The sequence below is a fragment of the Bdellovibrio sp. 22V genome, assembly GCF_030169785.1.
In the GTDB taxonomy this organism is placed as follows: domain Bacteria; phylum Bdellovibrionota; class Bdellovibrionia; order Bdellovibrionales; family Bdellovibrionaceae; genus Bdellovibrio.
Genome location: NZ_CP125854.1, coordinates 3,441,635 through 3,556,977, shown reverse-complemented (window position 1 = coordinate 3,556,977; position 115,343 = coordinate 3,441,635). Strand labels below are relative to the sequence as shown.

Sequence of the window (115,343 nt, the reverse complement as noted above, 5' to 3'; positions counted from 1 at the left end):
AATCTTTTAGGGCCAAGCAAGAAACTATATAACCACTTTGTGAATCTAAACCACAAAGAGATGAGGGCCAAAAGAGATGTCTAATTGGAGTCCTGAAAAAAGCGCGGAGCTTTATGGGATTAACAACTGGGGCAACGGTTATTTCAGAATCAACGGAGCCGGCAACGTTGCTGTGACTCCTATGGGCGCAAACGGTCCCACAGTGGATTTGTTTGAATTGACCCAAGATCTTTTGGACCGTGGTATTCGCGTTCCTATCATGATTCGCTTTCCTGAAATTATTAAATCTCGTGTAGAGCTTTTGAACGGTTGTTTCCAAAAAGCTTTCGCGGATCATGGCTACAAAGGTTCTTACCGTGGCGTTTACCCTATTAAGGTGAATCAACAACGTCATCTCGTTCAAGAGTTGGTGAAATACGGTCGTGGTTACTCCATGGGTCTTGAGGCGGGTTCTAAACCTGAGCTTCTTGTTGTTCTTGCTTTGATGAACACGGAAAATGCGCTCATCATTTGCAACGGCTTCAAAGACTCCGAATACATCGAGACGGCGATTCTTTCTCAAAAATTGGGAAGAAACACGATCATCGTTGTCGATCGTAAAGAAGAATTAAAAATGATCGTGGACTGCGCAAAAAAATTCAACGCGCGTCCTAAGATCGGTTTCCGGGCAAAATTAAACACTCAAGGTGCCGGCAAGTGGGTGGACTCTTCAGGAGCTCGCTCTAAATTCGGTCTAACTTCGACGGAAATCGTTGAGGGCGTTGAGTACTTGAAAAAAGAAGGCATGCTTGAATGCCTTGAGCTTCTTCACTACCACATTGGCTCGCAAGTTCCACAAATTCAGTCCATCAAGTCTTCTTTGAAAGAAGGCGCACGCTTCTATACAGAGCTTGTGAAAATGGGCGCGGGCTTGAAGTACATCGACGTCGGCGGTGGTCTTGGCGTTGACTACGATGGTTCTGGCCACTCTGACAGTTCCGTAAACTATTCTGAACAAGAGTACGCGAACGACATCGTGTCTGTTTTGCAAACTCTTTGCGACGAAAAAGGCGTTCCTCATCCAGACATCGTGACAGAGTCAGGCCGCTTCTTGGTGGCGCATCACTCTGTTCTTGTCTTCAACGTGATGGGTATTAACGACCTTCATCGTCACGAACCTCCTCGTCCTGCTTTAAAGACTGATCACTCGATCATGCAAGACATGCAGTACATTTACGAGAAGGTGAACAAAGACAATATCAACGAGTGCTTCAATGACCTCGAGCAAGCGAAACAAGAGACTCTTCAGCTTTTCACTTACGGCGTTTTGAGTCTTGAACAACGCGCTTGGTGTGAAAGCATGTACTTCGCCATCGCTACGAAGATGGTGAAATTGGCTCGGGCCACTCCGGACTGCGAAGACATCGTGACAGCCCTTTCTAAAGAGCTTTGCGACACTTATTTCTCGAACTTCTCTGTATTCCAATCCGTACCGGATTCATGGGCAGTGGGACAATTGTTCCCAGTGATCCCAATTCACCGCTTGGGTGAAGAGCCCGTACGTGAAGCCACATTGGCGGATTTGACTTGTGATTCTGACGGCGTGATCGAAAAGTTCATCGACACGGCATCAGGAGAGCCTAAAGAAACGGTCCGCTTGCATCAATTCACAGACGGTCAACAGTACTACCTTGGCGTATTCTTGACGGGTGCCTACCAAGAGATCCTTGGCGACCTGCACAATCTTTTCGGAGATACAGATGCAGTTCACATCTCTTTGAACGGCGTCGGTTACACCATCGACCATTACGTTCCAGGCGATACAGTGACGGAAGTTCTTTCTTACGTTCAGTACGGCCGCTCGGAAATGGTAGACAATGTTCGTCAGGCAACAGAAGAAAGCATCCAAAAAGGCTCGATCACAAAACAAGAAGCAAAACTTCTGATCAAGCACTACGAGGAAGGCCTCTCAGGCTACACCTACCTCGAAGAAGCCGAATAGGTACCTGCTTCCGATCAGTCACGGAAGGTACAGTGTCAAATCGGATACCATATACTTATAAAAAGGCTCCCATTGAGGGAGCCTTTTTGCTTTGTCCGTATCCAATATGCCAAGACAAAAACAAATCTACACAGCCGAATTTCCGTATCACCTTTCAGCACGCTCACACAATAAAGAATGGTTCCATCTTCCCATCCATGAAGTCTGGGAGATTATGTCGAACTATCTCTACTTCATTCATCAAGCCTATAAAGTGGAAATCCATGCGTTCGTTCTGATGAGTAACCACTTCCACTTGATTGCGCGGTTTCCCGAAAACAATATGCAAGAAGCGATGAACTATTTCATGCGGGAAACTTCTCGAGTCATATCCAGAAGCTCCGGAAGAATAAATCAAACCTACGGATCTCGTTACTTTAGATCTGTTATTACCAAAGACCTTCACTTGGAACACGTCTATAAATATGTATATCGAAATCCTGTGGAAGCAAAAATTTGCGCCCAGGTTGAAGATTATCCGTTCAGCACTCTGCAGATAAGACTCGGATTGCGAAATGGCGTCATTCCGCTTGCGCCAGATCTTTTATTAGAAGAAAAGCCACACTCGACATTAACTTGGCTCAACACGAAGCCTTTAGAAAATGACAAAGAAACGATTCGGAAAAGTTTAAAACGACCAAGCTTCGGATTTTCTAACCGAAGCTCGGGAACTTTTATTCATCATTTAGAAGTGGATCGATATTAGAGCGGAGGTACCGTGCACCTTTCGTTACGAAAGGGAAGCAGGTACCTTACATTTTTGCGTCGAAGGCGTCGCGGACTGCTAGGCCGATGTTGATTAAGACGGTCAATGTTACGACGATGGCTACCATTGGGCCCCATACGAGCCATTCAGCGATCGTGAACCACTTTTGAGCTTGGGCCATCAATTCACCCCAGCTTGGTGTTGGCGGAACAAGACCTAGTCCCAAGTAATCCAAGAACGACAATGTATTTACACCACCTGCGATAAAGAACGGCGCAAATGTCACGATCGGCGTCAAACCATTCGGCAGAATGTGTTTACCGATAATACGCTTGTGATCTGCACCAATCGCTTTCGCCGCTTCAACATACTCGCGCTTTCTCAATGAAAGGAACTGCGCACGCATGTAGGCAGAAATACCCGTCCAGCTAAAGAACGCGAAGAAGATAATCAAAAGAGGCAAACTTGGCGTAAAGATCGAAATGATCGTGATCAATACGAACAAGATCGGCGTACTTTCCACGATCTCAACAACACGTTGACCGATAAGATCCGTTTTGCCACCCAAGTAACCCATCAAAGAACCGAACGTGATGCCGAGGACGTAAGTCGCGATCCAACTGCCCAAAGCAAAGATCATCGTATAGCGGAAACCATAAAGAAGACGAGTCATAACGTCACGACCACTCTCATCCGTTCCGATCCAGTTTTCTTTGGTTGGAGGAGATGGATAAGTGTCGACGTTTTTATTGCTCTCGTAAGGGTCCCACTGAATAAGAGGCCATATAGACCAGTCGCCCTCTTTCATTTCAAGCTGGCGATAGTCCATGACATAGATATCGTCACGACCGAAATCAGTTGGATGGTAATCCACGAAAAGAGGGAAATAAAGTTTACCCTGGTAGCTCACAACGTGAGGATGGTTGTTCGCCCAAAGCTCCGCAGTGAAGCTGAAGAAGAACATCGTAAGAAGGACCCAAACAGAGATCACAGCTACGCGGTCGCGCTTAAAGCGCTTATAGCGTTTAAGCGTAAGCTCATTCTTAATAAGATATTTTTGAATTGGATCCATCATTTGAAGTCAATCCTTGGGTCAATAAGCACGTAGATGATGTCACTGAATACGCGACCGAACATCAACAGCAATGAAGAAATGAAGGTCAATCCCATGATGACGTTATAGTCACGAGAAAGAACGGATTGATATCCCAACAAACCGATACCATCGAGATTGAACATCTGTTCGATAATCAAGGAACCCGCAAGGAAGGCTCCGAAGAACCCACCCAAGCCTGTCGCGATAGGAATCAAAGCATTACGAAGAGCATGCTTAAAGATCACAACATTTTCAGAAAGACCTTTAGCGCGCGCTGTACGAACGAAGTCAGACTTTACAACGTCCAACATCGAGTTACGCATAAGAACTGAAAGCTCTGTGAAACCACCGATCATGTAACAGATCAAAGGAAGAACGAAATGGTGAATGCGGTCCCAGAGTTTACCCATCGAAGTCAAAGACTCATAGTCATCTGACTGAATTCCGCCGATTGGGAACATATTCAATTTACCCGCAAACACAACGATCAAGAAGATACCCAAAACGAGCGGCGGGATAGAATAAGTTAAATTGAGAAGAATGGTCGTAAAGCGGTCAAAAGAGGCCCCCGCTTTAATGGCCTTACGCACCCCGAGCGGGATACAAACAATATAAGTCAGGATCAAAGATGCGATACCGAACTGCAAAGAAACAGGGAACTTACTTTTAATAACGTCAATCACTGGCTCTTGATAAGTAAAGCTCTCACCAAAATCCAAGCGGGCCAAGTTCTTAACCCAAATGATGTAACGCTCATGAAGAGGCTTATCGAAACCATATTGTTTCTTCAAAGCCTCGATAACTTCTTCGTTTACGGAAGTGTCGCCGCGGGTGTTAACGCCGCCACCGCCGCCTCCGCCACCTGCAGATCCGAAACGGATTGCTTGCAGCTTCTGCTCGATAGGGCTTCCCGGAGCTAAGTTAATCAACACAAAGGTGACAACTGTGATCCCGAAAAATGTCGGGATCATCAATAACAATCGGCGAATCAGGTAAACGATCAAAGCCTTACTCTCCCAATACTAAACGATATAAATCACGAAACGCAGTCGAAGGCTATTCAGCCTTCAACCACCAGTAGTCTCTACCAATTTCGTATTTAAATGTCTCGGCTGGCATTCCCATACGAGATGAGTTTGCATAAAATGCATACTTGTCGTTGAAAAGGAACGCATAAGGAGCGTCTTCAGCGATTTTTGCGTAAACTTTCTTAAGAGCTGCAACACGTTTAGCTTTGTTTGGCTCAACGCGAGCTTCGTCAATCAATTTGTCTACTTCAGGGTTTTTGTAAGCGATGAAGTTAGATCCACCAGGAACTGCGCCAGCAGAGTGCCAGATTTGTTTTGGATCTGGATCTACGGAACCGCCACCCCACGCCATTGTCACGGCGTCGAAGTTACCTTCGTCAACAAGCTTCAAGAATGAGTTCCACTCAAGATACTTCAATTCCATATCGATGCCGGCCTTTTTAAGGTCTTCACGATACATAGTGTAGTATTTCTCAGTGTCTTTAGATGGGTAGATCAAAGTGAATTTGAACTCAGTTTTTTTACCGCCCACTTCTTTTTCAAGAACACCGTTTTTATCTTTATCTGTCCAACCCGCTTTAGCCAAAAGCTCTTGAGCTTTTTTCGGACTGAATTCTAGGGCTTTGTTGCCTGGGTTGTATTCAGAACGCAAATAGATCGCACCGTTTGCAAGATCAGACATTCCGTAACGGAATTTCTTATTCATCTCTTCACGGTTAAGAAGATGAGCCAAAGCTACGCGCACGTTTCTGTCTTGGAACAATTCTTTGCGGAAGTTCCAGCCGATGAAACCGTAAGATTTCGGAGCGCTGTTTTGCACTTTGTGCTTGATGATGGTTTTGCCCCAAGGAGCGCCTTCAGTTTTCTTCATGAATGCTTCAACACGAAGATCAAGGTAATCCAACTCACCTTTTTTCGCGCGCTCAAGTTCTACGTTTTCATCTTTGTAGAAGCGCATAGTGATTGTGTCGAAGTTGTACATACCAGCGAAAGCGGCGTCTTTAAGACCGTACCACTTGTCGAACTTTTTCAAAGTGATCACTTGGCCGCGATCAAATTTAGAAAGAACGTAAGGACCCGCGCACATAAGTTGGCGGTTCATTTTTTTAGATTTTTCTACGTCGCTGTAGATCTTCTTTGGAATAACAGTCAATGTCGCTGCAGATTCAAAGTTGTTGAAGTAAAGATCACGAGCTGTGAAACGCACAGTGTGAGGATCCAAAACTTCGACTTTCGTCAAACCTTCGTAGTAAGGGCGCAAATGAGCCGCTTCGTATTTCGGTTCAAAGATCGCGTCGAAAGAAAATTTAACGTCATCCGCAGTCACTGGAGTGCCGTCATGGAAAACAGCGTCTTTGCGAAGGTGGAATGTGAATACTTTATTATCTTTGGAGATGTCCCATTTTTCAGCCAAACGAGGTTTCCACTCGTAAGTTTCTGAATCACGTGTTGCCAAACCATCACACACGTAGTTTTGCACTGCACGTGAGTATGTGTCTGTCGACGTAATTGGATGAACCGTTGGAGGCTCGCCACCAAGGTTGAAAACGAAATTGCCGCCCTTAGGAGCATTCGGATTTGGTTTTGCTGCTAAAGCGGGAGCTGTCAAAGCTGAGCTCAAAACAAGAGCTAGGAGACCCTTCATATTCATTGTGTTTCCTCCAAAGAATTTCGCTGGGAATTTACATGGTTCCCAAAGTGGGCTTAAAATGGGATATGCAGGAAAAATAATCAAGTTATTGCTCGATTGACGCAACGGATAAATGCTATAACACGTAGAATTTTCAAGGAGAAATGAGATGTCAGAGACGACACCAAAATTCGATCCAACTACTACTATTTCCGCCGAATTCGGTATCTTCGGCATCCCTATGACAGAAGAGGAATCCAAGGTCGTTTTGGTCCCAGTTCCTTGGGAAGTCACGACGTCCTACGGCGAAGGAGCTTCACGCGGCCCGCAAATCATTCGTCAAGCCAGTGAACAAATTGATCTTTTCGACATCGAAGTGGGTAAAGCCTACGAGGTCGGCTATCACATGCGTGATTTCCCAGAGGATCTTTGCGCGATGAACGATAAATTCAAAGCCGTGGCACAAGAATTGATCGAAATGCGAACAAACCTCAGCGAAGATGAAAAGAAAATGAACTCGTTAGCGAGTCAGGTCAATGAAGCTTGCGAAGAGATGACTCAGTGGGTTTACGATCAATGCTCCGACGTTTTGAAAAAAGGCAAACTTCTGGGTCTGGTCGGCGGTGACCACTCCACTCCTCTTGGAGCTATTCGCGCAGTGAGCGATAAGTTTAAAGGAGACTTCGGTGTTTTGCACATCGATGCACACGCGGATCTGCGCAAAGCTTATCAAGGCTTCAAACAATCTCACGCTTCGATCATGTACAACGTCATGACAGATGCGAAAAAACCAAAAAAACTTGTGCAAATCGGCATTCGCGATTTCTGTGAAGAAGAGTACGACTTCAGCAATTCTCGCGAAGATATCAAAACATTCTATGATTTGGATTTGAAGCGCCGTTTGCTCAAAGGCGAAACCTGGGAAAAAGTTTGCCAAGACGTGATCAAGGAACTTCCGCAAAACGTTTATATCTCTTTTGATATTGATGGGCTTGATCCTGCGTTCTGCCCGCACACGGGAACTCCGGTGCCTGGCGGCTTGAGTGTCGATCAAGTGTTTTTCCTTTTCCGCGAGCTGCACAACTCGGGAAGAAAAATCATCGCTTTTGATTTGAACGAAGTCTCCACGGGTGGTTTGGCAGAGCATGAAGTCGAGTGGGACGGCAACGTCGGCGCTCGTATTCTTTATAAAATGTGCGGTTGGTTGGTGAAGAGCAATGCTTAAGGTTTACGAATACGCAAAGTGCTCCACATGCGTGAAGGCTTTAAAGTTTTTAGACGCGAAGAAAGTGAAATACGACAAACTTCCGATCGTAGATAAAGCGCCTTCACAAAAGGAACTTAAAGAAATGCTGGCGGCCCTTAAAGAACGTGGCGGCAGTATCAGAAATTTATTTAATACATCCGGTCTTGTATATAAGGAAATGAAGTTAAGCGAAAAACTTCCGACTATGACGGAAGCTGAAGCCCTTAAACTTCTTTCCGAAAATGGCAAGTTGGTGAAACGTCCGTTTGTAATCGGCGATGACACTCACCTGGTTAGCTTCAAAGAAGACGAATGGAAAAAGGCGTTCTAACGAAACGCCTTTTTCCTGTAACAGAGAAAAATTAAATCCTTAGGCTTTCGGAGGCGAATGGTGGTGACGGCGTTCGCTATGACTTTGTTTGAGAGGGCTTTTTTTAAGGACCCCATTTCTGTTCATCCTATAAACAAAATAAACCCCCGCGAACACCAGAACCAAATAAAGAATAACAACTGATAAGCTGATCATACGAAGCCTCCTTCGTAGCACGTCTTATTGTACCGCACTTTTGGTCTCGACAGGGAAGCGCTCCCTCATCCCTGTCATAAATCAGTATGACTCCAGTGAATTCTCTATACGAAAATGAAATTCTTCATATTCAGGAGATGGAATGTTGGAGGATATCAAATACTCAGACTTTGGTGAGACCGTCGAACGACTTATGGATGGTCCCTGGAAGTGGCTCATCGTTCTGGCTTTTGCGATCGTTTTATCTCTCGCTGTAAAAACAGTATTGAAATTTATAGAAAAGAAACTGCTGCGACTGGCAAAAAGAACAAGAAGTCAGTTTGACGACATGCTTGTCAGCGCTTTAGGGCACACTCGCCGCTGGGTGATTTTCGTTTGGCTTTTTGTGCCGATGACCCATTCCTTTAAGGCGGAGCCTCAAGTTCTTAAAGTGCTCAACGCCGTATTTTTAATCACGACGCTTATTCAAGTGGGCATCTGGGGCATGCACGCAATCACACGCTGGAAGGACAATTACTTACAAAAGAAAATGGGCAACGACCCCAGCGCGGTTTCGGCTCTTGGACTTGTCTCGACAATGTTACGCGGAGTTTTGATTCTTGCGTTGACACTTGTTTGCTTAAGCAATCTCGGAGTTGATATTGGAGCTTTGATTGCTGGTTTAGGAATCGGCGGTATCGCTGTCGCCTTGGCTGCGCAAAATATTCTAGGTGATATGTTTGCCTCGCTTTCCATCGTGTTAGATAAGCCTTTCGTCGTTGGAGATTTCATCACCGTAGGCCAACAAATGGGAACTGTTGAAACCATCGGAATTAAAACGACACACGTGCGTGCCTTATCCGGAGAAGAATTGATTTTCTCGAATAAAGATTTGTTAGAAAGTCGCATTCAAAATTTCAAACGTATGTGGAGACGCCGGGTCGTTCTCAGTTTCGGGGTACCCTACGACCTAGATGCAGCGAAACTCGAAGCTCTTCCTTTATGGATGAAAGAGGCCGTTGGCAAGCACAGCGACATCGAATTTGAGCGCTGTCATCTTGCCAGTTACGGAAGCTATTCTTTGAATTACGAAACTGTGTACTGGGTCAAAAATCCCGATTTCAATTTACACATGGATATTCAACAAAGAGTGCTTTTAGATTTGCTTAAGAAAATGCGTGAAGAAAAAGTGTCGATTGCAATTCCAAGACAAAGTTTGGATTTAGAACATTGGCCGAAGGAACTTGCCGCCAAAGACGCGAATGGCGGGGTTCGCGAACTAGAGCATTAGAGAAGGCCCAACACCTTCTCTAATCTGGGGAAATTTAAATACAACGTGTCGCGCCTGTTTCCGGAGAACAGCCAGGCCAGAAAGTTTTTTTGCAGTATCTGTTAGATGGAGTTTTCCATTTTCCTTTCGCCATACACGCTTTCCAGTAAGGGCTCTGCACATCGGAAGCTTGCACATCGAAGTCTGCGATAATTTCTTTCAACAGATCACGAGCTTGCGCTTGAGACATATCCAACTTCGTTGCTACTTTCGCAATACTTGCTGGCTCTGGAAGACTTCTTTTGCTGATGTCTTTGAGGTCTCTTTCAGAGAGTCCCACTTGTGCAAAAGCTTTCAATCCTTCGTTGGGAACGGCTGCAAAAGCGGCGTCGATTTGTTCAGCGGCTGCCAGACTTATTTGATGTCGTTGTGCGAACTCCACAACTTGCGGGCTTGTTCCCACATCGATTTGAGTGTTGGCTTCGTAACAGCGATGTCTTCCGCATTGACGATAACGTGGAGGACGACGATCATGCCCGTGATGATGGCCATGGTCGCTGGAACCAATGCCAATGCCGATGGCAATCCCGATAGCTCCTGCTGCAATATCCGAAGAGTCACAGCCTGTATTACAAAACAAGGTGGTGATAAGAAGCCCTGATAAAATAATCTTCTTCATAAGTGGTCCTTTCTTTTTTCTGATGTCTGATTGACACCAAGTTTGAGCAAGCCGTACTTAAGCAACGGCAGTGCCAGAAAAAAGTGCACCACTCGATATTTTAGATTGCGAACTTTAGCTGCGATGAATCATCGCGACGAGAAGGCTTTTTATTCGATCCGAGGCGAACTCCAAGACCCACGAGACGCACGGGCACGTTACGACGATTCCATGCTTTTTCCAACAAACGCTCAAAGTCCTTGATGGTAGGAACATCTTGGCAAACTTCTTCATGCGTCGTTTGTTTAAAATCAAAAAACTTCAACTTCACGACCAGGCCGCGAATGCGATCCTGATACTCACCTCTCTCAAGGCGACGAATAAAATCTTTGTACAAATCAGGAATGGCTTTTCGGCAATCTTCAAGCGATTGCAAATCGCGATTGAAAGTTTCTTCGACCGTTAAAGATTTTCTCTCCCACTCTGTTACGACTTCACGCTGATCAATACCTCGAGCAAAATCATAAAGTTCATGCGCACGGGAGCCGAACCAATGTTGCAATTCCAGCACGGTGTACTTTTGAATGTCTCCGCAAGTGCGCAGGCCGAGCTCGTGCATCTTTTGCGCTGTTACTTTGCCGACTCCAAAAATCTTTTCCACCGGAAGATCTTGGACGAAACCCGCAACGTCTTGCGGGCGCACTACGAATTGTCCGTTAGGTTTGTTCCAGTCACTCGCGATCTTAGCGAGAAACTTATTCGGCGCAATTCCAGCAGAAGCCGTCAACTTCAGCTCTGTAAAAATCAATCGGCGAATTTCCTGCGCAATCAAAGTCGCACTGCCGCCAAATTGCTCGCACTCTGTCACGTCTAAGTAAGCTTCATCTAGGGAAAGCGGCTCGATTTTGTTTGTGAATCTTTCAAGTATTTCGCGCACTTTTCTGCTTTCGGCTTTATATAAGTCAAAGTGCGGAGGAATAAGAATCAACTGCGGGCACAGGCGCACCGCTTGCGAAGAAGGCATAGCCGAGCGAACACCAAACTTACGTGCTTCATAACTAGCCGTCGTCAGTACACTGCGAGTGTTAGGCGGCCCACCCACACCTAAAGGTTTCCCTTTAAGTGAAGGATTGTATTTAACCTCAACGGCCGCGTAAAAGCAGTCCATGTCAATGTGGATGATCTTCCTCATTTACACATTATTTACATATCAAATACAGGAAATCAAGTAGGATCTGTTTCCATTTCAACAGGAGGTTGCGCCTCGACAGGAAGGCCTTTCACCGGTCTAAATTTAGCAGCGATTAAAGAATGAGCCTTGTCAGCGATCACTCCGCGATCGTCCTCAACCGTGGGATGAATTTGCTCTAAGAATTCGATTTCCGCTTTCACTGATTTTAAAGAAAGGGAACGCCACATGGAAGTGACAAACGGAATGTCGCCGTACCAACAAACGTGATCTCGCCATTTTAAAGAAAAATCTTCGTCGTTAATACTTTTAAAATTCACTACGACGGGCTGAATAGGAACGCCCGCGTGCGCTGCCGCCATCATCAGAGTTTTCTTAAAAGGCAGAACGCGCTCGCCATTTGTGGAGGTGGCCTCTGGATACAAAACGATGCGAAAACCATTTCGCAAAGCCGCCACAATCGTTTTCATCTCATCAAGAATGCGGGTGCGGCTGCGGCGTTCAACGTAAATACAGCCGCCCATTTCCGTAAGCAAACCCAAGAATGGCGTTTCACGCATTTCATTCGAAGTAACAAACAACATCGGTGAGGCGGATGCCAGCATCAGAATGTCGACGAAACCCATGTGATTGCTGACAAGAAGAAATTTCTCATCCGGAGCGGGTTTATTAATAACTTTCAAATCACAGTTAAAAACTTTCAGCATCAAACCTGAAAAAAACTGCGAATTGCGCGAAAAACGTTTCAATCTTTTTTGTGTGTCGCGAAGAGCGAAGTGACACAGAAAGGACCAAAGCAAAAAGGTCGAGATAATAAGAACAAAAAGAATCAGTCTAAACGTTCCGCGAACGACGGTTTGTATTTCTTCCACTTCTTTACTTTAAGGCGTCGCTCGCGAAAATTGCAAGGTCAGATTCATCGCTTCCTTGGACCTATTGGCAGTCCACCTCAGTAATTCCTATATGAAGATTCTTAGTGAAAACGCGCCCTTTTCCGCTGCCAATAAGGGTCGCCGCCAGATTTCCTCGCAATAGAGCTGCACCACCGCAAGCTGTTTCAACAAGAACACCTTGTTGACCCAAAGACTTACTCAGCTTTGCAGATTGATCCACGGCCTCGACTTCAAGGACTTGTTTATCGCCTTGATCACCTGCCGCGAAAATTTCAAGCTCCGCGCGAGCTTTCGTTTGCGTCGGATAAGCGCGCAAACTTGCCGTTTGATAAGAATCTGTCACCAAAATCTTTTTTCCCGAGGAAGCCTGCAGATTGAGCGCGAACGTACAGACGCCACGCGCGACTTTTTTATCTTCGTCTTTCTTTACGTAAAGTCCCGTCGGAATTTCAAAACGTCCTGTGGTGCCTTTTTCAACCAGTTCATGGGTGCCAACGGGAGCCTCGCAAGCATTCCCGGCGATCTCAACAGAACCTATTTCGAGGGCTTGAGCTTGAAACGCGATAAGAAGGCTAGTGGTCATAACAAGAAAGCTTTTTTGCATAAATCCTCCGGTGGTTGAAGTGGAGCCTTTTGCTACCACAAGACTTCCTATTCAAAGAAAATGCCAGAGTCAAATTAGCCTGTTGTTAGCATGCCGCTGGCCACACCTGTCACCGTTTCCCGCAAAAGTGGAATGTCCCTATTCTTGAGTGCAATGAGTTGCAACACATTCAAAGGATGAATAAGAGGCGAACGAAGATGAATACTCTCCTCCAGCCATTCGCGATACCAAAGAAGCTTTTTCTGTCCCGTGATTTCCACGAAAGCTTTGTGACAAAGTCGAAGCTCTGAATGAAAAGACGTCAGAAATGATTCAACAACCTCCCGATCTAGCGGAGAAGAATACAGATACATTTCAAAAACAGGCAATTCGATTTTTGCCAACGTGAAACCCAAGGCCTTGATGTAAGAGCGAAACACCGGCGCCTCACGGAAAGCTTTCTTATAGGCGCTCTTCTGAGCTGGTGTTAGCGATTGCCAAAACGATCCCACACCCCACCAGGTAGGAAACAAAATCCGCGTTTGCGTCCAACATAGCACCCAGGGAATTGCGCGGAGACTTCGCAAATTCACCGTTCCCTGGCGTTTCGCAGGCCGCGAGCCCATTTTTAAATCTTTTAAGAACACGTAAGGTGTTGCGTGCTCTATCAAATCTAAAAAATCAGGATTCTGCACCAAGCCCTGATAAGAAGCGCGGACTTCGGAAGCCATATGATGAAGAAGCTTTTTGGTTTTTGCATCGGTCTTTGTTCTTCTGGGGGACAAATCCCTTCGCGACTCGCAGAATCTTTGCAACTGTCTTTGGAGAATTTCGGAAGAGGAATAATTTCGGTAAATCATTTCCCCTTGCACAGTAACCTTCACGACATTCAGAGCGGATGCCGGCCACCACGCCGTTTGTTCTTGAACCGATCCTCCGCCCCTCTCGATACTTCCACCCGAGCCATGAAAAAAGATAGGTTCAAGATCGTAGGACTGAATCGTTTTCTCGAGGTCATTAACGGCGGTTTCAATAAGCACGCGTGACGGAAGCGAACCGTTTTCTTTTGCAGAATCCGAATAACCGACCATCACCTCCAGACGGCGCGACCAAAACTTTTTTATAACCTGCAACTGTCGAGGCAGAGCTAAAAAGGTATTAATGATCGCCACACTGTTTTCCAGACCAGCGGCACTTTCAAAAAGCGGGACCACAGGTATGCGGCACTCTTTCAAATATTTTTTTGTTAGCAAAACTCCTGCCGCAATATCTTCGGCTGACTCCGTATTACTCAGCACAAAACCCCGCACATAAAACCGCGGATCATGATGAGGCGAGATTTTATCAAGAGACTTCAGCATTCGAACGATATTGGACGACTTATGTCCTTTCAGAGCTTCGTGAACTAACGAACTGTCTTCGCGAAATTCCAAAGGCACGACAAGACCCGGAAAAACTCTTATGAGTGAACGAATCTCGTGTAAAGCAGGCGCATCAACTCCGAAACAAGACCTGTACTCTTTGGAAATATGATCAAAACTTTCACGAAGCTTATGTACGCGAGGTGCATCTCCGTGGGAAATTTTACGGATGCTTTTAATGATAGTAAGCAAGCTTTTCGATTTTCCCAAGAGCCGGCGAATATCCTTTTTGTCATAAGAGGAATGGGCCAAGGGCACTAAATCCGTCAGATACTGCTTGTACTTAGTTTGGACCCACTCATAAAGAAAACCTCGCGACAATTGCAAGCTGCCGAGCATGGTTTTTTCGTCGACGCCGGGATGCCCGTCTTTATCTCCCCCGACCCAGGTGCGAATATAAAAAGGCTGTTTGAGTTCCCTTTGTTGAATAAAAACTTTTAAAGTCTCGTTCTTAAGCGCTAAAGAGTAAATGTATTCGGCTTCATCCATCACGGAAGGCTTGCGCTGCTTTGACATCGGCAGATGCCAAACCCAGTTTAAATAAATATGCAGTAAGTCAGTGTCACCATCTTCCGGCCTTTTAAGACGGTTTGTTAAAAGTTTCTGAATCTTCGCAAAATAGTAAATAATGTCTGAGCTGCGTGATTCTGTAGGATGCGCCGTCAGTACATGGATGATCATTCCATAAGGCGCTTCTTGAGCCGCCGTTTCCTCTTGTTGTAGCCGATATGTTCGATAGGCCGACTCGCAAGAATTAATCAGTTCTAACATCAAAGAAAATGCGTGTGCGATAGCGTACTGATCGACGGCCGATAATTTTTCAAGATCCTTTTTCAGCTTTAAAAGGCCTTCCTTCTTTTGCCCTTCGGGTGATTTAACAAAGCGGCGAATACGCTCGATGCGTGTGTAGCCTTTCTGGCCTAATTTTTCTGCAATGACTTTTCCAAGTTCGGTCACAGACCAGTTTACAAGACTTGTGAGTTCTTTTGGTAAAACTTGTTTCATTGTTATGCGACTGAACTTTCTTCAAACAATGTGGGTTTAAGAATCGATATCTTTTGTTTCGCTTTAAAATAGTCTTTCCAAGGATCGGTTTTTCTTTTTCGCAAGTACTGCAATGCCTTTGGCAAAGTGAACTGACTGGGACTTTCTAGTTTCGTCAGGTCTTCCCAGTGGACCGGCATAGCAACGGCACTGATTTTTCTGGCGCGCAAAGAATAAGGAACAACCGCTGTAGAGCCACGGCCATTGCGAAGATAATCTATAAAGATCCTTTTGTCCCTGACCTTCTTCGACATATTCACAGTGTAGCGATCCGGATTGCGGGACGCCATCTCTCTGGCCAAAGTTTGCGAGAATGATTTTATTTGCTCCCAGCTATAAATGGGTTCGACGGGAATATGAACGTGCAGTCCTTTTCCTCCGGAAACACAAACAAAACTTTTCAAACGCAGATCCTTCAAGAGGTCCCGCAGCTCGACCGCCGCGGCGATCACATCTTTAAAACCCAGGCCTGGCCCCGGGTCAAAATCCATTACAATCAAATCCGGATTTTCAATACGGTCGCTGCGACAACCCCAGGCATGCAATTCAAAGGCACTCATTTGGGAAAGCGACAGCAGTCCCTCTTTGGAATCAATTGTCAGATAGTTTTCTAATTTTTCTTTTTCCTTAATAGAAATGGGTGTCACATCCGGAGGAATTTTTCCCGCGATGTGTTTTTGAAAAAAACAATCCTTGCTGGTGCCTTCGGGGCAACGTAATAAAGCCAGAGGTCGATCCGCAATATGCGGAAGAATCCATTTAGAGATTTCCTGATAATATTCCGCGACTTGTTTTTTTGTGATCTTTTCCTTTTCGTAAAGAAGACGATCGGGATTCGTCAGAGCCAAAGGCTCTTGAATCTCCGGCTCCTCCTGTTTTTGACTTTTTGTTTTTTTCAAAACCGTTTTTAGCGGTTTTTTTTCTTCTAATTGAATGTCTTTAACGGGTTTGTCTTCGCGCAGGCCATGAAAAACCGGCGTGCGCAGAATGCCTTCATCCGTCCAATTGCCGAAACTGACTTCAGCGGCCAAAACCGGTTTTAACCAGTGCGAGCCTTTTTCTTTCGGGGATTTTAAATCAAACGGGGATTTTTTGACTTCGAGCTTTTTGAATTTCTGATAGAGCTCTTTTAAAGTTTTCTCGGTAAAACCTGTGCCAACTTTGCCTGCGTAACGAAGTTTATCACCTTCATAAACACCCAAAAGCAAAGCACCGAATCCACCAGCGCGACTGCCACTTCCTTCCGAGAATCCGCCGATGACAAACTCTTGATGCATCTTGCATTTGGTTTTAAGCCAATCGCCTCCGCGGCCGGAACGATAGGCGCTCTCTTGATTTTTAGAAATCAAACCTTCGAGTTTATAGTCGCAGACTGCTTTGAACATCGCCTGAGCATGTCCTTCGATATGATCGCTATAGCGGATTAAAGGACTTTTCAGTGATTTAATCAGTTTTTCCAGCCGGTGTTTGCGTTCCTTCAAAGGCAAAGGTCGAAGATCTTCGCCATCGAGAAATAAAAGATCGAAAGCGTAGTAGATGATTCGATGAGGATCGTGCGCTTTCATGGCATTTTGCAATTTCTGAAAATTACTTCGGCCTTCGTCGTCGAGCCAAACCGCCTCTCCGTCAATAATCGCATTCACGGCGTTTAGATTTTCCAGAGCTTTTTGAATCGAAGGAAAATATTTCGACCAATCAAGCCCGGTCCTTGTATGAAACGAGACCTTGCCTCTTTCTACATGAGCTTGCATGCGATAGCCGTCAAACTTGGTTTCATGCACCCACTTGGCGCCTTCAGGAGGTTCCTTCACCAACTGCGCAAGTTCAGGAGGGATAAAGTCAGGCTTGCGTTCCGCGCCTTTTATCGCGCGGAGGGCTTTTTTTTTAGGCGCAGCTTTCGCCTTCACCAGGGCTTCGCTTTGTTTCTTGGCGTGCGATCTTCGCGGCTTGACATCTTCACCAATGACTTCCGCTTCGTTTCCCGTGATCGCGAATTGATCGGTTCTTTTGAACAAAAGCCATTGTGACTTAGAGCCACTGGCAGGTCTTCCAGTTCTGATAAGAGACCATTGACCGTGCAATCTTTTCCCCTTGAGCTTGAACTCAAGGTGTCCTTTTTTCAGTCCAGCATGGGGCTCGCCGACCGGTTCCCAGGTTCCTGTATCCCAAAGATAAACTTCGCCGGCGCCATATTGATCTTCGGGAATTGTTCCTTCAAAAGAACCATAAGAATAAGGATGATCTTCTGTCTCGACGGCAAGGCGTTTTACTTTAGGATCCAGTGAAGGACCTTTAGGGACGGCCCAGCTTTTCAAAACGCCATCTAATTCCAAACGAAAATCCCAGTGCAGGCGCGAAGCATGATGCTCCTGAACAACGAACATCAGCGCCGCGTTTTTACTTTTTTTAGTCGCCTTTTTTACTTTCGGTCCCGGCTCTGGAGTGATTTTAAAATTCCGCTTCTTTGTATATTCCCGCAAAGTGGCCATCTTTTATCTCCTTGCTGAGTTTGCGACTTTCTTCGCAGGAGCTTTGGTTTTCTTACCGCCGCGCGCCTCAATACTTTTACGCAATAAGGGCAGCAAATCGACAACGTTGGAGGCTTCTTCAATACGCGGTTCTTTGACGGGCTCTTCCACGTATTTTCCTTTACCTTGTTTAACTTTCGCCTGAATTCGTTTCATCAAGTCATCGTAATAAGTGTCCTTGTATTTTTCCGGCTTCCACTTCGAAGTCATACCTTTGATAAGATCTTCCGCCATTTGCAGTTCTCGCGTGGAAAACTTAACGCTTTTGTTAACTTCACGAAGGTAATCGACCTCGTCGACAGCCCGCACTTCATGAGCAAAACGCAAAAGTTCCAAAATCAGGTAATCCCCTTTGGGCATAATCATGCACAGATGCTGCTTGGTACGAATGACGATTTTTCCGATAGCGACTTTTTTAGTTTTCTCCAACGCTTCCCGCAACAGGAAGTAACCTTTTTCTGCGCCCTTTTGCGGAGCCAAATAATAAGGTTTTTCAAACATCATTGTGTCGAGTTCGTCTAGCAAAACGAAATCTTCGATGTCGATCGTCTTGCTGGCCACAGGATTGGCTTTTTTAAAGTCATCGTCACTCATCACAACATATTGGCCAGAGGCATACTGATAGCCCTTCACGATGCGATCATAAGGAACTTGCCTGCCGGTTTTGGCGTTGATGCGCTGGAATTTAATATGCGCGAGGTCTTTACTATCCAGCATCGAAAAATGCAGATCTTTGTCTTCCTGTGCAGTTTGCAGGGACACGGGAATATTCAAAAGTCCGAAGCTAATGCTCCCTTTCCAAATATTTGAGCGCATATCTTCCTCCCCTTTACTTCAAAGTAAACGGGAAAGAAGAGAGACACAAAATTTAGAGGGGACCCGTGATAAATCTCACGGGCCCCGATGCAACTTAACAATGGACCTAAGCTTGGGTTTCTTCTAATTTAAACTTTTTCCACAAAGTGCGATTTAAATCTTCGCGCTGAAGGATTGTCAGAAAATCAATGCACTGGAATTCTTTATCCCACGCAGGTTCGCCTCCAATAGAAGCGCCGATTTTCAAATAGGATCTTACAAGAGGAGGAAGAAGTTCCTCAGCTTCAGCTCTCTGAGTCTCCGTGAGAGGGCCTCGGACTTCATCCATAAAATAACTAAGCATCGGCATCGTATAACTGAGCGTCGGGCGTGTTCTGTATCCGCTCAAGATACGGCCTTGTTCTTCAAAATAACGTGTCAGAAGAGCCGCATCTCGCGGATCGTCTGTTTTTACAGTCGCACAACCAAATAATAACTTTGCTTCGGAAGCCGCCATGTATTCCGCGATTCCACGCCACAAAAGGGAAATCAAAACACCGCGACGGAAATCTTTGTGAATGCATGCGCGTCCCAGTTCAAGTTTAACGCCGGGCTGATTCAGGAGGGACGACATCATAAATTCTTGGGACGAATAGAAATTGTCCGTGAAGAGTGAGCAATTCAAACGATATGTTCCAACAATTCTGTCGGATCTTTTGTCTTTGATAATCAAATGATCGCAGTCAAAGTCGAATTGATCGACGTCGACACCGCGAGAGGCTTTTTTGCCGAGCATCTCTTTATGAAAGACCTCGTAGCGCAAAGCCAAAGCCTCTTTGAGTTCTTCCGCGTCGGTCACGGTTTTCATGATAAAGGGACCGACTTCGCTATGAAGTTCGATCTTAGCTCGAAACTTATGAATGCGATTAAGTCGCAACTGATAGAAGGATTGAAGATTTAAAGAAACTCTTTCTAAGCTGGCGTATGCAAGTGAGTTGATCATCAGGCCCCTCCCCTTTCGATCAACTTCAGTGTAACCACCTTTAAAAAGAAAAATTGTCAGAAGTCTCTTAAGATTGTGTCGGAAATAAGTTTAGAGAATCAAAGAAGCTGCTTTATTTAAACGATCAAAGAGAGATTCCCAGCGTTCCCCCGCCTGATGCGCTTCCTTATAAAAGAGAATGCAATCGGCACCTTCGGCGGCTACATCGCGCAACTTTCCGTAAAACTCGCGTGTCGCCAGCAGCGGATCGTCTGAAAGTTTAAGAATCGATACGGAGTGAATCCCGCCTTTAGGCTTGATGATTTTGATACTTTCGATTTCATCCGGAAGCTGCGTGATCTTTTCGTTCACTTCCTGCAGCACGCTTTCCTGAGAACGCCCACTGTCCTGACAAACGATCAATGGCACCGGAGGCATATAATGGTGCTTCATATGTCCTGGAGATTCGCGTTTATCGACTTGTTCAATAAACTCAAACTCAAATCCTTTTTCCGTCAGAACACGAGCGATGTCGGATTTTAAAATATGCCCACGTCGTAGAATAGAAAGGCGGACTTTATCATCTGGCAATTGACGAACCAATAAAACAGTCGACTCGATGCCAATTTGGCAGTCACCCCCATCGACGACAAAAACATTCTCGTTTTTAAACTCAACGCGCACATGTGTCGCTGAAGTTGGCGAAGTTCTGCCAAATTTATTCGCGCTTGGCGCCGCCAAAGGCACGCCGACCTGCTGTAAAAGCTCCAATGCCAACGGGTGATTAGGCATACGAATACCCACCGATTCCAAACCTGACGTGATCATCGTGTTTACGGAAGGATCTCGGGGAAGAACCATTGTGAGAGGACCGGGCCAAAACACTTCAGCCAATGCTTGTGAAGCAGGAGCCCAATAAGCCGTTACTTTCTTCGCTTGTTCAATCGACGCGACATGCACGATGAGAGGATCAAAAAACGGGCGCTCTTTGGTCAGAAAGATTTTTTCGATAGCAGAAGGGATATCAATTCGTGCCGCCAAACCATACACGGTTTCGGTGGGAAAGCCGATAACTCCCCCTTCTTCCAAAATTTTCTTCGCTTTTGTCAAAGCCTCGTCAGGCGACATCATGAACTATTTTTCCTCGCGCAAGATACTCAAAGCACTCTCTTTTACAATATCCAGGCTCGCAAGGAAAGAAATCAATAAGCTTAATCCTGTTATGACCAAAACTGAGACCAAAGGTTGAGCCCAAGTCAGTTTAAAGTCTCCGTCGAAAATAAATGCATTTAGCGAGAAACTCACCACGATACTAAGCAATGCGCCCACGAAAGCCGCTATAAATGATAAGAAGGCAAATTCTGTAAGGATAAAGCTCGCCACTTCCCCGCCGGAAGCCCCCAGGATTTTAAGCATGTTCAATTCCCAGCGGCGCAGTTTTATCTGGCTGCGCACGATTGAAAACAAAACAATATATCCCGTGAGCAAAGCCAAACCCGCCATGAGTTCCAGCGACCAGCTCATTTTTTCCGCCGTTTTTAAAACCTCATCCACCGTACGCACAACATCAATAACAGAAACATTTGAGAACTCTTGTGCGATCTCGTTCTGGATACGGGCCCGCTTTTCTTCATGCAAAAACGGAATTGCCGCGATGAAAGTTTTAGGCGCATCGTTAAGAACACCGTTTTGTACAAGAATAAAGAAATTAGGCTGAAAGCTGGTCCACTTTACTTTGCGAAGGTTGATAATCTCGCCTTCGACCTCCACACCCTGCACGTCAAAAACAAGGACGTCACCGATGTGAAAGCCCATGCGCTCGGCAAAGCGCACTTCGACAGAAAGCTCTGCGCGAGTCTGCTTATCAGGATCAAAGTTCCCGGAAAAAGGGCGGCCATCAAGAAGAGTTTCTGAACCGGATAAGTCGTGACGATAAGAGAGATTCACACCACGGTTGCGAAAACGGGCTTCTCTTTCTTCTTCGCGGGTTTTAAAACCTTGTGACTCGATCTTGCGCTCATAGTCTTGGCCATTAACCTTGAGAATACGAGCGCGAACCAACGGAGAAAGTCCCAAAGCTTGAACCTGATTTTTTTCAAGAACCTTTTCCACACCTGGGAGCTGTTCGTCCTGAATATCAAACATAAAGAGCGACGGAATTTTCGAGCGTCCTTCAATTTGAAATTCCGCCTGCAATGAATTTTTAAGCTGCGGCAAAATATTAATAAGCAAAGCGCCAAGGCCCAAGGCGACAAAGATCGCAAGACTTGCCCCCGCTCGTCGCGACAGACTTAAAAAGCTGAACTTCAAAAACCAGCGCTGAAAACCTTTAAGCCATCCCGCCGCTTTCACCGTCAGGAACCCCACAAGGATCAATGCCAGAATCACCGCGACCATGGAGCCTGTGAACAAGCTTCCGATTCTCCACGAGTGCGACTGATAGACCGCCAGGAAGTAAAATAAAATCACGCTAGGAAGAAAAGGCCAAAATCGTCGCGGGCCTTCGCCGACAGAAAATTTTTCTTCGCTAAAAAGTTTCGCGGCTTTCAGGTCGAAAATCTTTACGAGAAACGGAAGACTGACTACGAAACTGCCAAAGACCGCCATAAACAACGCGACCAAAAAAGCTTCCAGATTTACATGCGGTTCTAAGTCGAACGGCGTAAAGTTCGAAAGAATTTTACTTAGTAGCGGCAACACCATGTGGCTGAAAAAGAGTGTTGGTATTGTTGCAAGCAATCCTAACAAAGACGCCTGAATGATGTACACGCTCACAGCTTCGCCACTTTGCAAACCTAGGCTGCGCAAGATGGCGATTTCTTTCATTCTGGTGGAAAGGAAAAGACGATAAATATAAGCCGCACCCAATGCCGACATAAAAAGCGCCACAATCGCGACCAAACCCAAATAGTCGGAAAGATAACGAAGCTGACGGCCCGAATCCTCGCCGGCCGAGGACGGAGTTTCAATATTGATTTGCGGGTCCGGCAGCGCCTGATAAAGTTTTTCACGCAGAACATCTTCCTGAATTCCTGCAGGGAACTTCAGAAGATACGCCATTGAAAAAGTACTTCCGTACTGAATAAGTCCTGATTCTCCAAGAAGCTCGCGATTTATAAATACCCGCGGAGCTAACGTCGCCGCTCTAAAGGTTTGTGTCGCATCTTTTTTAACGAGATCCGCGACTTTTAACTGCAGCTTGCCTAATTTAATTTCGTCTCCGGGCCCAAGACCCAGTTGCGAATTCAGCTCCGGATATATCCACGCCGTGCGGGAGGAAAGAATTTCTTTTTCACTATCATTGTGAATAACGGTGCCGGAGTTTAACTCCAGCTCTCCATAAAAGGGATAAGATCCGTCGACAGCTTTAACAAGAACCAGCCGCGATCCTTTTTCCGAGGACAACATCGCAAAGAATTCATACATTTTGGATTCTTGCGTTCCGGAAGGCAAAGACGCCTTGAGATTTTGAACCTCTTCTTCGGTCAGCTCTCGACGGGCAGCCACAGCCATGTCGGCGGAAAGAATGTTCTTTGCGTTCGCCTCGATCTGCGTTTCTAAAGCCGTATTAAAAGCTTCAAGAGAAACAAATCCCGTTAAACCTAAACTCAAATTGAAAATAAAGAACAGACCAAAGCGCCAGCTGCGCCACAACTCTCGAATCGCCAGACGCCAAAGCATTTTAGACTTCCCTCAATTGACCTTCTTGAAGGCGCAAAGTTCGTTCGCATCTTTTCGCCAAGGCTTCACTGTGCGTGACAAGAATCGTCGTGATTTTATGTTTACGAACAATATCGAAGAAAACGTCCATCACTTTGTCGCCCGTATGCGTGTCCAAATTTCCACTGGGTTCATCTGCTAAAAGTATTTTGGGTTTCACCACCAAAGCCCGCGCAATAGCCACGCGCTGACATTCACCACCGCTTAACTGGCTGGGAAAGTGATGCAGGCGATGCGAAAGCCCTAGCTCCGTTAAAGCTTGTTCCGCACGTTCTTTCGCGTTTTCCATTTTTAAAATTTCAAGAGCAAGCATCACGTTTTCTAAAGCCGTAAGATGCGCAATAAGATGGTACTGCTGAAAAACAACCGCGATGTTCTGCGCACGAAACAATGTCATTTGTTGTTCAGTAAGGGGAACTAAATCCACTTTATCCACCAAGATTTCCCCACCGTCGGCCTTCTCTAAGCCAGCCAACAAAGACAGCAATGTGGATTTCCCGCTTCCGGATTGCCCAACGACAGATACGACCTGTCCTGGTTCAATTGTTACATCCAAGCCTTTCAAAACTTGAATTTCTGTTTCACCCTGGCGAAAACCCTTTCGCACATCTTTAAGAACCAAACTCACAGCTCCCCCTTGAGCGCCTGAAAAACATTGTCGGCGATGATCTTATGACCTTCCTCGTTGGGATGTATACCATCGGCCAAATTGTATTTGGGATTGCCGGCCACTTTATCAAGGATGAACGGAATGAAGGTCACTTTGTATTTTTTCGCAAGCGACTCGTACATTTTTTTAAACTTATCGGTATAGGCGGCACCATAGTTGGGCGGCATATAGAGACCACCGAGAATCACTCGCACGTTTTCTTTCTGTGCATAAGCGATCGCATCGGAAAGATTTTTTTCGCTATCTTCGATTTTCAATCCGCGCAAACCATCGTTGGCTCCTAACGCCAAGATCACGGCATCAGGTTTTGATTTAAAAATCCATTTCATACGACTGATTGCTGAAGCTGTCGTGGAACCGCTAACGCCTGCGTTGATCACGCTCCACTCTTTCTTTCCTGCCGCCTGCAGTTTTTTTTCCAGGACTGCGGGGAAGGCAGCCTCTTTAGCGACGCCGTATCCTTCCGTAAGAGAATCCCCAAGAACGACTAATTTTTTTTGCGCAAATGAGTGAGAAGAAAATCCAAGAACGAGAGAGAGAATAAAGGAAATAAAAAAAGGTCTCATAGGGTTTCTATGAGACCTTATAGTTGAAGACAAAGAAAGTCTTACGTCGTCAAACTTTGAAATGCTTAGTTGCGTGGACCGCGAGGACCGCTGCCGAAGCCACCGCTACGACGAGGACCGTCGCCACGACCGCCACCGAAACCACCACGACGAGGACCACCCTCGCGAGGAGCTTGAGGACGTGCTTCAGAAACATTCAAAGCGCGACCGTTAAGATCCGCACCGTTTGCTTTTTCGATAGCAGCATCAGCAGCAGAGTCATCAGCCATTTCTACGAAACCGAAACCTTTAGAACGGCCCGTTTCTCTGTCCATGATAACTTTTGCTGAATCAACAGCACCGAATTGAGCGAAGTGTTGGTGTAGAGCTTCATCGTCTACAGAATATGGCAAATTGCCTACGTATAATTTCTTGGCCACAAAGACCTCCTTATTGGTTTTTAAACCCGAGGAAGCCTTCGAACCATATAAAATCGAGAACACTCACACGGGGACCTAAAACTAGATTTAGGCTAGCACAGCCTAAAAACTGCGCAAGCCCAATTTTAAGAGCGCATATTATTATATTGTAAGGGAACCGGGAAGTTTCCTCCGCGTACAAGTTTGATGCACTCTTGCAATTCGTCGATACTTTTCGAAGTCACCTTCAACTTATCGTCCGCAATTTGTGGTTGCACCTTCAACTTAGAATCCTTAATCAATTTAATAATATCCTTAGCCACTTCGCGGTCAATTCCCTGCACCAAAGTGACCTTTTGGCGAAGCATGCGTCCGCCAGCCTCTTCTACTTTTTCAAACTTAATGGCCTTGATATCAATGCCGCGGCGATGAAGTTTCGTTTGTAAAATTCCACCCATCGCTTCGATCTTGTAATCATCTTCCGCCATCAAAGTGATTTCTTTTTTGTCCCATTGAATTTCTGCCTTACTGCCTTTGAAGTCATAGCGCCCTTCAATTTCTTTGCGCGCTTGATTGATGGCGTTGTCAGCTTCTTGAAGATCAATCTCTGAAACAATATCAAATGAAGGCATGTGCGAATTCCTTAGTGGTGACCTGCATCCCCGTGCAAACCGTGCGGGTGGCCGTGCAAAATTTCTTCTGTCGTTGCTTCACGCACAAGAGCCATCTCGATGCTGAATTCAAGATCTTGTCCCGCAAGAGGATGATTGCCATCAAGAGTGACATGCGTGTCTGTGATTTTTGAAACGCGAACGATATGTGCACCGCTGCCCAATTCCAAACGAAGGTGCGCGCCCACTTCCAATTGTGGAAGGTGTGCCAATTCTTCTTTAGGAACATCCATGAACATGTTGTCTTTCACTTCGCCGTAAGCATCCTTAGCAGCAAGCTTTACTGTTTTTTTATCGCCCTCTTTAAGGTCTTTGATTTCTTCTTCAAGTTTCGGAATGATTTGTCCCGCACCTTCCAAGAATGGAAGTGGTTGTCCGCGCTCAGAAGCATCCAATACGTTGCCGTCCGGTCCTTTTAATACATAGTTAAATGCCAATACTCTTCTCATAATGATGCTCCTTTTCAATATAGAGGCGGTTTTCCCACTATTAACAGGCTTTAGCAATCGAAAACGCCCAGTTCTTTTGAATATTTAACGAGGGGCTTGAAATGAAACGATATTCTTAGATACAATTAGTTTAGTACCTGAGGGGGGAAGCATGATGCACATGTCCTCGCTGAGGTCTTTATTGCTCAACTCTAGTTACGAACCCATGCGGGTTGTAAGTTGGCAAAAGGCCTTGGTTTTGTGGTTTCAGGGCAAAGTAGAGGTTTTGGAATATCACTCTGCGTTTGCTAGGTCCGTTCATCGAAGGTTCCAACTGCCGAGCGTTTTACGACTCAAAACGTATGTTCGACCCCGGAGTTCTCATGCTGTCCGGTTCTGTCGGGAAAACGTTTACATCCGAGATAATTACACCTGCCAGTACTGCAATACGAAACTTCCCGCGAAACAATTAACTCTCGATCACGTTATTCCCGCTTCTCAAAATGGTCCTAAGAACTGGACCAATGTCGTCTCTGCCTGCAGAGACTGCAATCAGAGAAAAGCAAATCGCACTCCGCGAACAGCAAATATGCCTTTACTCACGGAGCCTCGCGCTCCAAACTGGTTACCGACTCTTGAATTAGAAATTAGTGAAGACCACGTTCCGCCTGATTGGGCGCCCTACTTAAGGCTTAACACAGGATGAGTTTGCAGTACGATGTTCAGTTAATAACCACCCAACAAACTTTGCCTTTACGAAAAAAAGTTTTGAAACCCTTCTTGTCTGAAGAAGAGTGCGTAAATCCCGGAGATGATCTGGTGACGACTTATCACTTTGGTCTTTTGCATGCGGGAAAAATTGTTTCCGTCGGAACATTCATTCAAGAATCCCATCCCGTTTTCTCTTCGGGATACCCTTATCGCCTGCGCGGCATGGCCACAGACAGCAAATATCAGGGCCAAGGTTTTGGCCAAAAAGTTTTACGTCATGGTGTCGAACACCTTCGCCAAAAACGTTGCGATCTTTTGTGGTTCAATGCTCGCATTAAAGCGTTTCCCTTCTATGAAAAACTCGGCTTTCTTTATCACGGACCTCTCTTCGATATCAAAGATATCGGTCCCCATAAAGTCATGTACAAACCACTGATCCCCAGATAACCTCCTTAGAGGAGGATCGCATCGTGAATAAGGATGTTCACAGTCAATTAACTTCAGCGCTCACGACTATTATCAGTGAGACAAACGGAATTTCCCTTTCCGACACGGTCGATCTTTTGTTGTCTTCTGATTTGCAGCAACGACATCCCGAAGCTTACGCGCTGGCTGTCGAGTTTCGTGAATTGCTCAACCGTTTTCAGATCAATCAAGTCACTATCAATGCCTTGCTGAAACATCCGATGTCAGCGGCGTTGTTTGAGTTCTTTAAAAACTTTCCACTGAAATACAATGAAGAGCATATTCATCTGACCGGAGCCATCACCGCGGATTTTATTTATCCGCGTTTGAAAAAACTTTTGGAAGGCCCGCATAAAGACGTTTACGAAGAGAAAATCAAAGAAGTTTACGGCGACAAAGCGCTGCCCATTCGTTCCGTGGAAGACGTCGATAGATTGATTCGCTTGCAAGAGAATGAAGGTTTCTCTCGCTATCTTAAGATCCTCTATCTTCCGAAATTGATTTTTATTTCTCGCGAAGCCCATGAGGAAGCGGCTTACCACATGGCCAGCGAACTTTTCCACAAGTACAACGTGGGTAGCATTCGTCTGAAATTTTCGCTGTCGCGTTCAACGTCAAGTTCTTCAGAGCAAATTCCGGGCATTGATGACGTGACGTCGGAAGATGTCGTTCTGGGTTTGTACGACGGCTTTAGAAAGTTCCAGGAAAAAAATCCGCACTTTCATTTTATTCTCTCCCCTTCGTTCAGGAAAGAAGCCAACCACTTCGATGCAGAAAAGTATCCCAATCGCCAAGAACATTTCATGGAGCAGATCAACGAGATCGTGCGCATGCTCGACAAGTATCCATTCTTGATTGAGCACATGACCGATGTCGATACTGTGGGCGATGAAAGAGACCTTTATCGCAAAGAGCATTTCAACGAAATGCAAGCTGGCTTCCGTAAGCTGCAATACCGCGGTTTCAAAATCCGATCGCATCATGGGGAGACTTGGCACACACTGAAAAAAGGCATCCAAGCTGTCGACAATGCCATGAATATTTGGCACATCGACACCTTGGAGCATGGAATCAGTTTGGGAATTAATCCCAATAAGTACTTCCATCAGATCTACCAGGAGATTCACAGAAAAAATCAGCAAAACATGCCGATCACGGACAGAGATCCTTTGTATCGGGAGTTGAATGAACTGGATTGGGGATTCAACCGTTCGGTTCTAGAGAAAATTCTTAAAGGTGTCGCTTTAACCCCGGATGAAGACATTCTTTTCGTAAAGGCGAAGTTCCACACCGCGCGCGAAGTTGAACACTATCAACATGACGTGCTTAATCGCATGATTCAAAAAGGCGTGACACTTGTTTCTCTTCCTTCCTCGAATAATAAACTTACGGGGAAATTTGAAGATTACAAAGACCATCCATTTTCGTGGTGGGAGAAAAAAGGCGTTCAACTGGGAGTCGGCACGGATAACTATGTTACTCTGAACACCAACTTTATTTACGAAATGCTTATTTTGCTTTATACCGACGCTGTGAACTTAAAAATCACAAAACTTCTTATGGTAACAACCGGAGAAACGCGTCGACCGTACATCAGTCACCTTCTTTGGAAGATGAGAAAAAAAATTAGAAAGAACAACTAGTGACCGCAACGACAAAAAAATCTTCGAAGCCTTCTTGGATGCAAACTCTTCGCGCCGTGACTCGTCCTAAGGTCGCCATCATGCTGGCCTTAGGCTTTTCTTCCGGCCTTCCCTTCATGCTTGTTGGAAACACTTTGGGGTTTTGGCTGCGTGAAAGTGGAATCACCCTTGCGACGATTGGATTTCTGTCTTGGGTGGGCCTTGCCTACTCTTTAAAATTTTTGTGGGCACCGTTGATTGATAAAGCCAACGCGCCACTGATTGGAAAATGGCTCGGCCGTCGTCGCGGTTGGATGATTGTCTCGCAAATTTTAATTGCTGTGGGTCTTTTCGGAATGGCGGCCATCAAACCAGAAGGTGGTTTGATGATCTTTACAGGACTCGCCGCGCTGGCTGCTTTTGCTTCGGCAACTCAGGATATTGTTGTCGATGCCTGGAGGATTGAGGTTTCCGATGCCAGCGAAGACATGGCTTTGCTTTCCTCCGCCTATCAACTGGGGTATCGCGCGTCCCTTCTTGTCACCGATGCTTTGATTTTAATTGTTGCCGCTTCCGTCGGTTGGGCCGTTTCATACACTGTCATGGGCGCTTTGATGGCCGTCGGTCTTGTCGCGACTTTGCTTGCAGTTGAACCCGGCAGAAATATCACAAGTCAGCAAATGGGAACGATGTGGAACTTGCGCGGATTGTTTGATGCGGTCGTCGGGCCTTTCATCGCATTCTTTAAACAGCACGGCAACAAAGCTCTTCTTATTCTTGCTGCGGTCAGCCTGTATCGTCTTTCAGATTTCATGATGGGGCCGATGGCAAATCCATTTTACGCCGACATTGGTATCACCAAAGAAACTGTCGGCGCTGTGCGCGGATCCATTGGTCTTATTGCTTCCGTCGTCGGTGTTGCCGCCGGAGGACTTGCAGCCGTGCGTTTTGGATTTATCACAACGTTGATGGTGGGCGCGATCATCGGTCCCGCTTCCAATCTTGGTTTTTCTTTCCTTGCGATGGTGGGGCCAAGCAATGAAGTGTTCACGATGGCGATGATTATCGATAACTTTGCTTCGGGCTTTGCGGGAACAGCGCTTGTTGGTTACATGTCGAGCTTAACAACATTTGGCTACACGGCGACACAATATGCGCTCCTAAGTTCATTCTATGCTTTGTTAGGGAAAGTTTTAAAAGGCTTCTCGGGTGTCATGGTGCAGAGTTTTTCTGAGGGCCGCTCCCTTATGGAAGGGTACGCTTTATTCTTCCTAAGCACCGCTCTTGTGGGAATACCCGCGCTTCTATTGTGTATCTTGCTTGTGCGAAGCAATCGCCCTGTCGTTAAATAACAACAATCAGCTTCAGGAAGATTGTTTTTCCTTCCTGAAGCGTCGGTGTTAGTATCAGCCTCGAAACGCAATCGAGGTTTTTTATGTCAGCAAAAAAAGTCGTCATTGTCGGTGGTGGTTTCGCAGGCCTGAAGGCGGCTCGTGCCCTCGGCAATAAAGAAAATATTTCTGTGACTGTCGTTGATCGCAGAAATTACCACCTGTTTCAACCTCTTCTCTATCAAGTCGCTACGGCGGGACTTTCACCTGCTGAAATTTCCGGTCCTATTCGCGGGATTCTCTCCAAGTATCAAAATATCTCCGTGCTGCTCGACAACGTCAGCGGCGTGAAATTAGACGAACGCAAAATTAAACTCTCGGACCGCGAGCTGGAATACGATTATTTGATTCTTGCCTGCGGAGCCAAGCACAGTTATTTCGCGCATCCCGAGTGGGAAGAAAATGCTCCCGGATTGAAAACTTTAGAACAAGCGACAGAAATTCGCCGCCGTCTTTTGATTGCTTTTGAATTAGCGGAAAAAGAAACCGACGTGCAAAAACAAAAACAACATCTTACATTCGTGATTGTCGGCGCAGGCCCTACGGGTGTGGAACTCGCCGGCGCGATTGCAGAAATCAGCCGTCACACGTTGATGCGTGACTTCCGCCACATCGATCCTTCGCAGACACGCGTGCTCTTGATTGAAGCCGGACCGCGTATTCTGGCGTCATTTGCTCCCGATCTTTCGCGAAGTGCCGCAAGAAGTTTGGAAGATCTTGGCGTGCAGATCTGGACAAACACTCGTGTCACTGATGTGCAATCCGACTCCGTCATTCTTGGTCACGAAGTTATCAAAGCTTCGACGATTCTTTGGGCCGCAGGCGTACAGCCTTCGAGCTTGAACAAAACTTTAGGTGTTCCTTTGGATCGCGCAGGCCGTGTGCTTATCGAAAAAGATCTGAGCATCGCAGGTCATCCCGAAGTTTTTGTGCTCGGCGATCAAGCTTGTTATTTAACCGAACAGGGAACGCCCTTGCCGGGTCTTGCTTCGGTAGCTATGCAACAAGGGGAACATGCCGCTCGTGAAATTTTACAAGACATGAATGCGAAACCGCGCACGAGTTTCCGTTATCTCGATAAAGGCCAAATGGCGACAATCGGCCGACGAAAAGCAATCGCACAAATTCGCAATCTTAAATTCAGCGGATTTTTTGCCTGGTTATTATGGTTATTTATTCACGTCTATTATTTGATTGGTTTTAAAAATAAAGTCTTCGTGATTTGGCAATGGGCCTACGCTTACTTTACATTTAAAAGAGGTGCGCGTTTGATCGTCGATAAAGAATGGCGGTCACAGGTGAAACAGTCGCCTCCTGTTTCGTAACACTGGATCTTTTCAAGCACTAGGGCCGTCTCTAGCCTTAGTGCATGTACTTACAAAACTTTTTATCAATCAATCCGCCGTATACCAAAAATCAAACCGAAGGAATGAAGTGGCTTGCCGCTGCCTATAAGCTCGCTCAGCGAGAGCAAACCTACTCGGAAGAAGAATATTCAAAACTTCTTAACCGCGTCGGTTGCCCTGAAACGCAGATCCAAACGCGGGGCTTTTTCCTTCCTGATTCACAGTCGATGGAGTGGGATAAACAAATTATTTATCCCGTGAAAGAAAGCCCTCGCGGTGTCAGCATGCACAGGCGCCATGAGTACTTTCACAAAATCGTCCGTGACGTTTTCAATGACATTTACAAGTCCCGGCCTTACCCCGACGACATCATTCATGTCAGTTGTACTGGATATATTTCTCCCAGCGCCGCCCAAATGGTCGCTGTCAATGCACCCAAACCGGTCACGGTGACTCACTCGTACCACATGGGATGTTATGGAGCATTTCCCGCTCTTCGCATGGCTTCAGGTTTTTTGGCGAATGAAGGCATTCTGGGAAAAAAGAAAAACGTCGATCTTGTGCACACGGAACTTTGCAGTCTGCATCTGAATCCTCAAGATCCGTCGCTAGAACAAATGGTGATCCAAAGTCTTTTTGCCGACGGATGTATTGCGTATTCGATGGCAACGGAAAAACCCCAAAAAGGATTTAAGGTTTTGTCTCTTTATGAAGAACTCATTCCTGATACTACATCGGCGATGGAGTGGATGGTTTCTGATTGGGGCATGAAAATGACTCTTTCCAAGGACGTTCCGACGATGGTGGGAGCAAAAATTCGCGACTTCACGCACAGATGGCTGAATGCTCGCGGCTTTGATGCTTCTCATATTATCGCCAACGGTGTCTTTGCCGTTCACCCCGGTGGTCCCAAAATCATTGATCGTGTTGCTGAACATTTGAAATTGCAGGACTCGCAAGTCCAAGGCAGCCGTAACATTCTGAAAAAAAGAGGCAACATGTCTTCGGCGACTCTGCCGCATTTGTGGGAGCAAATCCTAAATGACGACAGTGTTCTTCCTGGAACTCCGATTGTCAGTTATGCCTTCGGACCAGGCCTTACAGTGTGTGGAAGTTTGATGGAGAAAATTTAGATGACGGCGTTTATTATCGTTTCAGCAATTCAAGGAGCCGCAATTTTATTCGATGAGTTTTTCTTTCACAGAAAAAGAGGACTGCCCAAGTGGGAAAGAATCAGCCATCCGATTGACACCCTTTCAATGATTGGCTGTCTTTTGTTTTTAGCTTTCGTCGAACGCACACCAACGACCGAGAAGATTTATTACGTCATTGCCGCCCTGTCGTGCATCCTCGTCACCAAAGACGAATGGGTTCACCGAAAATACTGCAAAGCCGAAGAGATGTGGCTGCACGCGGTTCTGTTTATGATGCATCCCTTGATCCTTTTTTTCGCGATGGGTGTCTGGGAAGACGGTCGCGCCCTTTTCTTGGGTCTCTCCGGCGGCATCTTTATCTTTCTAATTTATCAGCTGATCTATTGGGGCCTTCTTGATAACCGCCTCAAAAAGGCCCAGTTGCCAGCGCAAACTGCAAAGGCCCAACAGAGCGACTTGTATGAGTACTTTGGGGAATAACCCTTCTCAAGGCCGGGAAAATATCCCGCGCCCCTTGCATTGTTGCGATGCGCTATGCTATCTTGGCTTCTCTTTACGACCTGTACCGAAGGGTTCAGCCACTTAAATTCAACCATTGAAGTGGGTAAAGATCGATCTTCCAAAACGGACAGATGGCCGAGTGGTTGAAGGCGCTCGCCTGGAACGCGAGTATACGTCAAAAGCGTATCAAGAGTTCGAATCTCTTTCTGTCCGCCATTTGTCATCAGAGGCCATTTCACCAAGTATTTTGAATGGCTTTTTTAAATCAAAACATAAGGTTACGCCATCCAACCAGTAGTTCGATAGTATTAACTCTAAGAACTCTTTCTTCTCGGAAGGTGACCTCAATTTCCACAAGGATTCTGCATTGTTGGCAAGTTCGATAATCTTTTTAGCAGTAATACTAGTTGTCTCCTGCTCGCCACTGACGTTTTCTGTAGCGCTGATTTCTCTACGCTGATCTTTGAGCCGTTCAAGTTTTCTTTTAAAAAGATTTTCTGAAATTAATCCCTGCGTAAAGTGTTCGTAAGCGACATCCTCCTGCCGTTCAATCGCATCGAGTATGAGTTGCTGGTCTCTGATTTTTTTCTTTTGCTGTAATCGTAGCTTTGAAGTAGAGGCATTCAACTCATTAGCTATCTCAGTTGCTAAGCCATCAGATATACTTATTGACCTGACTATCTTCGCAAATTCTTCCAGGAGTCGAGCTTCGGAAATGTACCGTCCTTTAAGGCTTTTGTGCACTCCCTTTCCATTGCTGCATCTATAGAGGTTGTGGAATACAGTTTTTGGGGGATTTCTGTAATTTTTCTTCTTCCGTTCAAAAGTGATAGAACTTCCACATGTACACTTTAGCCACCCTCCGCCAAACAAACTCTGAGTCTTCAAGGCCCGGTTAGATGTGTGGCCACATGATATAGCTTTAGCATAAACTTCTGGATCAATTATGAGTTTATGTTTGCCTTTAAATAACTTTCCATTCCAAGAGAAGTATCCACCATAAAAAGGATTAGATATTCTTCTAGCTATCGTAGCTGCGCGATATTCTTTTATTTTTTTTGGCTCGATGAGGCCAAGAGAAATTACACGATCACGAATTTCTTCAAAGGAATATCCTTGAGATCGGAGTTCAAATTCAGTTTGAACGATTTTTAATCTTTGCGTATTTGTGTCTGGCACAATTATTGAGCCTCTACGTTTTTCATATCCTTCTGAACTAACCGCCCTCTGATTTCTATATCCTAAAGGAGGGCGGCTCCCAGGGAACCAACCGGTCTTTGCTTTCGACATACACGCAGTTGATACTTTGTGTGAAAGCTCAACTGAATAATGAGAATCAACTGTTCCCATGATCTTACGCATAAAGAGTTCATTGGGTGAAATGTCAGGCGTCAGCACTTTACCATCTAGGGAGTAGTGGACTTCATATTTACCGCTTTTCACGTCTCGAAGCATTGCCTCTATGTCTGTTAAGTTTCTTGATTCACGATCGGGTTTGTAAAAAATTCGTCGAGTGAGCTTATTTCTCTCACACCAAGAACCGATTTTAGCAAAGATCTTTCTCTCTTCTGATGACTTAGCTGACTCAACAATACAAAATATCGCGACAAGCTTAAGCCTTTGGGACCTGCAATAACTTTGGATGGATTCAATTTGTACGAGCTCAGAGTTGTTATCCTTTTGACCAGAACTGCTCACCCTGACAAAGCCCACAGCCTCTGCCCCATCGCGGTATTCCATTAAAGTGAAGGGGACAGTTGTATCAAAGTCACCAAGTCTTTTAATTTTATAAACTTTCGATTTTGTCATTTCTTCAGACTCTTATCTTTACATTCAATACAATTATCTGAATACAAGTATGACTCTTTACTCCATTTTATCAGGAGTGAAACCACCCTTATCAAAAAATCCTTATCTGAATCGAAACATGTTACTTCAGTTTGATTCTTGTCTTCTTCGGCCACGTTGCGTTCTTCGTTATACATTCAATTTTTATAGATTCAAAAATTTACGAAGGCCGGAAGTCTTTAAGAATCAAATATTTTTCCAGAATATCTTGGACCGCAAGTACAAGCTAAGAGGCATGCCTTGTTTCTTTAGGAGGTATTCGCGGAAGGACCTTAATTCAATGAGATGAAAAAAAAGAATGGAGTCACGATGTGCTTTCCAATATGAAAAGTACTGTGGCGCACCCCCAAAATTTTGCATAGCAATGTTAAGGTATGTGACACAAGCTTCCTTCCAAACATACTCGCAGCAGTTTTCTTCTCTTCTTCCAGATCGAAGGAACTTTCTTCTCAGAGTACTGAATTCTTCCTCCAGTTTCGTTGAATTTTTTTTTGCTGAGCTAAGACGTACCGCTTCGAGTTGTATGAGTGGTCCCGGGGGCGCATCCCCATGCAGCCAGTCATGGCGAAGACGATACGCCTCTAGCGGAATAACGTTTGTGGCATCATTAATCTGCAAATCCTTAATAAAATCTAAAGCTGTGTCATCAACAAGAAGTGTAGCGGAAATATTCTTGCGGATGCGGTCGGAGGTGGATCCTCGATTGCCATACTCCTCGGAAGAGCTATTAAAGAATTTAGACATTCTTAGGTTACTGAATTCCAACATCTCAATAAATCTTGCAAGTACAACTGTTATTTCTGATCGTGAAAGTAGTCGAGTGCCGCTACTAGTAACAACGCAGAAGTTTCCTCCTATATGAAGAAATGAACTTAGGAGTCTGCTAGCACGGGGAGCCTGATCACCAAAGGAATTGCCGCAAGCAATTAGTTTAGCCAAACTCTCAAATGAGTTTATATCTTCAGAGTTGATAAAGTCCCAGTGGACTTTCGCTGATCTCTTGATTCGCTGGGTTTTTGCTTGAATAAAGGCTCCCAACATTTTCCGAAAAGTTAGCTCACCTTTTGTTACTAGCTTTCCAATCTTCCGAACATACTCTTTTTCAACCAAATCATCTCTTTCGGAAAACACAATGCTGTCCAATGCACAACGAAGATGGCTTCCATAAGTAAGCGGTGAAGACCGAAAGACTTCAAATTTCTTTAAATTTTTATTCAAACTTCCCTCCTTCGTATTTTTTAAAGGTTACTTATAAGCCAATTGAAAAGGAGACACTATGGTTATGATAAAAATTTCAAACTTGAATACAGAGAATGTTAAACTGAATCCTGGATTCATTATCAGAGATGTGAACCAGAAGCATAAAGAGTACTTAAAGGAACTCTTAATTGAAGGAGTAGACTTAGGCCCAATCCTTCTAAATGATAAGAATGAATTATTAGATGGACGTCACAGACTTGAGGCTTACAAAGAACTGGGGCGCAACTCTATTCCATATACGGTTTCTTCCGCGAAGACTTCTGCAGAATGTTTTGAAACAGCAATTAACATGAATCTGAGGCTCGGTCTTCCACTAAGCACCTCAGAGAAAGTTCAAGCCCTTCTTTTATACAAAAAGGAGTTCCTTAACGGCGACCACTCTGCTCGTGAATTAGCCAGAAAATTTGGTTTAAGTCCTAGCACTGTACTAAAGTATTTGGGAGATCGTAAACAAAACGAATTTGAGCCAGAATCTCAAAGTATCAAAGTTCTGCCCGTCCAAAATGGACAACCTCAGTTGCACACCGAAGAGAATACCTTTCGACAAGAGACATTGTTTTGTCTTCATCAGAAAGAGGCTCAACCGGAGGCGCAGGAAAACGAAATGAAGAGATACTTTTTCAAAAATGGCGATGATGTTCAAGCGTTATCACAAAGTGAAGCTATTGAGTTACTCAAATACGACCAAGTGAATGATTTCATTTTCTTTATTTTGGGATCGCATCTGGCACACGAGGTAAAGCTGTGCTCAACCATTTCTACAGAAACGGAGGATCAGTAATTATGAAAAACACCATTTCTTCCAACTTTTGGAATAACTCAACAACAGTTATTGATGCTTATAAGATTTGGATAGGCACTAGCCCAAAGATTCCAAAGTTCCGTTATGTGGAAGTTAAAGATTTCCTATGGAATCAATACGGGATTGCCTTGAAGTGGAGAAAACCGTCAGTACCTAAGAGAGACTCAACTAATGGACGAGTCTATGCGTTTTGTGAAAACTTCGGCAGTGTTTTCAGAATCTCTTTTATTATCGAAAAAAATGCAATCATCGATTCTAGGGCCCATTTTGAACCGGATTTTATGGAGATGCCTCCACACACTTTAGATCAAAAATACAATTCATACTTTGACTTTAATCTGTATTCACCTGCAACTCTTAATTATCAAATTAGCCAGATTGCTCTTCTGGTGGACCGATATAACAACATTCTAGAAGATCTTTTGGCGAAACTTGGGCTTCGCACTTCTATTGCCTTAAAGTTCACTCACCTTGAGTTTGCAAGCCATCACCAAGTATTTAGAAACGCAGAAGGTGCATTAAAGGTTCTAGTGGATAAAATCAAAAATGAAAATCCAACTGTGACTTATGGTGATGTTACGAAGCAAATGCGCGGAGCATATACTCCTGCGGCAGGGGTGTCCCGCTTGAGTATCTACAGAAAACAAACTGACGCAATCAGAGTTGAAATTAGATTTGATTCAGAATCCGCAAATTATTGGGATTTGAAGAATCAACCTGGTTCCGCCACTGAGCTGCTTTTGAAGTATAATGAAATTGCCAATAAGATTGGAAATTCTTACGGCGCTACAGATACCAGAGAGAACCGACTGACTTATGTAAACGTGTTCGATGCCATTGCTAAAGTGATCCCCAGACAGGCGAAAAAAATCGTAGAAATGCTTATCGCGGCTGGCGGCAAGACTAGGTTTGACTCCCAAAAGGATAAGGGCGCTTACATTGCCGCGAACAAACTTGTTAAGGCTGGAATCCTAATCAAAGGAAGAATTAAAAAATTCCAATATGAACTTGCTCCAGCATATCGAGCAATTTTAAAGAACAATCCAACAAACTATGGAGAAGATGAATAGAAAGGTTATAAGCATGGCTAAAAAAACCTAAAATGATTTTAAAGCCATCGACATGTTCAATTGGGCTATAGCGCTTAACGTGAAGTTACGACAGCGCTATAGTCCCAACTAATAAACCAACAAATTTTTTCACTCACGGTAAAAGACAAGCCTTGAGTTGTATCACGAATTCCCAAAAGATCTCTGAAATATCATAATTACCTTTTACTGCAACGGAAGGTGATTTTTTTCTAGCTCCCTGATTTCATGCGCAGCTACCAATTCGAGCGCTCTGGGTCTCAGTAAGGTGTAAGTTTTAAGATCGCCACTTTCCAAGGCGTGAAACATACAAATCAAAATCTGCTCCAGCGTCATTGTTCCTCCAAGCCATTGGATCTAGCAAGAAACATCACTCGTTACCCGCGAATACAAACTTAACGGTGGACGATATTCGGATTAGATTAACTGACCATTCAAAAAGTATTGTAGATCCCGCTTTAGGTTTTTGTCGTTTTGATATTTTTGCAAAAGGCCGTGCCGCTTTAGCACTGGGTAAATGGTTCTGTAGGCCCTTTCACAACGAGGTCGATTTCTAAAAGATGCAGCTTTAGTCGCCTCGCTCTCAAGAAGCCAGAGCGCGAACATCAGAACAAGCTTGGTGGTTGAATGATCCATGGTAGAAACGTCTTTGCTTATATCGCGAAAAAAGTCTTCAACTTTAATTCTCCGTATAGATGCTGGTGTAGCCATAGGGTTGGGTCGTTTAACCCCAATTGAAGATTCTACTCTTGCCCAAAAATGTACGTCATTACGAAATGACGCTAACGCTTTCGCACCTTTGGTAGTGCGCTCAAATTCTAACCATGCTTCAAGAATTTTCTCTTTAGAATCTTTTCGGTCTGCATCGCAAAGACACTGATTTCGAAAGTAAGTCAAAGCACGTTCCAGATAAACCTTGGTATGCACTTCAAGGTTCTCGTTACGAGTCACACTTTCGATAATCGTTTCAAATAAAGTACTATTATGCATGGTGATTCATCCGTCATTTCATATGCACTAGATTGGGATGAATTTACATAAAATTTACCCTGCGCAACGCAGAATGTGAGCCGTGCAGGGTATAGCACGATCATTAACCTTTAGTCTTACGAGGATCATGCCCGTAGCTGTTCTTTTCTCGGATCTTTCCATCTCGTCCGTGAATTACGACCTCGCTACGATCACATCTCGCCATATTCGTGGCCGTAGTGATTGCTGCCTTCTGCGTTCGTTGAATTGTTACAGTATAGCCCGCGGTTTTCACGGCCCAGCCATTTCCCGACTTTACTACGTGTTTGTTGTTGTTTGCCATTTTAGTTAACCTTTCTGATCTATAAATGTGTTTTAACTTTGTATGTTTCAGGCGGTGTTCGTGCTCCGCCTGAAGCAATTAAGCTTTGTGGTGTGGTACACAGAACACAAAGCAACTTTTATTCGCTGGGTAAATCGTCTTGCCGTTCTTGGTAATACTTGGCGCAAAAATGCGTTTCATACCCAACGGACAGTCACGATCAACCGATTGGTTACACTTTGGACATGTCTTCATGAAAAATACCTCCTTCCCTGACGGGAGAGGGGCTCGACCAGAAAAGAACTTCTTGCTTTGCCTTACACGAACTGGCAGAACAAAAAGAGGTAACTCTAGTCTGGGTCGATCCCTGATCCCGACAAAAAATCGGCAGCTCTCGCAAAGCTGCCTTTTTTATTTTCTAAAATCTTCAGTTAACTTCTTCACGCGGATTTCCGCCGCGGTTTTTGAAACTTTGAATGCTTCAATTACTGTTTGAACATCCATCTTTCCTGTTTTAAAGAGCTGTTTCATCATTGGATACGGCATTAGCACAGCCGCCGCAAATGTGTTTGCCTGCCACTCGGGATCCTCAAAAGCCCGTAACTGTGAACGCCTCGCAAACGTCACGTTTTCGCGGGAAGGATACTTACCCCCAACCGCATTGCTTTGTCCATGCAGGATCATGTGACCAAACTCATGAGCTGCCGTAAAGCGCCCCTGCGGATCACCTTTCTCAAGGCGGTTATAAGAAGCTAACGGGAGCTCGATTTCTCTGTTGGTCACATCTGTTACGCCACCTAAACCTTTAACATTTTTGCCGATGGCAGGTGTGTAGCCAAATCGGTCCAGCATGTTCTCGAAGATCTCAAGAACAGGTACTGGCATCGGAGTGTCTAGACACTCCGGTGCTGTAAGCATTAAGAACTCCAGTGCGTGTTGCTCAATCTCCTTCGTTGAAAGCCCGCGAACTACTGGCACTGAAATTTCTGAATAGTCCATGTTACCCCTCATTCAAAATGTCGCGAATCTTTCGCATTTGCTGTTCGTTAAGTTGTTTGTTTGAAAGTCTTCGTCCAAATGCGACCGCCACATCAATGTATTGAGGTTCACAGTCGAACATCTTTGCAAAATTTCTTTTCTCTCGGTCAGCATCGGCGGTTACTCTGAGTAGTTCTTCCTCTACACCAAGTGTTTCAGCAAGTTTTGCTAAACTAACTTTGCCGACTGGAAACGGTGGTTTCTTCCCGGACTCAACCTCACTGTAGTAAACGACCGTGATGCCCAGTTCACGTGCTACTTGTCCCATTGTTTTCTTTGCTCCAATCCTCAAGTTCTTTATGCAGTTTGCAAAAGTCTCTAGCGGTAAAACGTTGTCCATTGTTGCATCCTTTTTTTCGTCTTAGTCTGTCCTTTAGCTTGTGTTAGCTATCGTTAGCTAAGTCCTGCTTACATGAAACGAAATTGCGTTTCTGAGTGCAACTAAAAAGACGGATTATGGCGCATCGCGTTTTGTTTATTTAATGCTCTTCTTCGTTTGATGGAAAAAACTTAGTCTTGTTTGCTGGGGGAGATCATGAGGAATTTAGATTTGAGTACGGCGTACTACGAAAAGGGAATCAGTTCAGCAAAGCTCGCTTTCGAAATTCTTACTTCGCCGCATCTCGAACCTTTTAGAGATGCGGCGATAGCTCAGTTTTTCAATTGCTTCGAACTTCTTTTAAAGTCTCAGATAGCAAGGCACAGTAACCTTCTTTTGCTTAAGGATACAAAAAAGATTACTGAGAGCTGGGGGGAAAAAAATAGTTTCGATGCGCTCCCAACAAAATCAGCTGGTGAATTACCTGAATTGTTATACGTGCTTGAAAAAGGAAATCCGAACTTTGAGTTTCTTAAAAATAATCGGGGAATCATCGATAAAATGCGAGAAGAGCGTAACAAGTACGAACACGGCGCTGGTCCAATTACCAAAGGTTACGTTTCTCTTATTCTTGCTCCTTTCTTCCACAAGGTAATCATCAAATTAGCGAAGGCTATCGATCCTGAACGTTACAGTACAAATTTTAGTATCGAACTTCGTCAAAAAATTTTCGATGCATCAACAGAACCATCAAGAATGCTTCAGGATCCAGATAAATTCTATAGCGAACCGAAAACATGCCCTACATGTTTTAACAACTTTGCGTTCTTAAGCAGGAGGTCTGACCTGCTTCATTGTCTGGTTTGCGACAAAGATACGGTTCAAGGTTCGATAATTTACCGCGAGTGCCTTCTGTGCGAAACTCCAAACGTTATCTCGCATCAAGGTTTTGCAACATGCATAGATTGCAGAATCAATTTCGTTGCCGTATCACTTGGGCAAGATAATGTTTGTCGACACGTGAGTAACGACGGGTCTTGTAATTCATCTGAAATTGCCGACTTGAGCGCGGAAGTAGGTGATGAGCTGGGACTCTGTTTGAAGTGTTTCACTGTTCAAAATTTATGGCGCTGCTGTCTTTGTGATACCTATTATACAAGCAATGAAAAACATTATGGACCGCCTGGTTATGACGAAAATGTTTGTGCAGAGTGTGTAATAAATTTTTAGTCAAATTTACGAGACAACTACTCTTTCTCTAAGTTTTTTGAGTTAGTTGTAAACGTTTACTTAGATATGAGAGACTGTATGAGTCGAACGATTGAACATATGATATCTACTGGTGAGTTGGAACCTACTGGTGGCTACATAAGCTGTCCTGGATGTGACTTTGAAGTAGAATTACATGCTCACAAATATGATCCAGAGTTGACTGCAACATCATGCGGAAACTGCACTTATGTAGATTGGGCCAACGACGTACCTTCAAAAAAAAATCCACGGCGATGTCCCGTTTGTAGCGACTTTGTCACTGATGAGGAGATTGAAGAAGAAGTATTCATTAAATGTAGTGGTACAAACGCACGAGGTGACTCGTGTGATCAATTGGCTCATCAAGAATGCCTGGAACACTGCCAAGAATGCGGTTGGGGTTGCGAAGAAGAGACTAGTGATTTTCATACTTGTGATGGCTGCGGTCTCAAACACAAAATGAGTCATTTCGTGAATGGCGGTCGCGAGTTCGTAGAAATTTTTGGAGATATCTGTTGGTCATGTTTTAATGGTCAGGAAGAAAGATTCGTTGAACCAGAAGATTACGATTCTATGGTGGCGCAGGACACCGTCCTGAGTGCGGAAGAGGCTCAGCCTGCTGCTTGGTTTTATCAAGTGTCAGTGCTAACTCCTCTCGAGGGCCGTCGTAGACAAGACAGTTCATTCTATTTAAGTCACTTCGTTCGTAAACGAGAAACGATGTCTGATCGCGATTGTTGCAACCAACTAATAAAAATTCTAACGGATCGAAAGTTAGTCGCGGCTCCAACCGGTTACTTTAGCTCCTATACAGCAGACAGAGAAAGAACAGCCGCTTCGAAAGCGGTTTGTTTTACGGAGGGTAGACTTACAGCTCTTCGTGAACATTCCAAAGAATATTCTGAATTTGGAATAGCTTTCTCGAAATTTAACCTTATTAAGTACGCTAACGCATCACCCGTTATTCATATTCACGAAGCTTTTATTCAACAAGTACGAAACTCGTTGCCAGTTCAAATCATTCCTTATGTAAATTTGATCGCGCCACCACGTTACGATTATCAACACGAGCGGGAGTGGCGAGTGCCTGAAGATCTTCATTTTAAGTTGGAAGAAATCTCCTTTGTATTTGCACCTCAGTCCTTTCATCCGATTTTAGAATCTGTTACCAACAGAAAGGTCAAAATTTATTGTATCGACACAATTAACGAAATTTAGAAACTTCTGGCACGTTGCTTTCAGCATCTTGCGCCCAAATTTCTTAAAAGGTACTCCACCATGTTGGGGACCTCCTGAGTAGCTGGTCCGACGTAACGTTTGTCAAAGGACTTTGATACATTCGTCTTCTGGGTGTTAACTTCAATCTTGAAGGCATCGTGTGCCAATTTCACCAATCCCGCTGCTGGGTATACAATTCCACTCGTGCCAACTGAGACAAAGGCATCTGCATCTCTCACGAGCTGTTGAATCAATTCGAGAAAGTACGGAGTTTCACCAAACCAAATTACATCTGGTCTCAGAAATCCACAACGTCCACAAAATTTACACGCGTCCTTTGAGCTAAGATCGTTTATCCAGTACATTCTTTCATTGCAGGATTTGCAAATAACGCGATCAAGCTGACCATGCATGTGAAGGACTTTTTTTGACCCCGCACGCTCGTGTAAATCATCTACGTTCTGTGTGATAATCTGAAATGGTCCTGGCCATTCTCTTTCTAACCTTGCCAAAGCAATGTGGGCAGCGTTGGGTTGCACGCTTGGATCTTTAAGCTGCCGTCTGCGTAAGTTATAAAATCTATGAACAAGCTCTGGATCTTTCGCGAAACCTTTAGGAGACGCCACGTCTTCAATTTTGTAGTCTTCCCAAAGTCCGTTTTGATCCCTAAAAGTCCGTATCCCGGACTCTGCCGAAACTCCTGAGCCAGTAAGTATTACGATGTTCTTGGACACAAATGCCTCTAATGAATTTTTAAGTGAACTTGATCATCCTCGACGCCGTTGGGGCACAGAAGATTTGCAAGATAATCAACAGGAACAAACTTAACGAAAATCTTTTTCCGATTCCTTCTAATTTTTTTCTTGATTAAGGACCTCTTGTTTAATCTCACAACAAACTCCCATCTTAGTAGTCACGCACGTAAGCATGAAGCTCCTCCGCGCATTAATCCGATTAAAACTTTTGAAAATCTATGATTTTCTCTTTTCATAAGATTATGCCTTCAATCATATCCTCAAATGAAAACAAGAAGCGGGTTACAAAGTGGAACTTTCATTAACGAACTACAAGGTTGACCAGTTGAAGATCAAACAAGGAGACTTAATGATTTGCCCTCTACTGCAACCTCCGGCCACCAGAGACGGGTGCAATCCAAGCCGAACGTGGCATCGGTTCTGAAACTGTTATGGAGATTATTTGGATCAAAACTCACTATATTTAGTTGCGAAAATCCAGTGGAATTGTACATTTCCGCATGATCGTGTGACAAAGCTTGATCAAGTATAAAAAAAATCCTACCTTGATCCTCGTCGTACCAGCTCTTTACCAGGCCTTTAAATTTTTGGTCTTGAAGATCATTACTGTTTTCGGATAGCAAACTCTGCTCGAAAAGATCAATCAGTTGAGTTTTGAGTACAGTGTTCTTCTCTCGAGAATACTGAAGTTGCAAAATCAAGAGTTTACTATCCCTACAAAGAAGTGATTGGCAAACATTAGAAGAAGAATCTTTTTCAACTCGATAGCGATAAAGAGATTTCTTTAAATTCCAATCATAAACTTCGCGATCCAAATGGCTTACTGACGATACAATTAGTGACCGACCTCCCTCCACAAAACGGGAAAAATGACGAGTGTGGTCGATTACACTTATCACATCACTTTTGATTTTTACCAAGAACGACAAGGCAGCTTTGTTCGCACTTGAGAAATTGACGAACAAACTGTCCTTTTTAAAGGAAAATGATATCGGAAACACAAAGCGTGGCAAATTGATAGAAATTTCACCGAAGTGACGATGTCTGCTATGGTAAGTAGTTACCAGCCAACCGTCTTCATTACTCTTGAATATGAAGATATAATCATCAGCAGCATACAAGAAAATTGTACCTCTTTGAGTTTCATAGAATGTCTTCCAGCTAGCACCTTGATCACTACTTAAAATAAATAAATTCTTTCCACTATGCTGATCAACTAAGTTCGCAGCAATGAGGTCATGTCTACTCAAAGTCATCTTTGCAATCACATAATCACTAAAATCGGAAGCAATGGCTTTCCCCAAATCTCTTTCTAATTGAACTGTGTAGCCATCGAGTACGATTAGTCGTGGATTAGTATTAAATTTCACAAAAACCTTTCTATCCTTTGGCTAGCGTCTTCTGTGGCGCCACTCATTAAAGTTACGTATTAGATTAAGGTCTTCAGCCGAAGTCGTATAAAGGACCCGAAAAACACATTTCTAGAAAAGCAGGTATTGGCACCAAGTAGTCTTTTGGGAAATTACCTATGGTTTCATAGGTACCGTAGGTCTTACATTTAAGGACTAAGTCTTCGGAATCTTCCTTATCTTCAAAATAAAGACCAAAATTCCTGCCTTGATCTAAAGCGTGTCCTGATTCCAACAAATTTAAAAGGTGAAGAAAGAACTGCCGTTTACCCCAATCCGTTGGAATAATAAGTTTTCCGTCTATGCAAAACGATCTTTTCCCATCAATATCCACAACCTCCGCAAAAACAAATCCTCGGTCCCCGATCTCTAAGATAGCCGGTACAGCAAAAGGGATTGGCTCTTTAAAAAAATCAAGTATTTTCCCGTTCAGAACTCTGGGGAGAAAGGGTGGCGAGGGCTCCATCGCTATTGGATTAATACGACCCTGAGGAAGCCAGAAGTGAGCTTGGCACACAACGTGGTCCTCGTAAATATAATCATCGTCATCTGAAACTTTAAAACCATAAGTGCAACCGTGTTGATCTTTCCGAATTATGGTTTTCATCATTAAATCCTTCTTTAAAAAGATGATCAGTTGAAACAAATTCAAAAAAATAAATCCATCGATTTTTTAGATACTATTCATGACGTTGAAACATCACGCACTTGAAGTGCTCAAAAATTGTTTGAAGATAAATACTACTTTTGGGATTGTTGCAAAGCCCCCAGTTTGTGTTGAATGGAAGAAAGTATTTGCAGCTTACGCAGTCTCTGTCTGCATATTTCTCCCTTTCTTCTTTAGACCAATCAGAAAAACCTTTTGCGTATTGCTCCTTACTCGCTTGGCAAGACCATTCTGTTGTCAGAACTTGATTTCTGTTTTCAAAACGTTTTTTAGAAGACATTTTCATCACCAGTTTCCTTGATCTGTGTTATGGGTCTTATGCACAGGAGTCTCAGTTAGCCTACCTTACGCTTAGAGGTTCTTCGTATTAACCCATGGTCTAACATGACATTCTCCCAAGATTTTAAAGCGTCACCTCGAGAACCAGAAACTTTTTGTCTATCTAGTGCGACATCAATCTGATTCGGTTCAGGAAGCAACATCCAGACTCTTTGAAAGAGAGCAAATTCAACTTCATCATCTCGGTTTAAGTTTGCTAAAAAAAGGGAAATCACGTTAAAGGGACTTTTGCCTACTACTAGTTTTAAATCTTCATCAGACAGAAGAAGTGTTCGACCTACCAGCGTTTTTGCGCTAAGTGATTCCCTGATTCCATCTTGTGTTCGTGCGATAAAGTTTTTGTCTGGTTCAACCTTCTCTATGTCAGGACAGTTGTTATACCAGAGTTGCTTAAGACCAAGAGTAACCTTATCAATCTCTGCAAGAGTCGGACGCTCAGGGTAGGGAATGGCCCAAGCTGCTGCGTGTGCACAACCCTGCACACCTAAACCACTAACCTGCCCAAGATAGTACTTCTCTATAATTCTTGGGAAAATATTATCATCAGTCTGCTTTTCCGTGATAAAAAGGTCCTTGAAAATCTGTGGAGAACTAACGAAGGATTGTACAATTGTTGCAAGGTGCACCACCACCGAAATAACTGAAGAGTCTTCTAGTCTTTGCAAGATCCAAGATTCTTTTGGGTTTTCGCAATGGATCTCTATCGCAATAGGTCCAGACCTAAGATACTCCATGTGTAGAAGACACAATACTTCAATCGTATTTAGGTAGTTACGAACAATTGTTTGCATCGCGTACTCCTTCGCTCTTCTCTTTAAGATTATTTCGACAAACTAGCTCTCAAACAGTCTATTAATTTCAAGTGTGATAACATCTTTCAGTTCCAATGGTCCTAGCCAGCGGTAAGGTATTGACCGAAGACCATAGCGTGCTCCAAATACGGCGCCAACTACTGCACCATTGCTATCCGCATCTCCACCCAGATTTACTGCTTTTATTAATGCTTCCTCAAAGGTTTTACAGTTTACGATACACCAAGCGAGCACAGTAATTGTGTGAATTACCCAACCAGTATTAGGCAGATCCTTCCAGCTCCCTATTGCATCTTCGTAAATTTTCTTGGTGTTTATTCCGCCACGATGGAGTGAAATCATGAGTGTTCGTAGGAGTTCTTGATGTGAACAGTCTTTGGACATCGCGAGGTTCAGGGTTTCTACAAGTGCGACATCAACCTGTTTAGTAATCTCATCTCCGTGAGTTAGAAGATTTTGTTTAAAACAAGTTTCAATAAGTTCCTTATGCGTAGTTCTCATCAATGCAAGGGGTGCTACTCTAATAAGTGATCCATTTCCTTGAGAATCCGAGGAACTTAAACCACCAAACTCATCCCCATCTAACATTCGCTTAATCGCAGCGCGAACAGTGTCTCCAATATCAAATGGATCACTAAGATACCAATCAATCATTAAACCTCGGGCTGTTGCTAGGTCTAGGAAGGTTGGACTTTGGAGGCTTTTTAAAATGATAAGTGCTAGTTCGGTATCATCGGTAGGCTGACCTATTCTCCATGGAATGGAGCTTCCGCCACCAATGATTTCTTTGTGGGCAAAATTACAATCTCGCTCCTGATGTTCCTTTGTTGAACCAAGACTATCACCGCAATGGAGACCTAGGAGCATTCCTAAAGCTCTTTCCTTACTTACTTCGTTAGCGCCGGACATCAAACCTCCTTTGGCTTGAAAACGGACGTTTGTTAGCCCTGGGAGAACTGTGTTGCGGTACTGTGGTGAAGCCTAGGCTAGAAATTAATTCAGTATTTAAAAACCATGACTTTTACTTTTGAGGTTTTTCTTCCATGTCCTTAGTGTAAGTATGGTGTCCATAGATCCAAAAGAGTTCATCCGCCAAAACAACTGAATATTCTTCTGTAACTTGGTCATAGATCTCTTTTAACCGATAAAACACATCATCCTCTTCATCAGCATCCTCGGGACTACCGAAAACCTCTGTAATACGGGGGTGATCCCTTTTTAGAAGATGTAAAAATCCTGCTTCTATCCCAAACTCTTGCGCACAAGTTAGAGATGCATGCGGGCCATTACTCATACTCAGTAAGTACAAAGCACGTTCTTTAGAAAAGAGATGCGCGTTATTAATTATTACATGATGTGGGGACTTTTCATCGTAAGGAGACTGGGGAAGAAGATATTTAATTGCAAAAACAAATCCGCTGTCAGTAGCTGACCGTAGCGCCGTCAACATTTTTTTTAGATCACTATCGTAAGCTTCGGTACTGGAGTAATACCCAGCAGGGGCAATCATCTTTAAATCTTTTGCTCCCCAGTGTGGTTCATTAAGATTCTTAAAAATTAACTTACTGTTTACATCTTTAAACCAAGCCTTTTCATAAAAGTAACCTGCCACTAATTTACTTTTAATAAGTAGGCTATACCAAAACCAAACTGACAGTGCGGCACATACAAGACCATAAACTATCGCAGCCTTCCACCCCTCGTTTAAAAATAGAAAACCAACCGAAAGCAGAGGAACTAGAAAAGCAGCCATTAGGATGTTATCGGACCTCTTTAAAAGACTACTTTCTCGGTTCTTGATGAAGTTTGATAGATCCGATTCTATTTTTTGAAAGTGCTGAAGTTTCTCATCAATATCATTTAGAACCTTTGGAAAAAGCTGAGCACGTTCTGCAATCATATTCTCATCAAGCTCCATTCGTTCTTGCAGGACCTTTTGTCGCTGGAGCTCAGCGTGTTTCTTACTGGTATATTCACTATAGGATTCGGAAATAGAAAGTCCTCTGATGAAACACTCTTCAAAATATTCCAAGAGAAAATCTTTATCGTCAGGGAACTCTGGATACCGTTCACAAATGCGTTCAAACGTTTGTTCAGCTGGGCAAAAATCCTCTGGCAGCAGCAGCCCGTACCCAAGTTGAATCACATTCTCGCGGAAAGCTTTAGCGGCAAGCTGCCTAGAAATGTTTTCTCGTATTGTGATATCTTTCACTTCATCATAGTGATGATGTCGAATTCCAAGCCCAAGACTCTGGATTTCTTCAATCTCTATTACCGCTCTTTCTTTTTGGTTTTTTTGCCTTTCCTTCTGTTCATATCGGGCTCGTCGCTCCATCTCTTCTTTAACCATTTGCTGGTGCTGATGTTGTGCTTCCTGCATTTTTTCGCGATGTCTCCGAGCTTCACGTCTTTCTCTATCTTCAGCCCAAGAGCGTTCTTGCTCAATTTTTTTTAATTCTGACATCTCTGACTTAATATCGTTAACATCTAGGGCAGCCTTCACAGTTGCCCCAGCTGTAATAATGTCTAAAAGATTTGTTTCCTTTTTCTCAACGGTCTTAGATTTGAAGTTACTCATTATACACCTCTTATAGACCATTAGCATTCTGTTGTTGAACTGCTTCGTTCATGAACATTAGATCGCGCTGCTGTGATTCTTGAAGATTATTTGCCGGAGTTCGGTTTTGATTTTTCTGTAGCAAAAATTCCTTTTGCTTAAGGGCCTCTTGCTCAGCCTGATCTCGATATTTCATCATGCTTTCGGAATAATATGCGGGCTTGTAGTTTTCAGGGTAAGAATTAACAAACTTGTCTACAATATTTGCCCAATTCTGTGGTGGTGTGAAACTTTCTGAACCCCAATTGTTTCCCGGTGCAGGCTGCTCATCTTTCCCGTCCACGGAAAGGATCACCTCACCGGTGTTAGAGTCGATAAGGCTCAAGTATTGACTGCAACTATTCAGATAGGGTGCAGAAGAAAAACTGATCCAAGGTTTTCTCCGATAGCACTGACTATGGCCCACGACGATAGCACCAACCCCAAACATTTTTCCCCATATTGCGTATTTTTCTTTGTTTTCAAATCTATCAGCTTGAACACGATGAAGACGCTCTTGTTCACGTTGAACGGCGCGGAAGCCTTGTGCTCGATCAATCACCATGAATCTTCCGGATTTAACTAATTCATTTGAGATTTCAACGTAATCCTGCGAACTGACTGAGTCCGGGTCTATAAAAACACGCATGTTTTTATCACTCCAAACACTTCTCTTTGGTGGAGAAGAACAACCACTGATTAAGACCACTGAAAGAACAAAAGATGCCATGCCGACGTTAGTAACGGACCTCATTGGAACCTCCATTTTTAAGAGAAAGAAAGGGGAGAAGTCTAAAGCAATTCCCCAGGGGCTTCGCCCTTCGCGACTAAAGAACCATGAATATTGTAGGTGTTTCCACCTTTAATATATCCAACAATGATTCCCAGCTTGTTTAATACGTTTACGCGGTCAGATTTTTCATCCAAAAAGTAGAGAACACGGCCAAGACTATCTTTAATTTCTTTCTTACCCATAAATCCTCCTGAACAAATTACTTTTTTGCTTTCGGTTTTAACCTCTTCGCTTCGATCAGAAAAATTCCCGAAAGATCCGGTTCTGCACTTACATCGTACAAGTCAGTAATGCTAATCGTGGGTGGGGGCTCTTCCTTTCCTATTAACAACCACTGAAAGCTTACACCTACACCCTTGGCAAAACGGTAAACAGCTTCGTGATTTTCAGGAACACTCCCGGAAGTCCACATGTTGAACGTGCTACTCGGAACCCCTGCTATCTCAGCTCCAGCACGGGCAGATAATCCACGTTCTTTCAGAACCTTCTTTAGGTTTGCGGCAAAGATATTTCCTGTGCTGATTCTCTTTCTTTTCATACATAGATTAATCGGTATGATGTCCGCGAAGGTCCAAACAATTCTCTAATTACGGACATGATTCTCGTTAATGTCCATAGTTACGTTTCTCTTATCTTGCAGGATCGCTTATTTCGCTTAATGATGGCTTGTACAGTAGACCTGCTGACCGTAGTTACGCGTCTTGAAATTTCACGAATTGGTGTGCCTTTGCTAAATAGCTCCAGGACTTGTTTCTCAATTTCAGGATTTACTTTTGACGGTCTTCCCAACGTCTTGCCTTGCAACTTTGCGACGGCAAGAGCGACCTTGGTCCTCTCTGAAATTAGTGATGCCTCAAACTCCGCCAAAGCGCTAAAGATATGCAAAAGAAGTTCACTCTGGGGATTCTTTCCAGATAAATCCAAATTTTCGCGAACGATGAAAATGCCTTTGCCGTCCTTGCGCAAATTGTCTACCAACTTAATGATGTGACTTAAAGATCTACCTAAGCGATCCAGCGCTGCGACCATTAACACGTCGGCATTCAGAGATTTCATGGCAGCTAAGGCTTTTCTCAGCTGTGGTCTATCCGCGATCTTTCCGGAACCATGATCCGCAAACTCTCCCACAATCTGATAGTCCCGAAGTTCACACTGTCTACGCAAAGGAAGCAGTTGATTTTGAAGATTAAGATCTATTAAGGATACTCTTGCGTATAGAATTACCTTTTTCTTTTCCATTACTTAGTTATACCACGGCGCACAATGACATTGTATTACAATATAATACATGCTCAAATTGAGTCATTGGAGAAGCGATGAAAGTAAAATATAAACCACCCCGTAAGAGATTTTTTACGAAAACAAAGAAGAACTGTTCGTTCAGACTTCCTGAGGATTTGCTGTCTTACTACGATAAGCTAGCAAAAGAATCCGGAATGACCTTGACGGATCTCGTGGCTGATGTGTTGGATTCTGCTGCGGAGCAATTGGAAAAGGGTCGCCAAAGAAAGTAATTTTTGCGTTGATGATGTGGCTAGGTCAGCACGAAATTTTTTTGTAAAATTCGGTGGTAGTTTCGTAGTGCCTAGAAAAAATGTTCTCGGGAGAAGGCGCGATGGGTAGTGAAAGCTCTATAGGAAGTGTATCAATTGGTTGGGTTCTTGGAATAATTAGTGGTATTGCAATTGAATATTTCAAAAGAAGCGGTGAAGAGGATCGCTATAGGGAAGCCACTCAGGTTGAACTCAATGAAAGTTGCATTACTTTTGCTGCAACGTTTATTCAAATCCAAATGGGAAGCTATAAGATTAGCCGTGAAGACTTAGTTTTTTGTCGTGAACTGTTGTCGGAATTTGAAATTCCCGTCAACAGAGAGAAGTACATCAAAAATTTAGATGAAATACTTTGTTTTAATGCAGATCAGTTTGCGGCACATCGCAAAATGTTGAAGATTAAAAATAAGGGCAATGTGCATAACTTACAGACACTGAAGCTTCCGTATTTATCGGCAACGCCATCACTTATTAGCTTACTCGGTGGCGAAGAACAAAAATCACTGGTGAAAATTCTCAATTACTTGGAACGCGCGAACTCCCAGATAAATGAAATCAAGCTTTGGGCTCGTGAACTCATATCGGGAAAACATTCCACATCGATTGAGTCAGCTTATGAGAACGGTCTAGAGGCTTTTGTCATCACGCTTAAGTTGATTTTAAATGAATCCAAAGCACTGCGACAGTACTGGAAGAACCTAGAATAGAAACCCAATTCAAAAGCGCGAATCGTGGCGATGCTCAGAGTGGCGAGAGCCTCAGTTCATCTGATACGCAGCACAACTGGTTCGATAATCCTCTATTTGTGTCCGCCATTTCCAAAAAAAACTAAGGATGATACCCCCGCCCATCACTGAGCGCTTTGCTACCAAACAAGTTCAACTGATTGCCCGTAATAAAATCCGCAATGGAAGTTAGAACATTGGATTTCGAAGCGACCGCCCAATACATCACACAATCTGAATCCGTCGTGTGATGCACGTGACTCTGGTCCTCATGATCTGTCGCCATAGGCAAGCCGAGGTTCACCAAACCAATCGCATGTCCCACTTCATGAACGACAGTGCCTTGCTCAACATAGCGCTGACTCACGGGATCTCCACCCACCGAAGTCACAACATCCTTGAAGACAAAGACAAAAGGATACCCGGTGAAATGCACGCCAAGAATATTGGCGTTGCCATCATAAAGACCCTTAACAAAAATCACAGCAACTTTGCTTTGTGTCGCGCTCGATGATGGCGCGTAAGTAGACCCAAGACTAATAAGCTGACTTGAACTCCAAGAACTTTGGTTCTGCGTTCCTATCGATGTCATTTGCGCTAACGTTGTCGGTACAGTGATCGTACGTCCCGTATGTGTACTGAACAGTGCCGAGTAACTCGACTTGGTGATGTCCCAGGTTTGATTCGCGGTCAGTCCAATATTGCCGACATAGGGCTCGGCTCCGGTTTCATAAAAAACCTGGATCGAAAAATCTGTAACCGCATCAGAAAAGACAGAGCGGACGAAAGAGATCTGCGCCGCCTCACCGCCACTTGATGACGAACTCCCGCCACCACAACCATGGCCAAAGATGAGAGTCCCCGTAATGAGAAGGTATAAATGCCATTTCATTGCAATATTATCGGCGTTTCTCAAGTTCTCTGCATCCGCCTGTCGCAAAGTGAATCAACCCAATTTAAGAATTTAGCGAAAAATCCGAGAAGTAGTTCATGAATTTCGGAGCGTTTCTTGTATTCATAGCTCTGTCTTATTTTGGGACAGAGGCGAACGGAGCGCCAACGACACTCACCTACCAAGGGCGTATCCTTCGATCTGATGGAACTCCTCTAGAGCATTCCAACGTCAGCTTCATTTTTCAAGTTACGGATCCCTCAGGCCAATGCGTGATTTATCAAGAACAAGTCACCGGCATTAATATGACAAACTCAAATGGTGTCTTTGATGTTCCGATCGGATTGGGTCTTGTCAATTTTCCCTTGAGTGGAAGTTTCACTGTCCTTGATGCCTTCAACAACTCAACGAATTACACTTGCGGCGCCTGTCTTGGTTACAACTGCGCCAACGGCACCAGCACATTTACTCCGCTTAACACGGACAATCGTGTTTTGCGTGTGCAATTCCATGATGGCAGTGGCTGGCGAACTATCTCTCCAGATAATCTTATCCGCTCGGTGCCGTTCTCTGGTTACGCACTTTCCGCGCAGAAACTGGGAACCAATGTCGCTTCTGATTTTTTACTGAAAGCCGGCTTGCCTACTTGTGCAAGCAATCAGTACCTTTCTTGGAATGGCGTCGCTCTGATTTGTGCGACGTCGTCTGCCGCGAGCAGCTCGTCAACGGGTTTACTTACTTCATCGGACTGGACCGTTTTTAACAACAAGCTCGACAGTTCCTCTTCTATCTCTACATCACAACTCCCAACGGTGCCTGTTACCAAAGGAGGTACCGGCGTCACTTCTCTGACTCCAAATCGTCTGCTGGCGAGTGATGCGAGCGGCTCGGCGGTAACAACTTTTAATTGTGGAGTCGGCCAGCTTATCAGCTTTGATCCATTAGGTGTCATGGGTTGTACGAATGTTTCGTCTTTAGGGATGTTCGCCAACGGAGGAAATAGTTTTTCTGCCAATGCCGTTTTTGGAACCACCGACAATTTCTCAGTGAATTTCGTCACGAACGGCAATCCTCGAATGACGGTAACCGCGGATGGTAAAGTAGGAATTCTGACTCTCGCACCAAGTTCTGCTTTGACCGTGGCTGGACAAGTTGAATCAACGACAGGCGGTTTCAAATTTCCTGATGGCTCTGTGCAAACGACAGCAGCGACGGCAAGCGCACTTCCTAAGGTCATTAACTTTGATGATGTTACGACGATTACGACATCGTCGGCTCCGAGCTATGTAACAATGTCGACCCGCACTTGGACAGCTCCGACGACAGGATTGGTTTTAATGACATATTATAAAATAGCCCCTTATATTTTCTCTTGCGCGGCCGGCAACCTCGGCTTTCGCTTCACAGTCAATGGAGTCACAGGCAACCAAGGCAATCACGCCTTTATTACAGGGGTGCATCGTTATCAAAATGGAGAAGCCGTTTACCCTCCTATGGTTGATACGTTCTATGTCACTGCGGGCGTTACTTACACCGTTGCCACCCAGTATTTCTCGCAAAGTTTTAGCTCCTGCACCTTCCATAGCAGAGGCAACTCAGCAGGTCGTGATACGATCGTTATTCAATACGCCCAATAAACAACTCCACAGGTACAGTTATTGCTCCCCTTCAATAAGAATAAAAAGGCTGGCGTGATTTCTGTATGTCGAACTTTTTTACGAAATCATAAAAGGTGTCAAAAAGGGCACCCCTTGAAATTCGGAGAACTTCATGTGAAAGCTTCGTTGATTTTGCAAAAATGGGTTCATCAAACAAGGAGATTTTTTATGAAAACTATTTTAGCTTCTGTACTACTTGTACTTGCTGGCCCCGCTTTGGCAAAAGCTGATTGCCTTATGAATGACTATAACGAAAAAGTTTGTGTCGGCGATATCGCATATCCTTGGAAGCAAAAAGTTGTAAAGGTTGATCGCAACAGAGATATGGTCCTTTTACGAGAAACCAACGGCACAATGACCGCGACGAGCGTTGGTCCCATTAGAGTTCAGCCGAGAGAAAAATACGGCTATCATGTAGGACAAATCATTTTCAATCCCAACGTCGTTTTGCAAGTAACGGATATTAATTACGAAGCCACACTCAACTCAGAGCTTTATAAAGATGCCTCTGTGGAACAACAACAGGCTCTTTCTAAAAGCTTCAGACAACAACAAATGATCTGGAGAGCTTTGCCACAAGCAACGAACGCTGTCGAAGCAGCCATTCGCCAGAAAGCGGCCAAAGCTGAAGCTTACCGATTTCTTCTTGGATCTAAATTTGGTGACGGAGCTCTCAGTCTGTCGGAGGCGGATTTAGTGGAGGGTTTGTTAGCTGATACAAACACACAAGTCCAGACTTCGGTGATCCCTTTCAGAGTAAAAATTCTTGAAATCAATCCGACTCAAGAAACATTAGTTGTCGCTTTCGAACTCAATGGCAAGACACGCAAAATGAACATCTTAAAGTCGGAGATAGACCTTTATGGGTCTGCGCAAACAAGTGAAGAGTTCCTCAACGGTTGCGATGGAATCCGTCAATGTGAACAGTCTCTTCGCTGGGGAAAATAGTATTATCCCGCCGATCAATGTATAGGCGACTGTAAACAAATTTTTGCTCTCGCCCATATGCCCTTATTAAAGCCCTCTATAAAACTTTAGGGAGTCTCAAAGTAAGACTCCCTTCCTCGGTTTCAGGTATGTGAGTTGCTTAGATAACATACGAGGTGTCAGTGCGTATTTTAATGCTTACTATTTTATTTCTTTCGGCATTGTCTTCGGTCGAAGCCCGTGCAAATCCGTATGCTATCCCACGAAGAGATATGCCAGATTTAGAATATGCCGCCGACCCGCAGCTCTATCAGGTGCTTGAAAGGGCCTATCTTCAAATTTTCCAATCGGAAGCCGGTCAGAGCATTCTGGCGTCATTCGAAGATTGCAGAGAAAGCTACTTTCATAAACATTTTGAACTCAAAGGATTAACTGCACAAAAAGCCCGTCAGCTTTGCGAAAATGCGAAAAGAATAGTGCCACAGAAACAGGATGAGTCCTTATCGCTTGAGGAAAAGCAGTACCGCGAACATCATCGCAGAATGATGTCTCAAAGAGTCCACGCTCAACCACGCCAACATTTTCTTAAAATCGTTTCTTATAACGAAGACATATCAAGCTATACCTATTTGGGAAATCAAACTATTGTTCGCCTGCCAGTAAAGCTCGTCTATTCGGAAGATTTGCTAGCGGCTCTTCTTCTGCATGAAATGACGATATACTTTGACCGCAAGAATCCCACGAACGTCATTGGCATTTTAAAAGACCATAGAATAGCCGTGGATCAACTCAATGTCGACTTGCTCACGTTATGGCCAGCCTGGAACAATCCTTTTCTCAGTGAGGCGCTTAGTGTTCTGCGAAGCTATCGCCAAGAAATGCTTTTTTTCTCTGAGCTCTCTCAAGAATCGCGAATACTCTTGGAGCACAATTGGTTTGCTCGGCTTGAACAAGTACGAGACCAGAAAAGTTGCGGCGTTCTGGTCGTAGACTATATCTCCGAAATCTTAATGAAAGACGATGCTTACTTGAACTACAGATGGACGGCCTCGAGGGACTTCAGCACGAAAGACAAAGGTCCCCGTCCTCTTACGTCCCGTGAAAAAATCATTGAAAGAACACAAAAGGATCTAGAGCTTTTCTTAAAGACAAGAATTCAATCGGAGCAAATAAATACTTCACTTTGTGAGTTTTCGCTGATTCCAGAATATGGCTCTGACGGCATCACTTTAAATCATGGCCCTCGCCCGCCGATTAAACCCGGAAGCAAAGCTTCCATGGAAAAGTGGGAGCCAAAAACTCAGCTGGATCTTCAGAAAGACTTAAGAACAAAGTGGGATTTTTATCGTGAGCTGAAGGGATCAAAAAATATCAAGCTTGAGAGTGTTGAAGAAATTCAGAATAAGCTTAAGGGAGTCCAAAATGGAAAATGATTGGGCTCTGAAATTCAAATCTCTTACAGAGAACGGGCATTACTCTGACGCCAAGGAGCTGCTTTCCTCTGTTGCGCCTCAAACAATCGCAGAGAAAAGAACTTTAGGACACTTTCAATCTCAGATTTATTTTTACGAAGGAGATTACAAAAAGGCTTTAGAATGTGCGCGTAAAACGAAAACCGATTTTGGGCCTAATATTCGTTTAACAGGAGACATCACCGTCTACCTTTATTACTTGGATTCAGGGCCTCAGTATCTAAAAGCCTTAGAACACTTTAAGAACGAGTATTTTGCCGTACTACCAAAACTCTCTGATGAATCTCGCTTTTGGGCGACCAGCAATCTTGCTAAGCTACTTGAAGAACAAGGTGACCTTGCGCTTTCCATTCAGTTGTATTCGGATCTTTTAAAAACGGATTGGAGTTCCGAAAGAGAACTCAGCACGAAAGCCCACCTTTTGCGGTGCTACGCCACACTGGGTGGCCATGAAAAAGTGGCCAGTCTTTATAGCGAAATTTTTTATTCCAAGGCGGAAAAGACATCGCGATTTTCCAAGTTTGAGCAAGAGCATGCACTTCTTCTTGCAGATCTATATCTTCTTGGTCACAAAGGCGCAGAAATCCGCTTAAAGCAGATCTTATTGAACCCAGACTTTGACCAGCAGGAAAAGAGTCTTTCTTACTATGATTTCCTTGATGTTCTTTTGATGATCAATTCCTCTGCAAGCAAAGAGATTCATATCCCTTCTGAGCTCGTGCCACCGCCTCAATTCTTTTTTGAAAAAGAGATCTCTATTATTTACGAAAATACGCTTCAAGACAAACCTTTGCCCTTGCCGGACCTTTACCATCTCAAAGCTTCCCGCTCACCACTGGATGTTTTGCGCATTCTCAGTCATGGCTCTCGGTCTTCTGACAAGGACGTAGCTGCTTTTTGCAGAATGCAATTCACTCTGCTTCTCGAAAGTATTCCTTCGGCATCACAAAAGTTTTGGCAACGTCGCTTGCCTCGAGCCCAAGAAGGACATCTGTTCCTCAATATTTTGGAAAAGACTCTTCACTTCAAATCACGAAGCTTGGATCTGAAGCGCAGTCCGAAACAAGTTCACATGCTCGAGATCTTTTGCTCACGTTCTTCATGGACCTCGGAAGAGTTATGCAACAAGCTTTACGGCTTTTCAGACGGATCGAGCACCTTTGACCGGCTCCGAATGTTAGTCCGAAGTCTCAATGAGAATGTGCGCTCTTTAACTGGGGATTCATTGCTAAACCTTGACGAAAAGGGAGTCCACCTTCGCTCTGAGTTCATCTTAAAGAATACTCCTGCTTAATTGTTCTTCGACATTTCTTGCCGGTCGGAATCAAAAGCTCCTCTAAAAGCTATATAATAGGAGACGATAAACGCATCCGTTTAATCTTGAGCCGGAGGCAGAAATGTCTAAATTCAAAGTGGGTGACCATGTCACATGGAATTCCGAAGCGGGCCGTGTCAGCGGTAAAATCATTGACGTCCATTCAAAAGATTTTAAATACAAAGGTTATAAACACCACGCCACCAAAGAAGACCCGCAATACGAAATCAAAAGCGACAAGACAGATCACATTGCCGCTCACAAAGGCCGCGCTTTACGAAAGGCCCGTGACAAGCGAAAGCACTGAGCCTGCCGTTTTTTACGGTGGGCCACTCGACTCGGACTATTGAGGAATTTGTGGAGCTTCTCAAAGCGGGAGGCGTAGAAATCGTCGTCGATGTTCGTAGAGTTCCAAGATCGCGCACAAATCCTCAATACAACAAAGACGTTCTTCCCAAGAACTTGGCACCTTATAAAATCGACTACCATCAAATTGCGGAATTAGGTGGTCTGCGCAGCAAACCTAAAAGCGTCCCTACCGATCTAAACGGTTTTTGGGAAAACCGAAGCTTTCACAACTATGCGGACTATGCTCTTTCAAAGGAATTTCTTCTTGGAATGGAAACCCTGATTAAATTGGGCCGAAAAAAACGTTGTGCTATTATGTGCTCCGAGGCCGTATGGTGGCGATGTCACCGCCGAATTATAGCCGACTATCTTTTAGCACACGGGGAAAACGTATTTCATCTCATGGGGCCGAACCGTGTAGAGGTTGCGCGACTGACAGAGGGAGCTTACATCCAATCGCCTCAAGAGGTGATTTATCCAGCGGTTACCTCACATTACATCTCTACTTCAACTCCTAAAGCCTGAATCAAGACGAGCGCTTCTGGGAAGGAAAATTTGGCTTCTTTTAGCTTCACGAACTTGGGATCTATAAAATAACTCTTAGCACCTCTGAAGTCCGCCTTTTCCAGGTTTGCGTTGGCAAATGAAGTTCCAGAAAGGAGACTTCCACCAAAGTTCGCTTTAGAAAGATTAGCTCCGGAAAAGTCTGCTTCTCTGACAGAGCAGTTTTCAAATTTCATTCCGCGCAAGTCCATCGACTGAAAACAGCCATAGTCCAGTTTACATCCTGAAAAATGATAGTCCCCATTTTTTCGCACGTCGGCCCAATTAACACCCATCAAGTTGCTGTTTTCGAAAAGAACTCCACGAAGGACTACATTTAAAAGAGAGACATTCGCAAGATTGCATTTCGTGAATTTACAATCCACAAAAACTGCAGATTTCAGATTGGCTTCCGTTAAGTTAATTTCTTGGAAGTCAAAGCCGGAAAGTTCCGTTCTTTGCTCTTCGAGGAGCGCCGGCAAATTGTCCTCCGATACTACGACGTATTCCACTCTTCCTCCTTTTTGACTCGGGTTCTGATTGCACTATAAGCGAAATCGTTCATAAAAAAAGGCAATAAAGTCGCTTTAAGATCCGTGGATTTCGTCTGCACAAAAAGTCGTCGTGTTGCTCCAGATATCCTTAAATTATATTCTTAAAAAATCGCCAACGTCCTTCTGTAGGCGCCGAAGCCCCCCTCCTCTTTTGCGCGTATCACTTGAACCAATTTAAATCGTCAGATAGAGGCATTAGAGTGTTTAAACCACCATTAAAAAATGACCGAAACACCGGATTTTTTGAAAATTTTAACGCTAGGACTCAATTTACAGGGCAGTACCAAAAGAAAGTGCGCCATGTTCCTAGCGTTAAAAACAAAAAAGCCCGGTGGTAATACCGAGCTTTAAGAGAGAAGAGAGAGAAATAATTTAGAAACTATTTAAACTTTACAGTCACGATTTCGCAAAGCTGACCTTGCAACAAAGAGGCACCTGTATAGATTGTTGCATCAAGAACGTCGCTGCTGCGTAACGCTTCATCGCGTGCTGCTTCACACTCGTTAAAGTAATGAGCACAGATGCCAGCGCTGTCTTTGTTTTCACATACCCAGAAGAATTTTTTTACGATTTTCGAGTCAAACTTTACAGTTGGAATCTCGGAGTGAAGCTCGACACGGCAAATAATTTTTGCTTGTCCATTCGCTTCGATCTCGCTGGACCAGCTATAAGTGAAGTTTTTGTATTTCAAATCTACTTTCTGGCTTTTTGCAATTTCATTTTTACGGCTTTCGATATTGTTGATGAACTTTTCACAGCGCTCACCCAACTCTTGAACCGTGCCTTTTTTACTCCAGTTCAAAACACGTCCCGATGGCTTACCGAAAGTACATCGAGTTCCGTCTTCGTTACACCCCACACCCGTATAATAAGGAGCTGCTTGCGCAATATTACCGAGCATCATCAAAGAAAAAAGAGCCGCTAACGTCTTCTTCATAAAAAACCTTTCAATAGAGTTGGCAAATCACTCGCCTACTTAGCGAAAAACGAGCCACCCTCAAAGGCCTTTCAAAGCGGCTTGACGAATGACAACTGGCTAAACTTTAAACACTGAAACCAAAAATGCGCCGGTAAGCAGCTCAATTACCTGTTCGAAATAATGGAAGAATCGTTTATAATCACGCCGGTGAAGCAAGATAAAAGAGGTGTTATGTCTGCTTGGACGTTTTATCACAACCCGAATTGCAGTAAGAGTCGTGAAGCCTTCGCTCTTTTAAAAGAAAAAGGCGTTGATTTTAAGGTTGTGGAATATTTAAAGACACCTCTTTCAAGGGCAGAGTTGCAAGAGCTTGCCAATCAGCTCACCACGCCGGTTTCTTCTTTGGTTCGCACTAAAGAAGATGACTATATTCAAACGCCTTTTGATGTGAATTCCGTCGGTGAAGTTATTGCTCACTTAGAAAAGTATCCGCGCTTGATGGAAAGACCCATTCTGCAAGGTAATGGCCGAGCGGTGATCGGTCGGCCGACAGAAAATATTTTAACAATTCTACTGAAAGATTAAGACCAAAATTCCATCGGTGGATGAACTCCATTTTTATAGAGAGCAAACCACTGCTGGCGTTTTTCTTCCGTATAAATATTCAACGCCCGCATGAGGTGCATTGTAAATTCAAGCGCGCCCACGCCGGAAGCGGTGATAAGATTTCCATCCGTCACAGCAAGGTCGTTCTTATAATTTTTTTCACCACGATAAGCAGGAACCAATTGTTTCAACAAAGGTAAGAAGTTGCTTGTGTGATTTCTTTCATTCAACAGACCTTCTCTGGCCATTGCGACCGTAGCGCCGCAAATCGCCGCAACCAGAGTCCCTTTTTTTAAAAGATCTCCTGCTAATTTCAAAACCTTCTGGTTCTGCGAAGAATCTGACCAAGTGTCACTGCCAATAAGGACGAGCCCTTCAATTTCATCTATCGAAATAGAAGAAAGAGCCGCCTCTGGTTTCACCTTGAGGCGGCCGATAGACAGAACGTCATTTCCAGTTTCTGAAACAGTCACAAAAGATTTCTTATTCTGCACGAGTTCCGGCATAAGAAAGGAGCCTTCCCAATCTGCGAAACCTTCAGGCAAATAGATGACAAGTTTTTTAGACATACTTACCTCGAAATTTTTATTTTAAGATTGATGCGGTCTTTGCACCGTTATTGATTTGACGGAGTTTGAATTCCATTTTCGGGAAAATAAGTCCGCCACCAAAACCCACTTTGATTGCGACGTGAAAAATATCGTGAGCTCTGTTCTTTGCCGGAAGCCAAGAACCTTCAAGACCCAAGAGGGCATCCGCTACTAAACCTACTCCTCTGCCGTAGATGCCGCCATGCAATTCGTCGACGCTCACACCATTCGGAATAAAGGTAAACATCCATTTATATGCGATCTCGAACTTAAATCCGCCATTATGAAAATCACAAAGGAACAGTTCGGGAATGCGCACGACTTCGTTCGAACCCGGCATACGCAAGGCCGCATCGAAATACCAGGTGTCGTGGTCAAACAACAATGCGCCATTCATTCCGTCCGAGTAAAGATAACCTTGGATAGGAATTTTCTGGTCAGGTCTGACGTTAAATTGCTGTTGCAGAGTTTGAACAAGCGTTTCGATTTGTTCCGCACTCAAGCTCGTATTCTTTTGAATGGATTCGACGAGTTTTTCTTTGGAAATCCCTTCGTCTTTGTCAAAACTGGCTCCCCAGGCGTTTAAAGAAAACACAAGAGAGGCAATAACTAAAAAGAGCGAAGCCATGAATTTTGCAGTGGTCATTTTTAAGTCTCCAGTCAGACTTATCATAAACCTAAACAAGCAAAAAACAATGGCCCTCTCGCGATATTAGGAATCAACTACTGAATCTTTGTTAAAACATTCAGTTTGTCGGGATTTCTCTGCGAGTAAATGCGGACGATCTTTCCATCTTGAATTTCAAAAGACATAATTGTTTCAAAGACCCAGCCGTCTTCAGATTTTCTGGAAATAACCACGCCCGGCAAGAGGTTCACCATCTGATACTCCACCTTATAGTCATCGCCTTTAAAGAACTTAGAAGTCCAAACTCCTTTGAAGAATTCGGCAATGCGCGCCGTATCTGTAACGACATCTCTTACTGCGGCAACTTTTCCTCCGCCGTCAGACCAGAACTCAGAGCCTTCGGCAAGAAGGTCCATCAAACCGGCGCTATTTCCCTGTTTTGCTAGATCAAAAAACTGTGCGATCACTTTTTCGGCACCCACTGGTTGTGGCACAAATTTAGATCTTCCCGAAAGAACGGCCTTGCGCGCTCTTTCAGCGATCTTGCGACAGGCTTCTTCGGATTTTTTAAGAACTTCCGCGATATCTTTAAAAGGATATTCAAAAACCTCATTTAAAAGATATACAACGCGCTCTTCAGGAGTGAGTTTTTCAATTAAAAGTAAAAACGACGTCGTCAAACTCTGGGACAGAAGAATATTTTTATCCGGAGAATCATTGTTCGCCAGATTGCCCCAGATTTGAAAGCTGTCAGGAACGGCATCGGGAAGCCAAGTGCCCGGATAAGTCTCACGCTTCTTATAAGCGAGCTTCAAATGATCCAGCGCTCTGTTGGAGCATACCTTTGTCAGCCACGACTTAGGATTCTGTATAGAGGTAGGGTTCACTTCCGCGCACTCAATGAAAACATCCTGTACGATGTCCTCTGCCTCAGATAAGCTCCCCGTCATTCTAAAAGCAAACGAGATCAAATAAGATCTATGTTCCGCAAAGAGACGTTCCCATTCTTGAATATAACTATTTTGAGTTCCCATACCTTAAAGACGATCTTAATCGTCCGTTTGTGACAATTCACGAAAATATTTTTTTTGTCACAATCCAATCTCTTTATTCGTCTTAAGCGCAAAAGGAGCTTTTTATGAGCCAAAGATTAAATTACGCAGAAATGGCCCCCGAACTTACAAGAAAATTGACCGAAATGAGCATGTCTCTGGATAAACTCTCGCTCAGTCCAACAATCCTTGCTTTAGCCCATCACCGCGCCTCGCAAATAAATGGCTGCGCGTTCTGCTTGGATTTGGATGTTAAAAAAGCCAAACTTCGCGGCGAAAGAGAACTGCGCGTTTATCATATTTCCGTGTGGAGAGACTCTCCCTTGTTCACGGAGCAGGAACGGGCGGCTCTTGAATGGACAGAGGCTGTCACGAAACTTACAGATCGTGGAATCTCTGATGAAATCTTCGAAAGTGTTAGCAAACATTTTTCCCAGAAAGAACTTTCAGAACTGACATTCGCGATTGGCATTATAAATACATGGAATCGGCTTAATGTTGCTTTCCGCACGACTCCCGGAGCTTTGGATGCGATGTTAGGTCTTACAAAATCCGGCCTGAACTAAGAATTCACGCCGTAAACAACGTCAATCACATCAATTTTCTTTCGAACAAGAAGTGCTTGCGCTTCTTGTTCGCTTTCATTGATTAGATAATGAGGCCGGCCCGAATTTCTTTCGAAAAGAAGGCAATCTCCTTCACTGACTTGGATTTTGTCTTCGCCTTCAACGGCAAGCAAAGAACCTTTAAGAATATAAATAATCTCGTCGGTTTCTTTATGAAAATGCGCACCTGAAGAGCGAGCTCCCGGACGAATAATTTCATGTGACAAAAACAAATCATTCGACTGCAAAGACTCAGAGATGACTGAAGAAAGCGAAAACTCTTCTCCCGTTCTTTGGGATTTTAATAATTTATGTTGTCTATCGTTTTGTTTTTCAATTTTCATTTAAAGACTCCGCAACTCGACATCCTATCAATGCAGAAATAAAATGACATAAAAAAATCGCCATGCTCAGATGTTTCGGTGGGGGTATTCATGGCATTATCTCTTAAAGGCAAAATCGCACTCGTCGCAGGAGCGACCCGTGGAGCCGGACGCGGAATCGCTTTGGAATTAGGAGCCGCGGGCGCCACCGTCTATGTGACAGGTCGAACAACACGTCAAAGTAAGTCCGAATACAACAGACCGGAAACAATTGAAGAAACCGCGGAGCTAATTACCAACGCCGGCGGGAAAGCGATCGCTATTAAAGTCGATCATCTTGTTCCTGACGAAGTAAAGGCGCTCGTGGATCGCATTCGCCACGAACAAGGACGCCTTGATATTCTCGTTAACGACATCTGGGGTGGCGAAACTCTTTTTGAGTGGAACAAAACGGTTTGGGAGCACACTCTCGATAAAGGCCTGCGTTTACTTAGACTTGCTATTGATACACATCTTATTACTGCCCACTATGCGCTTCCACTTTTAATTGAAAACAAAGGCGGCCTTCTTGTGGAAGTCACGGATGGAACGATGGAGTACAATTCAACTCACTATCGGCTGAATCCATTTTATGATCTTGCAAAGACTTCGGTAAACCGCATGGCTTGGGCTCACGCAAAAGATCTGGAAAAATATGGAGGAACCGCGCTTTCAATCACTCCGGGTTGGATGCGCTCGGAAATGATGCTTGAAGCGTACAAAGTGACGGAAGAAAACTGGAAAGAAGGCACTAAGATCGAACCGCATTTTATCATCTCAGAATCCACGCGCTTTGTCGGAAGAGCTGTGGCTGCTATTGCCGGCGATCCCAACAAGTCTCGTTGGAACGGCCAGTCGGTATCAAGCGGACACATCGCGCAGATCTACGGCTTCACCGATATTGATGGTTCGCGACCCGATTGTTGGCGTTATCTCACGGAGATTCAGGAAAAGGGACTTCCCGCAGATCCGACGGGATACAGATAGACTCTACCAAGGCCCTGATTCAAAGAGGGAGAAGTGTGGTCATAGGCATGCCGAGAATTAATCGGTAATCTTGAACAAGTGACTTCTTCCTCGAAAATCAAATTTTTCATTTTTATTTCAGCTGTTGTCGTCGGAGCAAACTTCTTTTCTGTGAACGCTGCGGCCGTCACTGATTGCTATCTTATCAATGAATGCAGTCACTTTCGCAGAGATCCCTCGGCCAGTCCGTCTCCGGGAACGCAAGTGAAGATCAATCCTTCGGCGGTTCCAACCGACAAAGGATTTGGACTTGAAGCGATCTATCACAGCGTCGAGCCGGATCTTTCCCTGGTCAGAGGGAATGGTCGCATGGGCGCGTCTCTTTCTCCCTCCAATAGTGAAGAAACTTTTTTTGGCGCTCCCGGCTTTGAACTTTCCGAAGATCTGTTAGAAAGAAAAAAAGAGCAAAAGAAATATCCGAATCAGAAGTTCACCTTAGCAACGGCTTTTGAATTGGCCGAAAAAAATGGCACAGGCCTTCGACGTTACAATCTTAAGTTGGGAGCGATGGCGAAGTACAATAAACTCACCGGTGCGGTAAATCCCGGGGGAGGCATCAGTGGCGTATTAGGTCCAATCGCCGCGGGCTTCTCGGCATACAAAGATGAAACACAACTTACATACACAGGGGATCTAAAGACGATAACCAAATATAACGTCCAAACTTACAATGTGGGACTTTATCTAACGTCTTTGATTCTGAACTATTCTCATTTGCGACTTGAAGATGAAGATAAAACTTACTTGGCGACTGTGCGGCTTTATACGGCAAGCCTGACAATGGGAAAATTTATTTTGACGGCGGCCAAAAGAACTGAAGAGTCTCCGGCTCCCGCTTACAACTATGAAACCGAAACTCTTGAGATCCAGGAAATTAAAGAAGAATATTTTGGCGGAGTTCAGTATTCTTTAAGCAAAAATTTTATGATGGGCGCTCTCTACAATTACTATTTGTTGCGAGAAGCTTCTGTCACCGCTACGCTATTCTTCTAAAGCATTAGGAGAAAATATTTATGAAATACACAGGTGGATGCCACTGCCAAGCTGTGCGCTTTGAAGTTGAAGTCAGTTTAGATAATGTTATTTCGTGCAATTGCTCGATTTGCTCTAAAAAAGGCCATTGGTTGGCATTCGCTCCGGCGAAAGATTTCAGACTTCTTTTTGGCGAAGATTCTTTGACCGATTATCAATTCGGAAAAAAGATGATTCATCACTTATTCTGTAAAGTATGCGGCATCGGCGCTTTTGGCAAAGGAGCTCTTCCCGACGGAACAGAAATGCGCGCGATCAACGTTCGCTGTCTTGATGGCATTGACCTCGATAAAATCAAAGTCACCGCTGTCGACGGAAAGTCCTTCTAAGCGGATTCGGAAGAATGTGAATGTCTCTTTGTGAGAAGACGTTTTTTCGCCGAATTACCAAGGATATGTAGAAATCCCTCTGAAAGCACAGGCTTTGTCTTATCTTCGGAAAATAGAAGTCCGATAGAATTACTAGGGGGAATTCGCAATGACAAAGCCGATCTATACTTTTGCTCTAGCATTGCTTTTCTCATTGAACACAATGGCAGAGTCGGCTGCGGGAACAGCCGCGGCTGCCATTGAACCCTACACTCCTGCAGAAGCAAATCCCACGGGCCTGGAAGAAGTCGAAGCAAATCTCACGGCCATAGTAACAAAGATGTCTGCACTTCCTGCAAACGCCGCAGCCGCCGGTGCAAAAATGACGATCCCCGAACTCACTGTTATCAAAGCAGGTTTGGAGCTTTATCGAACGAACAGAGAAACCTGCATCGCCGACCAAGTGCGCGCCTCTAATTTTTGTCGTGAAGAAACAAGTCCACATCTGCAGACGGCCGCGCAAGGAATCAATCTTGCTTTAGCAGGAATCAACGCCGCCAACGACTCATGTAAGGCTTTTTCCAAAGCGATGAGTGTCGCGCAAGCTGGATTAACAGCATATACGGCTGCTTGCGGTGTCTTAAGAAAAAAATGTAATATGAGCTGCACGGCTGCAGCGAGCGGTATGAAAAAGATCCTAGAAGGTCTTGTTGCAACCGGAGCCACTTGCGTGCCCACCAATCCCGCCGCCGGAGCCGTTTGTCCCGGCCTTATCGGAAATCTCGAGTCGTTAAAGAAAGCGGCCTATGGTGAAGTAAAAAAAGAAGCGAGTCTTTCAGACAAAAGATCCCTGCACTCGAAAGAAAAAATGTGTCAGCACACTTATGGTCTTCTTTTGCTTTCTTCCGGCGCCTCCATCCTTTCCTTAGCAAAATCAGTTAAGGAAGGAAAAGACTGTGACGAGCAAACAGACGGAGCCGCGGTTTCAGGCGGAGGAACAGCTACAACTCCTTCGCAAACTCCGCCCGCAGGAGTGGAGACAGAGCCTGCACCTGCGCAAAGCTCGACGAATCATGGAATACTAACGACGCCGACAAATGTGCAGCCGCCACCGGTAGCAGAGAGTTCACAAGACAGCCGTCAATCTATGTCATTAAACTCTGATCGCTCGGGCTTGCGCGCTTATCTGCCTGGCGGAAGCAAAGCTGTCGTTGAAGCAAAACCCCTGCACCCGGATATTACGAGTGCAGGAGGAAAAACGAACTTTCAAAAAATGCGCATTCGTTTTCAAGAACTGCGTTTAAATTCAGAAGACTAAAACGCAGCTTCTGAAATTTTTTGCACATGATGTTTAATGTCCTTGGGCCATTTCGCTATGAGCTTGGAAAACTTATCGTGGTCCTTCGCATATAACGCCCGCAATGCCTCTTCGTAGGAAGGCAGGTTTCCCGCCATCACATTCATAAACTTGTAAGTCGCATCTTGTGCCATACGCAGCTGATCTTTGGCGGCATTCTTTTTCTTGGCTTCCTCGACAAGCTTTCTAAGAGTTACGGAAGCGCCTCCAGGCTGACTTGCCAACCATTCCCAGTGCTGAGGCAGAAGCGTTACTTCACGCGGAACCACGCCGAGCTTAGGTCGCCCGCGCCCGCCGATTTTTTCGTCGGATGGAAGCGAGCTTTCTTCAATTCTTTTCACAATCGTCGCTGCCGTGCCACGCAAATCGACTTCGACTTGCTGGCTGGTAACATCGTCAAAAATTAAAACTGTAGCTTTAGATTCGTCTTTTAAAAACTCTTTCACTTTTACGACGACATCACGAAGATCACCGCTTGCAATTTTCTGAGCGTCTGCAAAGGCTGTATACTCTCTATCGAGTTGAAAAACCATCTTGCGCCTCCTTGATTTCACTTAATATTACCCGGGTAAAATAGCGATGTCAATATTACCCGGGTAAAATAAAAAAGGCCGCCCCGAAAGGCAGCCTTTTGTTTGTAATTTCTTTTTGTTAATCAATTACTTACAGAAAGAAAGATTTTTACTCCAGCTCACAATCGACTGATACGACGTCTTGTTTCCGGCGCGAAGAACCGACCAGTATCGAGCGCCGCCACGCCAAGATGTGCCGACTTTACCCGCAATGCGCGCGTCTCTTCCCACCCAGCGATTGAGGATACGAATACCGCAGCTTAAGTTTTGATAAGGATCGTGCAAATCCTTCGTCGACTTGAATCCACACCCGTAAGCGTTGCCGCTCTCAATAGAGATTTGCAGCAAACCACGACTTACGACGCGACGACCGCTGCTGTCGCTGAAGGATTCAGTATAAGATGTTTCGGGTTTGAAATTACTTTCAAAGCGAACCATCGCCGAAAGCATGTAAGTCCAAAATTCTTTGCGCTGAGCATATGTCAAGCTCGAGTAACGGGGACAGAACGTCGTACGATCCGCCGGGATCACATCGAGAAGATCTTCGCCTAGCGTATCTAATGTTTTATCGACGTGTGCGGTCCAAAGTTTTCCTTGTGAATGTTTGCTCTCCCATAGTGGAACTACTTCGCGCGCGCCACCTGAAGATGGAGGAGGGTTACTCGGCACGCTGGGCTCTTCCGGAGTCGTTGGCGTGCTTGGAGTCGTCGATGAAGAATTATCTTCACTCGCCGGTAGGCGTTGCCCCATAGAGCAAGCAACGTTTGTGTGGAAGGTCATAATACAGCCAATAAGGATACTGAGTTTGAGTATTGCGTTTTTCATACCTACCGGATCGGCAGGTTTTTCTGGACCTTTACTGTGGAAAATACTGTCTAAGTTTTGATAGTCATTTAAGAATTAACTGAATGATTCTTAGACAGAATATACAATAGTTATGTTTATTATTAATAGGTTGACTCTTTTTTAATGTGCGCTTAAAAGTTACATTAATCTCTTCGCACGCTCGTGCATAAGGAAGCTCTCTTGGAAAAATCTTCTCCCAAACATTCGTTTCTCATTCTTATTTTAGGTGCATTGACAGCTCTCAGTCCGTTTTCTATCGACATGTATTTGCCGGCATTTCCAAAAATGGCGGAAGATCTTCACACCAATATCGCCCAAGTATCGCTGTCCCTTTCAAGCTACTTTGTGGGCTTAGCGATCGGCCAACTTTTTTACGGTCCGCTTCTGGATCGTTTCGGGCGCAAGAAACCGTTGTATTTCGGGCTCGGACTTTATTTGCTCGCGACGGTAGGATGTTTGTTCTCGCACTCGATAGATAATCTCATTGCCTTCCGCCTGATTCAGGCGTTGGGAGGCTGTGCCGCCAATGTTGCCGCTATTGCCATGGTTCGCGACTTCTTTACTCCAAAAGAAAGTGCGAAGGTATTCTCCTTGTTGGTTTTGATTTTAGGTGTGTCGCCACTTTTGGCACCTACGGCGGGCGGCATTCTTTCTTCCACTTATGGTTGGCCGTCTATTTTCATCGCTCTGTTTATTATCGGTCTTCTTATTCTTCTGCTTGCGATCTTTTATTTACCACAAGGTCGTGAAGCAGATCCATCACATCCGCTACAGCCGGTGGCGATTGTGAAAAATTATTTCTCCATTTTCTTAGAGCCGCAATTTTACACTTATACGTTTGCAGGCTCGATGGCGTTCTCAGGACTTTTCGTCTATCTGGCGGGCTCTCCAACAATTTTTATGGAAGTCTTTAAAGTCAGCGAACAAGTTTACGGTTGGATCTTTGGTTTCTTGGCGGCAGGATTTATCGGAGCAAGTCAGCTCAACATCTTGCTCTTGAAACGTTTCGGCAACGAAAAAATCCTGCTTTTTTCTCTCGCAGGATTAACTTTCACCGGATTTGTTTTCGCCCTCGGCGCGTATAATAACTGGTGGGGAATCATCAGTACGATTGCTTTACTTTTTGTGTTCTTGGGTTTTGCGGGTCTTGCAAATCCGAACGCGTCAGCGCTCGCGATGGCCCCGTTTGAAAGAAACGCGGGCAGTGCTTCGGCCCTCATGGGTTCTTTGCAAATGGGAATTGGCGCCCTTGTCTCGATCACCGTGGGAGTCATGAAAGCGCAACAGCTCTTTCCGATCACGGTTGTATTCGCGGGTTCCGCTTCGTTAGCCCTTCTGATTCTTGTTTTGGGAAGCAGACGCATTCCAAATAAAGTTGAAGCTCCTGATAGCGACGGCAGTCTGGTCGCACACTAATAAAAAAAGGCCTAGCGTTCTAGGCCTCTTATTTCATTTCTTTGTAGAATTTCTTTTTCTTCCGGATGTTTATCAAACCAGTGCTTCACGTAGGGACAGGTTGCGATAATCTGCACGTTTTCTGACTTTGCAACTTTAATAGCCTCACGCACAAGTTGATCCGCAATATTTTTCCCTCGCGATTCTGGAGGAACTTCCGTCGCAAAAAGATCGTAAGAGTTTTGCGGTCCACGATGATAAAGAATGTGAGCTTCGCCGCCATCCACAAGAGTTTTAAACCGTCTGTGCGTACTATCGTTTTGAATATCCACAGCAGCCTCCAATCCCCTCTAGTTTAAACCGCTCTCTGGCAGGCGCAATTTAATCCCGCGGAATTTGTAAGAAGCCAAGGTTTTTAAAACCAACCCTCTTTTTCGAACAGCTTTCGACAAACAGGAGATTTAATAAACTCGATAAACTGTTGAACCTTCGCCTGCTGTTTTGTGTTTTTTGATACGGCCGTTCCCATAGAGCGGTAAATTGTTAGTTCAGGTTCCGTCGCAACAATAACAGCATTCTGCGGATTGCGCGTTCCCCAGATGTTAAACACCAGCCATGCATCAATGCTCGGATCCGCCTTCCATTTCTTTTCTGCATCTCCTGTATTTTTCTCTGCATAAACGATTCGCGAACGGAATTGATTTAGGGCCTCGGCGCTTTTAAGACGGCCCACAATATCTTCCCACATGCCGACTTGACCCGCGCCATTAACAACCATGATACGCAAAGGCTGGTTCAGAAGATCTTTCACGCCTTGAATGTTCTTTGGATTCTTCGGTCTTACCAAGATCGCCGAAGGGCGAAGGTAGTGAGTTTGAATTGTTTTTACATCGAGGACTGAAAGTTTCTCTGCAAATCCATCCATCATGTTTTCCGAACCTGAATAGAAAAGATCTGCGGTACCTGCTTTTTCAATCCACTTTTCCAGAGGACCAGCGTGAATATTCACTTTTATTTTATGTTCTTTTTCAAACGCCGAACCACACGCGATCATCGCCGGAGCCGGGCCGCCTGGGCCGTAAACATCCAGAGCCGCGTGCGTGGCGAGGGCGCTAAAAAAAACAAATCCTGAAACAAGAAAATTAAAAATTTGCATACCGTACTCCTAGTATATCCAACCCGCGACAATCGCAGACAGCGTGCCTCCGGCCACGAGGAACCACAAGAGTGCTCCTTGTAACAAAGGTTTTACGCCCACGCTTCGCAAAGTTTCCTTACTCAACGAACTGCCAATCAAAAAGAGTGTTAAAATCATAAGGTATCTAGCGCCTTTTTCCACCATGTCTCCCCACACTCTTAAAGAAGGAAACCACGTGACGATAGCCGCTACGATAATGAATCCGAGGATGAACCAAGGCTTTTTCCCTTGAACTTTCTGGCTCTCACTTCCGTTGTTGCGGGAATACAAATAACCGATGACGAACGCGACCGGGACAATCCACAGAGCCCGAGCCAGTTTCACAGTCGTGCCGATACGCAGAGCCTCAGAACCATACTGCATGGTCGCTCCGACAACGGAACTGGTATCGTGAATCGCTAAGGCACTCCAAAGACCAAATTGAGATTCCGTAAGATGTAAGGCGTGACCGACGGCAGGAAACACAAACAGCGCCAAGGCGTTTAAAAGAAAAACAGTACCTAACGCCACTGAAACTTCGTGCGTCTTCGCACGCATCACCGGCGCGACGGCTGCAATGGCACTGCCACCACAAATCGCCGTGCCCACAGCCAGCAAAAGAGATGTGTCTTTCCCCGTTCGCAAAAACTTACCAAGAAGCATACCGACAATAAGGGCAAAGGCAATTCCGGTAAGAGTATACCCAAAACCGTGCAAACCCACTTTACCCACAACATGAAGATCCATTCCCGCACCCAAACCAACGACGGCAATACTTAATAGCGTCGAGGTCCACTTACGAGTTTGCTCCATCCAGGGATTGCCAAAAACTAAAGCAGCGATGATACCGGATAAAAGAGCCACACCAGAAAGCATAAACACCTCGGTCGTGATTATCTCTCGATGTGGCTGAAAATGCACTTAGATATCAGCTCGTAAAGCTTCTATCTCGTGAATTTCTTTTGCCACAGAAGTGAGGATTTCAACTCCGTTTGCTGTGACAAGAACGTCGTCTTCAATTCTCACACCAATGCCTTTGTCGTAAATCCCAGGTTCCACTGTGAACGTCATGCCTTCCTCAAGTCGCAATGCCTCGCCCGTATCACCGACGTAAGGCGCAGGATCGTGAACGTCTAGTCCAATCCAATGCGAAGTGGAATGAGGCATTAATCGTGAAACATCCTCATTAAGCGTCTCGCGACTATAACCAGCGATGGCCAATCCTTCGATAAGACTTTCTTTAGTGAGCTGATGCAAATCCTGCAAAGTTTGGCCAGGGCGAATTTCCCTTAATACATTTTTTTGCGCCGTTAAGACCGTCTCGTAGATTCTTCTTTGTTCGGCGGTAAAACGTTTTCCCGCTGGCAAAGCTCTTGTGATGTCAGCACAATAATTTTTCCATTCGCCTCCGGCATCAATCACGATAATGTCGTCGTTCTGGATGATGCGATCTGTAGCCCGAGCGTGCAACAAGGTACTGCGCTCCCCGGCGCCGACGATCGTTTCATAGGCCGTCCACTGCATTCCTTCGAGCAGAAATTGCGCCTCGATCCAGTTAGAAATCTCGCGCTCGGATTTACCAACAAAGCTTTGTCGCATCAGTCGTTCATGCACTCGCGAAGAACGTACGGCCGCCTCGCGCATAAAAGATATTTCATCAGCGTCTTTCTTAAGACGAAGATTTCCTACTAGAGACCTCGAATCACAAATCGCCAAAGGTATCGAGGTTTTTCTGGCGCGAGCTTTACCATAAGCCGCAAATCCCAAAAGAACATCGTCCACGATCTGCGAGCGACCTAATGCCGTCGCAATACGATCAAAATCATTAAGATGACTGCGCAGGATTTCCTCTAACTTTTCCACAGCCGCGATCTGCAATCCGTTTAAAAGTTCTTTTGAATTTGCAAGAGAATCGTTGTCGTCCCAAACAGAGTTTACATTGCCAAAAGCTTTCGTCAGTAAATAGGATTGGCCTCCTACAACGACGAGCAGAGCTTCGGCCAGGTCCAAACCTGTAAGATAAAAAAAGTCTGAAGAGACCTTAAAGCGATGCGAGATCGAAGGCGATCTTCTGTTTTCGCTTCCCGACGAAATCACAAAAAGTGTTCTTGAAAAGCGACTTGTAAGTTCTAATCTGCGTTTCTGGTGCTTATTTGTTTCCATGATTTAAGTCTACTTTTTAAGAACCAGGATATGTTATTATTTCAACAAGGTTCCCTATTAAGGTACTTTGGGAAATGCCAAGGAGACGAGCATGGAACATGCCCTTTATCTATCTGCGATTAAAAAAGCCCTCAAAGCTCGCAACGTCAGCTACGCCGAGCTCGCTGAAGACTTAAACATGACCGAGTCAGGAATCAAAAAGATGCTAAACGCAAAAGATATTTCTTTTCGTCGCATTTTGCAGATCTGCGAAGTTCTGCAAATTCTTCCGGGGCAGCTTTTTGCTTTTTCTGAAAAGGCGCAAATTTCCGAAGTGGAGTTTACAGAACGTCAGCAAGAGGCCTTGATAAAGAATAGAACTCTCTTAGCTGTGTACTGGCGTTTTGCCGTCGAGAAGCACTCATTAGTGGAAATCGAAAAATTGCAGCGGTTGTCAAAAGCCGACGTGAAAAAGATGATGGAAAAACTTGTTACTCTCGATCTCGTCGTCGCATATCGCGGATCTTATCGCGCCCGCCACAGCGGCAAATTCAAATGGTCCGACAAAACGAAGTTGGCAAAGATGCTCAATCGCGAGTGGTCCGAACTGACTCTGCAAAGAGCCCTGGCTGGAGACGACTCGACTCACCGGCTTGTCGGAATGAAACTTTCCAAGGAATCTCTGCAAAAATGCGTGGATAAAATTCAGGCCGCTCTGAATGAAGCCGTACAGGAATCGGAACGCGAGGAACTTACAACTGCAGCGGCGCAGTTACAAAATTGCACGCTGCTTTTTGCGGCGACACCTTATGGGGTTTTTGACGATTCTAAGATTTAACGATGAGTACAATCTTTCCAGTATGCGCGCTGGATTCCATAAGTTCGTGGGCTTCGCGTGCTTTTTCCAGCGGAAAAGTACGATAAATAACAGGACTAAGCTGTCCTTTATTCAACAGAGGCCAGATATTCTTTTCCAGTGCGTGGGCAATACGGCTTTTTTCCTCAACAGATCTCGCCCGCAAAGTTGATCCGGTCAGAGTCAGTCTTTTGAACATCATCTTACGCAAGTCCAACTCTACCTTGGTGCCTTTGATAGTAGCGATTTGTACAAGACGCCCTTGTGGAGCCAAAGCTTCAAGGTTGCGAGCAAAATAATCTCCGCCCACCATATCTAAAATCACATCGACGCCGCGATCATTTGTCGCTTCCTTGACGGCGGCGACAAAGTCTTCTTCGTTATATAAAATGACTCGCGCGGCGCCCAGTTTTTTACAGGCCTCCACCGCTTCTTTTTTTCCGACTGTCGTATAAACTTCAACTCCACGCACGTGCGCCATTTGAATGGCTGTCGTACCAATCCCGCCGGAACCGCCGTGCACCAATAATGTTTCACCCATCTGAAGACGACCGCTTTCAAAAAGATTCGTCCAGACGGTGAAAAACGTTTCGGGTAAAGAAGCCGCAGAAATAAAATCCAACCCATTGGGAATAGGCAAGCATTGTCCTTCAGGAGCTGTCACCATCTCGGCATATCCGCCCCCAGCAAGAAGGGCGCACACGTGATCGCCTTTTTTCCAGCGCTTAACGCCATCGCCACAGGCGGCAATTTTTCCCGCCACCTCAAGACCTAAAATGTCGGAAGCTCCTGGCGGAGGAGGATAAGTTCCCTGCCGTTGCGCGCAGTCTGGTCGATTGATTCCCGCAGCATGCACTTCGATCAACACTTCTCCCGCTTTTGGAGTGGGAACAGGTCTTTCTCGCAAGTGAAGAACTTCGGGACCGCCGGGTTTTTCTATTTCGATGGCTTTCATGCTGAGCCTCCTCCCCTAATCATTGAACCAGGTGGGTGCAGAGTCAAAATGCGATGAGGCAGAGCGCCCGCTCCTGCGGAACTGGTCCATAGGCCAGGAGAAAATCGTTAAGTACAAGGTGTCCTTTTTCGATAAGACCTTATGCGACTTTTAAGACCACTTTTCATCTTAGTTTTGCTCACGTGCACCGCTGGCGCTGACGAAAGCTCTGTGTACACCTGTCGATTTGAAAGTGATCCTCACGGATTCTCATCGTTGCGAATGAAAAAATATTTCAGCGCTGCAGAGAATATGGAGCTGGGAAAAGTTGATCTGATTCAGAATTTTATGGTCGTTGAAAGTACGCCGACAAAAGTTTATCAAATTCCGCTGATGGACAATCAAACTTACGTGCAACTATGGTACGCGCCACAGCTTCGTGTCGACGCGCAACTCAGTTACACACAAGGCGCAAAAGAGTTCAGCGCGACATACACGAAAGATGCAGAGAAGAAAAAACTTATCTGCATCGAACTTCGAAACTAAAGATCGAAGCGGCCTTCAGCTTCCGGCTGGAACACAACATCTTGCACTTTCAGTTTTTTAATACTGCCGTTAGGAAGTTTCCAGTCGATAGACTGTCCTGAGCTTAATCCAAGAAGGGCAATTCCTACAGGAGCCAGAATAGAAATACGTCCTTCCTCAAGTTTTGCATCTTGTGGATACACCAGTGTCATTTCACTTTCCTGGCCTGTGGACTCATCCAAAAATTTTACACGCGAATTCATTGTCACTACATTCGTGGGAATTTCTTTCTGCGAAATTACGTTGGCGCGACCGAGTTCTTCTTCCAATGCTTCAGCCCAACGACCCTCGACCTGGGAAACGAGTGCCGTGAGTCGGTGAAAATCCTGGTCGGTAACAAGAATACGAGGTTGTTCTGTGGTCATATCATCCTCCTTAAGAGAAGTGAGTTGTAAAATTATCTAGAAATTTGAAAGGGATCGAAAAAAGAAAAGACTAGGCCTTCAGCAGAAATTTTCTGCTGCAACAGAATCTTAGAATAAGATGCGAAGTTGCACGGCTCATACCGCTATTAGACAGCAAAACGGCTTATTTTTCAAGATGGACGTTTTGACCCATTTCGATAAGAATTTTACGCGCTTTATCGTAATCCTGGTCGCTGCAGTCTTTAAAACCCGTCAAATGATACAGATTCTTTAAGGCGACGGCTCCTTCGGGAGTTGTCGCGAAGCTTTTCAAAGCTGAAATCAGTTTCTGCTCCAGATCCTGCGGCAAGTCTTTGCGAAAAACGACCGGATCACTAGGAATAGACCCCGTCATTTTTAGAATCTTTACCTTCTCAAAAACGTCAGGAAACTGATTTTTTACTAAACGGCGTGCGTCTTGAGGAATGCCGTTCTCTTCGGGGGTGTGATAAGTAGCCCCTGCGTCGACTCGGCCCTGATACACCATGGTCACAACACTGTCATGCTTGCCTGCAAAGATAACCTCACCAAGTTTGATACCTTCATCCTTCAAAAGTTTTGCAGGGAGAATGTACCCTGAGGTTGACGCTGGATCGACATAAGCAAATTTTTTACCGGCAAGATCCTTGAGACTTTTGATCTTCTCATCGCGAGTAATAATTTGACCCCAATACTCAGAGCGCCCATGATTCACACCAATAAGTTTCGCACGCACTCCGTACTTTTCGTGAGCGAGCATATAGCCGAAGGTATTGATGATAGCAACGTCGACACGCTTTGAGCCCAACGCCTCAACGACGGCGATAAAACTCACAGGCACTTGCATCTTTGTGTGTACGCCTGTCTGCTGCAAAATCCATTTTTCCAGAAGCTTTCCATTCTCGATAAGAACCGCAGAATCTTGCCCAGGCACCAGTGCAAAACGAACAGGATTTTCCTTGCTGCCCAACTCTTTCGAATCAGTACAACTTAGCAATGATAGTGAGGCAAAAAGGATGAGTATTTTCTTCACCACAAGACCTTCTCCTGGAATTTATCTCTATGAATTTACTCTCGTTATTAAATGTATGCAATAAACACTGAACTCAGATAAATTGGTTTGAAAAGCCCTCAGGTTTTCAAGCATAAGGAGGACATGGAAATGTCAAAAGTGAAGGTAGAAATCGATGCCGATCTACAAGATCTGATTCCTCAATTTGTCGAGAACAGAAAGAAGGACATCGAGTCTTTGGATCAACTTGTGGAGCAAAACGACCTCCCTGCGGTCGCAGCTCTTGCACATAAGATCAAAGGGGCGGCGGCGGGATATGGATTCGCTGAGCTTAGCGAACTTGCTGCGCAAATGGAAAAATCTGCAAAGAACAATGAAAGTGGACCACTGAAAGACCTTGTCAAAAAAATGAGAATTCATTTTCTCAATGTTGAGATTCATTACGTCTCCATGTAGGAGTTATGACCCATCGGAAAAGGTTTTTTCTTTTTACCGCGGTCCTCGTTTTAAGCTCTGTCATTATTGCAGGTTCGATCGGTTATAGAATTACCGCTTCCACTCTCAAACAAAGTGCCAGCGATACACTCATTCAAGTGCGCAAAGCTAAAGCGCACGAACTCACCAGAGATTTTCAATACCTCAACGACACCCTCGTCGTTACTTCAGAACTTCCAAGCCTCACGGCCTTTCTTGGCAAATACCCCGCAGAGTACGCGGAAATTCGAGAGTGGTTGCGCACTCACGGAAATGAAAGCGCCTGGCGCTCGTTAATATCGCAAACTTACAATGAAACAAGTCCTGGTGAAATCTCTCGTACCATAGCGCAGATGTCGCCTCTGTCCATATTCCTGCAAGCTCAGTTTTTACAAAGCGCCCACTTGCAGAATAAAAGTCCTCAAGATATCACGCAGCTTAGTAAAGTTCCCGGAAACTTACGCTACTTTAAAAGCCACACTGAAATTCACCGTCTTTTACGTCCTTCGCTCGAAAGACTGAAGTTGAATGATATTCTTCTTGTCGATCCGCAGGGGAACGTCGCTTATTCCACAAAAAAGGGATTGGATTTTGGCTCTAATCTTGTCTCGGGGGCTTTCGCTAATTCTCGGCTTGCGCAAGCGTTTCGCTGGTCCACAACAGCCTCCAGTGGATCGGTGCAGTTTTTCGACTTTGCTCCATTGACGCATTTTTGGAGTATTCCCGTGGCCTACCTGGCGACTCCCCTTTTTGCCCGAAACCGTTATGTTGGAACATTGCTTTTCGAAATTCCCCTTGAAAGAGTGGAGAACATTTTAAGCAATGGAAAAAATTGGGCCGGTCTTGGTTTAAAAAACACCGGTGAAGTGGTCGCCTTTGGGACTCAAGGAATCATGCGAAACAACGCGCGTCTTTATTTGGAAGACCCAGAAAAGTTCACAGAAGTTTTTCGCCGTCATTCCCCACAGCAGGGAAGTCTGCCATTGATTTTAAAAAATCGCGGCACGGCTTTAAACCTGACACTGTTACCACGAGATCTTAAAAAATATTTGTCGGCACCCTCTTTAGAAGAAACTGACAATGATTATCTGGGAGTAAAAACTCTTAAATCGGTCGGCAGATTCACGCTTATCGGAAATACCGAGTGGATTCTTATCGCCAAGATGAACACTCAAGAGGTCTATGGTCCTCTTTTTACGTCGATTCCTTATGTCCTTTTCGGAGCAGTTCTTTTGACGACGCTCGCATTAGGCGCCGCATTCTATCTTTATCGCCGCTTTCGGGCGCAGACGACGGCATTGTCTCTGGGCATGCAAAGACTTCGCGAATTTGATTTCTCGACAAGGCTTCCCGTCGAAGACACCAAAGACGAACTTAATGAACTCTATGAAAAGTACAACGATATCGCCGTCGAATACCTTAAGTTGAAAGTCTCCAAAGATTTCTTAGAGAACGCGATTCACTCTTTGCACGAAGCATTTTTTATCGTTGAAGCGCATGTCAATTCTGAAGGAAAAACTCACCTGCAAATTCGCGGCCTTAATCCGGCTGCTGCAGAAATGGTGGGAATCGCCAGCTCAGCATTAAAAAGCACAGATTTACAAATGTGGATCGAGGCCGACTTCGCAAAGGTCCTTCGCGCCCCCGTGCGTATGGATGAAAAGCAAACCGCAATTTCCATCGAAGGCGTTCTTAAAAAAGTTTCTGGGGAAAGAATTCCTCTTGAACTTTCGTGGGCGCAAATCCCGACTCCTATCGACCATCAACCCATATTAGTCTTTGTGGGCCGCGATATTCGCTGGAAGAAAGAAATTGAAAAGGAACTCAAACTGAATGAAGAGATTCTTAAAGAATCTCAATCTATTTCCAGAACGGGCTCTTTCCGCTGGGACCTCCGAAACGGAAAAGTGCATTGGTCCGAAGAAGAGTTCCATATTTTCGGATTGGATCCTGAAAAAACAGTTCCTAACTTTGAACTTTTCCGCTCGATGATTTTGCCTGAAGACTTACCGATTTTTGATCAAGCTCTGCAAGATGCTCACAAAAATATCAAACCTTTCAATATCGACTTGCGCATGCGAAAGAGAGAGCCCAACGAAGTCATTTGGGTGCGCTGCCAGGCTCGAACGGAATACGACGATTATGGCAATCCGTTATTCATGTATGGCACAAACCAAGACATCACAGAACTACGACGAACGGAGCAGTCATTAATTGCAGCGAAGAATGAAGCTTTGAAGTCTTCACAAGCTAAGTCCGAATTTTTAGCGCGCATGAGCCATGAAATTCGCACCCCCATGAATGCGATCATGGGTATGGCGGATTTATTAAAAGAAACAAAACTCGATAAAGATCAGGAATATTACGTGAATATCTTCTGTAAAGCGGGTGAAGTTTTGATGGCTCTTATCAACGATATTCTTGATCTTTCCAAAATCGAGGCCGGGGAAGTTTCGATCGAAAATATTCCTTTCGATCTCAAGTCTTTGATGGATGACGTCACAGATATCATGAAGCCAAGATCCTTGGAAAAAGGATTGGAGTTTTCAATTGAAATAAGCCCGGGTATTTCTCCTTATCTTATGGGGGACCCAAATAAGTTACGGCAGGTTCTGATAAATCTCATTGGAAACTCGATTAAGTTCACGAACGGTGGGTTTGTTCGCGTCTTGATCGGCAAAAATCCGTCGAAAAAAGACACTCTTATGATCAGCGTCACGGATTCCGGAGCGGGAATTCCCACTTCGAAGCAGCATTTGATTTTCCAAAAGTTTTCGCAAGCCGATAGCTCCATCACTCGTCGCTACGGCGGCACAGGGCTCGGCCTCGCCATTTCCAAAAGCTTAGTGGAACTTATGGGCGGACAAATCTGGTTCAAAAGCCGCGAAGGCATTGGCACGACTTTCTTCTTTACCATTCCTTATAGAGAGCAAATCTACAACCCTGTTACGCACAAGCCATTGGCTCTGCAGGGGTCGGAGTTGGATTTCGCAAAACCGAAACAACGCGACCCTCATAAAAAGATCCGCATCCTGATCGCCGACGATACGGAAGACAACCGCACGCTTTTTACGCATTATCTCAAAAACGGACCTTACGAAATTATTGAAGCTCAGAATGGACTTGAAGCTATTGATAAGATAAAGTCAGACAAGTTTGATATCGTCTTTATGGACGTGCAAATGCCGGAAATGGATGGGTATGCCGCGACGGATGCGATCCGCAAGTGGGAACATGATGCTCACAAAGATCACATTCCAATCATTGCTTTAACGGCCCATGCTCTTTCGGAAGATCGGCAGAAGTCTTTGAAAGCGGGTTGTGACGACCATATCGCCAAACCGTTTAAAAAAGAAACTTTGATGAGTGTTATTAATCGTTATTCTTTATAGGAGTGAAGAATGCCTTCAGAAGAAAAAAGCCGTCTGTTAATCGTAGAAGACGACTCTGATATTCGTGAGCTTCTCAAACATTTCTTAAAAGAATTTGTCGATGAAATCGTGGAAGCCGAAAACGGTGCGGCAGCTCTGCAATACGTAAAAGCCCAAGAGTTCGATACCATTCTGTCTGATATCGAAATGCCACAAATGAACGGTCTTAAGTTTTTAGCTTACGTTCGCTCTTTGGGACAGATGACTCCTTTTGTTGTGTTAACGGCGCATGGCGATCACTCTCGCGCGCTAGAAGCTCTTTCTCTGGGCGCTTTTGATTTCATTACCAAGGACTCCAAACGAAAACTGGTGATCGAAAGCGTTTGTGCCGCACTTAAGTTTGGTCGAGAAATGAAGGCTTCTAAAAACGATCCCGTTCGTTCGACTCACCTAAGAAAAATCTACGCTGATATGTCTAAATCGTCGGAAATGCGCCTCCGTAAAATCATCGAGGAAATGTCCTCCTAGGATTGACGGTTCTGAATTTTGAGTCCATGTTGGAGCTTTGAGGAGTTCTAACATGGTAAAAATGACGGCCTTATATCAAGGCGAAAAACACTGCGAAATCACGCACGGTCCATCAAACGCCCACATCAGTACGGATGCTCCAAAAGATAATAACGGTAAAGGCGAAGCGTTCTCTCCGACGGATCTTGTCGGTGCAGCGACTGGAAGCTGTATGCTGACGGTTATGGCGATTGCTGCCGATAAAGATGGCATTGAGCTAAAAGGTTCTCGTGTGAACGTGGAAAAAGAAATGGGCGTGAATCCACGTCGTATTGTGAAACTCACAGTGGCACTTCATCTGCCGCAAAGCGTGCCGCATGACTACCGCAAAAAACTTGAGACTATCGCTTTAAACTGTCCCGTAAAACTCAGCCTGCATCCTGATTTACAGATGCCCGTTGTATTTCACTACGATATCTAAGTTATTTTACTAGCACCTGCACACGACCTTTGAGTTCTGAATTTTCGTAGAGCTCAAAGGTGTGTTTCCCGGTCGCCGGAGTCCACAGGTAGGATGACGAAGCCGAGATCAATTTTCCGCCATTTATTTTCCAAAAAGTTTTTCTTCCTGAAAGAGATTCCGCAATCAAAGGCATTTTTTGATTTACCGCCGGAATCGCAGGGTCGAGCGCCAAAATCATTCCATCTTGCGGATAAAGAATTCGCGCCTGTGGATACTTCTGTGGATTCTCTATTGGCGGTGATTCAGCTTGAGCCAGCGACGACTTGACTTCGCTAGGGTATTTTTCCTGAAGCCACATCATGACATTTCGCCATATAGGTGCTGCTCCCGAGATTCCCATAACATTCCACATCGGCTCACCAGAAAAATTTCCGACCCAAACACCCACAGTGAAACGATCATTGAATCCGATACACCAATTATCACGCATATCTTTACTCGTTCCGGTCTTTACCGCTGTTCCCGCCAGAGCCAATGAAGATTCCAAACCAAAGCCCAAAGCTCTGTTTTGATTCTCTGATAAAATCTTTCGTACTTCTTGCACCGCTGGCGAAGTGAACACCGCCCGTCCCAGCTCCACTTTTGCCGGTTTTTTCTCAAACGAAATTTCAGAATAGAAACCGTTATTCGCGAGTGTCCGATAAGCATTCGTTAAATCTTCTAATGTCACATCGGCGACACCCAAAGCCAAAGCGGGCCCATAGTGTTCCGGCTCCTGAAGCTTGCGGAAATGGAGATTGGATAATTTCGTCCAAAAAGAATCATCATTAAGAAGTTTAAAAACTTTCACGGCGGGAACATTTAAAGAAGATCCCAACGCGGTTTTTACAGGCACCCATCCATAAAACTGCCGATCATGATTCAAGGGTTTGTAAACTCCTCTGTCAAAAACAATATCGACCGCTGAGTCTTCGATCCACGAGTTTGCATGCAAAATATTATTTTCAAAAGCTGTGGCGTACAAAAAGGGTTTCAGCGTGGATCCGGCCTGGCGAAGAGCCTGAATGCCATCGACATAGAACGCTTCTGGATTTTCTCCAGAACCGCCTACATAAGCCCACACTTCTCCCGTTTTATTTTCGACAACCAGAACGGCGGCATCTCGCACATTCTGTTCGGCGATCTTACGAATTTGTGCGCGCACCGTTTGCTGTATAAATAACTGCAAATCTTTATCGACGGTCGACGCAAGAAAGCCGCTGCTATGAGTTCGCGACAGCCTTTGCGCCAAATGCAGAGCCTCCTGATGAGTGGGCGTAAAACCTCGCAAAGAAAGAATCTCGACATCTTTGGCAAAAAGCGTACAAAGTTCCGGTTCTTGCCGACAGGCACGTTTAGACCACTCCGCACTTTTCGCATTGGGTGCGCGAATAAGAACGGCTAACAAGGTCGACTCAGTCTTCGTAAGTCCCGAAGGCATTTTATCAAACAGCGCCCACGAGATACTGCTGATGCCTTTAAACTCTCCACGAAAAGGAATTAAGTTGATATAGGCTTCAAGGATTTGCTTTTTGCTCCAGCTTCTTTCCAGAAGAAGTGCATGAGCTATCTGCCGAGCTTTGCCAAGATATCCTTCATAGACATTGCGATTCTTGGCGAGAAGTTTTGTCAGCTGCATGCTGATTGTACTGCCGCCACGCGGAGAGTTTTTAAACAATCGCTGATAAAGAGAAGCTCCTAACGCTCCGGCATCCACCCCACTATGTTCAAAAAAGCGAGCGTCTTCAGATTTAAGTACCGCCTTCTGCAGCGCCGGCGAAACGTCTTGTAAACCAACCCAAGCAAAAGAGCGTCCGTTTTGATTATGGCGCTGTTGATGGAGCAGTTTACCGTTGCGATCCAAAACATAAAGTTCGGAGCTTTTATACGTATTTCTAACTTGATCATACGACGGAGTTTCTGGCGGCGGCCAAAGAAGAACCGCTGCACTTGCACAGCACAAGCTAAAACCTAACAAGCCGTAGATCAGACGCTTCTTTCTCACTCTTCAACCTTCCAAACGCCTTCTGGTAAATCCGCATAAAGATCCGGACTGTACATCGCTTCCACATGAGTTTTTGGCATGCGATACGTTCCCGCTTGGTTAAAGCGAATCGTGTATTCAATCACTTCCGACGAAGCATCAAACCAAGAGTAATAGAAGCGAACCATTTCTTCTTTACGCTCAATCGCAGTCGCCCAAGAACTTTCCGTCACGCGAGCACCCACCGGAATGGGATCTTCGACGACAACCCAAGATTGAGGGGCTTTAGCCTGGACTCGCAAAGTCACTTTCGCGATGTCGCCGACACTCCAAACACCTTTTTTCTTTTGTGTTACGGGAGAAACCGTTTTTGTTACTGTAAAGCCCGCAAACACCGGTTGAGTCACGGGAATCGCGGCCTTCGCAGAAACTGTGATCCATGGTTTGCCAGAACCTTCTTGTTGCAAAACTAAATTGGCTTTTTCCTCCTTCCAAGGAAGCTCGAAACTTCCCGAAGGCCCTTTGCTCCAAGTGTAAGAACCTTTTTCATTATCCAGTTGAGCGCTGAATGTTCCTTGAACTTTCCCGCTGCTATAGGCTTCGTTGATTTTTCTCATTGCGAGGCGGCCCCAGGCATTGTCTGAAGTTAGCATCCAAGCGCCGTTCTTCTGACGGTCAAGGGCTCCTTGATAAAGACGAGGTACATCTGTTTTCCAACTTGGTGAGTTCATTGAAGCCAAGATCAAACGTAAAAGTGCGCCCTCTGAATCTCGCATCAACCATGGCATTGCCTCACGATCTTCTTCGCGAAGCTGCAACTTTTTCGCGGAGAAATAAAACCGATTGCGTAAAATCTTTTCGATATCCGCCAATTTCTTTTCGCGCTCGGGAATGCTTTTTTCCCACTGATGAATTTGATACCACTCAACAAGAGTGTAAAGCGGCCATTGATTTCCTTGAAACTCTACCGTCGAAAGCCAGTCCACGTTAAAACGGCGATACCGAGAAAGCGTTTCAAAAACTGTCACTTTTTTTAGAACCTCATCAGCTCGAGAGAACTCGACATCTTCTTTCAAACGCCCTTCGGCATAAGCGGTTAACGTGTCTAAAAGCCTGCTTTCATTCTCTTCACTGAATGCAAAACCTGCCTCATGCGCAATATTTAGAATATAGGCCGTGAGATTGAGATTTCCTTTTTGCGTATTGGCCGGGAAAAACTGCAAAAGCCCGTCGCTTCCGACATAGACATCGAGTTTTTCTTCGATCTTTTTCCACAACTTTTTATCATTCAAAGAAACGGCCCGTGAAACTTGCTGTTCTAAGCAAGTGTATGAATAGTTTTCCCAGAAATCCTTTAAACCGAGAAGGCTTCCACCTAAACCTTCTTGCACTTCGACGAGGATAGAACTTTGACCTCGTTCCGCGCCCGCTGGCTGCTGCAAAGAAAGTTTATTAAACTCCGGCCATGCTCCCCACTGACTTTGATAAATCGTTGCAGAACGCAAAGGCAGAACTGCTTGAGATTTTTTGATTTCATCAACCGCTTTCCCCTGCGCATTTTTCGCGGTCAGCACGTAGTCAAGGGTTTTCACGGATTCAGGAACTTTGATCTTCCAGAAAACCTCTTTTGTTTCTTGCGGTTTCAAAGTCATTTTTTGCGACGAAAACTTTTCCGTCAGAGGGTGAACTTGCAAAGAAACGTCCAAGCTCTGAGTCTGTTCAGAGGCATTCCGGATGGTAAATCCTGCTAAGAATTCATCGCCGGTTCTTGCAACTCCTGCAAGTCCCGGGAGGATCATAATATCTTGGGAACTTTGAATCGACGTCCATCCCGTGCCAAATTGGTCTTTACCTTGAATAGCTACAGCCACAATACGGAAGCTCGTCGTAGAGTCATTTAGTTTTATTTCGACTTTGGCTTCTCCTTGAGCGTTGAGTTTGACGGACGGGTTCCAATAAAGAAGCGTATCGAATAATTCACGGCGAAGAGCACCACCACCATCACCGCCGATAGGCACGGCTTTCAAACCGAAATGGCGTTTACCCACGACAAGAGTTTGCGCTGTCGCCATTTGCACAAGGTGGGCGCGCGGCTTCATCATTGCATCTAAAAGATTCCATGAACTATTATCTCGAAGCTCTAACAGTCCTTCGTCGACGGCGATTAAAGCCACATCACTTTGAGCCGCTGGCTTTCCTTGCGCATCTTGAACTTTAACAGTCACGGTCGCTTTTTCACGCGCTTTATACTTTTTCCTGTCGGTTTGAACAGACACTTTCAAAGTATTCTCTTTGCGGCCTACCTTGATATTTGTCATACCAAGTTTGAAGGCGGGCTTTCCTAAATCCACCAACGCCGTCGGTTTAGGATCATTCAGTCGACCGCGAATTGCGAATGCGGAAACCACAACATTCGGGGCATATTCTTTCTTGATAGGAACACGGATGATAGGGCGGTCTCCTTTAACGTCAACGATCTCTGTAGAAAGAACGCCTTCTCGTTCTACCGTCACAAGAACTTTGGCCTGTGGGAACGGCGTGCGTAGTTGAAACTCGGCAGTTTCACCGGGCTCATAAGATTTCTTGAAAGGTACTAAGTCGGCACGATCGTGATCGTCAGAGCCAAACCACTGCGTTTCACCCGTGCGCAAGATCCACTGAGTTACGTTCGCAGCACTCTCGCGACCGTCCTTATCTTTTGTTGTGACAACGGCAATAACGGAGCCCGACACTTTCGATTTTCCCGCACAGCTGAATAAACCTTTGTCATTGGTTTCCCCCTTACACAGCTCCCCGATCTTGCGATATTCTTGAAAGTCTTCGTAAGCGTAAAATCCACCAACAAGACGTTTTCTATGTGTGTAATAGCGACTTGTATAAAGATCGACTTGCACCTTTTGTTTAACCAAAGGTCTTTGCATTAAATCCAAAGCGACGACTTCGAATTCGACGAGATCCGCTGTCGCCCACCATGACTTGGATTTAATTCCCAGCACGACATTCGCTGGCCACAGAGAAAAAGATCGAACGGCATTTTGAATTTCGCCATTAGGATCTTTATACTCTACGTCCGTGCGCAAGCGCTGGGGTCCTGACCCATATTTTAATCCTTTGATTTCCACGACCGCTTGGCCTTGATTGCTTAATTTAATATTCTCAGCGCCGCTTTGAGGAATGTGTCGGGCGGTTTCATCTTCTCCCGATCTAAACAGCCCCTCTTTAACAACGCCATTCGCAAACGAAAAATCACGCAGATCCTCGTCCTGGGCTAAAAAGAAATCGGGTTCGACACTCCAACTCATTTTCATTGGAAGTTCAGAAGCTGGACCGCCTGCAAAGTAAACTCCCGAGATTTGAATTCCAACATTCTTCTCCTGAACAAACACGGGCTTCGTCGCATCCATTCTCACTTGAATTAACGGAACACGGAAACTTTCGACGGAAACCTCACCCACATTCAGAGAAAGCGCGGGATTCTTCTTCTCTATTGTCAGACTCCAACGGCCCAGTTTCGCACCGACAGGAATATGCCATTGCACAAGAGCAAACCCTTTTTTCTGATCCCATTTCAAAGGAAGTTTAAACGATTGCAGGCCTGAATCGTGATTCACAATCAGAGTTGTCGGCCACTCACTAGCTGAAGGCATCTCAAGCCCTCGAGCGGCGGTTTTACGAAGAACGATTTTTGCTGAAAGTGTTTCGCCCGGTCTTAGTAAGGTTCTATCGACAACCGCATGACCGATTAAAGGCGAGCCCTCATCATAGCCACCCAGCTGATAACGCCAAGATTCAATTCCACTGTCCCAGGATGTGTGGGTGAAACTAAAATCTCCGGCCTTTTCCGCGACAGCGTAAAATCCGTCATAATAAAAACTGTTTTCGTTGCGAGGCCATTTCGAAACCGGATTTTTAAATTGAATGTAAGCAAGACCCTTACTATCTGTCGTGGCCTGAGCAACAAAATCTCCGTTCAGGTCATAAATTTTGACGTTGGCGCCAGAGACGGCTTGCGAATTTTTAAGTTCTGTAACCCAAACCCAAGCTTCATTTCCGTTGTGTTTAATGTGAACCGCCATCTTCGTCACTAGAGCCGCGGTTCTTACATAAAATGGCGCCTTCTTATTCAAAAGACTTTGTCCCAGGAGGGAACTTTCCATCTCGACGGCGTAGAATCCCGTCTTCTTAAGAGGAATACCAACAACTTCCGTATCCGAAGCCTTTAAAGGTTTTTGCACCTGAATTTTCTCAAAAGGTGTATTCTTCCATAAAGCAAGACGCTCTTCACTTGTTGGATCTTTCTGAATCTGATTGAGAGCACTCACAATTTTTTTAAAGTCCGCAGCCGTCCATTGCCCTGTCCAGCCCGAAAATCTTGTCTGAAGACTTTTTTCCACTCTTCGCAACGTCACGGCCAAGGCGGCTTCCGGCCCCGCCTCAATGACTCCGAAAGTTCCTGTGAATTTTAGAAGGGACGGATCTTCACCTGTTTTCACCGTCAAAGGAAACTGCGCCTTATTCGCGAGAGATCGATTCTCTTCATCTTTCAAATCAGTCGGGATCACAAGCTTGTAGGAAGTATTCTTTGCAAAAGGACCTTTAAACTCAAGGTAGTTCGCTGTCTCTTGCGTGGCTTCTTCCGTGAGATTTGCAAATATCTTTTTCTTATCCGGACCTTCAAGATAGATTTTTTTCGCTTCACTGATTTTAACCGGGGCCGTGAAAGTCAAACGCATTCCTAAGATCGGCACACAAGGCTTACCCGGGGCCTCGCGATCACAGGAGAACTCCGCCTTAAAAGGTTCCTCAACTTTAAACTCGAAATTGACGTCTTCGGGAGACGAGCTTCCTGAAACAGACTGAATTTGTTTTGACCAAACAAGGCTTAAACGTCCGCCTGGAGGAAAAGCCCGAGTCGACTTCACGACAACGAAATCACCTTTGAAACTTTCCTTGTCGTATTTGTATTCAGATTCTGCAGCCGCTTTTATCTTCGCGGCTTCAGATCCATCAACAAGCTGGGCAGGTAGACGGTCTCCCAATCCCTCTACTACAAAATACGCGCCTTTCTCTATAGACTCTTTTTTAACCGGAGCATCCAGCATCAATACGAAATATTGTTGCGGATCAATAGCTTTATATGTCGGAGGAAATGTACTTAGAACGTGGGGACCGCCCGTATTAAACTGAAATTTTTGTCCCAGTGCTGACAGAGAACATGCATACCCGCCGCGCAAAGGTTCATTGAAGTCGTAAACCCAGTTGCGAGTATCTATCCATCTCCCTTGGCCATTTTTGAAACAATCACTTTTTACAGGAGAATCGAGTTTAATGTCGCCGAACTTCACCATCGGATGAGAAAATTCAACGCGAACCTGTTCGACAGAAGACACATATCCTTGTGGTGTAACGTTCGTAACTTGAATTTTTTCCTGAGCAAATGACACAGCGACAAGAGCGGACCAGAGGAAGCCAAACATCGAATACTCCTTGCATCTTTTAAGCTTCCTAGGCCCTTCGTTGAGCTGTCAATGCATAACGACCCAAAGCTTTTATCTATGGGTTCATTAGATAATATCTATTGGAGAGGCCTTTTACCTTTGTGGGATAATTAACAATGTAGGAGGTTCTTATGACAACTTTAGCTACGAGAGCCCTCCTGGCTTCAAAAATCAGATTGGGCCGTGTCGTCATTTATTTTTATCTGCTAACAATTATTTTAGTCGGTATTCTGACTTATCTTGCGAATCGGTAATGACATCATCTCTGAGAGGAGTAAGATATTTTTCATGTCGATACTCATCAAGGAGATATGCATGAAGAATAAAATCATCGCCGGTTTCGCCGTTCTTTCACTTTCAGCTTGTGCTCAATTTCAGCGTGGCACAGAGAACAAGACGGCAGGCGGTACATCAGAACCTACTGCAACAACAGCACAAGCGCCGACTCGCGCGCAAGCCGTGTTAAAATCTGCATCCGCTGCAAAAGTAAAAGGTATTATTCATTTTACTGAAGAAGACGGCCGAATGAAGGTCGAGACAATGGTTGAAGGCCTTAAACCAGGACCTCACGGCTTTCACATTCATGAAACAGGAGATTGCTCTGCGAGTGACTTTACCTCTGCAGGCGGGCACTTCAATCCCCATGCAAGCAACCATGGTTCTTTGACCTCAGACAAGCGCCACGTGGGCGATTTTGGCAATCTTATGGCCGACAACAAAGGCAAAGCTAACACAGCTCTCGTTGTTCAAGGAATGACGATGAAGCCCGGTGCTGACAGCATCATCGGTAAAGCTGTAATCATTCACAAAGATAAAGATGATTTAAAATCTCAGCCAGCGGGAAATGCCGGCGCTCGTATTGCTTGCGGAGTGATCCAAGCTCTCTAAAGAAGAAAAGGGGTGAAGGCTAAACAGCCTTCACCTTTTGAAAGATTCGACCAAAAATACTTTGCCCTTTTTGATCCAACATCTGCATCTCAACGGTGTCGCCTGATTTCATAAATGGCGTCTTGATCGAACCCGTTTCAATTTGCTCGATCATTCTTTTTTCTGCTAAACAGCTTGAACCATTTTCGTGGTTATCGTTTGAAACAGTTCCACTGCCGATCACAGAGCCTGCCGCTAGGTTGCGTGTTTTCGCTGCGTGCGCGATAAGCTGACCGAAGTGAAAGTGCATAGCTCCTGCATTTGCTTTTCCAAAGAACTGACCATTGTACTTCACGTGCAATGGCAAATGAACTCGGCCCTCTTTCCATGCGTCGCCGAACTCATCGGCTGTCACCGTGAAAGGTCCCAAGGCTGAAGCCGGCTTACTTTGGAAGAAACCAAAACCTTGCGCCAGCTCTTCAGGAATAAGCCCGCGCAAAGAAACGTCGTTAATCATCACAAAAAGTTTGATATGTTTCAAAGCTTGTTCAGGTGTCACACCCATCGGAACGAAATCGGTAACAACACCCACTTCACCTTCAAAGTCGGTCCCGTGAGCGAAATCTCTTTGCGGAATATCTTCCGTCGGAGCCAAGAACTGACCACACTCTCCTTGATACATCAAAGGAACAGTTTCCAGTGTCTCTGGAAGCGGAGCTTTACGCGCCATACGCACAAGTTTGATATGATAAATAAAAGCAGAGCCGTCGGCAAACAACCACGTGCGTGGCAATGCTGAATGGAAATTCTCTTCTTGAACAGGAAAAGCATTGGCTGCCTTTCCCTCGTTCAGATCGCTGTAAATCTTTTGCAGCGAAGCTTCTTTCTCTGACCATTTCTCAAGAGCTTCACGCAAGCTGGGAGCGATATGTGTTGCCTTCACCGCCGTTTTTAAATCGCGGCTGACAACACATAGTTCACCATCAAGAGATTGAGCAGATTTTAAAGAACCCAGTTTCACGAAAAATCCTTAGTCAAAAGTGATCATCAAGTTAGCGCCGACAGCACGGTAGTCTTTCAAACCTTCCGCAGCATCACCGCTTGCATTTTCATAATACAAAGACACACCCAAATTCGGAGCAAACTTAAATGCAGCACCGATAAGAAGCGGAGTCAGCGGAGATTTTACATCCCTCACAGAGCAGCCTGTGGCATCGCAAGATTTATCAAGATTCATACCCAAAGAAATTCCGGCAAACACACCTGCGTATTCTTCGAACTTGTACATCAATGCAACAGGGATATCGAGATAGTTCATTGTGATTTTATTTTCGTCACCAGTGGCATCCGTCTCAACCACAAGAGGTCTTTGTGTATAAAGCATGCCTGTTCTTACGTGCCATGGACCACTGATAGGAAAATGGGCCGTTGCACCGAATTGAAATCCCATTTGAGAAGAGGTAGAGAATCCAGCTCCGTCAACGTCTCCGGACTGAGAACGAATACCTACTTCGAGACCGTAATCAATATCTGCCAACGCGACTGAAGACATCATTCCCACAGAAGCGATAAGTGCTAGAGCTAGTTTTTTCATGAAATTCCTCCCGAGCCAAAAAAGGCCGTCAAAATAGTCCCACAAGTCGTTCTATTTATCAAAACACCACACAGCATTTAAGGCCATTTCGTTTATAGCCTTCGTATTCGACACTTCGCTGTGCTCCAAAGCCAAATGATGCGGCTCCACGGTTCCGCGAGCGGCCAAAATAATCACGATCAGAGGAAGCAGAACGCGCAGAGCAACTTCCAACTTCGACCCTTTTTGCGGCGAGTATTCATCCTTCCATTCTCCAAACTTCAGGCTCTTTGTTAGTGTATACCCGAGGCTGAAAAGAAGAACTGTGATGATGCTGAAGATCCATACCTGGTTTGGCTGCAAGAGTTTCGCCTGCTCCACCAGTGTATCCAAATTCCACCCAATATAGTCTTGAAAACGCATACGCACGCCGTAACGTGAGAAATGAAAGAAGTCGACAAAGTTCAAAACACAAATCAAGAACCACACAACAATGAAGTAGCCTTTGTAAAAAACAAAAAGAGTTTTTGGCCAACTCTCTGTGAACGCCTGAATCATTAAAACAAAGTAAAGCGGAATAAAAAGGAATCCGAAGATCAAAAGATCAAAGCGGAAACCCGCCAAAAATGAGTGCGCTATTTCAACAACATCCGCATCGGGTGTGGCATGAAAAACAGATAGAAAATACAGGTTAAGGCGGAAAAGGCTCATGAACACAATCATGGCCAAAGCTAAAATTCCGAGTTTTAAAAAAACTTTTGTGGAAAAACGCAGCGAAAAGATAAATCTATTCGGCATCGAAAAGTCCTTTGACTGACGAAAAAAACAAGAATGAAATCACTGTCAATAGGAGTCAGTATATGTCCTCAATAGTACTTTACAACTATTTTCGAAGTTCCACCTCTTACCGCGTACGCCTTGCAATGCATGTGAAAGGCCTGGCTTTCGAGTACAAGCCCATTAACTTATTAAAAAGCGAACAGCGCTCTCCTGAATATTTAAAGATCAATCCTCTGGGCGGTGTTCCCACATTGATTCACAATGGAAAAGCGATCCCAGAATCTTTTGCGATCATGGAGTATCTTGATGAGGTTGCTCCTGAACCCGCTCTTCTACCCAAAGATGCTTACCTGAAAGCGCGCATTCGCCAGGTCTGTGAAGTCATCAACTCCTTCATGCACCCCATGTGCAATCTAAAAACCCTGAAATACTTGGAAACAAAGCACGGCTACACTCAAGAACAAAAAGAAGAGTGGGCGCAACACTGGCTGCCCCAAGGACTTGAAACACTTGAAACGACTTTGCAGGAGTTTTCAGGCAAGTATTCTTTCGGCGACACGATCACGATGGCCGATCTGTTTTTGATTCCGCAAATGGTGACTTGCCAAAGATTCAAAGTCGACACATCGAAGTATCCAACCTTAACAAAGATCTTTGAGAACTGCCAAAAACTGGAAAGCTTCCAAAAAGCTCACCCATTCAAACAAATCGACACCCCGGAAGAATTCAAAGGTAAATAGCGCTCTCGCCAGAGCGCTTCCTCGCCTTTAGCAAGCTTTGGTTCATTTTCTACACCAAAATTTAAGATGGGCCTTATTCATTCGATCTAGTTCGAATGAATAAATAAGAAGTTCCATTTGTCGATAACTGGAATCACTAGGAAAACCAGCATCGAAACGTTGAGCCACATGAAGAAGGCAAACCAACGTTCAGTGCCGTTGGATTTGTAGTAACGATAGAACTCTTGAAGAAGTTTGAAACAGAATGGGAACGTGAGAAGCACGAACAACCAGCTCGCATGCACGAACATCGGCGCGGCTAATGCAACACCGACGTAAACGAAAGTGTACAGGCCGATTTGGAAGAGTGTGCGTTCCATGCCCAAAGCCACGGGCAAAGTCGGAATGCCTCCTTTGGCGTAGTCTTCTTTAAAACGAATCGCCAAAACCCAGAAATGCGGCATTTGCCACAAGAACATAATCAAAAATAAATACAAAGATTCCGAGTTGAAGATATCAGGATTCGCAACCGCATAACCAATCGTTACGGGCAGCGCCCCCGGAATCGCGCCGGGTACCGCCGCGAAAACCCAACGACGTTTCCAGTACATCGTGTACGCCACGTTGTAGAGGAAAATACAAACCAAACCAACCCAACCCGCCACAGGTTGCAAAGTGAAAAGAAGCTGCAAACCTACGACAATGAAACTCACAGCCAAAATTCCTGCGGCAGCCGGTTTAATTTTACCAGCAGCAATCGGACGCTTGGATGTACGAGGCATTTTTTGATCGAGCTTCCACTCTTGAACTTGATTCAAAGCCAAAGAGCCGGAGCTAAGAAAGTAAATACCGAGAAGAGTTTCAAGGAAGATCTTCCAGTCGAAAGCCTGTTCGATCTGGAAACCAGTGGCATAGCCGGCTAAGCCCGTGAGGACCGAAAACACGACTATGCCAAACTTAGTAAGATCCGCGTATGTTTTTAACACGATCTTATAAAGGGCTAACTTCAGTCACGCGAGTTGCAATATCCGCAACGCTGAAGATGAAAAGAACAAGAAGGAAGAAGAAACCTGTACCGAAAATAACACGGTTCATGTTTGTGTCGTCCTTCAAGTGCATGAAGTACAAAATAACGAACGCCGCTTTAATCGCAGCGATCAAGAAAGCAACCGGTCCAGCAAAAGCTCCCATTTGTACATGGAACTGATGCGCGATTACTGTCAAGAAAGTCAAACCGAACAAAGCACCCGCCACTTTAAGATAAGTGGACATAGGTGTGATGTGCGGATGAAGTGTATTCAAATCGTTTTGAGAATTATTGCTCGCCATTTTATTACCCCACCAAATAGAGAAGAGGGAACAAGAAGATCCAGATCAAGTCGACGATGTGCCAGAAGATACCAACACCCTCAACTGGCAACCAGTATTGAGCATGGAAATCGCCACGGATCGTTCTGATCAACAACCAAGTGATCAAGCCCATACCCACCAAAACGTGGATACCGTGAAGACCCGTCATCGCGTAATAGAAACCGAAGTACATACCAAGGTTCGCGTGCTCAGCACCTACCTTCGCAACATCCAAGAAACGACCTGGATAAAGACCCAAGTGGAATTTGTGGCTGTATTCGAAGTACTTGATCACCATAAAGATCGCGCCGCAAAGAACCGTTGTCGCCAACGCCATGGCCGCTTTCTTCGTTTCATTTCTTTGCACGAAAGAGATCGAAATCGCCATTGTGAAAGAAGAGAAGATCAACACCAGCGTATTGATGAAACCCATTCTCCAATCAAGAGACTTCGCGCCTTCTTCAAACATCTCAGGATAAAGATGATGGAAGATCGCGTAGCCCACCAAGATCGCTCCGAACATGAGGATCTCAGTGACCATGAACAACCAAATACCTTGCTTACCGCTATCATACTCTTGTGTCGCATTCTTAAAGTGATGAGACACGTGAGCAGAACGAATTGCGCCGTGTGAATTATCTGTACTCATAAGGCCCCGCAGTTACGATTGGTTCTACGTTGAAGTTGTCATGTGGAGGAGGAGACGGAGTCTGCCACTCCAAAGTTTTTGAATTCCAAGGATTCATTGGCGCTTTTTCGCCTTTTCTTAAACCTTGAACAATCGCCCAAAGGCCCAACAAGAAACCAGTGAGGATCAACCAAGAGCCTACAGTGGAGATCTTGTTCAATTGCTCATAAGCCGGAATGTAATCGAAATAACGACGTGGCATGCCCATCGCACCCAAGATGAATTGAGGGAAGAATGTCACGTTGAAGCCGATGAAGATGAATACGAAAGACAAGCGAGCTACGTTTTCGTTGAACATCTTTCCGAACATTTTTGGGAACCAGTAGTAGAAACCACCCATCAACGCCATCAAAGTACCACCCACCATCACGTAGTGGAAGTGCGCCACCACGAAGTAAGTATCGTGGAAGTGAACGTCGATTGGAAGAGTCGCAAGCATGATTCCTGTCACACCACCGATAGCGAACAAGAACAAGAAGCCCAAAGCGAAAAGCATTGGAGAATCAAAAGAGATAGAACCTTTGTACATAGTTGCTACCCAGTTGAACATCTTGATCGCCGTTGGAACACCGACAAGCATCGTGATGAACGAGAACAAGATACCTGCTGTTTCAGACTGACCAGATACGAACATGTGGTGACCCCAAACGAAGAAGGACACCGCCGCGATACCCAAAGAAGAGTATGCAATCGCCGTATAACCGAAGATCACTTTGCGAGAGAACGTTGTGATCAATTCAGACACAACACCCATCGCTGGGATGATCATGATGTAAACCGCTGGATGCGAGTAGAACCAGAAGAAGTGTTGGAACAATACCGGGTCACCGCCAAGAGCCGGATCGAAGATACCAACCCCGAACAATTTCTCAGCCGCAAGAAGCAACAAAGTGATACCAAGAACTGGTGTCGCCAACAATTGCAAGATCGCTGTTGAGTAAAGTGCCCATACAAACAAAGGCATTCTGTGCATTGTCATGCCAGGAGCTCTCAATTTGTGAACAGTCACGATGAAGTTCAAACCTGTCAATACAGAGGACATACCCATAATGAACGCACCCAAAACCATCATCACTGTCGCAGTGCCGGTTTTGATTGAGTAAGGAGTATAGAACGTCCAACCTGTGTCGATTTTCTTAAAGAAGAAAGTCAAAATCGCGAGAGCCGCACCTGCCATAAAGCAGTACCAGCTTGCCAAGTTGATCTTCGGGAAAGCCACGTCTTTCGCCCCGATATGAAGAGGCAAGAAGAAGTTACCCAAGATCGCCGGAATACCAGGAACGATAACCATGAAAACCATGATCGCGCCGTGATAAGTAAGAACTTGGTTGTAAACGTCTCCGTTTTTAAGAACTCCGCCAACGTTCGCCGCCGCATTTGGCGCAAAAAGCTCCAAACGTAGCAAGAGGGCCATGATACCCCCAACGAGGAAGAAGAACATAACCGTGATCATGTACATAAGACCGATACGTTTGTGGTCTACAGTCGTTAACCAAGACCAGAGGCCTTTTTCGTGATTAATGTAGTTGTCGCCGTGAGCGTGTGTTGCTGCCATAGCGAGTCTCCTTATTTCATTTCCTTAATGTACTCGATGAGCGCATTAAGTTCATTTTCGTTCAATTGCCCTTGGAAAGTTGGCATTACGCCTTTAGGGAAATTTTTAACGACATGTTTATTTGGCTCGAGGATGGATTCGCGAAGATAGTTTTCATCAGCGAGAATTTTTGCTCCATCATCCATAACTTCTTCTTTACCGAACAACTTAAAGAGAGAAGGACCTACTTTAACCGCCGGAGAGTCTACAGAGTGGCAAGAAGCACAAGCTTTCACCGCGAAAAGTTTTTCACCCTTTTTCGCCAATGGAAGATTTCTTTCTTCTTGTCCTTGCTCTAGGTATTTGTCGAAGTCTTCACGAGAAACAACCTTCAACTTACCGATCATGCCAGAGTGAGAAGTTCCGCAGTACTCTGTACAGAAGATGTGGAATTCACCCAACTTCTCGGCACGGAACCACAAAGCTGTATAACGGCCTGGAACCGCGTCTTGTTTGATACGGAAGGAAGGTACGTAGAAAGAGTGGATCACGTCGCTGGAAGAAAGAAGAAGTTTTACGTCCTCATTAATAGGAACAACAACTTCATTCACAGTCTTGTAACCGTTTTTGTATTCGATTTCCCAAGCCCATTGCTTACCAAGAACGTTAATCTCAAGAGCGTTCTTAGGCATTGTTCTCATGTCATGGTAAATGAACCAACCCCAGGCAAACACACCAAGGAAGATCACAAGTGGAATGAATGACCACAAGAACTCCAAGAACGTGTTGTGAGAGATATAAGCCGTTTTATCGTTTGGAGATTTACGCTTGTACTTCCAAGCAAAGTAAAGCATCCCGCCGATGACAAGCACGCAGGCAATAAAACTTGTAATCAACAAGAAACCGTACAGATTGTCCACCTGCTTTGCAATCTCGGTTCCCTGCGATGGCATGAAGGATTGGGCCTTCGCAATATTAAACCACATCATGTACCTTTATCTCCCCGCCGACTTATTCGATCTGCGTGAACGAATGTAAACCGGCAATAACCATAAAACCATCACCAGAACCATCACCGCTCCGCCTACTTTCATAAGATTGAAAGCAGCCAAAGTGTACTTGCTCTGATGTGGGTCATACTTAAAACAATACAAAACCAAGTTGTCGACGAAGTTTCCGATTTTACCTTCGGTCGCTTCATTCAAAGCCAGCTTGATATCCTGCGGATTAAACATAATCCCAGGCAAATAACGTGAGATCGTGCCGTCAGGAGTGATGATCACTGCCGCAGAGGCGTGCGCCCACTCTTTAGAAGCTTCGTCCCACTTAAACTTAAAACCAAGAGACTGCGTGATCGCCTGAACAGCGGACTCATCCGCCGTGAGAAAGTGCCAACCAGTTTCAGCACCCGGGCGTTCATAGAGCTTCATGTAAGTCTCTTTTTTCTTCGCCGCCAGATCGGGAGTCTCTTTCGAATCAAAACTCACGGAAAGAACTTTATATTTCTTTCCCACAGTCCAGTCTTTTTCCATCAACTTCAATGCATCTGTAAGACCATTGAGATGGAAGTTGCAAAGGCCCGGACAAGAAAAATAAACGGGCGAAATAATAACCGGGTGCTTTCCGTCGAAGAAAGAACCCAACGTCACTTCCTGTCCGTTGTCGTCTTTAACTTTAAGAGTGAAATCAACTTTGCCACCCAATTTCTCGTCGATACCAATGCCTTCGAGTTCTTTGGGTTGTTCGCTCGCCACCATCGGTGCTGGCTTGCCGTCATAAGCTTGAACGTTGGCTGAAAACGAAACGAGAACGGCAAAAGAGAGAGCCGTTCCCATTGTTTTTGTTTTCAAAACAAGCGTTCTTGTTAGCATTTATAAATCCCTAATTATTGTGCTGTTTTTGCAAACTCAGCAACTTTAGCAGGATCGTCTTTAGATTTATTTTCAGTGATCGATTCAATAAAATGAAGAACAGCCCAACGGTCCGCTGGCTTGAAATGAGAGTAAGCCGCCATAGACGTACCCTTGATACCGTTTTGCAAAACTTTGAAGTGATTGATCAAGCCTTCACCTTGAGTCCATTTACCTTCAACCAAGTTGCGTGGTTTCGGATTCAAAGCCGCACCAGCAGCGCCGTCACCTTTACCTTCGTTACCGTGGCACATCGCGCAGTTTGTAGCGAAGAACTTTTTACCGTAAGCAACCATTTCAGGAGTAGAAACCCATGGCTCTTTCACTTGAGCGATATCAAATACGGGAGCTGCGCCTTCTGCTGCAGGAGCATTTGGATCAATAACGTTTTCAGCGAGATCAACGCCCTTATTCACTACAACGAGGTAGAAGAAGAATGCAAAAACGAATGCCATTGAAAAAGCAAACGCAAGCAAACCAGAACGATTATACTCATCTCTAACTTCAGACATAGGCCGACACTCCCAAGGAGACGCAAAGTAGTTTTGTCACAATATTGTAATGTATGTTCGATAAGTACCGGAAAACCGTAGGCACGGCAACCATTTAAGCCGGGCCCGCGGAGATACTTTACTGCGGCGCAAAATTGTTGCGGAAGTCTAGAAAAGGAAACTCCGAGTGATGTTCACAAACTTTTCTGGCGACTCAACATTCGGGCAATGCCCCTGATCGGGAATAATCTGAAATTTTCCTCGCGAAAAAAGCCCCGCCAAAGCTTCGGACTCAGTGCGTGAAAGAAGCAGATCGTGTTCTCCATGCAACACCAAAACTTCATGGGAAACTTTCTTCAATTCATCGCGAACATCAAGCCCATCAAGGGCTTCAAGCACCCAATGCCCTACTGATTTCACTCCATAAAAAGCATCTTCAACGATGACGTTCTGAAAGAACTCCGATTCAGAGTTATTATTATGAATCGTGGAACCGATCACAGCCGCCGTTAGCTGACGGTCTGTTTTCATCTGCTCAAAAGCAGAAATCATGGAGCGATCAAACGTCACTCCCGTCGCACCGACCGGATCCAGCAACACCGCTTTCTTAAATAGATCTGGTTCTTTGGCCAACATGAGGGCTGCAATTAAACCCCCGGTGGAGTGACCTACCAGATGTACCGGCCCGCGGTTTAACTTTTTAATCACAGCGATAAAGTCTTCAGCAAAGAGGTGCAGATCGACTTCGCCGGCATCTTTGGGCAAAACACTTTTTCCGCAACCGCGAAACTCGGCATAGATCAAAGCGCCGGAATAATTTTTATTCTTCGCCGAATTTTTCCAAATCTCTTCCGATGGATACCACCAGCGGTTGGACGCTAGATTTCCATGAATGAAGAAAATGTTTTCGGGAGCAAGGCCTTCTTTGATCTCGACGTTGATCATTCGCGACCCACTTGAATGCTTTCGTCTCCAGTGCGAACTTCACCGCGGAAAGGGTAACCTTCGAAATCACGGCCTGCGAAAAGTTTTTTATTTCCGCTGACGATTTCATAAACCCACGCCGCCGTGAAATTAGGGACAGCCTCAACCATCTTGTGCTCAGAACCATTGATATAAAGACGGCTCGCACGAGAATCCGCAGGAACTGCATCCCAGTATTCATCAAGAACGCTTGTATTGATGTACTGATCTTGACGAGCAATCATCAAGTGCAATGATTTTGCGGGAATCGCCGCAGTCACATCAACTGGACGGAATTTGCGAATACCTTGCACCAAACGGAAAGTCGCTTCGAGTTTGAAAGGGTTCTCCAAAACGACGGGCTCTGCTTGCGGGTATGTCGCATAGATAATTTGGTGAAGATAGTAATCGTACAATTCATCGTCCGTCATTTTGTTAAACGGAAAAATCTGACGAGTGGCCCAGATTTGTGATTTGATCCATGTGTCCTGTCCATCCAGGGGACGCGTGAAAGGCGCCATCATAACAAGGTTCTTCACAAGGTTTGGATAAGCAGCGGTAAAGCCTGCGGCAATACCGCCACCATAAGACAGTCCAACAATATTAAATGGACCTTTTAATTTCATTTTTTCCAAAAGCGCCTTAAGATCCTGCACCTGATCCTTATAAGGAATCGGAGCCACAATCGGCGCATACTTTAAAAGCGTTTGTCCTTGTCCAAATGGATCGTAACGAAGAACGCCCACACCTTTATTTGTCAAAGCATCGACAAAATTATTCCACTGGCGAGTGCTGTAAGTAAGGCCATTCACAAGAACAACTGTGGGTTGTCCTTTTTCTGCCGGAACATAATCTACAAAAAGCTCTCGCTGTGCAGAAACTGCAACGAACCCTTTAAACGCTTCGGCTTGGGCCAAAGACTCTATCGAAACAAACAAAGCAGAGACCGCTACAAAAACCGCTAACAAAACTGATTTCATAAAATCCCCCGTTTTTTCTTAAAAAATAAATCGCTCAAAAAGGTTCAGATGCAAAAGGGCCTATAATACGATCCCGCCATCGACGCTAAGAACGGTGCCGTTAATATAACTAGCCTGCTCGCTTGCCAAGAACAAAACGGCGTTTGCAATATCTTCCGTTTCCCCAAGACGAGTTACGGGAACTTTAGCCGCCATCCCTTCAAGAACTTCTTTAGGCATCGCTTTCGTCATTGCCGTCATAATAAAACCAGGAGCAATGGCGTTGGATGTGAAACCCTTGCGGCCCAATTCTTTACCCCATGTTTTCGTCATCCCGATCACACCGGCTTTAGCTGCCGCGTAGTTCGTTTGCCCGAAGTTACCGTAAAGCCCCACCACAGACGAAATATTAATAATGCGTTTGTGGTTCGAGTTCGCATTAAATTTTTCTAAAAGAGTTTTCGTCACGTTGAACAAACCAGTGAGGTTTGTCGAAATAACTGCATCCCAATCTTCGGGATTCATTTTCGCGAAAGATTTATCACGCGTGATTCCCGCGTTATTCACAAGGATATCCACAGCCCAAGGCAATGAGGCTGCCGCTTTCGCAACGGAGTCACGATTTGTCACATCAATCTGTGCAATGTGCACTTGCGAACCATACTTTGCCAATTCCGTTTTTGCATTTTGCAAAGCTTGTTCAGAGTAATCCCAAATCGCTACGTTTCCGCCCGCTTCAAGAAAACTTTGCGTGATTTGAAAACCGATACCGGCAGCACCACCAGTAACGACAGCATTTTTATTTTTGAAATCGAAATTAATATTTTTCATACACAAGGCTTACCCCGAACTCTCCTAGTGCCGTCAAAGAAAATCGCATTTTTTCGCTCTGTGAATAGAGCCAAAGCTCTATTTTTCTTTTCTTGCCAAACGCCGAAAAATACTTTGTAGATGGGTTCATTCGCAAAGGATGGACTATGAGAAAAGCGACAATTGCAGGAACAGGAATGTACGCGCCAGAGCGCGTGATTTCGAATCAATACTTCGATGAACTTTACAAAAAAGACATCGGAACTTTCTTAAGCGAACAAAGAAATATTAAAGAGCGCCGCTGGATGAACGCCGATCAGCGTACGTCCGATCTTATTATTCCCGCCGCCGAAGAAGCGATGAAAAACGCCGGTATTACGGCGAAAGATTTGGATCTCATCATCGTCTCAACGGACACGCCAGACTATCTTTCTCCATCAACGGCTTCCGTTGTCGCTTATCGCATGGGCGCGACGAATGCAGGAACTTACGACATCAACACCGCTTGCGCTGGTTTCGTCGTTGGTTGCGATATCGCGACGAAGTACATCGGCACTGATAATAAATATAAAAACATTCTTGTCGTGGGCGCTTACGGCATGAGTAAGTATTTGAATTTCGACGATTACAAAATCGCTTCTCTTTTTGCCGACGGAGCCGGCGCTGTCGTCATTCAACCTGCCAAAGACACTCAGGGATTCTTGGACAGCCAAATGTATACGGATGGCCAATATCATGACTACATGGGCATTTACGCGGGAGGCACTGCTCAGCCGATCACTCATCAAGTGATTGAAAACAAAGGTCAGCTTTTAGCTTTCCCAAAACGCATTCCGCCAGAGACAAACGGAATCCACTGGCCGCGCTTGACTAACGTGCTTTTGGATCGCCTCCACAAGAAGGCTTCCGACATCCAGCACTTCTTTATCACGCAATTCAACGTGCAAAGCATTTATGAGACTCTGGATAAATTAGATTTGCCTCGCGACCGTGCTCATTACGTTATGGATCGCTTCGGTTATACGGGCTCTGCCTCTATTGGCATGGCCATCGCCGATGCCGCCCGCCAAAAGAAAATGAAAAAAGGTGACTTGGTCTTTATGTTGGGATCAGGCGGTGGTATGAGCATGGCAGCTCTTGCATTGGAGTGGGGCTACGATACGTAGTCTCTGAGGTTTTATGGAACTGGATTGGCTGAAGCGCTGGAATTTATATTCCCCAAAAAATATCGCGATCAAAGATGGCGAAACGGGCCGTGAGTTTTCTTACGCGCAGTTTTTCGCTTTGGCCAATCGTGGAGCTTCCTTCCTGCAAAAGGAATTCGGAATCAGAAAAGGCGACCGTGTTGCCGCTTTAGCGACCAATGAGCTTGAGTATGTTTTCTTGTTCTTTGCTCTACAACGCCTGGGTGCGATTCTTGTTCCTATTAATTTTCGTCTTACGCAACGAGAAGTGAATCACATTGTCACGGATGCGGCTCCAAAGCTGATTTTGTTTCAAGAAGCCTATCGCGAAATTATTGAAAATCTTCCCAATGTAAAATCACTGACGGCTTTATTACTCTCTGATTTTGCTCGCGCTTTAGAAGTGAATAAAACAGAAATAGAAGTTCCATTTACATCGACGGAAGAAGATCCCGCGATGATTCTGTACACCTCGGGAACTACGGGATCTCCTAAAGGCGCGATTCTTACTTACAAAATGATTTTTTGGAACTCGATCAATACGACGTTTCGCCTGAACATCTCGCAGACAGATTGCACTGTGATCTTTTTGCCATTCTTTCACACGGGCGGGTGGAATGTTTTAACGACACCGTTCATACACCGTGGCGCTAAAGTCGTTTTCCTTAAGAAATTCGACGCAGATCAAATTCTTTCGTTGAGCGAACAAGAAAAGGCGACATTGCTTTTTGGCGTACCAACGACAATGGACATGATGGTGCGTTCACCGCTTTTTGAAAAAACGGATCTGTCTAAAATTCGCTATGCCATCGTCGGCGGGGAACCTATGCCGATTGAGCTGATCAAGGTGTGGGATAAAAAAGGCGTGCCTGTTCGTCAAGGTTACGGTCTGACTGAATTCGGTCCCAATGTTTTTTCTTTGAATGAAGAGGACGCTCTTCGCAAAATTGGCTCCATCGGATTTCCTAATTTTTATATTGAAGCCAAAGTCGTCGATAACGACGGCAAAGAACTTGCCGCTGACGAAATCGGCGAACTCGTTTTAAAAGGCCCGATGTGCATGCACGGCTATTGGCAAAATGAAAAGGCCACTCACGAAACGATCCAAGATGGTTGGCTCTACACCGGTGACCTCGTCCGTCGCGACTCTGAAGGTTACTATTACGTCGTCGGCCGTAAAAAGGACATGTTCATTTCTGGAGGCGAAAACGTCTATCCTCCAGAGATCGAACAAATCCTGCGCTCCCATCCATCCGTTCTAGAGGCCGCTGTCATTGGCGTTCCCGATGAAAAATGGGGCGAAGTCGGCAAAGCCTTTGTCGTTGCAAAGGATAGCAGCCTAAGCATTGATGATCTGCACAATCACTGCGTGCAAAACCTGGCAAAATTCAAAATTCCAAAGCATTTCGTGTTCCTACAAGCCCTCCCCAAAGGGGACAGTGGGAAAGTTTTAAAGCGAAAACTCACGGAAGCCCCGCTCTAGGCTTTGGGCGCATAATATCATTAAGATTTTGGATTATACATTCGCCGCTTCGAGAGCTATATGTTGCCTCCAATTCGGAGGTTTCGATGAAAGCTATACTAGGCGCTATTTTCATGACGATGGCTATTTCTTTGCAAGCTCAAGCTGATGAGTACTTCGTTGGCGCGCGCAAGTTTATGGAAATGATGGACAACTACAAAGCCAACTGCGCTGATGAATGTTCGAAACCTTTCCGTGAAGCCGTTCTTTTCACTGACGGCAAGAAACAACACCTTTTGCTTTCGCAACGCGATTTAAAAATCTTGCAAAAGATCGCTGTCGAGCAAGCCTCCATTTGGGTAGACACTATTCTTGAGGGCGACTATATCTCTGATGGCAATACAGAGCTGACTGAAGTTATTGGTATCTTTTATTCCAATGATCTTATCGGCTACAAAATCCATTACACTGAAAAGGCTTGGTACATTGGCGAATGTGATTTTGACGGAGAAAGTGACGCAAGCCTTTCTGGTTGTGCTGAAGGCGTGATCCAGGAAACAAGCTTTGTATCCGCAGATTTCAAAACTTACATCCGTAACGACGACGAGATCGCAGACTTCTACAACTAGTATTCTTTCAGACTTTCATGGCGAATCATTGCTCGCTATGAAATCCTCGGCGAGCTTTGCTCAAAATTTGATTGCCTCAATTTGAGAAAGCTCGCATGAATTCCTAAACTTTTTCACTACATAACCCGATTTGAAGACTATGAACGTGTTCGGTTTCTGTGTCTTCATTCTATGCTCTCTTCTTATTTCTTGTACCAACGTACAGCGCAGTCCCAGTTCCGAAATGTATGACGATCAAAGAATCAACCGCATTCAGGAGATTGATCTAGAGTTGTCACGGTTTTGGAATAACGACTGGCGCAAAAGTCAGGAATTATTCCAAACTCAAAGCTCGACGACACAGGGAGCAAGTCACATCCCAGCTTTCGGGGAAAAAGCTCTGCGCGATCCGCAAGCTCGCGCGGCTTTGAGTCAGTTGGTCCAAGAGAGAAATCAACACATTGAAACTATGAGCAACAAGCTGCATCTGCGCGAGTGGTCCGGCTTAGGCCCCTGGTTTGAAGCAACATTTCGTCCTGTGCTCTTTGAAAAAGAAGAGATTATTGAAGTGCATAACTGGGACGATTTTAGACTTGGCGTTGGAGTAAATCCTTTTCCGCTGGAACATCGTTTTTATAAAAGCTATTCCCTGCGCTTTCGAAATATGCTGCCACCTAAAAATCCGCCGCATTTTCGCGACGACAGCAACAAAGGACAAGAGTATTTGAAGGCTCGCCTTACATGCGATGCCGAGTTTATTTATGACGATCCATTTCTCTTTTTCTCAAATGAAAAGAAAGGACGCTCTTTTGACTTCAATTGGTATTACAACCAAGTGAACGGACAAAAAGTGAGCGTGCGTTTTTCTCCTTTCGTGCGCAACTGCCAGTTTTACTTCTTTGATCCGGAAAAAGATAAAACGTGGACACATGGCTTTGCTTTGAAAGAGCTGAGCGATCTTTCAACAGAGTGGTTGAAGCTGACAAACCAGATCGATGTCTGCGCAAGACCTTCCGGTGATTTCGGCAACAACCCAACCAGCTTCTTTTGGCAGCAAGATTATAATTTCGTGACCTGCACACAAACGTTCGACAAATGGGTGAACCTGCGCGACCCGTATGTGTCGATGAATCGCAAGATCATGTCGCTGACGGGATCACCTTTGGCTCGTAAGGACTTTGACAATAAGAACCCGATGGCGAAACTGAGTTTCGATAAAGCTCCGCAGTTCGATATTATTTGGGTCTCATCTTTAAATTTCTCCGCCGACTTCCATGGAATGGTCTTAGCTCGGGCTCTTCGTTATCACGCTTCTCGTGGAACGCAGATCCGTATTCTTGTCCCAGAAGTCACCATGACAAAAAAAGACAAACGTATTTTGGAGTGGCTGCAAATTGGTATGCCGAACGTGAAGGTTCAATACTACAAATACCGTCTCTCTGAGAAAGAAGATGGCGGCTGGCTCGATAAATTTCACCGCGTGAATCACACCAAACTTATCATTGGGCATTCTTCTAAAAAACCTTCAGATAACTTTCTAATTACAGGTGGCAGAAACATCCGCGACTCTTATATTTTCTCTGACACGCCTTTTTATAAAGCCTACAAGTATTTAAAGAACTACGGTGAAGGCGAAGAAGCGTACATCTATTACAACGATTTCGAAGTCGAAATTCGCGGCGCTCCTTTTGTAAAATCCGTTTTAGCGCAAATGTTATCGTTCTGGATGAGAGATCCTGAAACTCAACGCTTCCGCTCAACAAATATCAATATTCCGCAGCAGGCCTCAAGTAATCAGGTTTCTCGCTTATCGAACCTGCCCAAGCTTTATCCGTTGGTTCGGCATATCATGTCCTTGCCCTATTTTGACGGTTATCAACTTGAAAAATTTTATATCGAGATGATCGACTCCGCTCAGTCAGAGCTTCTTATCACGACTCCTTACTTCCGTCCCTCTGTCGCTATTAGTGCGGCTTTGGATCGCGCCGTGCAAAGAGGCGTGAAGGTGAAAGTGATGACAAGAATACGTCTGGCTGGTGACGGTACTCCGCAAATCGCGGAGGACGTGAATAAGCAAGGGGTGAATCGCCACCTTGCCAACGTCGAAATCTACGAATGGTCCGACGAAAAGTCGATCCTGCATGCAAAACTCTTGGTGATTGATCGCAAACTTAGTTTCGTAAGCAGCGTCAATTTAAATCGCCGCAGTTTCATTCATGACACTGAAAGCGGCGTGCTGATTTTACACGAGGCGACCGCCAACGAATTGCGCAGTGAGGTTTTAAACTTCCTAAAACAGGGACGCAGGATCACGGCCCAAGAAAAAATTTCCTGGATCAATAGTACTTTGATTGATTGGGCGGATTCTTACTTCTAAAAGGACCTTTACCTTTGTCGAGGTCCGAAAAGTTCCCAAAGATATGCTAAAAAATCTCGTGTAAACTGAGAGACATGTACAAATGCTTTCTGTTCATTACATTGTTGGCTTTATGCGCATGCCAAAACGGCATTACATTGGGGCCCGGTGACGCCGACAATCTCGCAAGTGCCGCTGAAACAGATTGTGGATTTGTGCAAAACGCCTACGGGCAAAGAGTGTCATGGAAAAAGAATATTCCTGTGACTCTCGAACTCCACAAAAGCTTTCCTACTGAATACGAAGAGGTTCTTCGCAAAGCGGCCTCGCACTGGAATGATGCTGCTGGCATGACGCTCTTTAACTTCGTACGCTCTGAAAAGACTTTGACGGACGAAACAAAGCGAGACTCTGTGAACACAGTTCACTGGTTACAGGAATGGCCTGAAGCGCAGAAGAACATGCAAGGGCTCACGAATCTTTATTGGCGCGCGAACGAGCTTTATGAAGCTGACGTTGCCATCGACAATAAATACTTCAATTTTTTTATCGACGAATATCAATCCTATAAAGACGTCCACCTTGAAAGTCTGCTGATTCACGAGTTGGGACACGTTTTAGGATTAAAACACCGAAGTACCGTTCCCAGCGTGATGTGGGCTGTTCTCAATGGGGCTTTGAAACGAGACGTATTAACGGCTGCCGACCGCGAAACAATTAAATGCGAGTACTAAGATGAAAAAGAAAACTCCGCTTCAAAAAACTTCGCGCATGATGAGTCTGATTCTTCTGCTCGCGGCTTTGCCGTTTGCATTGATGACTTTGGAGAAAAAACTGTCTCCATTACGGAAGGTCGCCTCCGACGGTTCCTCGAATTCATCCGAAATGACAGTGGAACACGATCTTTCTGAAGCCTCTCCGGAAGAATTTAAAAAGGCCTTTAAATATCAGGTGCTCAAAGACGCCCATCCGATAGAGACCTCTGAAGGACCCGGCGTTGTCTTAGGTTCATTTCTTTTAAAAAACGCCGACGGTGCGAAAGTTTTTGTTTGCGAAGAATATCCGACAGTCGACTTGATCTTCGCGGCAGAAGGTGTCGCTTTTTCGGGAGAGATTCCGCAAATGGTCGTCCGTACGCCATGCCTTATCAGTGAAGACCAACACCACCTGGAAGCCGCTGCCATTCCATTTGCAACGATTCTAAAAAGTCCTTTGCAGCAATTTGAATTCACCGCTTCCGTTCCCGGAAGCCGCGAACAAGGCAAAGTTTTTTTTAGAAATGTCGTGGAATTTTGGCCTACAGAGTGGACTTGGATCGGAGTTAAATTCTACGGAAAAAATCCCGAGAACACTTTATCCATCAACGGCTATGAAGTGATTTCCGTTCTAGGACAGCCCCTCATTCTAAAAGCTAGCGAATAGCTTCGAAATCGGGAACATAACGAACTTTGTCTTCGCCCTTGGCTTCTTTTTCATAAGCCTCATAAGAACGGCGATGTGCCTCAACGTCCTTGGCAATTTGCTCGTCGATCTGTTGGTTCTTTTGATCGTTGATGCCGTCGATAGCGGCTGCGGTCTTATCTTTTTCCGGCTGCCACTTATCACCCACGTAGATCGCGTTGCCCTCAAAGAATTGCACTTCTTTTTCGAATTTTATGCGATTGTCGTAGAAAACGTAAGACCAACGATCTTTACCGTGAAAGCGTTGCGTTTGCTTGGGAGAACCCATCAATCGTAGAACGTCGTCCTTTTCCATTCCTGGTTCGATCTTAGAAAACTGCTTCAACATGGATGTCTGACATGCTGTCGTCAAAAGACTGATTATAACGACAGGAATAGCCAAATATCGGAGCATAGTTCCCCCATTCTTCTAAGGTACCAGTTTACTCGGATCCGTTAAAGGCTGCCACTTTCTTTTGTCTCATTTTGGCACAATAAAAGTAATGATCGTTGGCCTTACTCAAAGGAGCCGGGGTTAAATCTCCCCCCGGCCTTTCTGTTTGATTCGCACACGAAGATCCTTAGAAATCTTTTTCCATTTTTTTCGATCCTCCGCCTGCTTTTGGCGATCTCCTCGAGCTTCCTGGTAGGCGACTTCCTTTTGAAGTTTCAGATAACTTTCCCATCTGTCTTCCGGCAAGGAACCATCTTCCAGGGCGGCCCGAATAGAACATCCAGGTTCACCCTGATGAGCGCAATCGCGGAACCGGCAAGTCGAACCGATCGCAATGATGTCTTCAAAGAGATCGTGCAAACCCTCTTCTTGGTCGACGAGAGCAAGCTGCCTCATTCCCGGCGTATCCATAAGCAAAGCACCTTCACGCAACTGATATAAGAATCGAGAGGTCGTTGTGTGCCGCCCGCGATCGTCGTCTTCTCGCGCGTTTTGTGTTTTGATCGTATTTTCTCCTAAAAAGAAATTCGTCAAAGTGGATTTCCCGACTCCGGAGGATCCCATAAGCACGACCGTTTTTCCTGGACGCAAATAGTTCTTAAGCACTTCACAAGTGTCGGGCTCAAGAACGCTCACTCCATGAATCGGGACGCCGATATAAGTTTCTTCCAGCTCTTGAATAAAAGCGGCAGGATCTTCAGCAAGATCCATTTTGCTTAGAACCAAAACCGGTGAAGCGCCGCTGTCCCAGGCCATGCTCAAATAGCGATCCAAGCGTTTCAAGTTCATATCGCGATTCATGGAGGTCACGATAAATACAACATCCATGTTCGCGGCAACGACTTGCACACCTTCTTGAGGGTCTTTCCGATAAAAGCACGAACGACGTTCAAGAACTTTTTGAATCAAGGCTCTGTCTTGATTTTCTTCGTTCTTACACGCCACCCAATCACCCACGGCCGGAAATGCTCCGGCCGAAAGCTCATTGTCGTGACGAAAGCGACCCGAAAGCTGCGCCCACACGACGTCATCTTCCGCGAAAGCCACGCGGTACAAATCTCGCTCTTGCCCGATAACTCGGCCCAGTTGCCAATGCTCAGTGGATGATTCTAATTGTTGTTCAAAAAATGCGTCCCACCCCAAAGGGATGAGCTTTGAATATAAATTCACGCAATAACTCCAAATTTTTTAAATTTAAAAAATAAAAGCGGAGCTCTCGTGGATTTAAATTATTAATTCAAAAATAGAAATTAAGAACGACCAAGAGAGCCATGGTTTGGATTAAAGAATTTTACAATCATCAGCCCTCCTATTTCTTGGGTAATACGAATATATTACTTTCTTATGACTGCGGGGTCAACTAGTTGATACCCTGGTTGTAAACATATTAGCAACCACACTCTCCCTTTAAACCTGAAAAAGTGCTTTTCTGTTTTCCATTTGAAAATTCTGCATCACAAAAGTAGTCAATTCCGGTGCAGCCACTTTCTTCGCACGGCGGGGGATACGTTACTTTTTTAGTGTTACAAGTCAGATTTAAATCGTACTTTCCGTTTGAATATTTGGAAATGAATCTGTTCTTTCCGGCTTCCTTACTACTTATAAACTTGAGACGATATCTTTTATTATTGATCTGTACATACGCATCGCCATGTTCAAGCGTGAGATTTGTCGTAATAATTCTCTTTCCTTCTTTTTTTACCGCACATGAACACCCCATCTCTTCGTATTCATCAGACGGAGTAGCAGCCTTAGCCCTTGAAACATACTGAACATCAAAATCATCTTTCACGTTCTCTTTGCGGACTTCGTTATTTTTTGCAGCAGAAGGCATCGATAAACATAGACAAAATAAACAAATAAGTACTTTCGTCATCAAAAGCTCCAATTTTATATCTTGTGCCTATAGCATAAAGAAACCTTCTTTCCGGAGTTTCTCTGAATATGCACATGATCTCCACCATGCACCATTACTAGTACATTATCGCGAATTCCAGCAAATGAGACATCACATAAATCTTTCATAAGATTTATTACTCCCAGATGTCGCCCGTAAACCTTCGGCAAATCTGACTTTGGAGGAACGAGATCGATAGAGTTTCCGGTTTGATGCCCACTGTTTAATGCTCGTCTTGGAGTCGAATAGTTTTTCCTAGGATTTCTCCAGCCAGATGTCAGTATAATCCGGCCAGCTGGGTTATACTTATTTCTAAAAGCAAGGTTTACTTCATTAGCATACTGTCGTGAATTTAAAACTAATCCATAATTCCCAAATATAGTATTTTTTAAAAAATCAGAATATGTATAAAAGTTTGGACCCGGGAAATTTGTTCCATCGTTAATTTCACTGTACGTTGGCACTGCAACCTCAAAACGCTCATCTTCCGGGGCACCTTTTGTTTTTTCTCTCAAATCAATATACTCCTGTCGAATCTGAGATCTAGTGTCTTGGACTACGTAGAAGGGCGGAGACTCTGACGATGAAGTCTTAGCTACAATCTTATATAGAAGAGGCTTACCAATACTAGCGAATCCAGCCTCCTGTCTCATAGGAAGACTAACTCTCGCATTTCTCCCTCTCGAAGAGACAGGAATTGAGGTGCCGTAACTCAATTCAGAAACTACAAACGAAATATCGGCATCGGGAACAGAATCATCAACTTCTACTTTGGGTAAAAGAATATTTTCGCCAGCGTGAGTAGTAAATTTGCCATTAATACAGATACCATCCGTCCGATTGTTACATTCAACCCTCCTCGCTTCTGTCGATCTACCAGATATAGAAATTACGTCCTTAATTGCAATTTCATCTGTGATTTCGATTTCATAAGCATCCCAAGATCCACCGGATGACATTCCTCTTGATAAAGTTGCAAGTAGTTTCCCACCTAAATAGATTCTGAACTGAACGGTCGTGGAACCATTCCCATGATCCGAGTAGTACTGTGCTCGCACTCGATAAACTCCGGGGCGAGGTTTGGGTAAAACAAAAGTCTCTGGTCCAAAGCCGTCAGTATCATCATGGTCAAGAACACCTCCAGCTACTCCTCCCAAATCTCCATACCAAGCATGGCCCCCAAAAGGATCATAAATATGCATGTCAACATCAGTGTCTGATTTAGTCCATGACATTACGACGCGAATTTCTTGATTTCTCGTATTCTCGGAGAATAATATATCCGATTTAGGAACTTTAAAACTTTCTAACAGACCAAGTTTTGCTATTCTAGTCTCTTTGCTTTTTAAATCTACTTCATATGCAAACGGATACTGAGCCAAGTGATCGAAGGTACTTTGAGCGTTACGAATAATACGAAAAGGACCTTTAATAGAAGTTATTCCATTGACGGTATACCTTAGTTCTACAATGTTTTCTCCTTCAAATAGTGGAACTACAGCCGCAAATGCTCCATTTGGCAAAACTGTCTGAAGCGAATCACTTCCATTCATTGAAACAACTAAAAATCCATCATTTGAAGGTACTCCATTTAAACTAATATTACCTGGAATCTGTATTAAGGAATTGGAAACGGTCATACCGTCAGACACTGTTGCGGTTTCGATTTTTGGAATTCCGACTTTTCTTAACGGCGTCAATTGGACATTTAAGGTCGATGGACCGTTATAATCAATTTTTTGAAAAAACTCATTATAACCGGGAGCATATATTTTAATATCATGCTGTTCGTTTGTCATTCCAGATAGAGTCCAAGGGGTTTGAAATCCTTCACTCAGCCCGTCCACATAAATCGTCGCGCCTGC

General features: G+C 44.8%; 117 protein-coding genes and 1 tRNA gene (1 of these 118 cut by a window edge). 47 read left to right on the top strand and 71 right to left on the bottom strand.

Translation table 11 applies throughout. The features are described 5' to 3' along the window. Window positions 1–76: 76 nt before the first annotated feature. Both speA and QJS83_RS17210 read left to right on the top strand, forming a co-directional pair. Window positions 77–1,981, top strand: coding sequence for a biosynthetic arginine decarboxylase (speA, locus tag QJS83_RS17215; protein ID WP_284606707.1), 1,905 nt, complete (start codon window positions 77–79; stop codon window positions 1,979–1,981). A 106-nt stretch (window positions 1,982–2,087) separates the two neighbouring features. After that, on the top strand, window positions 2,088–2,726 hold the full coding sequence (locus tag QJS83_RS17210; RefSeq protein ID WP_284606706.1) for a transposase: 639 nt from the start codon (window positions 2,088–2,090) through the stop codon (window positions 2,724–2,726). Window positions 2,727–2,772: 46 nt separating this feature from the next. On the opposite strand, the gene QJS83_RS17205 is transcribed toward QJS83_RS17210, so the two are convergent. The 3 genes from QJS83_RS17205 to QJS83_RS17195 are packed head-to-tail and all read right to left on the bottom strand — an operon-like array spanning window position 2,773 to window position 6,501. Continuing rightward, window positions 2,773–3,801 (bottom strand): ABC transporter permease subunit, encoded by a 1,029-nt coding sequence (locus tag QJS83_RS17205; RefSeq protein WP_284606705.1) that lies wholly within the window; start codon window positions 3,799–3,801, stop codon window positions 2,773–2,775. Then, entirely contained in the window at window positions 3,798–4,826 is a 1,029-nt protein-coding gene (locus QJS83_RS17200) for an ABC transporter permease subunit (RefSeq protein ID WP_284606704.1), read from the bottom strand. The genes QJS83_RS17205 and QJS83_RS17200 overlap by 4 nt, the downstream gene beginning before the upstream one ends. A 52-nt stretch (window positions 4,827–4,878) precedes the next feature. Then, a complete protein-coding gene (locus QJS83_RS17195; protein ID WP_284606703.1) occupies window positions 4,879–6,501 on the bottom strand; it encodes a peptide-binding protein in 1,623 nt (540 codons plus the stop codon). 148 nt (window positions 6,502–6,649) lie between these two features. Here QJS83_RS17195 and QJS83_RS17190 point away from each other — a divergent pair, with 148 nt between their 5' ends. The 3 genes from QJS83_RS17190 (at window position 6,650) to QJS83_RS17180 (ending at window position 9,522) form a co-directional block, all read left to right on the top strand. Further along, window positions 6,650–7,705, top strand: a complete 1,056-nt coding sequence (locus QJS83_RS17190) for an agmatinase family protein (protein WP_284606702.1) — start codon at window positions 6,650–6,652, stop codon at window positions 7,703–7,705. Further along, a complete protein-coding gene (locus tag QJS83_RS17185) occupies window positions 7,698–8,057 on the top strand; it encodes an arsenate reductase family protein (protein WP_284606701.1) in 360 nt (119 codons plus the stop codon). Before QJS83_RS17190 ends, QJS83_RS17185 begins: the two co-directional genes overlap by 8 nt. Window positions 8,058–8,394: 337 nt before the next feature. Next, a complete protein-coding gene (locus tag QJS83_RS17180; protein ID WP_284606700.1) occupies window positions 8,395–9,522 on the top strand; it encodes a mechanosensitive ion channel family protein in 1,128 nt (375 codons plus the stop codon). Window positions 9,523–9,556: 34 nt separating this feature from the next. Here QJS83_RS17180 and QJS83_RS17175 read toward each other — a convergent pair whose 3' ends face one another. From QJS83_RS17175 to QJS83_RS17105, 15 genes are all read right to left on the bottom strand, one after another. Continuing rightward, window positions 9,557–10,180 carry a hypothetical protein gene (locus tag QJS83_RS17175; protein ID WP_284606699.1) on the bottom strand — a complete coding sequence of 208 codons (624 nt, stop codon included), beginning with the start codon at window positions 10,178–10,180 and terminating at the stop codon, window positions 9,557–9,559. A 100-nt stretch (window positions 10,181–10,280) separates the two neighbouring features. After that, window positions 10,281–11,351, bottom strand: a complete 1,071-nt coding sequence (gene dinB, locus QJS83_RS17170) for a DNA polymerase IV (RefSeq protein ID WP_284606698.1) — start codon at window positions 11,349–11,351, stop codon at window positions 10,281–10,283. A gap of 32 nt (window positions 11,352–11,383) precedes the next feature. Further along, window positions 11,384–12,220 (bottom strand): lysophospholipid acyltransferase family protein, encoded by an 837-nt coding sequence (locus tag QJS83_RS17165; protein ID WP_284606697.1) that lies wholly within the window; start codon window positions 12,218–12,220, stop codon window positions 11,384–11,386. 61 nt (window positions 12,221–12,281) lie between these two features. Next, window positions 12,282–12,845, bottom strand: a complete 564-nt coding sequence (locus tag QJS83_RS17160) for a hypothetical protein (RefSeq protein ID WP_284606696.1) — start codon at window positions 12,843–12,845, stop codon at window positions 12,282–12,284. 74 nt (window positions 12,846–12,919) lie between these two features. Then, the gene (locus QJS83_RS17155) at window positions 12,920–15,250 is read right to left on the bottom strand and encodes a phosphoenolpyruvate carboxylase (protein WP_284606695.1); all 2,331 of its coding nucleotides are present in this window, start codon (window positions 15,248–15,250) and stop codon (window positions 12,920–12,922) included. Window positions 15,251–15,252: 2 nt separating this feature from the next. Next, window positions 15,253–17,778, bottom strand: coding sequence for a DNA ligase D (gene ligD / locus QJS83_RS17150; protein WP_284606694.1), 2,526 nt, complete (start codon window positions 17,776–17,778; stop codon window positions 15,253–15,255). Window positions 17,779–17,781: 3 nt separating this feature from the next. Next, a complete protein-coding gene (gene ku / locus QJS83_RS17145) occupies window positions 17,782–18,633 on the bottom strand; it encodes a non-homologous end joining protein Ku (protein ID WP_284606693.1) in 852 nt (283 codons plus the stop codon). 106 nt (window positions 18,634–18,739) lie between these two features. Then, the gene (locus QJS83_RS17140; RefSeq protein WP_284606692.1) at window positions 18,740–19,615 is read right to left on the bottom strand and encodes a GNAT family N-acetyltransferase; all 876 of its coding nucleotides are present in this window, start codon (window positions 19,613–19,615) and stop codon (window positions 18,740–18,742) included. A gap of 90 nt (window positions 19,616–19,705) precedes the next feature. Further along, window positions 19,706–20,725, bottom strand: coding sequence for an L-threonylcarbamoyladenylate synthase (locus tag QJS83_RS17135; RefSeq protein ID WP_284606691.1), 1,020 nt, complete (start codon window positions 20,723–20,725; stop codon window positions 19,706–19,708). A 3-nt stretch (window positions 20,726–20,728) separates the two neighbouring features. Then, entirely contained in the window at window positions 20,729–23,275 is a 2,547-nt protein-coding gene (locus QJS83_RS17130; protein WP_284606690.1) for an ABC transporter permease, read from the bottom strand. A gap of 1 nt (window position 23,276) precedes the next feature. Then, the gene (locus QJS83_RS17125) at window positions 23,277–23,942 is read right to left on the bottom strand and encodes an ABC transporter ATP-binding protein (RefSeq protein ID WP_284606689.1); all 666 of its coding nucleotides are present in this window, start codon (window positions 23,940–23,942) and stop codon (window positions 23,277–23,279) included. Further along, window positions 23,939–24,550: an arylesterase gene (locus tag QJS83_RS17120; protein ID WP_284606688.1), complete on the bottom strand. Its 612-nt coding sequence runs from the start codon at window positions 24,548–24,550 to the stop codon at window positions 23,939–23,941. The genes QJS83_RS17125 and QJS83_RS17120 overlap by 4 nt, the downstream gene beginning before the upstream one ends. Window positions 24,551–24,615: 65 nt before the next feature. After that, entirely contained in the window at window positions 24,616–24,969 is a 354-nt protein-coding gene (locus QJS83_RS17115; protein WP_284606687.1) for an RNA recognition motif domain-containing protein, read from the bottom strand. A 125-nt stretch (window positions 24,970–25,094) separates the two neighbouring features. Further along, window positions 25,095–25,580, bottom strand: a complete 486-nt coding sequence (locus QJS83_RS17110) for a YajQ family cyclic di-GMP-binding protein (RefSeq protein WP_284606686.1) — start codon at window positions 25,578–25,580, stop codon at window positions 25,095–25,097. Between the two features lie 11 nt (window positions 25,581–25,591). Next, window positions 25,592–26,068: an FKBP-type peptidyl-prolyl cis-trans isomerase gene (locus QJS83_RS17105; protein ID WP_284606685.1), complete on the bottom strand. Its 477-nt coding sequence runs from the start codon at window positions 26,066–26,068 to the stop codon at window positions 25,592–25,594. 151 nt (window positions 26,069–26,219) lie between these two features. On the opposite strand from QJS83_RS17105, the gene QJS83_RS17495 reads away from it, so the two are divergent. From QJS83_RS17495 to QJS83_RS17070, 8 genes are all read left to right on the top strand, one after another. Beyond that, window positions 26,220–26,753: an HNH endonuclease gene (locus QJS83_RS17495; protein ID WP_350159045.1), complete on the top strand. Its 534-nt coding sequence runs from the start codon at window positions 26,220–26,222 to the stop codon at window positions 26,751–26,753. Next, entirely contained in the window at window positions 26,750–27,205 is a 456-nt protein-coding gene (locus QJS83_RS17100) for a GNAT family N-acetyltransferase (protein WP_284606684.1), read from the top strand. The genes QJS83_RS17495 and QJS83_RS17100 overlap by 4 nt, the downstream gene beginning before the upstream one ends. 23 nt (window positions 27,206–27,228) lie before the next feature. Beyond that, window positions 27,229–28,866 carry an amidohydrolase family protein gene (locus tag QJS83_RS17095; protein ID WP_284606683.1) on the top strand — a complete coding sequence of 546 codons (1,638 nt, stop codon included), beginning with the start codon at window positions 27,229–27,231 and terminating at the stop codon, window positions 28,864–28,866. Window positions 28,867–28,904: 38 nt separating this feature from the next. After that, window positions 28,905–30,197: an AmpG family muropeptide MFS transporter gene (locus QJS83_RS17090; RefSeq protein WP_350159299.1), complete on the top strand. Its 1,293-nt coding sequence runs from the start codon at window positions 28,905–28,907 to the stop codon at window positions 30,195–30,197. Window positions 30,198–30,280: 83 nt separating this feature from the next. After that, a complete protein-coding gene (locus QJS83_RS17085; protein ID WP_284606681.1) occupies window positions 30,281–31,561 on the top strand; it encodes an NAD(P)/FAD-dependent oxidoreductase in 1,281 nt (426 codons plus the stop codon). Between the two features lie 44 nt (window positions 31,562–31,605). Beyond that, the gene (locus QJS83_RS17080; protein WP_284606680.1) at window positions 31,606–32,715 is read left to right on the top strand and encodes a 3-oxoacyl-[acyl-carrier-protein] synthase III C-terminal domain-containing protein; all 1,110 of its coding nucleotides are present in this window, start codon (window positions 31,606–31,608) and stop codon (window positions 32,713–32,715) included. Next, a complete protein-coding gene (locus QJS83_RS17075; protein ID WP_284606679.1) occupies window positions 32,716–33,216 on the top strand; it encodes a hypothetical protein in 501 nt (166 codons plus the stop codon). It abuts the gene before it with no gap. A gap of 146 nt (window positions 33,217–33,362) precedes the next feature. Continuing rightward, a tRNA-Ser gene (locus QJS83_RS17070) sits at window positions 33,363–33,453 on the top strand. Here QJS83_RS17070 and QJS83_RS17065 read toward each other — a convergent pair. Beyond that, entirely contained in the window at window positions 33,424–35,046 is a 1,623-nt protein-coding gene (locus tag QJS83_RS17065; RefSeq protein ID WP_284606678.1) for a recombinase family protein, read from the bottom strand. The genes QJS83_RS17070 and QJS83_RS17065 overlap by 30 nt on opposite strands. A gap of 225 nt (window positions 35,047–35,271) precedes the next feature. Next, entirely contained in the window at window positions 35,272–36,303 is a 1,032-nt protein-coding gene (locus tag QJS83_RS17060; protein WP_284606677.1) for a hypothetical protein, read from the bottom strand. A gap of 58 nt (window positions 36,304–36,361) precedes the next feature. Between QJS83_RS17060 and QJS83_RS17055 the strand changes: the two genes are divergently transcribed. After that, the gene (locus QJS83_RS17055; protein WP_284606676.1) at window positions 36,362–37,126 is read left to right on the top strand and encodes a ParB N-terminal domain-containing protein; all 765 of its coding nucleotides are present in this window, start codon (window positions 36,362–36,364) and stop codon (window positions 37,124–37,126) included. A 2-nt stretch (window positions 37,127–37,128) separates the two neighbouring features. Then, on the top strand, window positions 37,129–38,217 hold the full coding sequence (locus QJS83_RS17050; RefSeq protein WP_284606675.1) for a hypothetical protein: 1,089 nt from the start codon (window positions 37,129–37,131) through the stop codon (window positions 38,215–38,217). A 435-nt stretch (window positions 38,218–38,652) separates the two neighbouring features. On the opposite strand, the gene QJS83_RS17045 is transcribed toward QJS83_RS17050, so the two are convergent. The 5 genes from QJS83_RS17045 to QJS83_RS17025 all read right to left on the bottom strand — a co-directional run bounded on the left by QJS83_RS17045 (window position 38,653) and on the right by QJS83_RS17025 (window position 40,904). Next, window positions 38,653–39,225, bottom strand: coding sequence for a hypothetical protein (locus QJS83_RS17045; RefSeq protein ID WP_284606674.1), 573 nt, complete (start codon window positions 39,223–39,225; stop codon window positions 38,653–38,655). 103 nt (window positions 39,226–39,328) lie between these two features. Next, window positions 39,329–39,547, bottom strand: coding sequence for a DUF2188 domain-containing protein (locus QJS83_RS17040; RefSeq protein ID WP_284606673.1), 219 nt, complete (start codon window positions 39,545–39,547; stop codon window positions 39,329–39,331). Window positions 39,548–39,625: 78 nt separating this feature from the next. Continuing rightward, window positions 39,626–39,781, bottom strand: coding sequence for a hypothetical protein (locus QJS83_RS17035; RefSeq protein ID WP_284606672.1), 156 nt, complete (start codon window positions 39,779–39,781; stop codon window positions 39,626–39,628). A gap of 156 nt (window positions 39,782–39,937) precedes the next feature. Beyond that, window positions 39,938–40,525 (bottom strand): ImmA/IrrE family metallo-endopeptidase, encoded by a 588-nt coding sequence (locus QJS83_RS17030; RefSeq protein ID WP_284606671.1) that lies wholly within the window; start codon window positions 40,523–40,525, stop codon window positions 39,938–39,940. Window position 40,526: 1 nt separating this feature from the next. Beyond that, a complete protein-coding gene (locus QJS83_RS17025) occupies window positions 40,527–40,904 on the bottom strand; it encodes a helix-turn-helix domain-containing protein (protein WP_284606670.1) in 378 nt (125 codons plus the stop codon). A gap of 195 nt (window positions 40,905–41,099) precedes the next feature. Between QJS83_RS17025 and QJS83_RS17020 the strand changes: the two genes are divergently transcribed. Beyond that, entirely contained in the window at window positions 41,100–42,113 is a 1,014-nt protein-coding gene (locus tag QJS83_RS17020) for a hypothetical protein (protein ID WP_284606669.1), read from the top strand. A 78-nt stretch (window positions 42,114–42,191) separates the two neighbouring features. Then, on the top strand, window positions 42,192–43,352 hold the full coding sequence (locus QJS83_RS17015) for a hypothetical protein (RefSeq protein WP_284606668.1): 1,161 nt from the start codon (window positions 42,192–42,194) through the stop codon (window positions 43,350–43,352). Window positions 43,353–43,372: 20 nt separating this feature from the next. Here the strand turns inward: QJS83_RS17015 and QJS83_RS17010 are convergent, their stop codons facing one another. The 11 genes from QJS83_RS17010 to QJS83_RS16960 all read right to left on the bottom strand — a co-directional run bounded on the left by QJS83_RS17010 (window position 43,373) and on the right by QJS83_RS16960 (window position 51,962). Continuing rightward, window positions 43,373–44,086: an NAD-dependent deacylase gene (locus QJS83_RS17010; RefSeq protein ID WP_284606667.1), complete on the bottom strand. Its 714-nt coding sequence runs from the start codon at window positions 44,084–44,086 to the stop codon at window positions 43,373–43,375. Window positions 44,087–44,439: 353 nt separating this feature from the next. After that, window positions 44,440–45,477, bottom strand: a complete 1,038-nt coding sequence (locus QJS83_RS17005; protein WP_284606666.1) for a hypothetical protein — start codon at window positions 45,475–45,477, stop codon at window positions 44,440–44,442. 73 nt (window positions 45,478–45,550) lie between these two features. After that, window positions 45,551–46,126, bottom strand: coding sequence for a hypothetical protein (locus tag QJS83_RS17000; RefSeq protein ID WP_284606665.1), 576 nt, complete (start codon window positions 46,124–46,126; stop codon window positions 45,551–45,553). Window positions 46,127–46,196: 70 nt separating this feature from the next. Beyond that, complete coding sequence (locus QJS83_RS16995; RefSeq protein WP_284606664.1) at window positions 46,197–46,469, bottom strand: hypothetical protein; 273 nt, start codon at window positions 46,467–46,469, stop codon at window positions 46,197–46,199. 49 nt (window positions 46,470–46,518) lie between these two features. Then, on the bottom strand, window positions 46,519–47,313 hold the full coding sequence (locus QJS83_RS16990; RefSeq protein WP_284606663.1) for a hypothetical protein: 795 nt from the start codon (window positions 47,311–47,313) through the stop codon (window positions 46,519–46,521). A 42-nt stretch (window positions 47,314–47,355) separates the two neighbouring features. Continuing rightward, window positions 47,356–48,243 carry an ADP-ribosylglycohydrolase family protein gene (locus QJS83_RS16985; protein ID WP_284606662.1) on the bottom strand — a complete coding sequence of 296 codons (888 nt, stop codon included), beginning with the start codon at window positions 48,241–48,243 and terminating at the stop codon, window positions 47,356–47,358. A 112-nt stretch (window positions 48,244–48,355) separates the two neighbouring features. Further along, window positions 48,356–49,912 (bottom strand): hypothetical protein, encoded by a 1,557-nt coding sequence (locus QJS83_RS16980; RefSeq protein ID WP_284606661.1) that lies wholly within the window; start codon window positions 49,910–49,912, stop codon window positions 48,356–48,358. Between the two features lie 10 nt (window positions 49,913–49,922). Continuing rightward, a complete protein-coding gene (locus QJS83_RS16975) occupies window positions 49,923–50,660 on the bottom strand; it encodes a hypothetical protein (protein WP_284606660.1) in 738 nt (245 codons plus the stop codon). A gap of 62 nt (window positions 50,661–50,722) precedes the next feature. Then, window positions 50,723–50,905: a hypothetical protein gene (locus QJS83_RS16970; protein WP_284606658.1), complete on the bottom strand. Its 183-nt coding sequence runs from the start codon at window positions 50,903–50,905 to the stop codon at window positions 50,723–50,725. Window positions 50,906–50,922: 17 nt separating this feature from the next. After that, window positions 50,923–51,261 carry a helix-turn-helix domain-containing protein gene (locus tag QJS83_RS16965; RefSeq protein WP_284606656.1) on the bottom strand — a complete coding sequence of 113 codons (339 nt, stop codon included), beginning with the start codon at window positions 51,259–51,261 and terminating at the stop codon, window positions 50,923–50,925. Window positions 51,262–51,341: 80 nt separating this feature from the next. Beyond that, the gene (locus tag QJS83_RS16960; protein ID WP_284606654.1) at window positions 51,342–51,962 is read right to left on the bottom strand and encodes a recombinase family protein; all 621 of its coding nucleotides are present in this window, start codon (window positions 51,960–51,962) and stop codon (window positions 51,342–51,344) included. A 77-nt stretch (window positions 51,963–52,039) separates the two neighbouring features. Here QJS83_RS16960 and QJS83_RS16955 point away from each other — a divergent pair, with 77 nt between their 5' ends. Together QJS83_RS16955 and QJS83_RS16950 are read left to right on the top strand one after the other, a co-directional pair. After that, window positions 52,040–52,237, top strand: a complete 198-nt coding sequence (locus QJS83_RS16955) for a hypothetical protein (RefSeq protein WP_284606653.1) — start codon at window positions 52,040–52,042, stop codon at window positions 52,235–52,237. 101 nt (window positions 52,238–52,338) lie between these two features. Further along, window positions 52,339–52,983 carry a hypothetical protein gene (locus QJS83_RS16950; protein WP_284606651.1) on the top strand — a complete coding sequence of 215 codons (645 nt, stop codon included), beginning with the start codon at window positions 52,339–52,341 and terminating at the stop codon, window positions 52,981–52,983. Between the two features lie 121 nt (window positions 52,984–53,104). Here QJS83_RS16950 and QJS83_RS16945 read toward each other — a convergent pair whose 3' ends face one another. Continuing rightward, window positions 53,105–53,893, bottom strand: a complete 789-nt coding sequence (locus QJS83_RS16945; RefSeq protein WP_284606650.1) for a hypothetical protein — start codon at window positions 53,891–53,893, stop codon at window positions 53,105–53,107. Window positions 53,894–53,991: 98 nt separating this feature from the next. Here QJS83_RS16945 and QJS83_RS16940 point away from each other — a divergent pair, with 98 nt between their 5' ends. From QJS83_RS16940 to QJS83_RS16915, 6 genes are all read left to right on the top strand, one after another. Further along, entirely contained in the window at window positions 53,992–55,530 is a 1,539-nt protein-coding gene (locus QJS83_RS16940) for a hypothetical protein (RefSeq protein WP_284606649.1), read from the top strand. A gap of 189 nt (window positions 55,531–55,719) precedes the next feature. Further along, on the top strand, window positions 55,720–56,499 hold the full coding sequence (locus QJS83_RS16935; protein WP_284606648.1) for a hypothetical protein: 780 nt from the start codon (window positions 55,720–55,722) through the stop codon (window positions 56,497–56,499). Between the two features lie 161 nt (window positions 56,500–56,660). After that, a complete protein-coding gene (locus QJS83_RS16930) occupies window positions 56,661–57,911 on the top strand; it encodes a hypothetical protein (RefSeq protein ID WP_284606646.1) in 1,251 nt (416 codons plus the stop codon). Next, complete coding sequence (locus QJS83_RS16925) at window positions 57,901–59,244, top strand: tetratricopeptide repeat protein (RefSeq protein WP_284606644.1); 1,344 nt, start codon at window positions 57,901–57,903, stop codon at window positions 59,242–59,244. Before QJS83_RS16930 ends, QJS83_RS16925 begins: the two co-directional genes overlap by 11 nt. Window positions 59,245–59,347: 103 nt before the next feature. Beyond that, window positions 59,348–59,572: a hypervirulence associated TUDOR domain-containing protein gene (locus tag QJS83_RS16920; RefSeq protein ID WP_284606642.1), complete on the top strand. Its 225-nt coding sequence runs from the start codon at window positions 59,348–59,350 to the stop codon at window positions 59,570–59,572. Next, window positions 59,569–60,138 carry a DUF488 domain-containing protein gene (locus tag QJS83_RS16915; RefSeq protein ID WP_350159298.1) on the top strand — a complete coding sequence of 190 codons (570 nt, stop codon included), beginning with the start codon at window positions 59,569–59,571 and terminating at the stop codon, window positions 60,136–60,138. Before QJS83_RS16920 ends, QJS83_RS16915 begins: the two co-directional genes overlap by 4 nt. Here QJS83_RS16915 and QJS83_RS16910 read toward each other — a convergent pair. Both QJS83_RS16910 and QJS83_RS16905 read right to left on the bottom strand, forming a co-directional pair. After that, on the bottom strand, window positions 60,108–60,668 hold the full coding sequence (locus QJS83_RS16910) for a pentapeptide repeat-containing protein (protein WP_284606638.1): 561 nt from the start codon (window positions 60,666–60,668) through the stop codon (window positions 60,108–60,110). The two genes, QJS83_RS16915 and QJS83_RS16910, sit on opposite strands and share 31 nt — an antisense overlap. A 421-nt stretch (window positions 60,669–61,089) precedes the next feature. Then, on the bottom strand, window positions 61,090–61,647 hold the full coding sequence (locus QJS83_RS16905; protein WP_284606636.1) for a hypothetical protein: 558 nt from the start codon (window positions 61,645–61,647) through the stop codon (window positions 61,090–61,092). Window positions 61,648–61,860: 213 nt separating this feature from the next. On the opposite strand from QJS83_RS16905, the gene QJS83_RS16900 reads away from it, so the two are divergent. Then, the gene (locus tag QJS83_RS16900; RefSeq protein WP_284606634.1) at window positions 61,861–62,214 is read left to right on the top strand and encodes an arsenate reductase family protein; all 354 of its coding nucleotides are present in this window, start codon (window positions 61,861–61,863) and stop codon (window positions 62,212–62,214) included. Here the strand turns inward: QJS83_RS16900 and QJS83_RS16895 are convergent. The 3 genes from QJS83_RS16895 to sigJ form a co-directional block, all read right to left on the bottom strand. After that, a complete protein-coding gene (locus QJS83_RS16895) occupies window positions 62,211–62,804 on the bottom strand; it encodes a DJ-1/PfpI family protein (protein WP_284606633.1) in 594 nt (197 codons plus the stop codon). The genes QJS83_RS16900 and QJS83_RS16895 overlap by 4 nt on opposite strands. 16 nt (window positions 62,805–62,820) lie before the next feature. Next, window positions 62,821–63,471 (bottom strand): hypothetical protein, encoded by a 651-nt coding sequence (locus QJS83_RS16890; RefSeq protein WP_284606632.1) that lies wholly within the window; start codon window positions 63,469–63,471, stop codon window positions 62,821–62,823. A gap of 77 nt (window positions 63,472–63,548) precedes the next feature. Beyond that, window positions 63,549–64,487: an RNA polymerase sigma factor SigJ gene (sigJ, locus tag QJS83_RS16885; RefSeq protein WP_284606630.1), complete on the bottom strand. Its 939-nt coding sequence runs from the start codon at window positions 64,485–64,487 to the stop codon at window positions 63,549–63,551. Between the two features lie 104 nt (window positions 64,488–64,591). Between sigJ and QJS83_RS16880 the strand changes: the two genes are divergently transcribed. Continuing rightward, window positions 64,592–65,071: a carboxymuconolactone decarboxylase family protein gene (locus tag QJS83_RS16880; RefSeq protein ID WP_284606628.1), complete on the top strand. Its 480-nt coding sequence runs from the start codon at window positions 64,592–64,594 to the stop codon at window positions 65,069–65,071. Here the strand turns inward: QJS83_RS16880 and QJS83_RS16875 are convergent. Next, a complete protein-coding gene (locus QJS83_RS16875) occupies window positions 65,068–65,454 on the bottom strand; it encodes a cupin domain-containing protein (RefSeq protein WP_284606626.1) in 387 nt (128 codons plus the stop codon). The two genes, QJS83_RS16880 and QJS83_RS16875, sit on opposite strands and share 4 nt — an antisense overlap. Before the next feature lie 90 nt (window positions 65,455–65,544). On the opposite strand from QJS83_RS16875, the gene QJS83_RS16870 reads away from it, so the two are divergent. The 4 genes from QJS83_RS16870 (at window position 65,545) to QJS83_RS16855 (ending at window position 69,156) form a co-directional block, all read left to right on the top strand. Then, window positions 65,545–66,459 carry an SDR family oxidoreductase gene (locus QJS83_RS16870; RefSeq protein WP_284606625.1) on the top strand — a complete coding sequence of 305 codons (915 nt, stop codon included), beginning with the start codon at window positions 65,545–65,547 and terminating at the stop codon, window positions 66,457–66,459. 78 nt (window positions 66,460–66,537) lie between these two features. Further along, a complete protein-coding gene (locus tag QJS83_RS16865) occupies window positions 66,538–67,491 on the top strand; it encodes a hypothetical protein (protein WP_284606623.1) in 954 nt (317 codons plus the stop codon). 20 nt (window positions 67,492–67,511) lie between these two features. After that, a complete protein-coding gene (locus QJS83_RS16860) occupies window positions 67,512–67,859 on the top strand; it encodes a GFA family protein (RefSeq protein WP_284606622.1) in 348 nt (115 codons plus the stop codon). Between the two features lie 148 nt (window positions 67,860–68,007). Continuing rightward, complete coding sequence (locus QJS83_RS16855) at window positions 68,008–69,156, top strand: hypothetical protein (protein WP_284606620.1); 1,149 nt, start codon at window positions 68,008–68,010, stop codon at window positions 69,154–69,156. Here QJS83_RS16855 and QJS83_RS16850 read toward each other — a convergent pair. Both QJS83_RS16850 and QJS83_RS16845 read right to left on the bottom strand, forming a co-directional pair. Further along, window positions 69,153–69,728, bottom strand: coding sequence for a DUF2239 family protein (locus tag QJS83_RS16850; RefSeq protein WP_284606618.1), 576 nt, complete (start codon window positions 69,726–69,728; stop codon window positions 69,153–69,155). The genes QJS83_RS16855 and QJS83_RS16850 overlap by 4 nt on opposite strands. Window positions 69,729–69,854: 126 nt before the next feature. Further along, the gene (locus QJS83_RS16845) at window positions 69,855–70,592 is read right to left on the bottom strand and encodes a transglycosylase SLT domain-containing protein (RefSeq protein ID WP_284606617.1); all 738 of its coding nucleotides are present in this window, start codon (window positions 70,590–70,592) and stop codon (window positions 69,855–69,857) included. Window positions 70,593–70,793: 201 nt separating this feature from the next. Between QJS83_RS16845 and QJS83_RS16840 the strand changes: the two genes are divergently transcribed. Beyond that, the gene (locus QJS83_RS16840; protein WP_284606615.1) at window positions 70,794–72,029 is read left to right on the top strand and encodes a multidrug effflux MFS transporter; all 1,236 of its coding nucleotides are present in this window, start codon (window positions 70,794–70,796) and stop codon (window positions 72,027–72,029) included. An 11-nt stretch (window positions 72,030–72,040) separates the two neighbouring features. Here QJS83_RS16840 and QJS83_RS16835 read toward each other — a convergent pair whose 3' ends face one another. The 4 genes from QJS83_RS16835 to QJS83_RS16820 form a co-directional block, all read right to left on the bottom strand. Then, complete coding sequence (locus QJS83_RS16835) at window positions 72,041–72,340, bottom strand: GNAT family N-acetyltransferase (RefSeq protein ID WP_284606614.1); 300 nt, start codon at window positions 72,338–72,340, stop codon at window positions 72,041–72,043. Window positions 72,341–72,423: 83 nt separating this feature from the next. Further along, window positions 72,424–73,164, bottom strand: a complete 741-nt coding sequence (locus QJS83_RS16830; protein WP_284606612.1) for a substrate-binding domain-containing protein — start codon at window positions 73,162–73,164, stop codon at window positions 72,424–72,426. Window positions 73,165–73,173: 9 nt separating this feature from the next. Then, entirely contained in the window at window positions 73,174–74,061 is an 888-nt protein-coding gene (locus QJS83_RS16825) for a YeiH family protein (protein ID WP_284606610.1), read from the bottom strand. A gap of 45 nt (window positions 74,062–74,106) precedes the next feature. After that, complete coding sequence (locus tag QJS83_RS16820; protein WP_284606608.1) at window positions 74,107–75,348, bottom strand: aminopeptidase P N-terminal domain-containing protein; 1,242 nt, start codon at window positions 75,346–75,348, stop codon at window positions 74,107–74,109. 91 nt (window positions 75,349–75,439) lie between these two features. Between QJS83_RS16820 and QJS83_RS16815 the strand changes: the two genes are divergently transcribed. Beyond that, window positions 75,440–76,165 carry a helix-turn-helix domain-containing protein gene (locus tag QJS83_RS16815; protein ID WP_284606606.1) on the top strand — a complete coding sequence of 242 codons (726 nt, stop codon included), beginning with the start codon at window positions 75,440–75,442 and terminating at the stop codon, window positions 76,163–76,165. Here the strand turns inward: QJS83_RS16815 and QJS83_RS16810 are convergent. Then, entirely contained in the window at window positions 76,155–77,138 is a 984-nt protein-coding gene (locus tag QJS83_RS16810) for an NAD(P)H-quinone oxidoreductase (protein WP_284606604.1), read from the bottom strand. The genes QJS83_RS16815 and QJS83_RS16810 overlap by 11 nt on opposite strands. A 261-nt stretch (window positions 77,139–77,399) precedes the next feature. Between QJS83_RS16810 and QJS83_RS16805 the strand changes: the two genes are divergently transcribed. Beyond that, window positions 77,400–77,663, top strand: a complete 264-nt coding sequence (locus tag QJS83_RS16805; protein ID WP_284606602.1) for a hypothetical protein — start codon at window positions 77,400–77,402, stop codon at window positions 77,661–77,663. On the opposite strand, the gene rnk is transcribed toward QJS83_RS16805, so the two are convergent. Further along, on the bottom strand, window positions 77,660–78,067 hold the full coding sequence (gene rnk / locus QJS83_RS16800) for a nucleoside diphosphate kinase regulator (protein WP_284606600.1): 408 nt from the start codon (window positions 78,065–78,067) through the stop codon (window positions 77,660–77,662). The two genes, QJS83_RS16805 and rnk, sit on opposite strands and share 4 nt — an antisense overlap. A 163-nt stretch (window positions 78,068–78,230) precedes the next feature. After that, window positions 78,231–79,121 (bottom strand): phosphate/phosphite/phosphonate ABC transporter substrate-binding protein, encoded by an 891-nt coding sequence (locus tag QJS83_RS16795; protein ID WP_284606598.1) that lies wholly within the window; start codon window positions 79,119–79,121, stop codon window positions 78,231–78,233. 126 nt (window positions 79,122–79,247) lie between these two features. Here QJS83_RS16795 and QJS83_RS16790 point away from each other — a divergent pair, with 126 nt between their 5' ends. Genes QJS83_RS16790 through QJS83_RS16775 form a run of 4 tightly spaced genes read left to right on the top strand, consistent with a single transcriptional unit; the run spans window position 79,248 to window position 83,930 of the window. Then, entirely contained in the window at window positions 79,248–79,553 is a 306-nt protein-coding gene (locus tag QJS83_RS16790) for an Hpt domain-containing protein (protein WP_284606596.1), read from the top strand. Window positions 79,554–79,558: 5 nt separating this feature from the next. Then, window positions 79,559–82,963 (top strand): ATP-binding protein, encoded by a 3,405-nt coding sequence (locus QJS83_RS16785; protein WP_284606595.1) that lies wholly within the window; start codon window positions 79,559–79,561, stop codon window positions 82,961–82,963. A 9-nt stretch (window positions 82,964–82,972) separates the two neighbouring features. Further along, window positions 82,973–83,470, top strand: a complete 498-nt coding sequence (locus tag QJS83_RS16780) for a response regulator (RefSeq protein WP_284606594.1) — start codon at window positions 82,973–82,975, stop codon at window positions 83,468–83,470. Window positions 83,471–83,522: 52 nt separating this feature from the next. Continuing rightward, entirely contained in the window at window positions 83,523–83,930 is a 408-nt protein-coding gene (locus tag QJS83_RS16775) for an OsmC family protein (RefSeq protein ID WP_284606593.1), read from the top strand. A gap of 1 nt (window position 83,931) precedes the next feature. On the opposite strand, the gene pbpC is transcribed toward QJS83_RS16775, so the two are convergent. Further along, window positions 83,932–85,956 carry a penicillin-binding protein 1C gene (gene pbpC / locus QJS83_RS16770; protein ID WP_284606591.1) on the bottom strand — a complete coding sequence of 675 codons (2,025 nt, stop codon included), beginning with the start codon at window positions 85,954–85,956 and terminating at the stop codon, window positions 83,932–83,934. Beyond that, window positions 85,953–91,412 carry an alpha-2-macroglobulin family protein gene (locus tag QJS83_RS16765; RefSeq protein WP_284606590.1) on the bottom strand — a complete coding sequence of 1,820 codons (5,460 nt, stop codon included), beginning with the start codon at window positions 91,410–91,412 and terminating at the stop codon, window positions 85,953–85,955. The genes pbpC and QJS83_RS16765 overlap by 4 nt, the downstream gene beginning before the upstream one ends. Window positions 91,413–91,564: 152 nt before the next feature. On the opposite strand from QJS83_RS16765, the gene QJS83_RS16760 reads away from it, so the two are divergent. Then, window positions 91,565–91,687: a hypothetical protein gene (locus QJS83_RS16760; RefSeq protein WP_284606589.1), complete on the top strand. Its 123-nt coding sequence runs from the start codon at window positions 91,565–91,567 to the stop codon at window positions 91,685–91,687. Window positions 91,688–91,748: 61 nt separating this feature from the next. Beyond that, on the top strand, window positions 91,749–92,321 hold the full coding sequence (locus tag QJS83_RS16755; protein ID WP_284606587.1) for a superoxide dismutase family protein: 573 nt from the start codon (window positions 91,749–91,751) through the stop codon (window positions 92,319–92,321). 19 nt (window positions 92,322–92,340) lie between these two features. Here the strand turns inward: QJS83_RS16755 and QJS83_RS16750 are convergent, their stop codons facing one another. Genes QJS83_RS16750 through QJS83_RS16740 form a run of 3 tightly spaced genes read right to left on the bottom strand, consistent with a single transcriptional unit; the run spans window position 92,341 to window position 94,671 of the window. Then, window positions 92,341–93,321 carry a fumarylacetoacetate hydrolase family protein gene (locus QJS83_RS16750; RefSeq protein ID WP_284606585.1) on the bottom strand — a complete coding sequence of 327 codons (981 nt, stop codon included), beginning with the start codon at window positions 93,319–93,321 and terminating at the stop codon, window positions 92,341–92,343. Between the two features lie 9 nt (window positions 93,322–93,330). Then, window positions 93,331–93,894 carry a porin family protein gene (locus QJS83_RS16745; RefSeq protein WP_284606584.1) on the bottom strand — a complete coding sequence of 188 codons (564 nt, stop codon included), beginning with the start codon at window positions 93,892–93,894 and terminating at the stop codon, window positions 93,331–93,333. Window positions 93,895–93,945: 51 nt separating this feature from the next. Further along, window positions 93,946–94,671, bottom strand: coding sequence for an LTA synthase family protein (locus tag QJS83_RS16740; RefSeq protein WP_284606582.1), 726 nt, complete (start codon window positions 94,669–94,671; stop codon window positions 93,946–93,948). Between the two features lie 62 nt (window positions 94,672–94,733). Here QJS83_RS16740 and maiA point away from each other — a divergent pair, with 62 nt between their 5' ends. Next, window positions 94,734–95,393, top strand: a complete 660-nt coding sequence (gene maiA / locus QJS83_RS16735; protein ID WP_284606580.1) for a maleylacetoacetate isomerase — start codon at window positions 94,734–94,736, stop codon at window positions 95,391–95,393. An 86-nt stretch (window positions 95,394–95,479) separates the two neighbouring features. Here the strand turns inward: maiA and QJS83_RS16730 are convergent, their stop codons facing one another. From QJS83_RS16730 to fabG, 10 genes are all read right to left on the bottom strand, one after another. After that, on the bottom strand, window positions 95,480–96,358 hold the full coding sequence (locus QJS83_RS16730) for a protoheme IX farnesyltransferase (protein ID WP_284606578.1): 879 nt from the start codon (window positions 96,356–96,358) through the stop codon (window positions 95,480–95,482). A gap of 4 nt (window positions 96,359–96,362) precedes the next feature. Then, window positions 96,363–96,701, bottom strand: a complete 339-nt coding sequence (locus QJS83_RS16725) for a cytochrome C oxidase subunit IV family protein (protein ID WP_284606577.1) — start codon at window positions 96,699–96,701, stop codon at window positions 96,363–96,365. A 4-nt stretch (window positions 96,702–96,705) separates the two neighbouring features. Then, complete coding sequence (locus tag QJS83_RS16720; RefSeq protein ID WP_284606575.1) at window positions 96,706–97,371, bottom strand: cytochrome c oxidase subunit 3 family protein; 666 nt, start codon at window positions 97,369–97,371, stop codon at window positions 96,706–96,708. Then, on the bottom strand, window positions 97,358–98,965 hold the full coding sequence (ctaD, locus tag QJS83_RS16715) for a cytochrome c oxidase subunit I (protein ID WP_284606573.1): 1,608 nt from the start codon (window positions 98,963–98,965) through the stop codon (window positions 97,358–97,360). The genes QJS83_RS16720 and ctaD overlap by 14 nt, the downstream gene beginning before the upstream one ends. A gap of 11 nt (window positions 98,966–98,976) precedes the next feature. After that, window positions 98,977–99,933 carry a cytochrome c oxidase subunit II gene (coxB, locus tag QJS83_RS16710; protein WP_284606571.1) on the bottom strand — a complete coding sequence of 319 codons (957 nt, stop codon included), beginning with the start codon at window positions 99,931–99,933 and terminating at the stop codon, window positions 98,977–98,979. A gap of 6 nt (window positions 99,934–99,939) precedes the next feature. Beyond that, window positions 99,940–100,815, bottom strand: coding sequence for an SCO family protein (locus QJS83_RS16705; RefSeq protein ID WP_284606569.1), 876 nt, complete (start codon window positions 100,813–100,815; stop codon window positions 99,940–99,942). A gap of 14 nt (window positions 100,816–100,829) precedes the next feature. After that, window positions 100,830–101,366, bottom strand: a complete 537-nt coding sequence (locus tag QJS83_RS16700) for a c-type cytochrome (protein ID WP_284606566.1) — start codon at window positions 101,364–101,366, stop codon at window positions 100,830–100,832. A 147-nt stretch (window positions 101,367–101,513) separates the two neighbouring features. Further along, window positions 101,514–102,290, bottom strand: a complete 777-nt coding sequence (locus QJS83_RS16695) for an alpha/beta fold hydrolase (protein ID WP_284606565.1) — start codon at window positions 102,288–102,290, stop codon at window positions 101,514–101,516. Then, window positions 102,287–103,288, bottom strand: coding sequence for an alpha/beta fold hydrolase (locus tag QJS83_RS16690; RefSeq protein ID WP_284606563.1), 1,002 nt, complete (start codon window positions 103,286–103,288; stop codon window positions 102,287–102,289). The genes QJS83_RS16695 and QJS83_RS16690 overlap by 4 nt, the downstream gene beginning before the upstream one ends. A 60-nt stretch (window positions 103,289–103,348) precedes the next feature. After that, the gene (gene fabG / locus QJS83_RS16685; RefSeq protein WP_284606562.1) at window positions 103,349–104,098 is read right to left on the bottom strand and encodes a 3-oxoacyl-ACP reductase FabG; all 750 of its coding nucleotides are present in this window, start codon (window positions 104,096–104,098) and stop codon (window positions 103,349–103,351) included. A gap of 146 nt (window positions 104,099–104,244) precedes the next feature. Here fabG and QJS83_RS16680 point away from each other — a divergent pair, with 146 nt between their 5' ends. The 6 genes from QJS83_RS16680 (at window position 104,245) to QJS83_RS16655 (ending at window position 111,109) form a co-directional block, all read left to right on the top strand. Continuing rightward, window positions 104,245–105,243 carry a ketoacyl-ACP synthase III gene (locus tag QJS83_RS16680; RefSeq protein WP_284606561.1) on the top strand — a complete coding sequence of 333 codons (999 nt, stop codon included), beginning with the start codon at window positions 104,245–104,247 and terminating at the stop codon, window positions 105,241–105,243. Window positions 105,244–105,256: 13 nt separating this feature from the next. Continuing rightward, the gene (locus QJS83_RS16675; RefSeq protein WP_284606560.1) at window positions 105,257–106,744 is read left to right on the top strand and encodes an acyl-CoA synthetase; all 1,488 of its coding nucleotides are present in this window, start codon (window positions 105,257–105,259) and stop codon (window positions 106,742–106,744) included. 86 nt (window positions 106,745–106,830) lie between these two features. Further along, window positions 106,831–107,352 carry a hypothetical protein gene (locus tag QJS83_RS16670; RefSeq protein ID WP_284606558.1) on the top strand — a complete coding sequence of 174 codons (522 nt, stop codon included), beginning with the start codon at window positions 106,831–106,833 and terminating at the stop codon, window positions 107,350–107,352. 139 nt (window positions 107,353–107,491) lie between these two features. Continuing rightward, window positions 107,492–109,708 carry a phospholipase D-like domain-containing protein gene (locus QJS83_RS16665; RefSeq protein ID WP_284606555.1) on the top strand — a complete coding sequence of 739 codons (2,217 nt, stop codon included), beginning with the start codon at window positions 107,492–107,494 and terminating at the stop codon, window positions 109,706–109,708. Window positions 109,709–109,782: 74 nt separating this feature from the next. Then, window positions 109,783–110,421 (top strand): matrixin family metalloprotease, encoded by a 639-nt coding sequence (locus QJS83_RS16660; RefSeq protein ID WP_284606553.1) that lies wholly within the window; start codon window positions 109,783–109,785, stop codon window positions 110,419–110,421. A 1-nt stretch (window position 110,422) separates the two neighbouring features. Further along, on the top strand, window positions 110,423–111,109 hold the full coding sequence (locus QJS83_RS16655) for a hypothetical protein (RefSeq protein ID WP_284606552.1): 687 nt from the start codon (window positions 110,423–110,425) through the stop codon (window positions 111,107–111,109). Here the strand turns inward: QJS83_RS16655 and bamE are convergent. The 4 genes from bamE to QJS83_RS16635 form a co-directional block, all read right to left on the bottom strand. Continuing rightward, window positions 111,099–111,542 (bottom strand): outer membrane protein assembly factor BamE domain-containing protein, encoded by a 444-nt coding sequence (gene bamE, locus QJS83_RS16650; RefSeq protein ID WP_284606550.1) that lies wholly within the window; start codon window positions 111,540–111,542, stop codon window positions 111,099–111,101. The two genes, QJS83_RS16655 and bamE, sit on opposite strands and share 11 nt — an antisense overlap. A 120-nt stretch (window positions 111,543–111,662) precedes the next feature. After that, complete coding sequence (rsgA, locus tag QJS83_RS16645; protein WP_284606548.1) at window positions 111,663–112,751, bottom strand: ribosome small subunit-dependent GTPase A; 1,089 nt, start codon at window positions 112,749–112,751, stop codon at window positions 111,663–111,665. Between the two features lie 217 nt (window positions 112,752–112,968). Continuing rightward, entirely contained in the window at window positions 112,969–113,457 is a 489-nt protein-coding gene (locus QJS83_RS16640) for a hypothetical protein (protein WP_284606546.1), read from the bottom strand. Between the two features lie 14 nt (window positions 113,458–113,471). Beyond that, window positions 113,472–115,343 carry the 3' portion of a PEGA domain-containing protein gene (locus QJS83_RS16635; RefSeq protein WP_284606544.1) on the bottom strand. 1,290 nt of this gene lie beyond the right edge of the window, so the window shows 1,872 of its 3,162 coding nt (coding positions 1,291–3,162); its start codon lies beyond the right edge, outside the window; it ends in the stop codon at window positions 113,472–113,474.

Coding starts and splice junctions, on each gene's coding strand:
- speA (WP_284606707.1), top strand. CDS start 77: ATGTCTAATTGGAGTCCTGAAAAAAGCGCGGAGCTTTATGGGATTAAC.
- QJS83_RS17210 (WP_284606706.1), top strand. CDS start 2,088: ATGCCAAGACAAAAACAAATCTACACAGCCGAATTTCCGTATCACCTT.
- QJS83_RS17205 (WP_284606705.1), bottom strand. CDS start 3,801: ATGATGGATCCAATTCAAAAATATCTTATTAAGAATGAGCTTACGCTT.
- QJS83_RS17195 (WP_284606703.1), bottom strand. CDS start 6,501: ATGAATATGAAGGGTCTCCTAGCTCTTGTTTTGAGCTCAGCTTTGACA.
- QJS83_RS17190 (WP_284606702.1), top strand. CDS start 6,650: ATGTCAGAGACGACACCAAAATTCGATCCAACTACTACTATTTCCGCC.
- QJS83_RS17185 (WP_284606701.1), top strand. CDS start 7,698: ATGCTTAAGGTTTACGAATACGCAAAGTGCTCCACATGCGTGAAGGCT.
- QJS83_RS17180 (WP_284606700.1), top strand. CDS start 8,395: ATGTTGGAGGATATCAAATACTCAGACTTTGGTGAGACCGTCGAACGA.
- QJS83_RS17175 (WP_284606699.1), bottom strand. CDS start 10,180: ATGAAGAAGATTATTTTATCAGGGCTTCTTATCACCACCTTGTTTTGT.
- dinB (WP_284606698.1), bottom strand. CDS start 11,351: ATGAGGAAGATCATCCACATTGACATGGACTGCTTTTACGCGGCCGTT.
- QJS83_RS17160 (WP_284606696.1), bottom strand. CDS start 12,845: ATGCAAAAAAGCTTTCTTGTTATGACCACTAGCCTTCTTATCGCGTTT.
- QJS83_RS17155 (WP_284606695.1), bottom strand. CDS start 15,250: ATGAAACAAGTTTTACCAAAAGAACTCACAAGTCTTGTAAACTGGTCT.
- ligD (WP_284606694.1), bottom strand. CDS start 17,778: ATGGCCACTTTGCGGGAATATACAAAGAAGCGGAATTTTAAAATCACT.
- ku (WP_284606693.1), bottom strand. CDS start 18,633: ATGCGCTCAAATATTTGGAAAGGGAGCATTAGCTTCGGACTTTTGAAT.
- QJS83_RS17140 (WP_284606692.1), bottom strand. CDS start 19,615: ATGATCAACTCACTTGCATACGCCAGCTTAGAAAGAGTTTCTTTAAAT.
- QJS83_RS17135 (WP_284606691.1), bottom strand. CDS start 20,725: ATGATGTCGCCTGACGAGGCTTTGACAAAAGCGAAGAAAATTTTGGAA.
- QJS83_RS17130 (WP_284606690.1), bottom strand. CDS start 23,275: ATGCTTTGGCGTCTGGCGATTCGAGAGTTGTGGCGCAGCTGGCGCTTT.
- QJS83_RS17120 (WP_284606688.1), bottom strand. CDS start 24,550: ATGAGACCTTTTTTTATTTCCTTTATTCTCTCTCTCGTTCTTGGATTT.
- QJS83_RS17110 (WP_284606686.1), bottom strand. CDS start 25,580: ATGCCTTCATTTGATATTGTTTCAGAGATTGATCTTCAAGAAGCTGAC.
- QJS83_RS17105 (WP_284606685.1), bottom strand. CDS start 26,068: ATGAGAAGAGTATTGGCATTTAACTATGTATTAAAAGGACCGGACGGC.
- QJS83_RS17495 (WP_350159045.1), top strand. CDS start 26,220: ATGATGCACATGTCCTCGCTGAGGTCTTTATTGCTCAACTCTAGTTAC.
- QJS83_RS17100 (WP_284606684.1), top strand. CDS start 26,750: ATGAGTTTGCAGTACGATGTTCAGTTAATAACCACCCAACAAACTTTG.
- QJS83_RS17090 (WP_350159299.1), top strand. CDS start 28,905: ATGCAAACTCTTCGCGCCGTGACTCGTCCTAAGGTCGCCATCATGCTG.
- QJS83_RS17085 (WP_284606681.1), top strand. CDS start 30,281: ATGTCAGCAAAAAAAGTCGTCATTGTCGGTGGTGGTTTCGCAGGCCTG.
- QJS83_RS17080 (WP_284606680.1), top strand. CDS start 31,606: ATGTACTTACAAAACTTTTTATCAATCAATCCGCCGTATACCAAAAAT.
- QJS83_RS17075 (WP_284606679.1), top strand. CDS start 32,716: ATGACGGCGTTTATTATCGTTTCAGCAATTCAAGGAGCCGCAATTTTA.
- QJS83_RS17065 (WP_284606678.1), bottom strand. CDS start 35,046: ATGACAAAATCGAAAGTTTATAAAATTAAAAGACTTGGTGACTTTGAT.
- QJS83_RS17055 (WP_284606676.1), top strand. CDS start 36,362: ATGGTTATGATAAAAATTTCAAACTTGAATACAGAGAATGTTAAACTG.
- QJS83_RS17050 (WP_284606675.1), top strand. CDS start 37,129: ATGAAAAACACCATTTCTTCCAACTTTTGGAATAACTCAACAACAGTT.
- QJS83_RS17045 (WP_284606674.1), bottom strand. CDS start 39,225: ATGCATAATAGTACTTTATTTGAAACGATTATCGAAAGTGTGACTCGT.
- QJS83_RS17040 (WP_284606673.1), bottom strand. CDS start 39,547: ATGGCAAACAACAACAAACACGTAGTAAAGTCGGGAAATGGCTGGGCC.
- QJS83_RS17035 (WP_284606672.1), bottom strand. CDS start 39,781: ATGAAGACATGTCCAAAGTGTAACCAATCGGTTGATCGTGACTGTCCG.
- QJS83_RS17030 (WP_284606671.1), bottom strand. CDS start 40,525: ATGGACTATTCAGAAATTTCAGTGCCAGTAGTTCGCGGGCTTTCAACG.
- QJS83_RS17025 (WP_284606670.1), bottom strand. CDS start 40,904: ATGGACAACGTTTTACCGCTAGAGACTTTTGCAAACTGCATAAAGAAC.
- QJS83_RS17020 (WP_284606669.1), top strand. CDS start 41,100: ATGAGGAATTTAGATTTGAGTACGGCGTACTACGAAAAGGGAATCAGT.
- QJS83_RS17015 (WP_284606668.1), top strand. CDS start 42,192: ATGAGTCGAACGATTGAACATATGATATCTACTGGTGAGTTGGAACCT.
- QJS83_RS17000 (WP_284606665.1), bottom strand. CDS start 46,126: ATGATGAAAACCATAATTCGGAAAGATCAACACGGTTGCACTTATGGT.
- QJS83_RS16995 (WP_284606664.1), bottom strand. CDS start 46,469: ATGAAAATGTCTTCTAAAAAACGTTTTGAAAACAGAAATCAAGTTCTG.
- QJS83_RS16990 (WP_284606663.1), bottom strand. CDS start 47,313: ATGCAAACAATTGTTCGTAACTACCTAAATACGATTGAAGTATTGTGT.
- QJS83_RS16985 (WP_284606662.1), bottom strand. CDS start 48,243: ATGTCCGGCGCTAACGAAGTAAGTAAGGAAAGAGCTTTAGGAATGCTC.
- QJS83_RS16980 (WP_284606661.1), bottom strand. CDS start 49,912: ATGAGTAACTTCAAATCTAAGACCGTTGAGAAAAAGGAAACAAATCTT.
- QJS83_RS16975 (WP_284606660.1), bottom strand. CDS start 50,660: ATGGCATCTTTTGTTCTTTCAGTGGTCTTAATCAGTGGTTGTTCTTCT.
- QJS83_RS16970 (WP_284606658.1), bottom strand. CDS start 50,905: ATGGGTAAGAAAGAAATTAAAGATAGTCTTGGCCGTGTTCTCTACTTT.
- QJS83_RS16965 (WP_284606656.1), bottom strand. CDS start 51,261: ATGAAAAGAAAGAGAATCAGCACAGGAAATATCTTTGCCGCAAACCTA.
- QJS83_RS16960 (WP_284606654.1), bottom strand. CDS start 51,962: ATGGAAAAGAAAAAGGTAATTCTATACGCAAGAGTATCCTTAATAGAT.
- QJS83_RS16955 (WP_284606653.1), top strand. CDS start 52,040: ATGAAAGTAAAATATAAACCACCCCGTAAGAGATTTTTTACGAAAACA.
- QJS83_RS16950 (WP_284606651.1), top strand. CDS start 52,339: ATGGGTAGTGAAAGCTCTATAGGAAGTGTATCAATTGGTTGGGTTCTT.
- QJS83_RS16945 (WP_284606650.1), bottom strand. CDS start 53,893: ATGAAATGGCATTTATACCTTCTCATTACGGGGACTCTCATCTTTGGC.
- QJS83_RS16940 (WP_284606649.1), top strand. CDS start 53,992: ATGAATTTCGGAGCGTTTCTTGTATTCATAGCTCTGTCTTATTTTGGG.
- QJS83_RS16935 (WP_284606648.1), top strand. CDS start 55,720: ATGAAAACTATTTTAGCTTCTGTACTACTTGTACTTGCTGGCCCCGCT.
- QJS83_RS16925 (WP_284606644.1), top strand. CDS start 57,901: ATGGAAAATGATTGGGCTCTGAAATTCAAATCTCTTACAGAGAACGGG.
- QJS83_RS16920 (WP_284606642.1), top strand. CDS start 59,348: ATGTCTAAATTCAAAGTGGGTGACCATGTCACATGGAATTCCGAAGCG.
- QJS83_RS16905 (WP_284606636.1), bottom strand. CDS start 61,647: ATGAAGAAGACGTTAGCGGCTCTTTTTTCTTTGATGATGCTCGGTAAT.
- QJS83_RS16900 (WP_284606634.1), top strand. CDS start 61,861: ATGTCTGCTTGGACGTTTTATCACAACCCGAATTGCAGTAAGAGTCGT.
- QJS83_RS16895 (WP_284606633.1), bottom strand. CDS start 62,804: ATGTCTAAAAAACTTGTCATCTATTTGCCTGAAGGTTTCGCAGATTGG.
- QJS83_RS16890 (WP_284606632.1), bottom strand. CDS start 63,471: ATGACCACTGCAAAATTCATGGCTTCGCTCTTTTTAGTTATTGCCTCT.
- sigJ (WP_284606630.1), bottom strand. CDS start 64,487: ATGGGAACTCAAAATAGTTATATTCAAGAATGGGAACGTCTCTTTGCG.
- QJS83_RS16880 (WP_284606628.1), top strand. CDS start 64,592: ATGAGCCAAAGATTAAATTACGCAGAAATGGCCCCCGAACTTACAAGA.
- QJS83_RS16875 (WP_284606626.1), bottom strand. CDS start 65,454: ATGAAAATTGAAAAACAAAACGATAGACAACATAAATTATTAAAATCC.
- QJS83_RS16870 (WP_284606625.1), top strand. CDS start 65,545: ATGGCATTATCTCTTAAAGGCAAAATCGCACTCGTCGCAGGAGCGACC.
- QJS83_RS16860 (WP_284606622.1), top strand. CDS start 67,512: ATGAAATACACAGGTGGATGCCACTGCCAAGCTGTGCGCTTTGAAGTT.
- QJS83_RS16855 (WP_284606620.1), top strand. CDS start 68,008: ATGACAAAGCCGATCTATACTTTTGCTCTAGCATTGCTTTTCTCATTG.
- QJS83_RS16850 (WP_284606618.1), bottom strand. CDS start 69,728: ATGGTTTTTCAACTCGATAGAGAGTATACAGCCTTTGCAGACGCTCAG.
- QJS83_RS16845 (WP_284606617.1), bottom strand. CDS start 70,592: ATGAAAAACGCAATACTCAAACTCAGTATCCTTATTGGCTGTATTATG.
- QJS83_RS16830 (WP_284606612.1), bottom strand. CDS start 73,164: ATGCAAATTTTTAATTTTCTTGTTTCAGGATTTGTTTTTTTTAGCGCC.
- QJS83_RS16825 (WP_284606610.1), bottom strand. CDS start 74,061: ATGCTTTCTGGTGTGGCTCTTTTATCCGGTATCATCGCTGCTTTAGTT.
- QJS83_RS16820 (WP_284606608.1), bottom strand. CDS start 75,348: ATGGAAACAAATAAGCACCAGAAACGCAGATTAGAACTTACAAGTCGC.
- QJS83_RS16815 (WP_284606606.1), top strand. CDS start 75,440: ATGGAACATGCCCTTTATCTATCTGCGATTAAAAAAGCCCTCAAAGCT.
- QJS83_RS16810 (WP_284606604.1), bottom strand. CDS start 77,138: ATGAAAGCCATCGAAATAGAAAAACCCGGCGGTCCCGAAGTTCTTCAC.
- QJS83_RS16805 (WP_284606602.1), top strand. CDS start 77,400: ATGAAAAAATATTTCAGCGCTGCAGAGAATATGGAGCTGGGAAAAGTT.
- rnk (WP_284606600.1), bottom strand. CDS start 78,067: ATGACCACAGAACAACCTCGTATTCTTGTTACCGACCAGGATTTTCAC.
- QJS83_RS16790 (WP_284606596.1), top strand. CDS start 79,248: ATGTCAAAAGTGAAGGTAGAAATCGATGCCGATCTACAAGATCTGATT.
- QJS83_RS16785 (WP_284606595.1), top strand. CDS start 79,559: ATGACCCATCGGAAAAGGTTTTTTCTTTTTACCGCGGTCCTCGTTTTA.
- QJS83_RS16780 (WP_284606594.1), top strand. CDS start 82,973: ATGCCTTCAGAAGAAAAAAGCCGTCTGTTAATCGTAGAAGACGACTCT.
- QJS83_RS16775 (WP_284606593.1), top strand. CDS start 83,523: ATGGTAAAAATGACGGCCTTATATCAAGGCGAAAAACACTGCGAAATC.
- QJS83_RS16765 (WP_284606590.1), bottom strand. CDS start 91,412: ATGTTTGGCTTCCTCTGGTCCGCTCTTGTCGCTGTGTCATTTGCTCAG.
- QJS83_RS16760 (WP_284606589.1), top strand. CDS start 91,565: ATGACAACTTTAGCTACGAGAGCCCTCCTGGCTTCAAAAATCAGATTG.
- QJS83_RS16755 (WP_284606587.1), top strand. CDS start 91,749: ATGAAGAATAAAATCATCGCCGGTTTCGCCGTTCTTTCACTTTCAGCT.
- QJS83_RS16745 (WP_284606584.1), bottom strand. CDS start 93,894: ATGAAAAAACTAGCTCTAGCACTTATCGCTTCTGTGGGAATGATGTCT.
- QJS83_RS16740 (WP_284606582.1), bottom strand. CDS start 94,671: ATGCCGAATAGATTTATCTTTTCGCTGCGTTTTTCCACAAAAGTTTTT.
- maiA (WP_284606580.1), top strand. CDS start 94,734: ATGTCCTCAATAGTACTTTACAACTATTTTCGAAGTTCCACCTCTTAC.
- QJS83_RS16725 (WP_284606577.1), bottom strand. CDS start 96,701: ATGGCGAGCAATAATTCTCAAAACGATTTGAATACACTTCATCCGCAC.
- QJS83_RS16720 (WP_284606575.1), bottom strand. CDS start 97,371: ATGAGTACAGATAATTCACACGGCGCAATTCGTTCTGCTCACGTGTCT.
- ctaD (WP_284606573.1), bottom strand. CDS start 98,965: ATGGCAGCAACACACGCTCACGGCGACAACTACATTAATCACGAAAAA.
- coxB (WP_284606571.1), bottom strand. CDS start 99,933: ATGATGTGGTTTAATATTGCGAAGGCCCAATCCTTCATGCCATCGCAG.
- QJS83_RS16705 (WP_284606569.1), bottom strand. CDS start 100,815: ATGCTAACAAGAACGCTTGTTTTGAAAACAAAAACAATGGGAACGGCT.
- QJS83_RS16700 (WP_284606566.1), bottom strand. CDS start 101,366: ATGTCTGAAGTTAGAGATGAGTATAATCGTTCTGGTTTGCTTGCGTTT.
- QJS83_RS16695 (WP_284606565.1), bottom strand. CDS start 102,290: ATGATCAACGTCGAGATCAAAGAAGGCCTTGCTCCCGAAAACATTTTC.
- QJS83_RS16690 (WP_284606563.1), bottom strand. CDS start 103,288: ATGAAATCAGTTTTGTTAGCGGTTTTTGTAGCGGTCTCTGCTTTGTTT.
- fabG (WP_284606562.1), bottom strand. CDS start 104,098: ATGAAAAATATTAATTTCGATTTCAAAAATAAAAATGCTGTCGTTACT.
- QJS83_RS16680 (WP_284606561.1), top strand. CDS start 104,245: ATGAGAAAAGCGACAATTGCAGGAACAGGAATGTACGCGCCAGAGCGC.
- QJS83_RS16675 (WP_284606560.1), top strand. CDS start 105,257: ATGGAACTGGATTGGCTGAAGCGCTGGAATTTATATTCCCCAAAAAAT.
- QJS83_RS16670 (WP_284606558.1), top strand. CDS start 106,831: ATGAAAGCTATACTAGGCGCTATTTTCATGACGATGGCTATTTCTTTG.
- QJS83_RS16665 (WP_284606555.1), top strand. CDS start 107,492: ATGAACGTGTTCGGTTTCTGTGTCTTCATTCTATGCTCTCTTCTTATT.
- QJS83_RS16660 (WP_284606553.1), top strand. CDS start 109,783: ATGTACAAATGCTTTCTGTTCATTACATTGTTGGCTTTATGCGCATGC.
- QJS83_RS16655 (WP_284606552.1), top strand. CDS start 110,423: ATGAAAAAGAAAACTCCGCTTCAAAAAACTTCGCGCATGATGAGTCTG.
- bamE (WP_284606550.1), bottom strand. CDS start 111,542: ATGCTCCGATATTTGGCTATTCCTGTCGTTATAATCAGTCTTTTGACG.
- QJS83_RS16640 (WP_284606546.1), bottom strand. CDS start 113,457: ATGACGAAAGTACTTATTTGTTTATTTTGTCTATGTTTATCGATGCCT.